Consider the following 93611-nt stretch of genomic DNA (forward strand, 5'->3'; position numbering starts at 1 on the left):
GACTATCCACGCTCACCCGACTCTGCACGAGTCCGTTGGCCTGGCGGCAGAAGTCTTCGAAGGTAGCATTACCGACCTGCCAAACGCGAAAGCGAAGAAAAAGTAACTTTTTCTTTCAGCTAAAATGCATAAGCGGCTCTAAGAGCCGCTTTTTTTATCGCTAATGTTTAGAACTGTGTCCCTGTTCACAAACCGCTACACCTCATACATACTTTGAAAATAGTCACTCAGTAAACTAATAGCTAGTTAATTATATATCTGAGGTGTGAGATGAAACGCTTATTGACCACGGCGCTGTTAGCCACGATGTTCGTATCCGGTATGGCCTGCGCGGCTGATGCAACCATTCCATGGGCGGCGAACAGCGGCGGTACCGAAAGTACCCATATTGCGGCGATGGGTCAGGATCTGAATGCGCAGCACCAGTTGGTGACGAAGACGAATGAAGGGGTGTGGGCGGCGAATTCCGGGAGCATCAGCTCGGATGAAGCGGCGCTGACCAGTCAAAAACCTGCTTTTGCCGGTTATCCGGAGCTGATGCCGCACCAGGGCTAAGCATAAGAGAGTGCCCGGTTGCTATCGCGCAACCGGGCATTTTTTTATTGATTGACCGGCTGCCATCCCGCTGCTGAATCGGGGGCAAAATGCGTAATTGCCTGCGCTTTCGTCGCGCTTTCTTCGCCCAGGTTCGCCTGCCAGACTTGATCATTCTGATCGATCATGAAGCTCATCACCCCGGTTTCTCCCCATTCCACCGGCCAGGCCAGTAAGGCGACGCCTTGGTTATCGTTATCGGCGATAATGCGGAAGCGGTAGCCATGATAACCGGCGCCGGGCTCAGCCGGGCTAAAGGCCGGCCCCAGCGGGCTGGGCGTTTCGCCCGGTGAGGTTGGCCAGTACAGGCCATCTTTTTTGCCTTCGCTACTGATGATTTTTTGCGCCCAGCGATGATTCATTTGATAGTAATCCTGCTGGGCATCAACGTAGGCGTGCATGGCGGCAATTGCCGACAGTTCATTGCGGCCGATGGCGCGTGTGAGAATTTCATCTTCTCCGGCCGCCATATCAAAATGCCAGCCCTGTTCATCTTTGACAATGGGAATCGGCAACCGCCACGCTTCGCTACCGACATCAAGCCAGGCGCTATTACCCTGCTGGACAATGACGTGTTTCACCTGCCAGTCGCGCTGAAAGCGGTCGACGGCATTGGGATCAATACCATCGGTGGGTAAAAACTGCTGCCAGTTATCGCCGAGCAGATTATTGAGCGCGGCTTTATCACGATGATTGAGCGCATCGGCTAGCGCGCTTGCGGCTTTCTCCGGCGTGGGGAACGGTTGCTGGGCGAAGGCGGCGAGCGGCGACAGCATTAGCGTTAATAGGGCGATCTGTAATGGTTTTCTCATCTGCTCATCCTCAGCGACGACGCAATTCATGATGTTCGGAAAGACGCTCTCTGGCGGCGCCGCGCTGTTCGCTGCTCAAGCCGGAAATATTACGGCTTTGCAGCCCGCGCGCCTGCTGTGATTGCCAGGAGGGGGAGCGACTTTCGTTGCCGCTTAAGGCATTGGCGCGTACCGTGCTCACCGCTTGCTGACGTTGGGCCGGCGTCGCGGAGTGAATCTGCTGACGGCGCTGTTGTTGCTGAGGCGTTGGATTCTGCACGTGGCTCTTCACGGCCTCGCGATGCTGTTGCTGCTGTGGCGTTGGGTGTTGCAGCTGCGTTTTCGCCGCTTCGCGACGCTGCTGTTTGGCAGGCGTCGGCGTGCTGTCGTAGCCACGGTAGCTGCTGCGCTGGGTAGCCTGCTTCAATTGCTGAGAGGCTGCCTGACGCTGCGCATCGCGCGAGGCGCTAGTGGCCGCCAGTTTGCCTGCGCTGGCGGCAGGGGCGTTGGGATGCTGGAGCTGCATCATCGCCGCTTGCCGTTGAGCATTGCGATCGACCGGCGCATGCTGGGTTGCGCTGAGTCCGCCGGGCACATTGGTCTGATGATAGCGCTGGGCGACATTATTATTCGGATAAGGCACGTTGCCGCGATAGGCGGGGTTGTGCTGCCAGTTAACATGGTTACCCGGCAGATTCTGTCCGGTAATGCGGTTGAAATTATTCACATTAATATTGATGTTATCGCCATTGTGCTGGTAACCGCCGTGATGGTAATCGTCATCATGATGATGGTAATCATCGTCATCATCCCAGTCGATGCTGCTGAAGAGCGCCCAGGTGGTGGCGACGCCAAGGCTGTAACCAAAACCTTTGACGAAGCTATCGGTGAACTGCTCTCCAGGAGGCGGCGGCAGATAGACCGGGGGATAGGCGCTATTCGGCCAACTGCCGTAGACGGTCGAAGGGTTATAGCTTGGAACGTATACCACCTGCGGATTGGTCGGTTCAATTTTGATGATCTGCGAAGGCGCTGGCGATGGCGTTGAGGTTGTTGAGGTTGATACCGTGCTGCTATTCGATGACCTCGAAGAGGCCGGCGCGGCGGCCGTGACGGTCACCTTTTGTTGCGGTGTGGATTTTAATGTTCCGGTTTGTTGGGCAATAGCGCGCAGGCGCTGTACGGAATCCATCACGTCGTGCGGCTGGGCTAAAAATGCATCGCCAAGGTTTTCTACCCACGGCGGGTTTTCGCCCATCATTGCCAGCAGGGCGGGAAAAGCGACGAGGGATTTAACGCTCGGATCCCACGGCTGGTTGGCAACGGCCTGCACGGCAGCGTCGCCTTTCATCGACGGGTTATCCTGCGACCACTGCACCGCCTGCATGACGTTGTCCGGATAGGTGGAAGCCATCAGTACCTGCGAGAGTAAACTGTCCGGGTAGAGCGCGATTGGCGCGACCCATTGGTCGATTTGCGCCTGGGTATAGGTGGCGGCGACAGGTTGCGCTGGCGCAGTCGCTGGTGCTGACGTTGGCACAGGCTGCGCCGTCACCGGCGCTTCAGCGATAGTCTCTGGGGTACGACTTTTAACATATAGCGTTCCCGCCGCCGCGAGTAAGCCGGCGCTGCAGAGCAGGGCGATAATATGGGGTTTGAACGGTAGTGACATGGAAGCTCCTGACACAGAAATGTTACCCATCTCGCTCAAGTATCGGCGAAAACGGTACGTTACGGGAGTATATGAAGACGATATTGTTTTTTTTGATTTTTGTTGGGATCCTGACATTAAATCTGTAACAGAAATAAATTTATCTACCAGCATTTGAACAGAAAGCCTGCAATATCCTGCCCTTAACGATTCAGCTAAATTTTAATGTTGCTTTTTTGTAAACAGATTAACACCCTTCAAAAATCCTGCTATGCTGCCCTCGCGGTATCGGGCATTTACCCTACAAACTGCTGTCTCACAGGAGCGTGAAGAAAATCGCCTACCGCATTTTACAATGAGAGCGAGGAGAACCGTCGTGCTAGAAGAATACCGTAAGCACGTAGCTGAGCGTGCCGCCATGGGGATTGTTGCCAAACCCTTAGACGCAACCCAAATGGCCGCGCTGGTAGAACTGCTGAAAAACCCGCCAGCGGGTGAAGATGAATTCCTGTTAGATCTGCTTACCAACCGTGTACCGCCGGGCGTCGATGAAGCCGCCTATGTTAAAGCCGGATTCCTTGCCGCTATCGCTAAAGGCGAAGCGACCTCCCCACTGGTTACCCCTGAAAAAGCCGTTGAACTGCTGGGCACCATGCAGGGCGGTTACAATATTCATCCCCTGATTGAAGCGCTGGAAGATGCCAAACTGGCGCCGATTGCGGCGAAAGCGCTGTCCCATACCCTGCTGATGTTCGATAACTTCTATGACGTAGAAGAGAAAGCCAAAGCGGGTAATGAATACGCTAAACAGGTTATGCAATCCTGGGCTGACGCCGAGTGGTTCCTGAACCGTCCGCAACTGGCGGAAAAAATTACCGTTACCGTCTTCAAAGTTACCGGCGAAACCAATACCGATGACTTGTCTCCGGCGCCTGATGCCTGGTCCCGTCCGGATATCCCACTGCACGCTCTGGCGATGCTGAAAAACGCTCGTGAAGGTATTGAGCCGGATCAGCCGGGCGCAGTCGGTCCGATTAAACAAATTGAAGCGCTGCAGCAGAAAGGCTTCCCGCTGGCCTACGTTGGCGACGTTGTCGGTACCGGTTCTTCGCGTAAATCCGCCACCAACTCGGTGCTGTGGTTCATGGGCGACGATATCCCGAACGTACCGAACAAGCGCGGCGGCGGCCTGTGCCTGGGCGGCAAAATTGCGCCTATCTTCTTCAATACCATGGAAGATGCGGGCGCGCTGCCTATTGAAGTGGACGTGAGCAACCTGAACATGGGCGACGTCATTGACGTTTACCCGTTCAAAGGCGAAGTGCGTAACCACGAAACCAACGAGCTGTTGGCAAGCTTCGAACTGAAAACCGATGTACTGATCGACGAAGTGCGCGCCGGTGGCCGTATTCCGCTGATCATTGGTCGCGGCCTGACGACCAAAGCGCGCGAAGCGCTGGGTCTGCCGCATAGCGACGTCTTCCGTCATGCGAAAGATGTGGCGGAAAGCAACCGCGGCTTCTCTCTGGCGCAGAAAATGGTTGGCCGCGCCTGCGGCGTTGCCGGTATCCGTCCGGGCGCTTATTGCGAGCCGAAAATGACCTCCGTCGGTTCTCAGGACACCACCGGTCCAATGACCCGCGATGAGCTGAAAGACCTGGCGTGCCTGGGCTTCTCCGCTGACCTGGTGATGCAGTCCTTCTGTCACACTGCAGCCTATCCGAAGCCGGTTGACGTCACCACGCACCACACTCTGCCGGACTTCATCATGAACCGCGGCGGTGTTTCACTGCGTCCGGGCGATGGCGTTATCCACTCCTGGCTGAACCGTATGCTGCTGCCTGATACCGTAGGTACCGGCGGCGACTCCCATACCCGTTTCCCGATTGGTATCTCCTTCCCGGCGGGCTCAGGTCTGGTGGCCTTCGCCGCCGCGACCGGCGTGATGCCGCTGGATATGCCGGAATCAGTACTGGTGCGCTTCAAAGGTAAAATGCAGCCGGGCATTACCCTGCGCGACCTGGTTCACGCCATCCCGCTGTATGCTATCAAGCAGGGCCTGCTGACCGTTGAGAAGAAAGGGAAGAAAAACATCTTCTCTGGCCGCATCCTTGAAATCGAAGGTCTGCCGGATCTGAAAGTCGAGCAGGCATTTGAACTGACCGATGCTTCCGCCGAGCGTTCAGCTGCAGGTTGTACCATCAAGCTGAACAAAGAGCCGATCGTTGAGTATCTGAACTCCAACATCGTCCTGCTGAAGTGGATGATCGCAGAAGGTTACGGCGATCGTCGTACGCTGGAGCGCCGTATCCAGGGCATGGAAAAATGGCTGGCGGATCCGCAACTGCTGGAAGCCGACGCTGATGCGGAATACGCGGCAGTGATCGACATCGATCTGGCGGATATCAAAGAGCCAATCCTGTGCGCACCGAACGATCCGGACGATGCGCGTCTGCTGTCAGACGTGCAGGGCGAGAAGATCGACGAAGTGTTTATCGGTTCCTGCATGACCAACATTGGCCACTTCCGTGCTGCCGGTAAACTGCTGGACAGCCACAAAGGCCAACTGCCGACTCGCCTGTGGGTGGCGCCGCCAACCCGTATGGATGCCGCGCAGTTGACTGAAGAAGGCTACTACAGCGTGTTTGGTAAGAGCGGCGCGCGTATCGAAATCCCTGGCTGTTCCCTGTGTATGGGTAACCAGGCGCGCGTGGCTGACGGTGCGACGGTCGTGTCGACCTCTACCCGTAACTTCCCGAACCGTTTAGGTACCGGCGCCAACGTCTATCTGGCCTCTGCCGAACTGGCGGCGGTTGCTTCTCTGCTGGGCAAACTGCCGACGCCGGAAGAGTATCAGACCTTCGTCGCTCAGGTTGATAAGACAGCGGAAGATACCTATCGCTACCTGAACTTTAACCAGCTGGATCAGTACACTGAAAAAGCTGACGGCGTGATCTTCCAGACCGCCGTGTAATCCGTTCGGTCAGCCCGGCTGACCGTTTGGCTACAAACTCTCCAATGCCCGCTGAACATTGCATCAGCGGGCATTTTTATTTTTAAACCTCCCACCCGTTGCGCTTTTTTTCTTCCTGTCTGCTGCGATAATTAGGTTATGGGTACAGTGCAGCGGTGACGCATTGCCCTTGCAGAGGAAAAGATTATGGATTACGAATTTCTGCGCGATATTACCGGTGTGGTAAAGGTGCGAATGTCGATGGACCACGAGGCGATTGGTCACTGGTTCAACGAAGAGGTGAAAGATAACCTGGCCCTTCTGGATGAAGTGGAACAGGCAGCGCGCACCGTGAAAGGCAGTGAACGTTCCTGGCAGCGGGCCGGCCATGAATATACGTTGTGGCTGGATGGCGAAGAAGTGATGATCCGCGCCAACCAACTGGAATTTTCCGGCGATGAAATGGAAGAGGGGATGAATTACTACGACGAAGAGAGCCTCTCTCTTTGCGGCGTGGAGGATTTCCTGCAGGTGGTTGCCGCATACCGTGAATTTATGCAGCAGCGTTAATCATTCGTTCGGTGCCGGGCGGCGCGGAACCCCGTAGGCCCGGCAAGCAAAAGCGCCGCCGGGCATTTCAGTCATTACACCGCAGGGATATTGCGGGCGTAATAAATTTCCCGCATCTCTTTCCACAGCAGGTCGGTAATCACCTTGCGCTCTTGTTCGCTTAACTCTTCCGGTTTGGTGTGGAACATGTAGTGTTTCAGATCGAACTCTTTCAGCATCATTTTGGTATGGAACATATTTTCCTGATAGACGTTCACGTCCACCATGTCATAGAGCGACTTCATATCTTCTGACATGAAGTTCTGAATAGAGTTGATTTCATGATCGATAAAATGCTTCATGCCGTTGATATCACGGGTGAAACCACGCACGCGATAATCAATGGTTACGATATCGGATTCCAGTTGGTGAATCAGGTAGTTCAGCGCCTTCAGCGGTGAAATCACTCCACAGGTGGAGACTTCAATATCGGCGCGGAAGGTGCACAGACCGCCTTCCGGATGGCTTTCCGGATAGGTATGCACGCAGATGTGGCTTTTATCGAGATGTGCGACCACGGTCTCAGGCAGCGGGCCCGGATGCTCGCTCTGATCGATAAGCTGCGGATCGATAGGCTCTTCGCTAACCAAAATGGTGACGCTTGCGCCCTGCGGTTCATAATCCTGGCGTGCGATGTTGAGTATGTTGGCGCCAATGATTGAACAGGTCTCGGAGAGGATTTCCGTCAGGCGGTTGGCATTATAGAGTTCATCGATATAGGCGATATAGCCATCGCGCTCTTCGGCGGTTTTAGCGTAGCAGATATCGTAAATACAAAAACTCAGGCTTTTAGTCAGGTTGTTGAAGCCGTGCAGCTTAAGCTTTTTCAATTTGGTTCACCTCCTCGTTTCAGGTTAGCTGGCGGTCAGCGCATCCAGCAGGTATTGCGGTAGCGCGAAAGCCGCGGTATGAATTGCCGGGTTGTAATAACGGCATTTCAGCCCGGCGCTATGGAAGCGGGCCTGAATAATTTCCGTCGACAAATGACGCAGGGCTTCATTATCGGTCGCCCAGGCAAAGGTCATGATACCGCCATAGTAGGTCGGGATCGCCGCCTGGTAGAAGCTGACATCGGTGAAATAGTGGCTGAGTTTGCGATGGCTGCCTACCGCTTCATCCTGCTGCAGGAAGCTTACGCCGTTCTGGGCAACGAAAATTCCGCCGGGGTTCAGGCAACGTTTACAGCCAGCATAAAACGCCGAGGTAAACAGGCTCTCACCGGGGCCGATCGGGTCAGTACAGTCGGAGATAATGACATCAAAAGTTTGTGACGTTTGGTTGACGAAGTTCACGCCGTCATCAATCACCAGCGTAAAGCGCGGGTCGTCATAGGCGCCGGCGTTATGGTTTGGAAGGTACTGGCGGCAGAACGATACCACTCCGGCGTCGATTTCCACCATGGTAATGGTTTCGATATGTTGGTGGCGGGAGACTTCACGCAGCATCGCGCCATCGCCGCCGCCGATGATCAGCACGTGCTTTGCGTGACCATGGGCCAGCAGCGGAACGTGGGTCATCATTTCATGGTAAATAAACTCATCGCGCTCGGTGGTTTGCACCACGCCATCAAGCGCCATCACGCGGCCAAATGCCGCATTTTCGAAGATGATTAAATCCTGATGATCGGTCTTCTCATGGTACAGCACGTTATCAACGGTAAAATATTGACCAAAATGGTCGTGCAGCGTCTCATGCCACTGATTACTCTCGGCCATGGCTTACTCCTCCTTTGTTAACTTCTGTGGTGCCCACAAAGCGGGCACCCCATCATAGCCAACTATAGATAGAGATTGATATGGCGAATAGTGAACCTTCTACTGTTTGGCTGAACTCTCGCTAGCGTGAGGTTTTCGGCGCAGGTGTTTTGGGTTGTTGATCGCTGTTGGGCCTGACGTCAACAATTCGCACGGTATACACCATCGTCGCGCCCGGCGGAATTTTTCCAGGGAGCCCTTTGCTGCCGTAGGCGCGCTCCGATGGAACCACGATAGTGATGGCGCCATGGTTATTCAGGCGTTTAAGCGGTTCACGGAAGGTCACGGGATACTGACTTAGCGCCTGTGACCAGACCTTATCTTCGGCTTCCATATCGTTTATCACGGTACCGTCGATCAAGCTTTCTTTGATAACGACGGTGACGATATCGTTATCATCAATTTCACCTTTGCCGGGGTAGTCAATGCGGCTATAGATCCCGCCTTTGAGTAGAACGCCTTTCTGCGCGGCAAATTGCTGCTGATACTCTTTACCTTCGCGGAGGGTTTGCTGCTCAATTTTATCAATGTTTTTGTATAACCGCTGCGACACGTCGAAAAGCGCCTTATTGCGCGCTTGTTCATCCAGCGCCAGCTTACCGGCAAAAACATCGTTAATGCCCTTAATAACGGTCTCCTGTTGCAGATTTAACCCTTTCGCTGCCTGGCTGGACAGCGTTTTAAGCGCATCTTGCCCTATTGATACACCGACGGAGTATGCCTGCTGCTGTGGGGCATTACTGAGGTTTAGCGCGGGTGATTCGGTTGCCGCGGTGGTGGTTTTTACTGCGGCGAGTTCGGCGCTCAGCTTCTGCTTCTCCGCTATTGCCGCAGCCAGCTTATCGCTCAGGGCCTGCTTGTCTGTCTCCAGCGCGTTGAGCTTTACCGTTTGCGCCTGCAGAGCGGCGGCAGAGCGTTTGAGATTATCAGCGCCGTCGGCTTTTTCCTGCTGGAAGGTGAGGGCTTGCTGAACAAGCCGCTTGTTTTCCGTGTCCAGCGCGGTTATCCGGCCCTGAAGCTGTGCGATGGTTTTATTCAACGCTGAATTATCTACCGGCGCTGGCGTGGCGGCGGGAGATTGTGATTTTAGCTGTGCCTGCAGCTGGCGGATGGTCTTATCTTTGTCGGCAATGAGACTTTTTTGCGCGGCCAGTTTTTTTTGCAGCGCTGCCGTGTTGTTGTCGCGGGCCCTGACGGGTTTACTGGCCTCCGGCGCCGGAGGTATTTCTTTCTTCTCTTTTTTCTCCTGCTGCTGGACATAGTTGAGAAACGCAGGCGCGCCGTCATCCGCTTGCGCATGACCAATAAAAAGGGACGCCAGCAAAAGGAAGGCCAGCGTCATTATATTAAGGCGAATTATCATAGCGCCTGTCACTTCACCGCATTATCGCCGCGCATGACCAGACTATCGATCAGCGACTTTTCAATATCGGCGCAAAGCTTGATGGATTTAAATTGATACATGGAATCGATGCCCTGACGGGTGGGATCGGCGACTTTCGTACGCACTGAATTATATTGCGACGCCGCACCTATCAGCGCGGTGAATTCACTACCCAGTCTTGAGGCTTCTTTCGGATTAACCTCTTTTAACGAATCTAAAGCCTGGCGACAGGCATTAAGCCGCTCCTGTTCAGCGGCCAGCCGCAGCTTTTCATTCTGTTGCGCATCGGTGGCGATGGCGATTGGTGGCGTTATGGGTGTGTTAGCCTGACGATGTGCCTGGCAGCCAGCTAGCATGATAAACGCGAACGGAAGTAAGCGAAAAAAAGGTGAGATATTCAAAATGTCATTCCATTGCAATAAGAGAGGTTACTGGCGATTTTAATTCGCTTGATGGCCTTTGCAATAAATGACGAGTTGAATTGTTTGCTCTTGAATGTGATTTTTACTGATAAATTAAGCTAACGGTTAATTAATAAAACTAAATAGTATCAGGGGGCGTCAAATATAAATACCGGTTAATGAATTCATATTTCGTCAATGTTGGTGGAGAGGGGGAGGCGTGAATACACAGATGCAGCCGCATCGCCGCGGCTGCAGATAGGCTTACTTCACATAGGCCAGCAGGCTGAGGGAGTCTCGGGCCAGAGCTTTGCATTTTTTGGCTGTTGGGATTTTGATACCGCTGAGATCGCGATAGCTGTCCTCACCTAATGCTTTCATATTAAAGCTGTCGTAGTTGCTGAGATCCCATTGGTTTTGCTGGGCAAAAAAGACCAACGCGCGGCGAATTTGCGTATTTGGCAAATTTTGATAGCCGCAATCGTTTTTCAGGAATACAAATACCGCCGTTAAATCAGCCATATCTTCCGCTTCGGATTCACTTAATGCATAGCTATTGGCGGAGAGGGCGAGCAGGCTGCCAAACAGCATTGTTCTGAAAAACGTCTTCATTTTTTCTACCATTGAAACACGGACAATCAAAGTTAGCATACTTCTTTACACCACGCAGAGCTTTATTCACAAGCTTCTGCTTGACCTTCCCGTTGCGGGAGGGTTTAAGCTTAAATATTCACCAGCAGAATAAAAGGATGTGAAAATGCAACGTCGTGAGTTTATCAAATTAAGCGCCGCGCTTGGCGCGGTCAGCGCCTTACCGCTCTGGAGCCGTTCGGTATTCGCTGCTGGCCGTCCGGCTTTGCCGGTCCCGGATTTATTGACCGCCGACGCGCGCAATCGCATTACGCTGACGATTCAAGCCGGAAAGACGCAGTTTGGCCCGCATCTTGCGACGACCTGGGGTTATAACGGCAACCTCCTCGGGCCTGCGTTGAAGCTGAAGCAAGGTGAAACGGTGACGGTAGATATTCATAACCGCCTGGCGGAGGAGACCACGGTCCACTGGCATGGGCTGGAAGTGCCTGGCGAAGTCGATGGCGGCCCGCAGGGCGTCATCGCCGCAGGAGCCTCAAGGACGGTGAGTTTTACGCCGACGCAGCGAGCGGCGACCTGCTGGTTCCATCCCCATCAGCATGGTAAAACCGGCCGTCAGGTCGCTATGGGGCTGGCGGGTTTGGTGCTGATTGAAGATGTCGAGAGCGGGCAATTACTGCTGCCGAAGCAGTGGGGAATTGATGATATTCCGGTGATCGTGCAGGACAAAAGATTCAATGCCAATGGAGAAATAGATTATCAGCTCGATATCATGAGCGCCGCCGTTGGCTGGTTTGGCGATACCCTGTTGACTAACGGCGCGCTGTATCCCGAACACGCTCCACCGCGCGGTTGGCTGCGCCTGCGTCTGCTTAATGGTTGTAATGCCCGCTCGCTGAATTTCGCTACCAGCGATCGCCGCCCAATGTATGTAGTAGCAAGCGACGGCGGCCTGTTGGCGGAACCGGTCAAAGTGAGCGAACTGCCGGTACTGATGGGCGAGCGCTTTGAGGTATTGATTGATACCCGCGACGGAAAGGCATTTGATCTCCTGACGCTGCCGGTGAGCCAGATGGGGATGGCGATTGCGCCATTTGATAAGCCGCAGCCGGTGCTCCGTATACAGCCGCTATTGATCCCGGCATCCGGTAAGCTACCCGATACTTTGGCGGCGATGCCCGCGCTGCCGTCACTGGAGGGACTGACGCAGCGCACGCTGCAGCTGTCGATGGATCCGATGCTCGATATGATGGGAATGCAGGCGCTGATGAAGAAATATGGCGACCAGGCGATGTCCGGTATGAACCATGGGATGATGATGGATCATGGCGACATGGGCAATATGAATCACGGTCAGATGAAGAATATGAACCATGGTGGCGGAATGGGACATGGCGCTTCATCTGATAAGGGCTTCGATTTCCATAACGCCAACCGTATCAACGGTAAAGCCTTTGATATGAATGTGCCGATGTTCGCCGCGGCCAGGGGGCAGTACGAGCGCTGGCTGATCTCCGGCAAGGGCGACATGATGCTGCATCCTTTCCATATTCATGGCACGCAATTCCGTATTCTGAGTGAAAATGGCCAGGCGCCAGCGGCGCATCGTCGCGGCTGGAAGGATACGGTAAGAGTGGAGGGCGGGGTGAGTGAAGTGCTGGTGAAGTTCGATCATCAGGCGCCCAAGGAGTTTGCCTATATGGCACACTGTCATCTACTGGAGCATGAAGACACCGGGATGATGTTGGGGTTCACCGTTTAGGAGTGTGCGGCCTGCCGCCCTCTCCCATAGGGGAGGGGGCAAACAAAAAAACGGCAACTTTCGTTGCCGTTTTGCGTTTTATTTCGCGTCATCCGGTAACGCATAGGCAACGATGTAGTCGCCCATTTTAGTACCGAACGAGCCATGACCGCCGGCAGAGATGACAACGTACTGCTTGCCATTCACTTCATAGGTCATCGGCGTCGCCTGGCCACCTGCAGGCAGACGCGCCTGCCACAGTTTTTCACCATTACTCATGTTGTAAGCGCGCAGGTAGTTATCGGCGGTGGCGGCGATAAACAGCACGTTACCGGCGGTTGAGATCGGTCCGCCCAGCATCGGCATACCCATATTGAATGGCAGTGGAACAGGCAGCGGGAACGGCAGACTATCCTGCGGCGTACCGATGCGTTTTTTCCACACCACTTCGTTGGTCTTCAGATCCAGCGCCGAGATATAACCCCATGCCGGTTGTTTACACGGCAGGCCAAACGGCGACAGGAACGGGTTCAGCGTGACGCCGAACGGGACGCCATACTGCGGCTGAACGCCGGACTCGGTACCAGAGCCTTTCGCGTCTTTTGGCGGTTCCATCGGGTTGCCCGGACCGCGTGGGATCAGTTTAGAGACGAACGGCAGCGCCATCGGGTTGGCGATAGCCACCTGACGGTTTGGATCGACGGAGATACCGCCCCATTCAAACATCCCCAGGTTCCCCGGGAATACCAGCGTGCCCTGTTCAGACGGCGGAGTGAAGATACCTTCATAGCGCATCTGATGGAAGATAACGCGGCACACCAGTTGGTCAAACATGGTGGCGCCCCACATATCTGCGCCGGTCAGGTCTTTCTTCGGACGGAAGCTCAGCTCGGAGAACGGCTGGGTTTTAGCAACATAATCGCCTTTCGCCGCACCTTGCGGAACCGGTTTTTCCGGCGCCGGGACCACCAGCTCGCCATTACGGCGATCCAGCACGAAGATGTTGCCGGTTTTGGCCGGAGCGTAAATCACCGGTACGGTTTTACCGTTCACATCAATGTCGGCCAGCGTCGGCTGCGACGGCATATCCATATCCCACAGATCGTGGTGTACGGTTTGGTAGCTCCATGCCAGTTTCCCGGTGGTTGCGTTCAGCGCTACGATAGAGCTGGCGTAACGTTCCTGTTCCGGCGTGCGATTGCCGCCCCAGATATCCGGCGTGGTAACGCCCATCGGCAGATAGACTAAATCCAGCTTCGCGTCATAGGCGGCAGGCGCCCAGGAGTTAGGTGAATTGAGTGTGAAGTGATGCTCATCGCTCGGGATCGCATTAGGGTCTTTCGCACCCGGGTCGAAGGCCCACAGCAGTTTACCGGTATTCACATCAAAGCCGCGGATTACGCCTGATGGCTCGCGGGTTGAGAAGTTATCGGTTACCGCGCCGGCAATGACGATAGTCTTATCGGTGATAATCGGCGGCGACGTCGGTTCATACATACCCGGCGTGGTTACCGGCATATTGGTTTGCAGGTTGAGAATGCCTTTGTTGGCAAAGGTTTCGCACAGCTTACCGTTGTCGGCGTTCACCGCGAACAGACGGCCATCGTTGACCGGCAGAATAATACGGCGCGGGCAGTCGGCGACGACGTCGGCAGGCGCGTTATCTGCTTTGGCTTCATGATAGGAAACGCCACGGCAGGTCACGTGCTGGAACGACGGATCGGCGTTCAGCTGCGGGTCAAAATGCCACTTCTCTTTACCGGTGGCCGCGTCAAGCGCGAACAGACGCTGGTGCGCGGTACACAGATACAGCATGTCGCCAACTTTAATCGGCGTCACTTCGTTAGTGATTTCACCCGGATCGTTCGGCTGCTTCAGGTCGCCGGTGCGGAATACCCAGGCTTCCTTCAGGTTCTTCACGTTATCGGCGTTAATTTGCTTCAGCGGCGAATAACGCTGGCCTTCCTGGTTGCGGCCATAGGCCGGCCAGTCGCTATCGGCGACGGTAGAAATCGGCGCGGCCGGCGTCGCGTCAGCGCTCAGCGTACCGTTCACTTCCTGCGGGTCGTTGAAACCGGCCCAGGTCAGGATCCCGCCGCTAATCAGCAGGGCGATAACCAGACCGCCAACGGCGCCGGCGGAAGGGACCGGCAGACGACGCCAGACAAATGGCAGAATCAGCCAGATGCCGAAGAAGACCAGGATGTCGCTACGCGGCGTCAGCGCCCAGAAGTCGAAACCGACTTCCCATACCCCCCAAATCATGGTTGCCAGCAGCAGGGCGGCGTACAGCCACAGCGCAGCGCGCTTGCCGCGGAACAGCATAACGGTGACGGCCAGCATCACCAGGCCTGCGATAGGGTAGTACCAGGAACCGCCAATAGCGGCCAGCCATACCCCACCGATTAACAGATACAGACCACAGAAGGCGGCAAACAGCGCCGTCAGCGTGACAAGTAACCGTGATTGTTGAGATTTTGTTTCTGCCATAGAAAGACACTCTTCAGTTGTTAATTTTTTAACTGCAATTAATTATAGGATTTAACAACTGTGATCGGAATCACAAATATGGCTTTATTATTCACTGCACCGAAGATTTCGTTTTGCTGGTATACTGTATCGCTTGCCGGTCAACGTCGATGTGAAAGCAACGGCTTTGAAGATTTATCCTAAGAATCAAATGGTTAGTTTAATGAAACATACTGTAGAAGTGATGATCCCGGAAGCCGAGATCAAAGCGCGTATCGCCGAACTGGGTCGTCAAATTAATGAACGCTACAAAGACAGCGGCAGTGAAATGGTGCTGGTGGGTCTGCTGCGCGGTTCATTTATGTTTATGGCTGACCTGTGCCGTGAGGTTCAGGTGCCGCATGAAGTCGACTTTATGACCGCCTCCAGCTATGGCAGCGGCATGTCCACCACCCGCGATGTCAAAATCCTTAAAGACCTGGATGAAGATATTCGCGGTAAAGACGTATTGATCGTCGAAGACATCATCGATTCCGGCAACACTCTGTCTAAAGTGCGCGAAATCCTCAGCCTGCGCGAGCCGAAATCACTGGCTATCTGTACGCTGCTGGATAAACCAAGCCGTCGTGAAGTGAACGTCCCGGTGGAGTTTGTCGGTTTTGCGATTCCGGATGAGTTCGTGGTGGGCTACGGTATCGACTACGCTCAGCGCTATCGTCATCTGCCGTACGTCGGCAAAGTGATCCTGCTGGACGAGTAATTATTGTTGCGGTCCCGGATAAGGCGAGCGCTTTATCCGGGGCGGTGGGGGCGGCGGCTATTTATGGTTGGCGTGCTTGCTCTTGAGATTGGAAATCCCGTGGCGATAGCGCTGCTCGAGGGTTTCCCGGCTGACGGCGGTGACATCAAGATCGCGCAGTAGTCCGTCGTGAATACCATAAGCCCAACCGTGGATCGTCACTTTTTGTCCACGTTTCCACGCCGACTGCATGATCGTCGAGTGTCCCAGGTTGTATACCTGCTCCATCACGTTCAGTTCGCAAAGTGTATCCAGACGCCGCTCTTCCGGCATTTCACCGAGCAGCGAACTGTGTTTAAACCAGATATCGCGAATGTGTAGCAGCCAGTTATCAATAAGCCCCAATTCCGGGTTTTCGACCGCCGCCTGTACACCGCCGCAGCCGTAGTGGCCGCAGATAATAATGTGTTCGACTTCCAGCACGTCAACGGCGTATTGCACCACCGACAGACAGTTCAGGTCGGTGTGGATCACCAGATTGGCAACGTTACGGTGCACGAACAACTCACCGGGTTCCAGGCCGGTTAAGCGCTCTGCGGGGACGCGGCTATCGGAACAGCCAATCCACAGAAAACGCGGTTTCTGCGCCTGCGACAATTTCGCAAAGAAGCCGGGGTCCTCTTCCACCAGCATTTTTGACCATAGTGCATTATTGCTGATGAGTGTATCTATATCATTCATGGACGTTTACGGCCTGTAACCAAGTAAGTGCGTTGCGCTAATATAGGGTAAGCTCACCTTTTTGAAAACAATCTTTACCCGTCATACTTCATGCTGCAGGTGCGTTGGCTGCACTCGTTCACCCCAGTCACTTACTTATGTAAGCTCCTGGGGATTCGCTCATTTGCCGCCTTCCTGCAACATGAATTATTTGGGTAAATTAGATGTGAAGACACGAGAAGAGATATTTAATGACCATTGCTCTGGAATTAAAACAGCTCAAGAAAACCTATCCCGGCGGGGTTCAGGCGCTGAAAGGCATTGACCTGCAGGTTGAAGCCGGCGACTTTTATGCGCTGCTGGGCCCGAACGGCGCGGGGAAATCCACGACTATCGGCATCATTAGTTCGCTGGTCAATAAAACCTCCGGTCAGGTTAATGTATTTGGTTACGACCTGGAAAAAGATGTTGTGAACGCCAAACGCCAGCTCGGGCTGGTGCCGCAGGAGTTCAACTTCAACCCGTTCGAAACCGTACAGCAAATCGTGGTTAACCAGGCGGGTTACTACGGCGTTGAGCGTAAAGAAGCGATCTTGCGTAGCGAAAAGTATCTGAAACAGCTCGATCTGTGGGAAAAGCGCAATGAACGCGCGCGTATGCTCTCCGGCGGGATGAAGCGCCGCCTGATGATTGCCCGCGCGCTGATGCATGAGCCGAAGCTGCTCATTCTTGATGAACCCACCGCTGGCGTTGATATCGAACTACGTCGCTCGATGTGGGGGTTCCTCAAAGATCTCAACGATAAAGGCACCACCATTATCCTCACGACCCACTATCTGGAAGAAGCGGAAATGTTGTGCCGCAATATCGGCATTATCCAGAGCGGCGAGCTGGTGGAAAACACCTCAATGAAGGCGCTGCTGGCAAAGCTGAAATCGGAAACCTTTATCCTCGATCTGGCGCCGAAAAGCCCGCTGCCGACCCTCGATGGATATCAATACCGGCTGGTTGATACCTCGACGCTGGAAGTTGAAGTCCTGCGCGAGCAGGGGATTAACAGCGTTTTCGCCCAGCTAAGTGCCCAGGGCGTGCAGGTATTAAGTATGCGTAACAAGGCCAACCGTCTGGAAGAGCTGTTTGTCACGCTGGTGCACGACAAAAAAGGAGAATCAGCATGATGCAGCTTTACTGGGTCGCGCTGAAAAGCATCTGGACCAAAGAGATCCACCGGTTTATGCGTATCTGGGTTCAGACGCTGGTGCCGCCGGTGATCACCATGACCCTCTATTTCGTCATCTTTGGCAATCTGATCGGCTCACGGATCGGCGAGATGCACGGTTTTACCTACATGCAGTTTATCGTGCCTGGGCTGATTATGATGGCGGTGATCACCAACGCCTACGCCAACGTCGCCTCGTCGTTCTTCAGCGCCAAGTTTCAGCGCAACATTGAGGAGCTGCTGGTGGCGCCGGTGCCAACCCACGTGGTGATCGCCGGTTACGTCGGCGGCGGGGTGGCGCGCGGGCTGTGCGTCGGGATTCTGGTTACGGCTATCTCGCTGTTCTTCGTCCCGTTCCAGGTTCATTCCTGGCTGTTCGTCGCCCTGACGCTGATTTTGACGGCAATCCTGTTCTCGCTGGCGGGCCTGCTCAATGCGGTATTTGCGAAAACCTTCGACGACATCAGCCTGATCCCGACTTTCGTGCTGACGCCGCTGACCTATCTTGGCGGGGTGTTCTATTCGCTGACGCTGTTGCCGCCGTTCTGGCAGGCGCTGTCGCATTTGAACCCGATCGTCTACATGATTAGCGGCTTCCGTTTTGGCTTCCTCGGCATTCATGACGTCCCGCTGGCGACCACCTTTGGCGTGCTGGTGGTGTTTATCGTGGCCTTCTATATTCTGTGCTGGTATCTGATCCAGCGCGGGCGCGGCCTGCGTAGCTAATCCTCTCTGTTAGCGCCCCCGCTAATTTCACTGTGGCGGGGCGCTAAGCGGTAATTTTTGATACCCATCACCCCATCTCAACGCTTGCCCTGCTAAATTGTTTGCCTGCTAAGGAGGTAGGCGATGTTAGGTTGGGTAATTACCTGTCATGATGAGCTGGCGCAGGAGATGCTGGATCGTCTGGAGAAAAAGTTTGGCCCGCTGGCGCAATGCCGGGCGGTGAATTACTGGCGTAATCTGAGCGTCAATATGCTGAGCCGCATGATGTGCGACGCGCTGCATGCCACAGACTGCGGCGATGGGGTGATTTTTCTCACCGATAAAACCGGTGCCGCGCCGTATCGCGCCGCCGCGCTGATGAGTCACAAACATACCCACTGTGAAGTGATTTCCGGCATTCGCTATCCATTGCTGGAGGAAATGTATTTACAGCGCTATACCCTCAGTAGTGACGCCTTCCGTAATGCTATCGTTAGCGCCGGAGGTCCGACGGTAAGCAGCCTATGGCATCAGCAGCAAAAGAACCCGCCTTTTCGTCTCCTGCATGATACGTTCGGAAATTAGGCATTAGCATTGATGCCGCTTTTGTTACAATGGCGGCATTCAGGTTTACCGGTTCGATGCGCATGTTTGCCCGAGTCATTACATTGTTCCTTTTTCTGGCATCTGCCAGCGTTTCCGCCAGTCTGCTCAGCCAGCAGGGCGTTCCCGCACGCTATATGCAAGTCACGGAAGATGCCGATATCTGGGCGCAGGTCGGCAACCATGTGGTGAGCGTCGGCAACGTTCGCGCCGGGCAGATCCTTGCCGTGGTGCCGACCACGGCAGACTATTATGAATTCAATTTCGGCTTCGGTACCGGTTTTATTGATAAAGGACATCTGGGGGCGGTGCAGGGCGCAAAACGGGTTGAGGATAGCCTGGGCGATTTACGCCAGCCATTGAGCAACCAGAACCTGCTGACCTGGAAAGATACGCCGGTATACGATGCGCCATCAGTGGGCAGTCCGCCGTTTGGTACATTAGCGAATAACCTGCGCTATCCCATTATCAGCAAGCTGAAAGATCGCCTTAATCAGACCTGGTATCAGATTCGAATCGGCAACCGGCTGGCGTGGGTGAGTAGTCTGGATGCGCAGGAGGATAACGGCATTCCGCTACTGACTTATCACCATATTCTGCGTGATGAAGAAAATAGCCGTTTTCGCCATACCTCCACCACCACTTCGGTGCGCGCTTTCAGTAACCAGATGACCTGGTTGCGTGACCAGGGTTATACCACCCTGACGATGTATCAACTGGAAGGGTATCTGCGTAACAAGGTGAATCTGCCTGCGCGCTCGGTGGTGATTACCTTTGATGATGGCCTCAAGTCGGTGAATCGCTACGCTTATCCGATCCTCAAGCAGTACGGCTTCCACGCGACGGCGTTTATTATCTCGTCGCGGATCAAACGTCATCCGCAAAAGTGGGATCCGAAATCACTGCAGTTTATGAGTATCTCTGAGCTCAGGCAGATTCAGGACGTGTTTGATGTACAGTCGCATACCCATTTTCTGCACCGGGTCGATGCCGCCCGTCACCCGATATTGCTCAGCCGGAATTATCACAACATTCTCTTTGATTTCGAGCGTTCCCGGCGGGCGCTGAGTCAGTTTAATCCGCACGTGCTGTATCTTTCGTATCCGTTCGGCGGCTATAACGCCACGGCGGTCAAGGCGGCGAACGATGCCGGCTTTCATCTGGCTGTAACGACGGTGAGAGGGAAGGTGAAACCGGGGGATAATCCGTTCCTGCTGAAGCGGTTGTATATCTTACGTACCGATTCGCTGGAGACGATGTCGCGGCTTATCAGCAATCAGCCGCAAGGGTAAACCGGCGCTGCGGCTGAGCGCAGCGCCGTAAGAATCAGGCGACCTGCACCGGAATAGCTTTCGCCTGGCGCTTCATTTCGTTATCGCCTTCGAAATAGGCGACTTTCGGCTGCCAGGTGCGGGCTTCTTCGTCAGACATGGTCACGAAGCTGGCGATAATGAGGATATCGCCGACGCTTGCGCAGTGCGCCGCAGCGCCGTTGACGGAGATAATCTTCGAACCACGCTCGGCGGCGATCGCATAAGTTGAGAAACGGTTACCGTTGGTCACGTTCCACAGATGAATGGCTTCATTTTCCAGAATACCGGCCGCTTCGAGGAAATCCTGGTCAATGGCGCAGGAACCTTCGTAATGCAGGTCAGCCTGCGTGACTTTAACGCGATGGAGCTTACCCTGCAGCATATTACGCATCATAACTTCTACCTTCCAACCTTTATGTAGCAAAGCGGACACGGCATCCGCTTTGAGAAAATAACCCGATTTTTCGTTCCAGGCTACTGGCCCAGCTCGACGATTTTGTTATCAATCAGGCGCGCCTGGCCCAGCCATGCTGCCATCAGGATCACCGCGCGTTTGCTGGCTTCCGTCAGCTCCAGCAGAGTGTCGGCATCGCGGATCTGGATATCGTCGGCACGAAAACCTGATTCATTGAGCTCCTGCTCGGCGATGGCAATGATTTCCTCAAGGTTACGCTCGCCTGCGGCAAGTTTGCCCGCTACCGTACTCAGCACTTTGTACAGACCGGGGGCGATTTTACGCTGCTCGGCGGTCAGATAACCGTTACGCGAGCTCAGCGCCAGGCCGTCTTTAGCGCGGATGATCGGCACGCCGACGATCTCAATGTCGTAGCCCATATCGGCGACCATTTTGCGGATCAGCGCCAGCTGCTGGAAATCTTTCTCGCCGAAGCAGGCGACATCCGGCTGCACCAGGTTGAACAGTTTGCTGACAATGGTCGAGACGCCGCGGAAGTGGCCAGGGCGGCTGGCGCCTTCCAGCATGGTCGACAGGCCAGGAACGTCAACGAAAGTCTGTCCTTCAGTACCCTGCGGATAAATTTCCGCCGGCGCCGGAGCAAAGACAAAGTCGACCTTGCGCTTGTTCAGCTTTTCGCAATCCTCCTGCAGGGTGCGCGGATAGCGCGCCAGATCGTCCGGGCGGTCAAATTGCATCGGATTCACGAAGATACTGACCACCACGACATCCGCGCAGGCTTTGGCTTCATCGACCAGCTTCATATGGCCATCGTGCAGGTTGCCCATGGTGGGAACCAGCGCAATGCGCTTGCCTTCCTGGCGTAAACGACGGATATGCTGGCGCAGCAGCGGCAGGGTTTCAATTATCAGCACAACAAGACTCCTTAATGGAAACTATGTTCTTCGCCCGGATAGGCCCCGGATTCGACTTCGGCAATATACTGCCGTACCGCGGCGCGGATGTCGCCCGCTTCTGCGAGGAAATTCTTCGCGAATTTAGGAATGTGACCGCCGGTGATCCCGAAAGCGTCATGCATCACCAGAATTTGCCCGTCGGTCACGTTGCCTGCGCCGATGCCGATAACCGGGATCGTCAGCGCTTCGGTGATGCGTTTTGCCAGCTCTACCGGCACGCACTCCAGCACCAGCAGCTGGGCGCCGGCCGCTTCCAGGGCTAACGCGTCATCAAACAGCGCCTGCGCCGCATCGCCGCGGCCCTGAACTTTATAGCCGCCGAACACGTTCACCGACTGCGGCGTCAGGCCGAGGTGACCGCAAACCGGTACCGCGCGTTCCGCCAGCATCCTGACGGTATCAGCCAGCCAGGCGCCGCCTTCAAGTTTGACCATATTGGCGCCGGCGCGCATCACTACAGCGGCATTTTCGAAGGTTTGCTCCGGCGTGGCGTAGGCCATGAACGGCAGGTCGGCGAGCAGCAGGCTGTTCGGCGCGCCGCGGCGCACAGCACGGGTATGGTAAGCGATATCGTCAACGGTCACCGGCAGCGTGGAATCGTGTCCCTGTACCGTCATCCCCAGCGAATCGCCCACCAGCAGGACGTTAATGCCTTCGTCGGCAAAAAGCTTAGCGAAACTGTAGTCGTAGGCGGTGATAGTGGCGAAGCGCTTTTTCTCCTGTTTGCATTTCTGCAGCAGGGCAATGGTGGTCGGTTTCATAACGTTTCCTGATGATGAAAGTCATATTAACCGGCATTCTAACAGCAGCATTCAGGGGGGCAATGATTTTGGGCAACCGATTACCACTATCGCCGTAAATGCTAAAAAAGGGAGTAGGGGTTACCAGTTGGCAGGCTTTTCGGCGCCCAGATTTTCCAGCGCGGCGCGAAGGGCGAGGCCATCGGGGAAGTGGAGCTGCGGGGCGATTTCAAACAGTGGCCAGAGCATAAAACCGCGATTTTTCATATCGTAGTGCGGCACCGTCAGACGCTCGCTGTTAATGATTGCGTCGCCAAACAGCATGATGTCGAGGTCCAGCGTACGCGGCCCCCAGCGTTCGGCTTTGCGCACCCGCCCCTGCTGCAGTTCGATGCGCTGAGTGTGATCGAGCAGCGCTTCTGGCGCGAGCGGGGTTTCAAGCGCGACGGCGGCATTGAGATAGTCAGGCTGATCCTGTGGCCCCAGCGGTGGTGTACGGTACAGTGAAGATACGCTCACCACGCGGCTGTCCGGAATGTCGGCCAGCGCGCGGATAGCCGCATTCACTTGTTCGAGCGGCGAGGCGAGATTACTGCCAATGGCGATATAGACCAGGGTCATGCGTTACCCTGACGCGGCGCGCGTTTACGCGGGCGGCGATGGCGGCGGCGCGGAGCCGGATCGTCGCCGAGGTCGTTGAGCATATCTTTCTGTTCCGGCGGCGCGGCCACCTGGAACTCGCCCCACCATTTGGCCAGACGCTGCAGTTCGTGGTTGTTCTCGGCGCCTGCGCGCAGTTCAAGCAGGTCATAGGCGGCGCGGAACTTCGGATGCTCCATGAGTTTCCACGCGCGTTTGCCCTGACGGCGGGACATACGAAGCTGCAACTGCCAGATGTCGCGCACCAGGGTGGTGATGCGTTTAGGGATCGCCAGCGTCCGGCAGGCTTCATCCAGCACGTCATTCATTGCCAGCGCGAAGGCGTCGTAATAGGCCAGCCCGCTCTCCTGCGCGATTTTCTGCGCCATTTCCAGCAGCGGATACCAGAACATGACCGCGAACAGGAATGCCGGGTTAACGCGCATATCGTTATGCAGGCGGTTATCGGTGTTCTTCAGCACCTGAATGATGATGTGTTCCATCGGGCTATCGCCGCGCTCGGTGAAGTAGCGGGTGATCGTCGGGAACAGCGGCTGGAACAGGCTGTATTCGCGCAGCAGCTGGTAGGTTTCATAACCATAACCCGCCTGCAGCAGTTTCAGCACTTCTTCAAACAGACGCGCCGGCGGTACGTCGTGCAGCAGGGTAGCCAGACGTGGGATTGGCTCGGCGCTTTCGGCGCTGATGCGCATATGCAGTTTGGCGGCGAAACGAACCGCGCGCAGCATGCGCACCGGATCCTCACGGTAACGGGTTTCCGGGTCGCCAATCAGGCGTATCACCCCTTCCTGCAGATCGCGCATTCCACCAACGTAGTCGCGTACGGTGAAGTCCGCCACGCTGTAATAAAGACTATTGATGGTGAAGTCGCGACGCTGGGCATCCTCTTCGATAGAGCCGAAGATGTTATCGCGCAGCAGCATGCCGTTCTGGCCGCGCTGGGAGGTGACGCGGTCGTTGGTGTGGCCTTCGTGATGGCCGCGGAAGGTGGCGACCTCAATGATTTCCGGCCCGAACATGACGTGCGCCAGGCGGAAGCGACGGCCCACCAGGCGGCAGTTGCGGAACAGTTTACGTACCTGGTCCGGGGTCGCGCTGGTGGTGACGTCAAAATCTTTTGGTTTCTTGCCCAGCAGCAGGTCGCGAACGCCGCCGCCGACCAGGTAAGCTTCGTAGCCCGCCTTGTTCAGTCGATAGAGCACCTTGAGCGCGTTTTCACTGATATCTTTGCGGGAAATTGCATGCTGTTCACGCGGGATCACCGTCATATGCGTTTGTTCGACGGCGGCAGCCTCTGCCTCGCGCTCTTCACGGCTTAGCACCTTGCGGCAAAAATTAGCGACTCGGGTAAAAATGGTGCACCTCGTAGTGTCAGACGAACTTCGGATAAAACATTACTCTATGGGCTTCAGGTTGCATTTAAACGGCAAATTCAGGGGCAACCTGAAGGGCGACGAGCAAAAATAGCGGCTAATCATAGCTCAGCGGGAGCCATTTGAGAATGCTGGATTTTTGCTGGCTGCCAGTTGGCTATCGCTTGTTTGAGTAAATCGTCAATACTCAGGGCTTGCCAATCCTCAACGACATCCTGATTCAAAAATGTTAATGCCCGCACAATTTCCGGGCGCGGATCGCCCTCCGGCAGGGCCGGGGCGTGGTTCTGTTTTGAGAGCTTATTACCTTCGGCATTCAGCGCCAGCGGCAGGTGTACGTAATCTGGTACAGGCCAGTCAAAGTGTTGATACAGCGAAATTTGTCGTACCGTTGGCTCGATGAGATCGGCGCCGCGGACGATTTCGCTGACCCCCTGAAAATGGTCGTCAACCACTACCGCCAGGTTATAGGCGAACAGCCCATCGCGACGATGGATGATGAAATCTTCCCGCGCCAGCGGTTCGTCGGCGACGAGGGTCCCGCGCAACTGGTCATAAAATTCCAGTACCGGACGGGTCTGGCGTAGGCGCAACGCGGCGTTTTCGGCGCCAAGGCGCAAATCGCGACAGTGACCGTCGTAGATCCCGCCGACGCTGTGAATGCGCGCGCGGGTGCAGGTGCAGTAGTAGCAGAGATCCCGATCGCGCAGCCAGGCGAGGCGCTCGCGATAGGCATCGTGCCGCTGGGATTGCCACAGTACCTCGCCGTCCCAGTGCAGACCGTAGCGATCGAGCTGTCGCAAAATGGTGTCGGCGGCGCCGGGAACTTCCCGCGGCGGGTCGATATCTTCAATGCGTACGCGCCAGATACCGCCTTTCGCCCGCGCCTGTAGATAGCTGCCAAGGGCGGCGATTAATGAGCCGAAGTGGAGTTCGCCGGAAGGTGAGGGAGCAAAGCGCCCTATATAGTCTGAATCGGTCATGTTAAACACAAGGGGAATCAGGCGGGAGAAACTCCCGCCAGAGAGTGAGGTAGCTGGGAATTAACCCGCCATCTGTTTTTCGCGAATTTCCGCCAGCGTCTTGCAGTCGATGCACAGGTCAGCTGTTGGACGCGCTTCCAGACGGCGAATGCCAATCTCCACGCCACAGGATTCGCAGAAGCCGAAGTCTTCGTCTTCGACTTTTTTCAGTGTTTTCTCAATCTTCTTGATGAGTTTACGTTCGCGGTCGCGGTTACGCAGCTCCAGGCTGAACTCTTCTTCCTGCGCGGCACGGTCGACCGGGTCCGGGAAGTTAGCAGCTTCATCCTGCATATGCGTTACGGTGCGATCCACTTCATCCCTGAGTTGATTACGCCATGCTTCAAGAATGCGCTTGAAGTGCGCCAGCTGGGCTTCGTTCATATACTCTTCGCCCGGCTTCTCTTGGTACGGCTCCACCCCAGCGATGGCGAGAATACTCAGGGACGATGTTTTACGGTTTTGCCCTTCTTGCATGTTGCTTCTCCTTAACACGCACTATCGATCCCCATGTGGGGGAAAAATCAGGCCGCTATAAATAGCAGATGCTTTTCCGGATAGCAATTATCTAAACGTTACACTTGACAACGCTGTGAAGAAAAGCGTATTTGCGCTCGCGAACCGGACACAATTTAGCCTTTTAATTACCGGGGGTTAACGCCACGGCGATCGGCTTATTCAGAGTCATCATTTTGGTAGAAAGTTCCGCTTTCCAGGCGAGAATTTCTACCCCCTTTTCCTGCGCCTCTATCAACAGCTGTGCGTATTTGGCATCAATATGATGCGCGGGTGAGAAACGGTCTATCGCCGAATGCAGCACGGCGAATAAAATCACGGCCCGATGGCCCGCGGCAGCGACGCTCATGAGTTCCCGCAGGTGCTTCTGACCGCGTGCGGTAACGGCATCGGGAAAATAACCGTACTCTTTTTCCGCCAACGTAACCGATTTCACTTCAATATAGCAGTTACGGCGGTCTTCTGCCTGTAACATAAGGTCGATTCGGCTATTTTCTTCACCATATTTTACTTCGCTTTTCAGAATGTTATACCCGGCAAGCTCAGGGATATTTCCGGCGAGTACCGCTTCCTTCGCCAGGGTATTTGCCCGCAAGGTGTTAACGCATATGACGGCCCCCTGCCGGGTTTCAGTTAATTCCCAGGTATGCGCATATTTACGTTTAGGATTATCGGAAGTGGAATACCAGACGGTATCTCCCGGCGCGGCGCAGCCGGTCATGGCGCCGGTATTCGGGCAGTGCAGCGTCAGCGCCTGGCCCTCCGGCGTGATGACATCGGCCAGAAACCGTTTGTAACGTTTAATTAAAGTGGCGGACTGCAAAGGCGGAGTGAACAGCATCAGAGTTCCCTGGTAAATGGATAACGTTCCAGCGCGTTGTAGCGGGTGCGCCCGCGGATAAAGCTGGACTCATAAAGCACGAATTCGTTGACCGACACCTGCCAGCAAAAACCCGGCGGCGGGATCGGCACCGCGTGGCGGGCGTCGCGCAGGAGGGTGATATGCGGATGAAACGGCTGCGGGCTTTGATAGCAGCCGCTCCGCGCCGCCTGGGCACGCAGCATATTTGCCAGTTGCAGCATGCCGCGCGGCGGCTGGCGGGTACCGAGCCAGACTACGCGCGAACGCAGCCACTGGCCGGCGTCGTCGAGCGTCAGGGTAAAGGGCGGTTGCTGAATGCGTCCGGCCATCGCCGACAGCGCGCGCTGTTTTTCAGCGCTGACGTCGCCGAGAAACGCCAGCGTCAGATGCAGGTTATCGGCGGCGACCGGCCTTCCGGCATCGTCGGCAAAATGGGCGGCGCGCCAGTGAATAATCTGTTTCTGTATCGCTTTCGGCAGTTCAAGAGCGAAAAACAGCCGTTTCGGCTCGGACATGATAGAGACTCGGTAATGAATTACGGGGATGCTACAATGCTTGCCCTCGAATGTTAACCTCCGGAGCCCTTCGTGTCCTCATTGCCGGTTGCCGCAATTCTTCCCGAACTTCTTTCCGCCCTGCAGCAGGCGCCGCAGGTGTTGCTTAATGCGCCTACCGGCGCGGGTAAATCAACCTGGCTGCCGTTACAGATCCTCGCCGACGGCAACATTGATGGCCGGATTATACTGCTGGAGCCGCGGCGGCTGGCGGCACGTAACGTCGCTCAGCGTCTGGCGGAGCTACTGGGAGAAAAACCGGGAGAAACGATAGGCTACCGGATGCGCGCTGAAAGCTGCGTAGGGCCAAATACCCGCCTGGAAGTGGTTACTGAAGGGATCTTAACCCGTACTTTGCAGCACGATCCGGAACTTTCCGGCGTGGGGCTAGTGATCCTCGATGAATTTCATGAACGTAGCTTGCAGGCGGATTTGGCGCTGGCGTTGTTGCTGGACGTCCAGCAGGGGCTGCGTGACGATCTCAAGTTGCTGATCATGTCGGCGACGTTGGATAACGATCGTCTGCAGCGTCTGTTGCCGGAGGCGCCGGTGGTGGTTTCCGAAGGGCGCGCGTTCCCGGTTGAACGTCGCTTTGCGCCGCTGGCGAGCCATCAGCGTTTTGCCGAAGCGGTAGCGATAGCCGCCGCGGATCTGCTGCGTGAGGAACAGGGCTCGATGCTGTTATTCCTGCCCGGCGTTGGCGAAATTCAGCGCGTACAGGAACAATTAAGCGAGCGTGTGGCCAGCGATGTGCTGTTATGCCCGCTGTACGGCGCGCTGCCGCTGAGCGAACAGCGCAAAGCGATTCTCCCGGCGCCCGCCGGGATGCGCAAAGTGGTGCTGGCGACCAATATCGCTGAAACCAGTTTGACGATCGAAGGCATTCGCCTGGTGGTCGACAGCGCTCAGGAGCGGGTCGCGCGCTTCGATCCGCGCACCGGCCTGACCCGGCTAATCACCCAGCGGATAAGCCAGGCGTCAATGACCCAGCGCGCCGGTCGCGCCGGGCGTCTGGAGCCGGGGATCTGCCTGCATCTGCTGGCGAAAGAGCAGGCGGAGCGCGCGGCGGCGCAGAGCGATCCGGAAATTCTGCAAAGCGATCTATCGGCTCTGCTGCTGGAGTTGCTGCAGTGGGGCTGCCGCGATCCGGCCGAGCTTCGCTGGCTGGACCTACCGCCGGCGATCAATCTGGCGGCGGCGCGGCGTCTGTTGACGGCGCTATCGGCGCTGGAGGGCGAACGCCTTTCGGCTCACGGGCGCCAAATGGCGGCGCTGGGTAACGACCCGCGTCTGGCGGCCATGCTGACGGCGGCCGATTCCGCGGATGACGCGGCGACGGCGGCGAAACTGGCGGCTATTCTTGAGGAGCCGCCGCGCGGCGGCAGCAGCGATTTAGGCGCCGCGTTTGCGCGCCAGCAGGGCAACTGGCAGCAGCGGACGCAGCAGTTATTGAAGCGGCTGGCCAGCCGCGGCGGTCAGCCAGACGCTGCGCGGATGGCGGCGTTGCTGGCCCCAGCGTTTGCCGACCGGATCGCCCGTCGACGCGGCCAGGAAGGGCGCTATCAGTTGGCTAACGGCATGGGGGCGATGCTGGATGCCGATGACGCGCTCGGTCGTCACGAATGGCTAATTGCGCCGCTGCTACTACAGGGCAGTTCGGCGCCCGATGCGCGAATTTTGCTGGCGCTGCCGCTGGATATTGACCAACTGGTGGCGCAGCGTCCTGAGCTGATACAACGCTCCGATACCGTGGAGTGGGATGAAGCGCAGGGGACGCTAAAAGCCTGGCGGCGTAGCTGCATTGGCCAGCTGGTGATAAAAACTCAGCCGTTGGCGAAACCGTCGGAAGCGGAGCTGCATCAGGCAATGCTCAACGGTATTCGCGATAAGGGGCTCGGGGTATTGAACTGGACGCCGGAGGCTGAACAACTGCGCCTGCGGCTGTACTGCGCCGCGCAGTGGCTGCCGGAAGCGGACTGGCCCGCCGTTGATGACGCATCGCTGTTAGCTTCGCTGGAGGCGTGGCTGTTGCCGCAGATGACCGGGGTGCATTCGCTTCGGGCGCTCAAGGCGGTAGACCTGCGGCAGGCGCTGCAAAACTGGCTGCCGTGGACGTTACGCCAGAAGCTGGATAGCGAGCTGCCGACCCATTACACGGTGCCGACCGGCAGCCGTATCGCTATTCGTTATCATGAAGATAACCCGCCGGCGCTGGCGGTACGGATGCAGGAGATGTTCGGCGAGGCGGCGACGCCGCGCATTGCCGAAGGACGGGTTCCCCTGGTGCTGGAGTTACTCTCGCCGGCGCAGCGACCATTACAAATTACCCGGGATTTAAGCGCCTTCTGGCAGGGGGCATACCGCGAGGTGCAAAAAGAGATGAAAGGGCGCTATCCGAAACATGTCTGGCCGGATGACCCGGCGAATACCGCGCCGACCCGGCGGACGAAAAAATACTCCTGAGGCGCCGCGCCCTTGCTGTGGGCGTGGTTCCGAAAATCGCTGGCCGCAGTCACGCGGCGCAACATTTATGTTATTAAAAAACATCATATTTTACCGTTTATCGCGTTTTACGGTTGTAAAATGCTGGTTAAGAATGGCGCGGATTAGTGCTATTCTCTGTGGCCTGGACAATTCGTGCTATGTCCGGAGATATTCTTCAGCTTAAACAGATAATTATATGATTTGTTTAATGAATTATTCTTCGAAGATGATATGAAAGACGTCGGCCGCGGCAGCGCGGCGGGTGTGAAATTGAGAGATATCTTCTTCCTCCTGTAGGGGGAAGTATTGAGAATCAGGCCTTTACGCCTGAAAGTTGCGGAGAAAAAGCATGGCGGGAGATGACCGCGAGCCTATCGGACGTAAAGGGAGACCTTCACGCCCGGCAAAACAAAAAGTCACCCGTCGCCGGGTCCGGGAAGAGGACTACGACGATGATTACGATGACGATTATGAGGATGAACGACCAATGCCGAAGAAAGGAAAGGGCAAAGGCAATAAGCCTCGTCGTAAGCGCAGCTGGCTGTGGCTGCTGGTTAAGCTGGGGATTGTCTTTGCGGTAATTATTGCCGCCTATGGCGTCTACCTCGACCAGAAAATTCGCAGCCGTATTGACGGTAAAGTCTGGGAACTGCCGGCGGCAGTGTATGGCCGGATGGTCAACCTTGAGCCGGATATGCAGATCAGCAAAAACGAGATGGTGCGCCTGCTTAATGCGACCCAGTACCGTCAGGTCAGCGCAATGACGCGCCCTGGCGAATACACCGTACAGGCTAACAGCATCGAAATGATCCGCCGTCCGTTCGATTTCCCGGATAGCAAAGAGGGGCAGGTGCGCGCGCGTCTGACCTTCGATGGCGATCATCTGGATACCATCGAGAATATGGATAACAACCGTCAGTTCGGTTTCTTCCGTCTCGACCCGCGCCTGATCACCATGCTGCAGTCGGCGAACGGCGAGCAGCGCCTGTTCGTGAAGCGCAGTGGTTTCCCGGATCTGCTGGTGGATACGCTGCTGGCGACCGAAGACCGCCACTTCTATGAGCATGACGGCATCAGCCTGTACTCAATGGGCCGCGCGGTGCTGGCGAACCTGACAGCGGGGCGTACGGTGCAGGGGGCGAGTACCCTGACTCAGCAGCTGGTGAAGAACCTGTTCCTGTCCAGCGAGCGTTCCTACTGGCGTAAGGCCAACGAAGCCTATATGGCGCTGATTGTTGACGCCCGTTACAGCAAGGATCGTATCCTTGAGCTGTATATGAACGAGGTGTACCTCGGTCAGAGCGGCGATAATGAAATCCGTGGCTTCCCGCTGGCGAGCCTGTACTACTTTGGCCGTCCGGTAGAAGAGCTGAGCCTCGATCAGCAGGCGCTGCTGGTCGGGATGGTCAAAGGGGCGTCAATCTATAATCCGTGGCGTAACCCGAAACTGGCGCTGGAGCGGCGTAACCTGGTGCTGCGTCTGCTGCAGCAGCAGAATATTATCGACCAGGAGCTGTACGATATGCTGAGCGCGCGTCCGCTGGGCGTGCAGCCGCGCGGCGGAGTGATTTCACCGCAGCCGGCGTTCATGCAGATGGTGCGCCAGGAACTGCAGGCGAAACTGGGCGATAAAGTGAAAGATCTCTCCGGCGTGAAGATCTTTACCACCTTTGACCCGGTGGCTCAGGATGCGGCGGAAAAAGCGGCCATTGAAGGGATCCCGGTGCTGAAGAAACAGCGTAAGCTGCCGGATCTGGAAACCGCCATGGTGGTGGTCGATCGCTTTACCGGTGAAGTCCGGGCGATGGTCGGCGGCGCGGAGCCGCAATTTGCCGGCTACAACCGCGCGATGCAGGCGCGTCGTTCGATTGGTTCATTGGCAAAACCGGCCACTTATCTGACCGCGCTGAGCCAGCCGAACCAGTATCGCCTGAATACGTGGATTGCCGATGCGCCGGTGACGATTCGCTTGTCGAACGGCCAGACCTGGTCGCCGCAGAACGACGATCGCCGCTTTAGCGGTCAGGTGATGCTGGTGGATGCCCTGACCCGTTCGATGAACGTGCCGACGGTTAACCTCGGGATGTCGCTGGGGCTGCCGGCGATCACCGATACCTGGCAGAAGCTGGGCGTGCCGAAAGACCAGTTGAATGCGGTTCCCGCGATGATCCTCGGCGCCCTTAACCTGACGCCAATCGAAGTGGCGCAGGCATTCCAGACCATCGCCAGCGGCGGTAACCGCGCGACGCTGTCGGCGCTGCGTTCCGTGATTGCTGAAGATGGTACGGTGCTGTACCAGAGCTACCCGCAGGCGGAACGCGCCGTTCCGGCGCAGGCGGCCTATATGACCCTGTGGACCATGCAGCAGGTGGTGCAGCGCGGTACCGGCCGTCAGCTTGGCGCCAAATATCCTGGCCTGCATCTGGCGGGTAAAACCGGGACCACCAACAACAACGTGGATACCTGGTTTGCCGGTATCGATGGCAGCCAGGTGACGATTACCTGGGTTGGCCGCGATAACAACCAGCCGACCAAGCTGTACGGGGCCAGCGGCGCGATGTCGATTTATCAGCGCTACCTGGCTAACCAGACCCCGACGCCGCTGGCGCTGACGCCGCCGGAAGACGTGGTGGATATGGGCGTGGACAGCAATGGTTACTTCCAGTGCAGCGGCGGTATGCGTACGCTGCCGGTATGGACCACCTCGCCGGATGCGCTGTGCCGTCAGGGCGAAGCCCTGCAGCAACAGCAGCAGCAACAACAGGAAGCCAATAACCCGTTCAACCAGTCCGGCCAGCAGCAGCCTGCTAACCAACCGCAGCAGCAACAGCAGCAACCTGCGAAGCAGGAGAAGAGCGATGGCGTTGCCGGTTGGATTAAAGATATGTTTGGCGGCAACTAAAACCGTTTAAGCCGAACGTCTGAATAGCCCCTTAATACGAAGGTATTAGGGGGCTTTTTTATTGCAGGCATCTGCGTAACACCGTGATAACTCCTTAATAACCGTCTGGTTATTTATTAATCCCTTGGCGCTTCCTGCCCGGCATAGCGCTTGCCTTAGATTCCGCGTTTCGCCTATTATGTCACCCGTCATAATAATAATTCTCGTTTACGTTATCATTCACTTTCATCAGAGATATACCAATGGCGCGTCTTAAAACTGCTCAGCCAAATCACTCGCTGCGTAAAATCGCAGTCGTAGTAGCCACGGCGGTTAGCGGCATGTCTGTTTATGCGCAGGCTGCGGAACAACCGAAAGAAGAAACCCTCGTCGTTACCGCGGCGCCCGCCAGCCAGGAAAGCGCCTGGGGGCCGGCCCCGACTATCGCGGCGAAGCGTTCCGCCACGGCGACCAAAACCGATACTCCCATTGAAAAAACGCCGCAGTCTATCTCCGTGGTCACCCGCGAAGAGATGGACATGAAGCAGCCGACAACGGTCAAAGAAGCGCTCTCTTACACGCCGAGCGTTTTCTCCACTCGCGGTAGCTCGACCACCTATGATGTGGTCACCATTCGTGGGTTCACCACCTCCAGCACGGTGAACACCAACCAGTATCTGGATGGCATGAAGCTGCAGGGTAACAACTACTCTGAAGTCTCGATGGATCCGTATTTCCTGGAACGCGTGGAAGTGATGCGCGGGCCAACCTCGGTGCTGTACGGCAACAGCAACCCGGGCGGTATCGTTAGCATGGTCAGCAAGCGTCCGACCACCGAGCCGCTGAAAGAAGTCCAGTTTAAGATGGGCACCGATAACCTGTGGCAAACCGGTTTCGACTTCAGCGACGCCATTGATGATGACGGCGTGTGGTCATACCGCCTGACCGGATTAGGCCGCAGCCAGGATGCGCAGCAGCAGATGGCGAAATCGACCCGTTACGCCATCGCTCCGTCCTTCAGCTGGCGTCCGGATGATAAAACCGATTTCACCTTCCTGAGCAACTTCCAGAATGACCCGGATGCGGGTTACTACGGCTGGCTGCCGCGCGAAGGCACCGTGGTGCCGTATTACGATGCCAACGGTAAGGCCCACAAGCTGCCGACCGATTTCAACGAAGGCGAGTCCGATAACAAGATGGCGCGTCGCCAGCAGATGGTTGGCTATAGTTTCTCCCACCAGTTCGATGACACCTTTACCGTGCGTCAGAACCTGCGCTATGCCGACGTGCATACGCTGTATCGTTCGGTCTACGGCAATGGTTACCAGGAGCCGGGGAAAATCAATCGTGCCTACGTGCGTTCCGATGAGCACCTGAATACCTTTACCGTCGATACGCAACTGCAGTCTGATTTCGCCACCGGCGCGGTGAATCACACCCTGCTGACCGGCGTGGACTACTCGCGGATGCGTAACGACGTTGACGCAGACTACGGTACGGCCGATGCCATTAGCATGACCAATCCGCAGTACGGCAATCCGAACGTGAACGTCAACTTCCCGTATGCGGTCCTTAACCGTATGGAGCAGACGGGCCTGTACGCGCAGGATCAGATGGAGTGGGATAAATGGGTGATGACCTTAGGCGGTCGTTACGATTACGCCACCACGTCTACCTTCACCCGTTCCACCAGCAGCATGGCGGAGAATCACGACCAGCAGTTCAGCTGGCGCGGCGGTATCAACTATCTATTCGATAACGGCATCTCCCCGTACTTCAGCTACAGCGAATCGTTCGAACCGGTATCGGGTTCCAATAGCACCGGCAAGCCGTTCGATCCGTCGCGCGGAAAGCAATATGAAGCCGGCGTGAAGTATGTGCCGAAAGATATGCCGGTGGTGGTGACCGCGGCGGTCTATCAGCTGACTAAAGATAAGAACCTGACGGCAGACCCGAACGATCCGACCGGACTGTTCAGTGTACAAACCGGTGAAATCCGCTCCCGCGGCTTTGAGCTGGAGGCGAAAGCGGCGGTCAATGCCAATATCAACCTGACTGCGGCTTACAGCTATACCGATGCCGAATACACTCACGACACCGTCTTCGAAGGCAAGCGTCCGGCGGAAGTGCCGCGTAACATGGCGTCACTGTGGGCGGATTACACCTTCCACGAAACCGCGCTTAGCGGGCTGACGATTGGCGCGGGCGCGCGTTATATCGGTTCGACGGTCAGCTACTACAAAAATGACACCAGCACCGGTAAGAAAAATGATTCCTTCAATGTGGCCGGTTATGCGCTGATGGATGCGACGGTGAAATACGATCTGGCGCGCTTTGGTCTGCCGGGGTCTTCGGTCGGCGTCAACGTCAACAACCTGTTTGACCGCGAATATGTCTCCAGTTGCTATAGCGAGTACGCATGCTACTGGGGAGCGGAACGTCAGGTTGTTGCTACCGCAACCTTCCGCTTCTAACTACTCACGGGCGCGGTTCGCCGCGCCCAATATCAGGTTGTTGCTATGCAGGAACAGACTCCGCACTCTGAAACGACGTTTGCGTTAAATCGCGTGACCTTTCGCGTGCCTGGCCGCACGCTGCTTCATCCCCTTTCGTTGACCTTCCCGGCAGGAAAAGTCACTGGCCTGATAGGCCATAACGGTTCCGGCAAATCCACGTTACTGAAAATGCTTGGCCGTCATCAGCCGCCTTCCGGGGGCGATGTGCTGCTGGACGGCCAGCCGCTGGACAGCTGGAGCAGCAAGGCGTTTGCCCGCAAAGTGGCCTATCTGCCGCAGCAGCTGCCGGCGGCGGAAGGGATGACGGTGCGCGAACTGGTGGCGATTGGCCGCTATCCGTGGCACGGCGCGCTGGGGCGCTTCGGCGCGGCGGATCGCGAAAAAGTAGAAGAAGCCATTGCGCTGGTGGGGCTGAAACCGCTGGCGCATCGGCTGGTGGACAGTCTTTCCGGCGGCGAACGCCAGCGCGCGTGGATCGCCATGCTGGTGGCGCAGGATAGCCGCTGTTTGCTGCTCGATGAACCGACGTCGGCGCTGGATATCGCCCATCAGGTCGATGTGCTGGCGCTGGTGCATCGTCTCAGCCAGCAGCGTGGCCTGACGGTGATCGCGGTCCTGCACGATATTAATATGGCCGCCCGCTATTGCGATTATCTGGTCGCGCTGCGCGGCGGCGAAATGATCGCCCAGGGGACGCCCGCGGAGCTGATGCGCAGCGAAACGCTGGAGCAAATCTACGGCATCCCGATGGGGATCCTGCCGCACCCGGCGGGCGCAGCGCCGGTAAGTTTTGTCTATTGATGGAAAATTCGAACTTCTTCTCACGTCGACGCCTGTTGACGGCAATGGCGCTGTCGCCGCTGCTGTGGCAGATGCGCGGCGCGCAGGCGGCAAAAGTTGATCCGCAGCGCGTCGTCGCGCTGGAGTGGCTGCCGGCCGAACTGCTGCTGGCGCTCGGCGTTACGCCCTACGGCGTGGCCGACATTCCCAATTATAACCTGTGGGTGAATGAACCGGCGTTGCCCGCCTCGGTGATTGATGTCGGCCTGCGCACTGAACCCAATCTTGAATTACTGACGCAGATGAAACCGTCGTTTATCGTCTGGTCGGCAGGCTATGGCCCGTCGCCGGAAAAGCTGGCGCGTATCGCGCCCGGTCGCGGTTTCACCTTCAGCGACGGCAAACGGCCGCTGGCGATGGCCCAGCGTTCGCTGCAGGGAATGGCCGACCTGCTGGGTAAGCAACAGCAGGCGAAGCGCCATCTGGCGGAGTTCGACGCGTTGATGGAAAGCCTGCGTCCACGATTTGTCGACCGTGACGATCGTCCGCTGCTGATGATTTCGCTACTTGATGCTCGCCATGTACTGGTATTCGGCGAGAACTGCCTGTTCCAGGAAGTGCTCGATCGCTTTGGCATCAAAAACGCCTGGCGCGGCGAAGCGGCATTCTGGGGCAGTATCACCGTAGGCATCGATCGGCTGGCGGAATTTAAAGAAGCCGATGTTATCTGTTTCGATCATGGTAACGATCGGGAGATGGCCCAACTGATGGCGACCCCGCTGTGGCAGGCGATGCCTTTCGTGCGTGCGGGGCGTTTCCAGCGTCTTCCGGCGGTGTGGTTCTATGGCGCGACGCTGTCGGCGATGCATTTCGCCCGCGTACTGGCCGATGCGCAGGGGAGGGCAGTATGAACGCGCGTTTCTCGCCGTTAGCTATGATCCTGCTGGCCGTACTGCTGGTTGCCGCTTTCGCGCTGAGCATCGTCAACCTTCAGGTGGCTTTACCTTACGCGCAGTGGCATCAGGCGCTGTGGCAGCCGGATAGCGATAATATCGCCCAGATGCTGTTCCATTACAGCTTGCTGCCGAGGCTGGCTGTATCGTTGCTGGTCGGCGCCGGACTGGGGCTCGTTGGCGTACTGTTCCAGCAGGTGCTGCGTAACCCGCTGGCAGAGCCGACCACGCTCGGCGTCGCTACCGGCGCGCAGCTCGGAATGACGGTGACGACGCTATGGGCGATCCCCGGTGTGCTGGCGTCGCAGTTTGCCGCGCTGGCTGGCGCTTGCCTGGTCGGCGCGCTGGTGTTCGGCGTCTCGTGGGGAAAACGTCTGTCGCCGGTGACGCTGATTCTGGCCGGTCTGGTGGTGAGTCTCTATTGCGGCGCGGTCAATCAACTGATGGTGATTTTCCATCACGACCAGCTGCAAAGCATGTTCTTGTGGAGTACCGGTACGCTGACGCAGACCGACTGGAGCGTGGCGCAGCGCCTGTGGCCGCAGCTGCTTGGCGGCGCGATGTTGACGCTGCTGTTGTTACGCCCGTTAACGTTGATGGGGCTGGATGATGGCGTGGCGCGGAATCTCGGGCTGGCGCTCTCTCTGGCGCGCCTTGGCGTCTTGACCCTGGCGATAGTAATAAGCGCGCTGCTGGTCAACGCGGTCGGTATTATCGGCTTTATCGGTCTGTTCGCGCCGCTACTGGCGAAAATGCTCGGCGCCCGCCGCCTGCTATCGCGGCTGGTGCTGGCGGCGCTGCTTGGCGCGCTGATCCTGTGGCTTTCCGACCAAATTATTCTCTGGCTCAGCCGGATATGGCGAGAAGTGTCTACCGGGTCAGTCACCGCGCTGATTGGCGCGCCTTTATTGCTGTGGCTGCTGCCGCGGCTGCGTAGCATCAGCGCGCCGGTGATGAATGGCGGCGATAAAGCGTTGATTGAGCGCCGCAACGTGCAGTGGTTCGCGCTGGGCGGACTGGCGCTGATGTTGTTGGCGGTAACCGCCGCGCTGACCTTTGGCCGTGATGCGCAGGGGTGGCAATGGGCCAGCGGCGATCTGCTGGAGCAATTGATGCCCTGGCGCTGGCCGCGGGTATTCTCGGCGCTGTTCGCCGGGGTGATGCTGGCCGTCGCGGGTTGTATCATTCAACGCCTGACCGGTAACCCGATGGCCAGCCCGGAAGTACTGGGTATCAGTTCTGGCGCGGCGTTTGGCGTGGTATTGATGCTGTTCTTTGTGCCGGGCAACGCCTTTGTCTGGCTGCTGCCAGCCGGCAGTCTTGGCGCGGCGGCGACGCTGCTGGTTATCCTGGTTGCCGCCGGGCGCGGCGGATTCTCGCCGCACCGGATGCTGCTGGCGGGGATGGCGCTGAGTACCGCCTTCACCATGCTATTGATGATGCTACAGGCCAGCGGCGATCCGCGCATGGCGCAGATCCTGACGTGGATGTCCGGTTCGACCTATAGCGCGACGCCGGAGATGGTGCTGCGTAGCGGCGTGGTAATGCTGGCGCTATTGGCGCTGGCGCCGCTCTGTCGCCGCTGGCTGACCATCCTGCCGCTCGGCGGCGAGGCGGCGCGAGCGGTAGGGATGGCATTGACGCCATCGCGTATTGGGTTGCTGCTGCTGGCGGCGAGCCTGACGGCAACGGCGACGCTAACCATTGGGCCGTTAAGTTTTGTTGGCCTGATGGCGCCGCACATTGCGAGGATGATGGGCTTTCGCCGGACGATGCCGCATATGGTCATTTCCGGGCTGATTGGCGGGATGCTGCTGGTGTTCGCCGACTGGTGCGGGCGAATGATAATGTTCCCCTACCAAATCCCGGCAGGTCTATTGTCGACGTTTATCGGCGCACCGTATTTTATCTATTTGCTGAGAAAGCAGAGCCGCTAACGATCCCGATGGCCTCAACATCCCCGGTGGCGCTAGCGCTTACCGGGGCTACAGCGCTGCGCGATTTGGTAGCCCGGACAAGGCGCAATGCGCCGCCTCCGGGAAAATCCCTGCGCCACCAGGCATTCAACTACCTTACAGCTTGGCAAACACCCGACGCGCGGCATCGATAGTGTTGTTGATATCCGCTTCGCTATGGGCGACGGACATAAAGCCGGCTTCAAACGCTGACGGGGCGAGGTAAACCCCTTCTTCCAGCATCAGGTGGAAGAAACGCTTGAAACGTTCAACATCGCACTTCACCACATCCTGATAGCAGGTGACGGTTTCGGCTTCGGTAAAGAAGATGCCGAACATGCCGCCGACATTATTCACCACCAGCGGGATCCCGGTTTCGCGCGCCGCGTTCAGCAGGCCATCCGCCAGTTGATTGGTCAGCTCGGTCAGGGTTTCATGCACGCCCGGCTGCGCCACTTCGCTTAAGCAGGCGAAGCCTGCGGCCATGGCGATAGGGTTGCCTGACAGCGTACCGGCCTGGTATACCGGACCGGTCGGCGCCAGCGCGTCCATGACCTCGCGGCGACCGCCGAAAGCGCCCACCGGCATACCGCCGCCGATGATTTTACCCAGACAGGTCAGATCCGGCTCCACGCCGTAATAAGACTGGGCGCCCGCCAGCGCGACGCGGAAGCCGGTCATCACTTCGTCAATAATCAGCAACGCGCCAAACTCGTCGCACAGCGCGCGCAGGCCCGGCAGGAACTCCGGCTGCGGCGGAATGCAGTTCATATTACCGGCCACTGGTTCGACGATGATACAGGCGATATCCTGCGGATACTGTTCAAACGCCGCGCGTACCGAGGCAAGATCGTTATAGGTACAGGTCAGAGTATGCTTAGCGAAATCCGCCGGTACGCCCGGCGAGTTCGGCTGGCCGAGAGTCAGCGCGCCGGAGCCGGCTTTCACCAGCAGGCAGTCGGCGTGACCGTGGTAGCATCCTTCGAACTTGATGATTTTGTCGCGGCCGGTGAAGCCGCGTGCCAGGCGAATGGCGCTCATGGTGGCTTCGGTGCCGGAGTTTACCATGCGCACCATATCCATGGTCGGCACCAGTTCAGTAACCAGTTCCGCCATTTTGACTTCCATTTCGGTTGGCGCGCCGAAGCTTAACCCGCGCTCTGCCGCTTCAATCACCGCGTTACGAATGGCCGGATGGTTGTGACCCAGCACCATTGGGCCCCAGGAACCGACATAATCGATATAAGCTTTACCATCGACATCGTACAGGTAGGCGCCATCCGCACGTTCAATAAACAGCGGGGTGCCGCCGACGCCAGTAAAGGCGCGGACCGGCGAGTTGACGCCGCCGGGGATAAGTTCGCGGGCGGCGTTATACAGATTTTCAGATTTGCTCATGGCCAGGATCCTGGTTCGTGAATAAAGTTATCGGGCTATTCTAAGTTATTCCATGAAGGTTATGAAAGTTTTGCCCAATTGAAACATTAAGCGGACGAAACAATTTTTTGGCGACGCGCGGCGCGGAGGCGGCTAGAATGCCTCTCTTCTCATTTGTATTACCAATAAATGATAATGGCATGAAAGCAGAAACTCCCTCTTTTGAAGCACATCAGTTTGTTCGCGTGCGCCGTAGTGATGCGGTCCGCCGTTTGATTCAACGCGACAAAACGCCGTTGGCGGTATTGTTGATGGCGGCGGTGGTCGGCACGCTGGCCGGGCTGGTGGGCGTGGCGTTTGAAAAGAGCGTGAACTGGGTGCAGAACCAGCGAATTGGCGCCCTGGTGCAGGTGGCGGACCACTGGTACCTCGTCTGGCCGCTGGCCTTCATTCTGTCGGGGCTGCTGGCGATGGTTGGCTATTTTCTGGTGCGCCGCTTTGCGCCGGAGGCCGGCGGTTCCGGGATCCCGGAAATCGAAGGCGCGCTGGAAGAGTTGCGCCCGGTACGCTGGTGGCGCGTGCTACCGGTAAAATTCATCGGTGGTATGGGGACGCTGGGCGCCGGGATGGTGCTGGGGCGCGAAGGGCCGATGGTGCAGCTTGGCGGCAATATCGGGCGCATGGTGGTGGATGTGTTTCGTCTGCGCAGCCCGGAAGCGCGGCACACGCTGTTGGCCACCGGCGCGGCATCAGGCCTCTCCGCGGCCTTCAACGCGCCGCTGGCGGGCATCCTTTTTATCATCGAAGAGATGCGCCCGCAGTTCCGCTACAATCTGATTTCGATTAAAGCCGTGTTTACCGGCGTGATCATGTCGAGCATCGTGTTTCGTATTTTTAACGGCGAAGGGGCGATTATCGAAGTCGGCAAGTTGAGCAATGCGCCGGTGAATACCCTGTGGCTGTATCTGGTGCTGGGCATGATCTTTGGCTGTTTCGGGCCATTGTTTAATGCTCTGGTGCTGCGGACGCAGGATATGTTCCAGCGCTTCCACGGCGGCAATATCAAAAAATGGGTGTTGATTGGCGGGCTTATCGGCGGCCTTTGCGGCCTGCTGGGCCTGATGCAGCCAACGGCGGTAGGCGGCGGTTTTAACCTTATCCCGATCGCTGCTGCCGGTAACTTCTCGGTTGGGCTGCTGCTGTTCATCTTTATTGCTCGCGTCATTACCACGCTGCTGTGCTTCTCTTCCGGCGCGCCGGGAGGGATTTTCGCCCCGATGCTGGCGCTGGGGACGCTGCTGGGAACGGCATTCGGCATGGCTGCCATCCCGCTGTTTCCCTCCTATCATCTGGATGCCGGTACCTTCGCTATCGCCGGGATGGGGGCGTTGCTGGCGGCTTCGGTACGCGCGCCACTCACCGGAATTGTGCTGGTGCTGGAGATGACCGATAACTATCAGCTCATTTTGCCAATGATTATTACCTGCCTTGGGGCAACACTATTGGCGCAGTTCCTCGGAGGTAAGCCTTTGTATTCGACCATTCTGCAGCGTACCCTGGCGAAACAGAAGGCCGAAGAGGCGGCGAAAGCGCAGCAGGTACCCCGGGAGAATACTTGAACGATTTACCAGGGTATTAGATAATGGCTCAAAAGGCCCGGTTATTCTTTAATCGGCCGGAAGTATCAATGGGAGCAAAAAATGAGTGATGACGTAGCGTTGCCGCTGGAGTTCACCGAAGCCGCAGCGAACAAAGTAAAACATCTGATTGCGGATGAAGATAATCCGAACCTGAAACTGCGCGTGTACATCACCGGCGGCGGTTGCAGCGGTTTCCAGTATGGCTTCACCTTTGACGATCAGATCAACGAAGGCGATATGACCATCGAGAAACAGGGCGTCGGCCTGGTGGTTGACCCGATGAGCCTGCAGTATCTGGTTGGCGGCTCCGTTGATTATACCGAAGGTCTGGAAGGGTCACGTTTCATCGTGACTAACCCGAACGCGAAAAGCACCTGCGGCTGCGGCTCCTCGTTCAGCGTTTAACGCAAGCGAATCCAGCTCTCTCCCACAAAGAGAGCGGCAAACACGAAAAACGGTAACCTCAAGGTTACCGTTTTGCTTTTATGACCGTCCGTTATCATCCAACGCAAAGGTCGGTAGCTTCAGGTGCCAGCGAATCGCCGCCAGACGTATCCCCAGCGTCACCACCATGCCTAACATCGCCGAGTTTTCCAGCGACAGCTGAAAGGTATAGTGCGCCGTCGCGTGCACGATACCGCCGACAATGCAGGCGGTGGCGTAGATTTCGGTGCGCAGAATCATCGGAACTTCTCGCGCCAGCACGTCGCGGATAATCCCGCCGCCGACGCCGGTGACCACGCCCATGCAGATCGCTACCAGCGGGCCGGTATGGGCAATAAAGGCTTTATTCACGCCGATGCCCACAAACACCGCCAGGCCGACGGCATCCAGCACCGGCAGTACCCATTTCGGCATGCGCCGCGGCTGGCGGACCAGTAGAATCGTTAACATACTGGTGACCATCGCTACCACCAGATCGGTAGGATCCTTAACCCAGAACACCGGGCCATTGGCCAGCGCCATATCGCGGATGGTTCCGCCGCCCACGGCGGTAACCACGCCTAATACCAGCACCCCGAAAGGGTCCATGCGTAATTTTCCTGCCAGCAATACGCCGGAGATAGCAAATACGGCTGTGCCAATAATATCCAGCCAATAGACAAGCATCGTCAGTTCCCGCTAAAAGCCTGCTGCCAGGCGGTTATTTTACCTGCTCAAGCGCAGTACAGAGTTGTTTTGCGGCAAGGATAATACGTGGGCCCGCGCGTTCAAACCAGTCGCTATGTAAGGCGATGAGCGAAATTGTGAGCTGATTTTGCCAATAGCGGTCCACGGCGGGAATTTTACTGGCGTCGCCGGTGATGACGATCGCCTGCGGATGCCGTGACAGCACCTGTTCGCGGCTGACCTGCGGCCAGGGAACGCGGCTGGCGGCAAAAATATTTTCCCCACCGCACAGGCTCAATACTTGATTCTGGATCGAGGCGCTGTTGCTGGTGAACAGCGGGTTGGCGCCAAACTGCAGAAATACGCGTTTTTTCGGCACGTTGGCATAGCGGGCTTTTAGCGCCTGGTAATCGTCTTGCATCGCCTGTGCGGCCTGACGGGCTTTTTCCGGCTGCGGGCTCCACGGCGCCAGCATCCGCAGAGCGCTGATGATTTGCTCAATCGAACCCGTTTCAACCCAGATAACCTTGATTCCCAGCGAACTGAGCTGATTCACCTGGCGTTCGGCATTGCCGCCGCGCCACGCCAGCACCAGATCGGGCTTCAGAGCGACAATACGTTCAAGGTTCATTCCCTGCCAACTGGCGACTTGTTCGATTTTCGCCGCGGCGGGAGGGTAGTCGGAATAACTGCTGACGCCGACCGGCGTAATGCCGGCAGCAAAGGCCAATTCGGTGTTGGCCGGGGAGAGCGTCACCACCCGCGGCGCGGCGAAAAGCCACGCCGGGGCGAGTAACAGCAGGGCGGTTAACGCTTTCTGTAGCGACTTATCCACGCGCCAGGTTCTGCACCAGGTTTTCCACCATCAGGGTGGACTGCTTGGCGGCGACGGCGAGGAACTCGTCGAAGCTGAGATGCGACTGCTGGTCAGCGACGTCAGAGATTGCGCGCACCACCACAAAGGGAATGCTGAAGTTATGGCAGACATGGGCGATGGCGGTCGCTTCCATCTCTACGGCAACGGCCTGCGGGAAGTTGTGGCGGATTTTCGCCAGCCCTACCGAGCCGTTGATGAATGCGTCGCCGCTGACGATCAGCCCACGAACGGCGTTGAGATTCAGCGCCTTAATGCAGGTTTCCGCGGCGGCAATCAGTTTGTCATCAGCTTTGAAACCCGCCGGACAGCCAGGTAGTTGGCCGTATTCGTAGCCGAACGCGGTGACGTCGGCATCATGATAACGCGCTTCGTCAGAGACCACGATGTCGCCGACTTTCAGCGTCGGCGCCAGACCGCCCGCGGAACCGGTATTGATAATCACATCCGGCTTGCAGCGCTCCAGCAACAGGGTGGCGCCCATGGCAGCTGCTACTTTACCAATGCCGGATTTCAGCAGAGCAACCTCGGTACCGTGAAGTTGGCCGGTATAGATTTCGCTACCGCCGATAGAGATAGTCTGGCGGTTCTCGATTTTGTCGCGCAGAAGGGTAACTTCTTCTTCCATGGCGCCAATAATGCCAATTTTCATAGATTTACTCGCGATGTGTCAGGATTAGCTGCATAGTCTATCATGCGCTTAAGGGGAAGCGTATTGCTCGCGCGGGAGAGGCTATGGCAAATATTGATTTTCGCAACAAGATTCACTGGCGTCGGCGCTACCGTTCGCCGCAGGGTGTAGAGACGGAACGCGAGATCCTGCGGGTGTTTGAAAGCGATCGCGGGCGCATTATCAATTCACCGGCCATCCGCCGCCTGCAGCAAAAAACCCAGGTCTTTCCACTTGAGCGTAACGCGGCGGTCCGCACCCGACTCACCCATTCGCTCGAAGTCCAGCAGGTCGGGCGCTACATCGCCAAAGAGGTGCTAAGCCGCCTGAAAGAGCAAAAGCTGCTGGAATGTTACGGTCTGGATGAACTGAGCGGCCCGTTTGAAAGCGTGGTGGAGATGGCCTGCCTGATGCACGATATCGGCAATCCGCCATTTGGCCATTTTGGCGAGGCGGCAATTAACGATTGGTTCAGCAAACGGCTGGTGCCGAAAGATGCCGCCAGCCAGCCGTTAAGCCAGGATCGCTGCCAGGTTGACGCGCTGCGTCTGCACGATGGCGAAGGGGTGCTCAACGAACTACGGCGTAAAGTGCGTCAGGATTTGTGCTGCTTTGAAGGTAATGCTCAGGGCATCCGTCTGGTGCACACGCTGATGCGAATGAACCTGACCTGGACCCAGGTCGGCTGCATTCTGAAATATACGCGGCCGGCGTGGTGGCGGGGAGAGACGCTTGCCAGCCATAGCTACTTAATGAAAAAACCTGGTTATTATTTAGCCGAAGAAGAGTATATCGCGCGGCTGCGTAAAGAATTGGATCTGGCGCCTTACAATCGTTTTCCATTAACGTGGATTATGGAAGCTGCCGATGATATCTCATATTGCGTTGCTGACCTCGAAGATGCGGTAGAAAAACGAATATTCAGCGCGGAGCAATTGTATCAGCATCTCTATGACGCGTGGGGCACTCATGAAAAAGGATCCTTGTTCGCCCAAGTTGTAGAAAACGCGTGGGAGAAATCGCGCGCAAATTCACTGAGCCGCAGCACTGAAGATCAGTTCTTTATGTATTTACGGGTTAATACGTTGAATAAACTGGTGCCTTATGCGGCGCATCGGTTTATCGAAAACTTACCGGCTATTTTTAGCGGCGATTTTAATCATGCGCTGTTAGAGGACGACAGCGATTGTAGTCAGCTACTTGAACTTTATAAAAACGTCGCCATAAAACAGGTGTTTAGTCATCCTGATGTTGAACAGCTGGAATTGCAGGGCTACCGGGTTATCAGCGGACTGCTGGATATCTACGAGCCGTTACTGAAATTATCGCTGGAGGAGTTCAGCCAATTGGTGGAACAAGATCGGGTACGCAGTTTGCCTATTGCTTCGAGGTTGTTCCAGAAACTTTCGACCCGACATCGGTTGGCTTATGTGGAGGCGGTAAATAAGCTTTCGCGCGATACCGAAGAATATCCCGTGCTGGAGTATTATTACCGCTGTCGATTGATTCAGGACTATATCAGCGGAATGACGGATTTGTATGCGTGGGATGAATATCGCCGTCTGATGGCGGTGGAATAAGTCTGAGTTTTGTAAAGACGGACAATAAATTTTTACTTTTACCGAAACTTAACTCTGGAACTTCGCGCTATAAAATGACTCTGAGAGTGCGTACACAGCAACTTTTTCGTTATCCGAAATTTGAAATTGAGATTGAAACCTATGAAAAAAACCACGTTAGCAATGAGTGCTCTGGCTCTGAGTTTAGGTCTGGCGTTGTCCCCGCTCTCTGCGAGCGCGGCTGAAACGGCTTCCTCGGCGACCACTGCGCAGCAGATGCCGAGCCTGGCGCCGATGCTGGAAAAAGTGATGCCGTCTGTGGTGAGCATCAACGTCGAGGGCAGCACGACTGTTAACACGCCGCGGATGCCGCGTAACTTCCAGCAATTCTTCGGTGACAACTCGCCGTTTTGCCAGGATGGTTCGCCATTCCAGAGCTCTCCATTCTGCCAGGGCGGCGGTCAGGGCGCCCCTGGCGATAACGCGCAGCAGCAGAAATTTATGGCGCTCGGTTCCGGGGTAATTATTGATGCGGCCAAAGGCTACGTGGTGACCAATAATCACGTGGTCGATAATGCCACCACCATTAAAGTTCAGCTGAGCGATGGCCGTAAGTTCGATGCGAAAGTCGTCGGTAAAGATCCGCGCTCCGACATCGCGCTGATTCAAATTCAGGATCCGAAAAACCTGACGGCGATTAAGCTTGCCGACTCTGACGCGCTGCGCGTCGGCGACTACACCGTGGCGATCGGTAACCCGTTCGGCCTCGGCGAAACCGTGACTTCCGGTATCGTCTCCGCATTGGGCCGCAGCGGCCTGAACGTGGAAAACTATGAAAACTTTATCCAGACCGATGCGGCTATTAACCGCGGTAACTCCGGCGGCGCGTTGGTGAATCTCAACGGTGAACTGATCGGTATCAACACCGCAATCCTTGCTCCGGACGGCGGCAACATCGGTATCGGCTTTGCTATTCCGAGCAACATGGTGAAAAACCTGACCGAGCAGATGGTCAAGTTTGGCCAGGTGAAACGCGGCGAACTGGGGATCATGGGTACCGAGCTGAACTCCGAGCTGGCGAAGGCAATGAAAGTTGATGCCCAGCGCGGCGCGTTTGTAAGCCAGGTGATGCCGGGCTCTGCGGCGGCGAAAGCGGGTATTAAAGCTGGCGACGTGATTACCACCCTGAACGGCAAGCCGATCAGCAGTTTCGCGGCGCTGCGTGCGCAGGTCGGTACGATGCCTATCGGCAGCAAAGTCGAGCTGGGCCTGCTGCGCGACGGCAAGCCGGTCAACGTTACCGTTGAACTGCAGCAGAGCAATCAGAACCAGGTTGACTCCAGCAGCATCTTTAACGGCATTCAAGGCGCGGAAATGAGCAACAAGGGCCAGGACAAAGGTGTGGTGGTGAGCAACGTGAAAGCGGGCACGCCGGCGGCGCAGATTGGTCTGAAGAAAGGCGACATCATTGTCGGCGCTAACCAGCAGCCGGTGAAAAACATCGCTGACCTGCGCAAAATCTTCGATGCAAAACCGTCCGTACTGGCGCTAAATATTCAGCGTGGTGATACCTCTATCTACCTGCTGATGCAATAATCTATCAGCGCGCATAAGCCCCTTTCCCGTGCCGGGAAAGGGGCTTTTTTTATTCTGCCCGCAAGTTCTGTGATTCCCCCCACAACTCCATACTTCTCTGTCACGCTTTGTGCATATGCACAGTGCGTAGTTTCAGACACTCTTTTATGCTGATGCCCTGCTCAGGGGAGGGTTACATGGCTGGCTGGCATCTTGATACCAAAATGGCGCAGGATATCGTGGCGCGAACGATGCGCATCATTGATACCAATATTAACGTAATGGATGCCCGCGGGCGCATTATTGGCAGCGGCGATCGTGAGCGTATTGGTGAATTGCACGAAGGCGCGCTGCTGGTGTTGTCGCAGGGGCGGGTAGTTGATATCGATGATGCGGTCGCTCGCCATCTGCACGGCGTGCGTCAGGGGATTAACCTGCCGCTGCGTCTTGAAGGGGAAATCGTCGGCGTTATCGGATTAACCGGCGAGCCCGAATCGCTGCGTAAGTATGGTGAGCTGGTGTGTATGACCGCGGAGATGATGCTCGAACAGTCGCGGCTGATGCATCTGCTGGCGCAGGACAGCCGCCTGCGTGAAGAACTGGTCATGAACCTGATTCAGGCGGAAGAAAATACCCCGGCGCTCAACGAATGGGCGCAGAGACTGGGCATCGACCTCAATCAACCACGGGTGGTGGCGATGATTGAAGTTGATAGCGGCCAGCTTGGCGTCGATAGCGCGATGGCGGAACTACAGCAGTTGCAGACAGCGCTGACCACGCCGGATCGCAACAACCTGGTGGCGATTGTCTCGTTGACCGAGATGGTGGTATTGAAACCCGCGTTAAATGCCTTTGGCCGCTGGGACGCCGACGACCACTGCAAGCGCGTTGAGCAACTGATTGCCCGTATGAAAGAGAACGGCCAGCTACAGTTCCGCGTTGCGTTAGGTAATTTCTTTACTGGTCCGGGCAGTATCGCACGCTCTTATCGGACCGCGCGTACGACGATGATGGTAGGGAAGCAGCGGATGCCGGAAAGCCGCAGCTACTTTTATCAGGATCTGATGCTGCCGGTGCTGCTGGATAGCCTGCGCGGCGGCTGGCAGGCCAATGAGCTGGCGCGCCCGCTGACGCGGCTGAAGGCGATGGATAACAACGGCCTGTTGCGCCGCACCTTGCAGGCATGGTTTCGTCATAACGTGCAGCCGTTGGCCACCTCAAAGGCGCTGTTTATTCATCGTAATACCCTGGAGTACCGGCTCAATCGGATTTCGGAACTAACCGGATTGGACCTGGGAAGTTTTGACGACCGTCTGCTACTGTACATTGCATTGCAGCTGGATGAGCAACGCTGACACACTCCCGCCTCAGGCGGGAGTGGAAATGACGGATTACAGGCGCTGCAGCCCGCGGGGGGTCACTTGCCAGGTGACGGTATTGGGTTGTTGCCAGCTATTGCCATTGAGCGGATTAATAATAACGGAACGATTTCCCGCTTCGGCATGGAAGACTTCAATGGTATAGCCCTCATCCAGGATGGCGGTATCAACATAGTCGCCAAGCTGCGACGATCCTTTAATCGACTGGCGATACACCACCGAACCACGCGTATTGTAGACATTGACTGTGGCGTAAGTGGTCGTAAAGTGCTTATTCGGTACCACCGCATTGGCGCTAAAGGTCAACGCGCCGCTGCCAATATCCATCTCCATCCCGGCAAAGCAAACATCATCATCGCCAAGCAGTTGCCAACTGAAGCGATCGCCATACAGTGCGGTGGTCTCCTGAGTTTCCTCTTCTGTATCAGTGGATTCCTCATCCGGTTCATCAGGCGTGAGCGCATAGACTTGGAGGCCCGTTTTCACCACGCGCCAGCGGTTATGCTGTTTCAGCGTGACGGCGTTTTGGGTCGTGCCATTAGTGGCGCTGGAGCGGTATGGTTCATCATGGAAAATCTCGATGATCATCCCTTCCGCGAGGGTAATCGTTTCGCTGTTTGCCAGATTGTTGGTAGCACCGGCGTAGCTGCGTTGATAAACAACCGTATCGTCCTCGGCAGTAACCGTAATGCTGGCATAGGTATGGGTGGTGTAATACGAGTGCGGTGTGCCGGCCCGTGTCGCGACCGTCATTGCGCGTTGTTTATTATCGATAACGACCTGGCAAAACTCGTTATTGCCCTGGCCGCGGAGATTGAGCGTCACGCTTTTGCCCGTTAGCTCGCCCGGATCGTTATTATCCTGAGGCAGGACATCGGCATACGCTTTAAGCAGTTCACTGCGCCGGGGCTCTTCAATATGGGGGAGCATCAGCCAAAGATCGTTTTTACAGACGCACTCTTCCTGCGCTACCAGCGAGGGCTGAGTACGGATAGCCTGAGCGTTATGCTCGAAAATCGCCTCTAAGTCATCCGCCGGACTATTGCCGAGAATAAAGTTATACAGACCATTATCATCAATGCGCATCAGTTGGTATTTCTCACGCGCGACCTGCGTTAAATATCCCGGTGAGGTTTTCAGCCGTCCCGGCTCCATGTGGGTGATATATAAGTGATAGTGAGGGCTGAATGGAATAATCACTTTACCCGTCGCGCAGTTGGTGCCGGTCATCTTACGCTCAAACACTTTTTCACCGTTGGCGGAGAGTACACTGACTGCGGCATACAATGTCCCGGGGTAGTAGCTGTGCGGGTTGGCGCTGGTCACATTGAGAATAAGCTGCTGGTTTTCGTAATCAACATCCAGGTGGGCAAAAGGCGCATCGCTATAACCTAAAAAGGAGATCGTCACGTTACGTTCGCTGGTATCGTTTTGCTGAACGTAGTTGACGGTGACCGTATTGGCGCCTTCTTTTACGGTGATATAGCTGATATCCGGGCGATATTTTTGCGAGCGGCCTTTAGGCAGTTCGACCTGATACACGCCGATTGGCATGTCCTTCAGGGTCAGGACGTCACTATTAATCACCAGTGAATAATGGTTGCCGCAATTATCCTTGATAGCCAGCGTCTGACCGTAAATTTGCTCCGGGCGATCGATATTCAGCGTCAGGGTCAGCGCCCCCGTTTTGCCTAATATTGCCAGTTCGCTGTTATCCACCAGCCAGAAGAAGGAATCCAGCCCTAACTGTTGGCGCGCGCTATCCCATTCGCTTTGCGGCAGAAAACGATACAGCGGATAGAGCGGTTTTGTCGCCAGCGAGGCGATATTTTCCCGGGTGGCGTTTTTCAGCGTTAAACCGCAGAGCTCGATAAACGGCGTCACATCATATCCCGCGGAGGTAGCGATGGCGGTTGCCAGCATATCGGCAAGCTGATGATCCGACGGCTGGAAGCTCTCGCTATTGGCAAGTTGGCGATAGTTCTGATTAAAGGTGCGGAAGGATGCGATACCTGCTTTGAATAACATCAGCATCAGGAATTGCAGGCGAGAACGCAAACCCCAACTGGTGACCGGCGTCTTGTCGGTAATATAGTTAACCAACTGTGCTTCCTGCGCGGCCAGCTTACCGTAGTTGTATAGCCAGCCATCGGTATATAGATGATTATCCTGACTCAGCGTGAGCTGTTGATAGAAGGAAGCGTAAATATTGTTCCACACTTCGCTGACGGAAAGCGTGGGATCCTGCATAAATTTACCCTGATAGCCGTGGCCGATTTCATGCAGGATAACCCACTGCGTGGCGACGTTATCCAGCCAGCCTTCGCCAACCGTGGCGGCGGTCTGCGCGCACCAGTTGGTATTATAATAAGCCGAACCGACGCCATGTTTATCCGCCCGTAAAAAGTAGCGGTTGGCAACGTTCTGATTCCATTGCGAATCGGGATTTTCGCTTAGCCCGGCCCAATCGTTATAGCGGGTGAAAAGGTGGTTATAAAAACGGTGTAACGACGCTAATCCCGCTTTCATCGCGTTGTCGCGGTCGGCGTAGGGCAACAGCAGATTGATAACATCCAGATCCACCAGTGCGAAAGACGATTTATTATTCTCCCAGTCCAGGAAAAACGTCTCTTCAGACTGTCCTGATTTCCAGCTGGGGAGCGGTTTCGTCGCCGCGGGTTGTTGGTAAATCACGGAGAACTCGCAGGGGCTGTCGGTAAACAACGTATCGACAAACGGCACAGAATCGACGGTGGTGCTAATCGTTGTCCAGTTGGTGGTCAGAGCGCTGGATTTTTCCACTGCGCTATCATCACACATCAGGCGCAGGGTCGAGATGCCGTTGCTGAGATCGGTTTGCCGAATTTTCAGCACCGTATTGGCGGGCAGAATAAAGCCCAGCGCCTGACGATCGTGTTTTCGTCCTTTCTCAAAACCCGCCTTATCCAGCCAGGTGGCGGATTGTAGGGTGTAACATTTTTGTTCAATTTCCTGTGTCATAGCTTGACCTCCTTTTAGGTGGAAATTGAACATAAATGAATTTAAAAAAATAAGTAATTCATATAGATACGTTGATGATGGGAAATGATGTTAGTGAGGTATAACTGAGTTTTGCTGTTAGCGAAGATGATCTACGGGTGACAAAATTGAGGATGGAGTTGGGGAAGAGGGCCAGTAGCTGGCCCGTAGCAGGCGGATTTATTTGCGCGTCAGTTTTTCCAGATCGGCTTCAATTTCACTGATCTTATTGGTGACGACGCTTTCCAGATGGCGTAAATCGTCAAGGATCTTACGCTTGAGGTCGATTTCAGTACGATCGCGCTGGCAGAGCTGATCCAGTTCGTCGATGACATAACGCAGGTTCGGACTAATCTCCTGCACTTCTTTGTAGCCCTGACCGACGCCGTCGGCGACCACGGTTTTACGCTGGCGTGGGTATTTAAACTTCACGCTTTTAGCGAAGAATTCGCCTTTATCTTTCTGGAAATAGATCTTCAGGATGTCGTTGTTAGCTTCCTGGCGCAGGCTATAGCGATCGATTTCATCAGGATTGGTAATGCCAAGACTTTTCAGATTATCGTACATAACGGTACCTTTGATATCATCATAACCATTGAATAATTAACGAAAAAATTCATCTTCGCCAGCGTCAGATATAAAAAAAGCGGGATATCTCCCGCTTTTTGTTCTGCTTAGTCGATGGTACGCAGCAGTTCGTTGATACCGACCTTACCGCGGGTCTTCGCATCAACCTTTTTCACGATCACCGCACAGTACAGGCTGTATTTGCCATCTTTCGACGGCAGGTTGCCGGAAACGACAACCGAGCCCGCCGGCACGCGGCCGTAATGGACTTCGCCGGTTTCGCGATCGTAGATTTTGGTGCTCTGGCCGATGTACACGCCCATGGAGATCACCGCGCCTTCTTCAACGATAACGCCTTCAACGATTTCAGAGCGCGCGCCGATGAAGCAGTTATCTTCGATGATGGTCGGGTTAGCCTGCAGCGGCTCGAGAACGCCGCCGATGCCTACGCCACCGGACAGGTGAACGTTTTTGCCGATCTGCGCGCAAGAGCCGACGGTGGCCCAGGTATCAACCATGGTGCCTTCATCAACATAAGCGCCGATGTTGACGTAGGACGGCATCAGCACGGTATTGCGCGCGATGAACGCGCCCTGGCGGACTGCCGCCGGCGGCACTACGCGGAAGCCTTCTTTCTGGAAGCGTGCTTCATCGTAGTCGGCGAATTTCATTGGAACTTTATCGAAGTAGCGGCTTTCCGCACCATCGATAACCTGGTTATCGTTAATACGGAAAGAGAGCAGTACCGCTTTCTTCAGCCATTGATGCGTCACCCACTGACCGTCGATCTTCTCAGCGACGCGCAGCGCGCCGGAATCCAGCAGGGCAATAACCTGGTTCACCGCTTCGCGGGTGACGGTATCCACATTTGCCGGCGTGATGTCGGCGCGACGCTCAAAGGCGGACTCAATAACGTTCTGTAACTGCTGCATTGTTTCTTTCCATTCACTTAAAAAAAATACGTTACCCTTTATCGTTTGGATTGAGGGCCTCTGTCAACCGTTGTTGCACTTCTTGTTGCAGCTCATTATTAAGGGCACGCCGGTCGGCGGTGGCGATTATAAATAAATCTTCTACTCGCTCGCCAATTGTCGTAATTCGGGCTCCGTGAAGCGATATTCCGAGGTCGGCGAACACCTGGCCGACGCGGGCGAGCAGCCCTGGCTGATCGAGCGCAATGAGCTCAAGAAATGATTTCCGGTCGGTATGGGTCGGCAGAAAATTCACCTCAGTGGCGACGGAAAAATGACGTAGTTTAGCCGCCTGGCGACGCGGGGCCGGCGGCTCCCAGCTGCGTTGAGTTATTGTCTGCTCAAGACCGTGGCGAATCGCCTCGTGGCGATCGGCGGAAAGCGGGCTGCCGTCGGGTTCAAGTACGATAAAGGTATCCATCGCCATGCCATCGCGGGTAGTGAAGATCTGCGCATCGTGAACGCTGAGGTTGCGCCGATCCAGTTCGCCGCAGACGGCGGCGAACAGGTAAGGGCGGTCCGGGCTCCAGATGAAGATCTCGGTGCCGCCGCGGGTGGCCCGCGAACTCAGCAGGATCATCGGCTTACTGAGATCGTGCTTCAGCAGGTTGCGGGCGTGCCAGGCGAGCTGGTTCGGCGTATGCCGCACAAAGTAGTTCGCCCGGCAGCGGTTCCAAATCTGGTGCAGCGCCTCTTCATTGATATTGTCCATGCGCAGCAGCGCCAGCGCCTGCAGCTGATGGTGGCGTACCCGTTCGCGCATATCCGGCGTGCTCTGCATACCGCGACGCAGCTGTTTTTCAGTGGCGAAATAGAGCTCGCGCAGCAGGCTTTGCTTCCAGCTGTTCCACAGCGTTTCGTTGGTGGCGCAGATATCGGCGACGGTCAGGCATACCAGATAGCGCAGGCGATTTTCGGTCTGTACCTCTTCGGCGAACTGTTTAATCACCTCCGGGTCCTGAATGTCGCGGCGCTGGGCGGTTACCGACATCAATAGATGCTGGCGTACCAGCCAGGCGACCAGCTGCGTCTCCCGCGAATTGAGCCCGTGGAGCTCGGCGAATTTCAGCACGTCTTCGGCGCCGAGAATCGAGTGATCGCCGCCGCGGCCCTTTGCGATATCGTGAAACAGGGCGGCGATGAGGATAAGTTCAGGATGGGCCAGCCGCGGCCACAGCTCAACGCACAGCGGATGGCGGCTGCGGGTCTCTTCTTTCGCGAAGCTTTCCAGCTTTAACAAGACGCGTATGGTGTGTTCGTCGACGGTATAGGCGTGAAACAGGTCGAACTGCATCTGACCGACAATATGCGACCACTGCGGCATATAGGCCCACAGCACGCTGTGGCGATGCATCGGCAGCAGGCCGCGACTCACCGCGCCCTGATGGCGCAGCATGCTGAGGAAGAGAGTTCGCGCCTCCGGGATATAGCACAGCGGCTGCGTCAGGTGGCGGCGCGCGTGGCGCAGATGACGCAGAGTAGTGGAGTAAATGCCGGTGATGCTGCTGTTGCGCACCATAATAAAGAACATCCGCAGAATCGCCTGCGGCTCGCGCATAAACAGGGTGTCGTCACGCAGGTCTATCAGGGTGCCGCGCAGTTGGAAATCATCATCAATAGGCCGCGGTTTTTCGTTCTCGGTTAGCGCGAGGATCGCCTCATCAAACAGCTGCAGCAGCATATTGTTGAGTTCGCTTACCCGACGGGTAACGCGGAAGAAATCCTTCATCATGTGTTCGATCGGCTGATTGCCTTCGCCTTCATAGCCGAGGCGGTGGGCGACATTCAGCTGACGATCGAAAAGCAGGCGGTTATCGTAGCGATTCACTTCAAGATGCAACGCAAAACGGATGCGCCAGAGCTGGTGCAGGCACTCGTTAAGCTCGTTGCGCTCGGCTTCGGTGAGGAAGCCGAAGCCGACCATTTCATCAAGCGAGGTGGCGCCGAAGTGGCGGCGGGCCACCCACTGCAGGGTATGTATATCGCGCAGGCCGCCGGGGCTGCTTTTGACGTCCGGCTCCAGGTTGTAACTGGTGCCATGGTAGCGCTGGTGGCGAACATTCTGCTCTTCAACCTTGGCGGCGAAGAACTTTTCCGACGGCCAGAAGCCGTCGCTGAAAATATGTTTTTGCAGTTCAAGGAACAGCGCGACGTCGCCGATGAGTAGGCGGGATTCAATTAAGTTGGTGGCGACGGTAAGATCCGAAAGCCCTTCGAGCAAACACTCTTCGAGGGTGCGCACGCTGTGGCCGACTTCGAGCTTAACGTCCCACAGCAGGGTCAGGAGCTCGCCGACCTTTTGCGCCTGCTCGTCCGGCAGCTTTTTACGGCTCAGAATCAGCAGGTCGACGTCGGAGAGCGGGTGCAGCTCGCCGCGGCCATAGCCGCCAACGGCCACTAGCGCCAGGTCGCAGACGGATTCAAAACCATAGTCGACCCACAGCCGCTGCAGCAGCTGGTCGATAAACTCGGTGCGCGCCGCGATGAGCTGCTCTGCGGCGATGCCGTTATCAAATGCCTCTCCGAGCCAGTGCTGGAAGGTATCGATGTGCGCCTTGATTGCGGCACAGTTCAGATCGCCCTGCGGCCAGTTCACCGGATGTTCCGGCTGGATGGGCAGAAGAGGGGAGGCTGTGTCAGGTAAAGAGTTGCTCATCGCGTCACCATAAGAAAAAACTATCTAATAAAAAAGCCGGCGGGCGCCGGCTTTTCATTATTCGTCGTGCGAGATTATCGCCGGGATGGTGTCATCCTTGCGTAGCGTCAGAATTTCGCAGCCGTTATCGGTTACCACAATAGTATGCTCGTACTGCGCAGACAAGCTACGGTCTTTGGTTTTCACCGTCCAGCCGTCCTTCATGCTGCGGATCTCTTTCTTACCGGCGTTGACCATCGGTTCGATGGTGAAGGTCATACCCGGCTTGAGCACCACGTCGGTTTCCGGCGAATCATAGTGCAGTACCTGCGGTTCTTCGTGGAAGCCGCGGCCGATACCGTGCCCGCAGTACTCGCGCACCACGGAGAAACCTTCCGCTTCAACGAATTTCTGGATCGCCGCGCCGATCGTGCGCAGGTTGATCCCCGGTTTAACCATCTTCAGCGCCAGATAGAGGCTTTCCTGGGTGATGCGGCACAGGCGCTCGCCGAGGATAGTCGGTTTACCGACGATGAACATTTTTGAGGTATCGCCGTGGAACTCATCTTTAATCACGGTCACGTCGATATTAACGATGTCGCCGTCTTTCAACAGTTTGCCGTCATCTGGGATGCCGTGGCACACCACTTCATTAATAGAGATACAGACCGATTTCGGGAAGCCGTGATAGCCGAGGCAGGCGGAGACCGCTTTCTGTTCATTAACAATGTAGTCGTTGCAGATGCGATCCAGCTCGCCGGTGCTGACGCCCGGTTTGACGTAGGGTTCGATCATTTCCAGCACTTCGGCGGCCAGGCGGCCGGCAACGCGCATTTTTTCGATGTCTTCAGATGTCTTGATAGAGATAGCCATGGAATATGTCCAGCAGTGTCGATTTTTTCGACAATAATAGATTAAGTCCTGTCAATGGTAACAGTCCGGGTACGCTGGTGCCAAATTGAGAATCATTAACAGCACGCGACGTCAACAAGAGTTGGTGTCTGGCCAGGTTTTGTGGTATAAAGCGCGCCGGACTTCCGTTCCATCTCAGATACACAAGGATGGACGTAAGCGACATACTCATATTGTGTAAATAACACACACGTATCGGCACATATTCCGGGGTGCCCTTTGGGGTCGGTAATATGGGATACGTGGAGGCATAACCCCAATTTAATCTATAGAGGTTTTAAACATGGCAACTGTTTCCATGCGCGACATGCTCAAGGCTGGTGTTCACTTCGGTCACCAGACCCGTTACTGGAACCCGAAAATGAAGCCTTTCATCTTCGGCGCGCGTAACAAAGTTCACATCATCAACCTTGAGAAAACTGTACCGATGTTCAACGAAGCTCTGGCTGAGCTGAACAAAATCTCTGCCCGTAAAGGCAAGATCCTGTTCGTTGGTACTAAGCGCGCTGCAAGCGAAGCGGTAAAAGAAGCTGCTAACAGCTGCGACCAGTTCTTCGTGAACCATCGCTGGCTGGGCGGTATGCTGACTAACTGGAAAACCGTTCGTCAGTCCATCAAACGTCTGAAAGACCTGGAAACTCAGTCCCAGGACGGTACTTTCGAGAAGCTGACCAAGAAAGAAGCGCTGATGCGCACTCGTGAGCTGGACAAGCTGGAAAACAGCCTGGGCGGTATCAAAGACATGGGCGGCCTGCCGGACGCACTGTTCGTTATCGACGCTGACCACGAGCACATCGCTATCAAAGAAGCAAACAACCTGGGTATCCCGGTATTTGCTATCGTTGATACCAACTCTGATCCGGACGGCGTAGACTTCGTTATCCCGGGTAACGACGATGCAATCCGCGCAGTTAGCCTGTACCTGGGCGCTGTTGCAGCTACCGTTCGTGAAGGTCGCTCTCAGGACCTGGCTTCTCAGGCGGAAGAAAGCTTCGTAGAAGCTGAATAATAAGGTTTAAGCCCTTATTAGTACCGTGTATGAATAGGGGCCAATTTTAGGCCCCTTTTTTCAATTTATGCTGTTTGGCCGCAGGCCGGGCAGTTTCCACATCTCCCGAGGATTTTAGAATGGCTGAAATTACCGCTTCCCTGGTAAAAGAGCTGCGCGAACGTACTGGCGCAGGCATGATGGATTGCAAAAAAGCACTGACTGAAGCTAATGGCGACATCGAGCTGGCAATCGAAAACATGCGTAAATCCGGCGCGATCAAAGCGGCGAAAAAAGCAGGCAACGTTGCTGCTGACGGCGTGATCAAAACCAAAATCGACGGCAACTACGGTTACATTCTGGAAGTTAACTGCCAGACTGACTTCGTTGCTAAAGATGGTGGTTTCCAGGCATTTGCTGACAAAGTACTGGACGCCGCTGTTGCTGGTAAAATCTCCGACGTTGAAGTTCTGAAAGCGCAGTTCGAAGAAGAACGTGTTGCCCTGGTTGCTAAAATCGGTGAGAACATCAACATCCGTCGTATCGCTATCCTGGAAGGCGACGTTCTGGGCAGCTACCAGCACGGTGCGCGCATCGGCGTTCTGGTTGCCGCTAAAGGCGCTGACGAAGAGCTGGTTAAGCAGCTGGCAATGCACGTTGCTGCAAGCAAGCCGGAATTCGTTAAGCCGGAAGACGTTTCTGCTGAAGTAGTAGAAAAAGAGTACCAGGTTCAGCTGGACATCGCGATGCAGTCCGGTAAGCCGAAAGAAATCGCAGAGAAAATGGTTGAAGGCCGTATGAAGAAATTCACCGGCGAAGTTTCTCTGACTGGTCAGCCTTTCGTTATGGAACCGAGCAAATCTGTTGGTCAGCTGCTGAAAGAGCACAATGCCGACGTTACTGGCTTCATCCGCTTTGAAGTGGGCGAAGGCATCGAGAAAGTTGAGACTGACTTTGCAGCAGAAGTTGCTGCGATGTCCAAGCAGTCTTAATTTTTAAAAAAAGGAGCCGCCTGAGGGCGGCTTCTTTTTGCGCCTCTCTTGTAAAATCAGCCAATCGCTTATAGTGACTGCGCTGAACGATGACATACAATGTCGTCAGAATTAACTCATCTCAATCGTTGACAGTCTCAGGAAAGAAACATGGCTACCAATGCAAAACCCGTCTACAAACGTATTCTGCTGAAGTTAAGTGGCGAAGCTCTGCAGGGTTCAGAAGGCTTCGGTATTGATGCAAGCATACTTGACCGTATGGCTCAGGAAATCAAAGAACTGGTTGAACTGGGTATTCAGGTTGGCGTAGTGATTGGTGGCGGTAACCTGTTCCGTGGTGCTGGTCTGGCGAAAGCGGGTATGAACCGCGTTGTGGGCGACCACATGGGCATGCTGGCAACGGTCATGAACGGCCTGGCAATGCGTGATGCGCTCCATCGCGCCTATGTGAACGCTCGCCTGATGTCCGCAATCCCGCTGAACGGCGTGTGTGACAACTACAGCTGGGCGGAAGCGATTAGCCTGCTGCGTAACAATCGCGTGGTGATCCTCTCCGCAGGTACCGGCAACCCATTCTTTACTACCGACTCCGCAGCCTGCCTGCGCGGTATTGAAATCGAAGCCGACGTGGTACTGAAAGCGACCAAGGTTGACGGCGTGTTTACCGCTGACCCGGCGAAAGATCCTTCCGCCACCATGTACGATCAGCTGACCTACAGCGAAGTGCTGGATAAAGAGCTGAAAGTGATGGATCTTGCCGCCTTCACCCTGGCGCGCGACCACAAACTGCCGATTCGCGTATTTAACATGAACAAGCCTGGCGCGCTGCGTCGTGTGGTGATGGGCGAAAAAGAAGGCACATTGATTACGGAATAATTCCCGTCGGCGCTAATTCCGGGTAATATTCCGCTTTACTTTAGCGGGGAAGTTGCCCGGTTAATTGAATTAATCCGGACTATACTTAGCTCACTTTTGCGGTGAGCGACCGTGTGGTCTGTCTGAGACAAGTTTTCAAGGATTCGTAACGTGATTAGCGATATCAGAAAAGATGCTGAAGTACGCATGGAAAAATGCGTTGAAGCATTCAAAAACCAAATCAGCAAAATTCGCACGGGTCGTGCTTCTCCAAGCCTGCTGGATGGCATCATTGTAGAATACTACGGCACGCCGACTCCGCTGCGTCAGCTGGCAAGCGTTACGGTAGAAGATTCCCGTACGCTGAAAATCAACGTCTTCGACCGCTCTATGAGCCCGGCCGTTGAAAAAGCGATTATGGCGTCTGACCTGGGTCTGAACCCAAGCTCTGCGGGTAGCGATATCCGCGTTCCGCTGCCGCCGCTGACAGAAGAACGTCGTAAAGATCTGACCAAGATCGTGCGTGGCGAAGCAGAGCAGGCGCGTGTCGCCGTGCGTAACGTTCGCCGTGACGCGAACGACAAAGTTAAAGCTCTGCTCAAAGAGAAAGAGATCAGCGAAGATGACGATCGCCGTTCTCAGGACGACGTGCAGAAAATGACTGACGCCGCCATTAAGAAAGTTGATGCGGCGCTGGCAGAGAAAGAAGCGGAACTGATGCAGTTCTGATTTTCTGCCGTTACGCGGGCCCGGGATATTCGGGGCTGCGTAAAGTCTGAAACGCCGTACAGAAGACCGTACGCTCAATATTTGGGATTGCGTTAAAATAGCTGGCCTTGTAGCCTTCCGTTCTATACCGAAGGTCATTCGCCGCCGTTTTAGCCCCGAGGATTGATGCATAAAGGGCTTGCTGGCGGCGTTTTGCTTTTTATCCTGTCACAATTCTTCTGGACGTCTCATGAAGCAATTAACCGTTCTCGGTTCGACCGGTTCAATCGGCTGCAGCACGCTGGACGTGGTGCGCCATAATCCCGAAAGCTTTTCCGTCGCCGCGCTGGTCGCGGGGAAAAATGTCGACCGTATGGTTGAACAATGTCTGGAATTTTCCCCCCGCTTTGCGGTGATGGATGATGCGCAAAGCGCTGAGCGTTTGCGTACGCTGCTACGTGAACAGGGCTGCCGCACGGAAGTGCTGAGCGGTAAGCAGGCGGCGGCCGACGTCGCGGCGCTGGATGAAGTCGATCAGGTGATGGCGGCCATCGTTGGCGCGGCCGGTCTGGCGCCGACGCTGGCGGCCATTCGCGCTGGCAAAACGGTGTTGTTAGCGAATAAAGAGTCGCTGGTGACCTGCGGCCGCCTGTTTATGGACGCGGTTCAGCAGTATGGCGCTCGCCTGTTGCCGGTTGATAGCGAACATAACGCGATTTTTCAGAGTTTGCCGGAAACAATTCAAAACCATCTGGGATACGCTGACCTGACGCAGAACGGCGTCTCGTCGATTCTGCTGACCGGTTCCGGTGGACCTTTCCGGGAAACGGCGATTTCTGAGCTGGCGGCAATGACGCCGGATCAGGCTTGCCGCCATCCGAACTGGTCAATGGGACGCAAAATTTCCGTTGATTCCGCCACGATGATGAATAAAGGGCTGGAGTACATCGAAGCCCGCTGGCTGTTTAATGCCTCTGCTCAGCAGATGGAAGTCATTATTCATCCGCAATCGGTGATTCACTCCATGGTTCGCTATCAGGACGGCAGCGTGCTGGCGCAATTAGGCGAGCCGGATATGCGCACGCCGATCGCCCATACCATGGGTTGGCCTCAGCGCCTGAACTCCGGCGTTAAACCGTTGGACTTCTGTCAATTGAGCAACCTGAGTTTTTCAGCGCCGGATTACGATCGCTATCCGTGCCTGAAGCTGGCAATGGACGCTTTTGATGTCGGCCAGGCCGCGACGACGGCGTTGAATGCCGCTAACGAAGTTTCGGTGGCGGCGTTTCTGAATAGAGAAGTCCGCTTTACCGATATTGCGGCGGTTAACCAGGCGGTGCTGGATAGTATGGCGCTCAATGAACCGCAAAGTATTGATGAAGTGGTTGCGATTGATGCCGAAGCGCGCGTCGCCGCACAGCGACAACTCCGATAACACATGGCGTAGGGGAGCCCCTGTAACGCGTTGTGATATTTGTGGGCGCTGGGCTTCGGTGATATAGTCTGCGCCACCCGATCGTTGCATTTTGTTGTGAAAGATTACGGTGGCCGTGGCAAGACACGGCTTTTTTGCGTAAAGCTTTTGGTTGTTCTCTGCGATTGGCTGTAGCTCCGGCGCCGGATAAAAATGCGTATTCAGCGCTGCCCGGCGGCGTGTGTGTTGTGGCTTAGCTAATCCTTATTATGGACTTAAAACGCGTTATGTTGTCTGCTAATCAAACTGTCAGCAAAATGTCGCCTGCGCATGGTTGTCGCCATGTCGCCATTATCATGGACGGCAACGGTCGTTGGGCGAAACAACAAGGTAAAATTCGCGCCTTTGGCCATAAAGCTGGAGCGAAATCTGTTCGTCGCGCGGTCTCCTTCGCGGCGAATAATGGTATTGAAGCATTAACGCTTTACGCATTCAGTAGTGAAAACTGGAACCGACCGGCGCAGGAAGTGAGCGCGCTGATGGAACTGTTTGTCTGGGCCCTGGATAGCGAAGTAAAAAGCCTGCATCGTCACAATGTCCGCCTGCGGATTATCGGCGAGACGACACGCTTTAATGCCCGACTGCAGGAGCGCATTCGTAAGGCGGAAGCGTTAACGGCAAACAATACGGGGTTAACGCTGAATATCGCCGCTAATTACGGCGGCCGCTGGGATATTGTCCAGGGGGCGCGTCAACTGGCAGAACAGGTACAAAACGGGTTGCTAAAACCTGAAGAGATCACGGAAGAGTTGCTGAGCCAGCAAGTGTGTATGCATGAACTGGCTCCCGTCGATTTAGTTATTAGGACCGGGGGAGAGCACCGAATAAGTAACTTTTTGATTTGGCAAATTGCCTATGCCGAACTTTACTTTACGGATGTTCTTTGGCCCGATTTTGCTGAACAGGACTTTGAAGGTGCACTCCATGCATTCGTTAGTCGAGAGCGTCGTTTTGGCGGCACAGAAGAGCCGGGTGGCAGTCATGCCTGATGGGGGTCACTTTTGCTGAAGTATCGCCTGATTTCCGCTTTCGTTTTAATTCCCGTCGTTATTGCGGCGCTTTTTCTATTGCCGCCCGCGGGCTTTGCTATTGTCACACTGGTCGTTTGTATGCTCGCCGCGTGGGAGTGGGGGCAATTAAGCGGTTTCACCTCAACGACGCAGCGCGTGTGGCTGGCGGTGCTTTGTGGCCTGCTGCTGGCGCTAATGCTCTTTATGTTGCCCGAATATCACTATGACGCTCATCAACCGATGGTTGAGGGATCGTTATGGGCTTCGTTTGGCTGGTGGATTGTCGCGTTGGTGCTGGTACTCTCTTATCCGGCTTCGGCGGCGTTGTGGCGTCATTCGAAAGCGCTGCGTCTTATCTTCGGCGTGCTGACTATTGTCCCGTTTTTCTGGGGCATGCTGGCGCTGCGGGCCTGGCATTATGCCGATAACCACTATAGCGGCGCGGTGTGGCTGCTGTACGTCATGATTCTGGTGTGGGGCGCGGATTCCGGCGCCTACATGTTCGGTAAAATGTTCGGCAAGCATAAGCTGGCGCCAAAGGTTTCCCCGGGGAAAACCTGGCAGGGTTTCTTCGGTGGCCTGCTGACGGCCGCGGTGATCTCCTGGGCGTACGGCATGTGGGCTCATCTGGATGTCACCCCAACTGTGTTGCTGATTTGCTCGGTGGTGGCGGCGCTGGCTTCAGTGCTGGGCGATTTGACGGAAAGTATGTTTAAGCGTGAAGCCGGCATCAAGGATAGCGGGCATCTGATCCCTGGACATGGCGGTATTTTAGATCGCATTGATAGCCTGACGGCTGCGGTGCCGGTGTTCGCTTGTCTGCTGTTGTTAGTCTTCAGGACGATTTGACGGAAGGTTTTATGCTGAGCGTTCTCTGGAATTTGGCCGCTTTTATTATTGCGCTTGGCGTACTGATCACCGTGCACGAGTTCGGCCATTTCTGGGTGGCTCGTCGCTGCGGTGTGCGTGTTGAACGTTTTTCCATTGGTTTTGGTAAAGCGTTGTGGCGCCGTGTGGATAAGCAGGGTACCGAGTTCGTTATCGCGCTGATCCCACTCGGCGGCTATGTGAAGATGCTCGACGAACGCGTTGAGCCAGTGGCGCCGGAAATACGCCATTATGCGTTCAACAATAAAACCGTCGGTCAGCGTGCGGCCATCATTGCCGCAGGCCCTATCGCCAACTTCATTTTTGCCATCTTTGCTTACTGGCTGGTGTTTATCATCGGCGTCCCTGGCGTACGTCCGGTTGTTGATGAAATATCGCCCAATTCCATCGCTGCGCAAGCACAAATTGCAAAAGGAATGGAACTTAAAGCGATAGATGGCATCGAAACGCCTGATTGGGATGCAATTCGTATGGCGTTAGTCGCGAAGATCGGCGACCAACAAACAATACTTACCGTCGCCCCTTTCGGGACGAACCAACGTCAGGATAAAATCCTCGATCTGCGTCACTGGGCGTTTGAGCCGGATAAACAAGATCCGGTGGCCTCGCTGGGTATCAAGCCGCATAGCGCGCAGATTGATACCGCCCTGGCTGAGGTACAACCTCAGTCGGCCGCGCAGAAAGCAGGTTTGCAAGCGGGAGACAGGATCGTTAAAGTCGATGGTCAACCGTTAACGCAGTGGATGACGTTTGTTAATCTGGTGCGCGATAATCCGGGCAAGGCGCTGGCTCTGGAGGTCGACAGACAAGGTACGCCGCTGTCGTTGACTTTGACTCCGGATACGAAGTCGGTGAAAGGCAAGGCTGAAGGGTTTGCAGGGGTAGTACCAAAGGTTATCCCGCTGCCTGATGAATACAAGACAGTGCGTCAGTACGGGCCGTTTGCCGCCATCGCCGAAGCCACGGATAAAACCTGGCAACTGATGTCGTTAACGGTCAGGATGCTGGGCAAATTGATAACCGGTGATGTCAAACTGAACAACCTCAGTGGGCCGATTTCTATCGCTCAGGGGGCTGGAATGTCAGCGGAATTTGGGTTGATTTACTATCTGATGTTCCTTGCGCTGATTAGCGTGAACCTTGGAATAATCAACTTGTTCCCGCTACCCGTCCTCGACGGGGGGCATCTGCTGTTTTTGGCGATTGAAAAGCTGAAGGGCGGACCGGTATCCGAGCGAGTTCAAGACTTTAGTTATCGCATTGGCTCAATACTGCTGGTGCTGTTAATGGGGCTTGCACTTTTCAATGATTTCTCTCGGTTGTAAGAGAGTTTGTTAGGAAGAACGCATAATAACGATGGCGATGAAAAAGTTGCTCATAGCGTCGCTGCTGTTTAGCAGCGCGACTGTATACGGTGCTGAAGGGTTCGTGGTGAAGGACATTCATTTCGAAGGCTTGCAGCGTGTCGCTGTTGGTGCGGCCCTCCTCAGCATGCCAGTGCGTCCTGGCGATACGGTGACCGATGATGATATCAGTAACACCATTCGCGCTCTGTTTGCCACTGGCAACTTTGAGGACGTCCGCGTCCTGCGCGATGGTGATACCCTGCTGGTGCAGGTGAAAGAGCGCCCAACAATTGCGAGCATTACCTTCTCCGGCAACAAGTCGGTGAAGGATGACATGCTCAAGCAAAACCTTGAGGCATCCGGCGTTCGCGTTGGGGAATCTCTCGATCGCACCAAGCTTGCCGATATCGAAAAAGGGCTGGAAGATTTCTACTACAGCGTCGGTAAATATAGCGCCAGCGTTAAAGCTGTCGTGACGCCGCTGCCGCGTAACCGTGTCGACCTGAAACTGGTTTTCCAGGAAGGCGTCTCGGCGAAAATCCAGCAGATTAACATTGTCGGTAACCACGCTTTCACCACTGACGAACTGATTTCTCACTTCCAACTGCGCGATGAAGTGCCGTGGTGGAACGTTGTCGGCGATCGTAAATACCAGAAACAGAAACTGGCGGGCGACCTTGAAACCCTGCGCAGTTACTATCTGGATCGCGGCTACGCGCGTTTCAACATCGATTCGACGCAGGTTAGCCTGACGCCGGACAAGAAAGGCATCTATATCACCGTAAACATCACCGAAGGCGAGCAGTACAAGCTCTCCGGCGTGCAGATTACGGGCGATCTGGCGGGCCATTCCGCGGAAATCGAATCGCTGACCAAAATTGAGCCGGGCGAGCTGTATAACGGCACCAAAGTGACCAAAATGGAGAATGACATTAAGAAACTCCTCGGTCGCTATGGTTACGCCTATCCGCGCGTCCAGTCGCAGCCGGAAATCAACGACACGGATAAAACCGTGAAGCTGCATATCAACGTTGATGCCGGTAACCGTTACTACGTGCGTAAAATTCGCTTCGAAGGTAACGACACCTCCAAAGATTCCGTCCTGCGCCGCGAAATGCGCCAGATGGAAGGAGCGTGGCTGGGCAGTGACCTGGTCGATCAGGGTAAAGACCGTCTTAACCGTTTAGGTTATTTCGAAACCGTCGATACCGATACCCAGCGCGTGCCGGGTAGCCCGGATCAGGTCGATGTCGTTTACAAGGTGAAAGAGCGTAACACCGGTAGCCTGAACTTCGGTATCGGTTACGGTACCGAAAGCGGCGTCAGCTTCCAGGCAGGCGTTCAGCAGGATAACTGGTTAGGCACCGGCTACTCTGTTGGCATTAACGGGACCAAGAACGACTACCAGACCTATGCTGAACTGTCGGTCACCAACCCGTATTTCACCGTAGATGGCGTGAGCCTCGGCGGCCGCATCTTCTATAACGACTTCGATGCGAACGACGCGGATCTGTCTGACTATACCAACAAAAGCTATGGTACAGACGTAACTCTCGGCTTCCCGATCAACGAATACAACTCACTGCGCGCAGGTTTAGGTTACGTTCATAACTCCCTGTCCAATATGCAGCCGCAGGTGGCGATGTGGCGTTACCTGAATTCGATGGGGCAGTACCCGGATACCACCAACGACAATAACTCGTTTAGCGCCGACGACTTCACCTTCAACTATGGTTGGACGTACAACCGCCTCGACCGCGGCTACTTCCCGACTGAAGGTTCGCGTGTCAACCTGAACGGTAAAGTCACTATTCCGGGCTCTGATAACGAATACTACAAAGTGACGCTGGATACTGCGACCTATGTACCGATCGATGACGATCATCAGTGGGTCGTGCTTGGTCGTACGCGCTTCGGTTACGGTGATGGACTCGGCGGCAAAGAGATGCCGTTCTATGAGAACTTCTATGCCGGTGGTTCAAGTACCGTTCGCGGCTTCCAGTCGAATACGATTGGTCCGAAAGCGGTTTATCTCCCTTCAACTACCAGTCGTGATGACTATGATACGGAATGTGCGAGCACTGAAAGCGCGCCTTGTAAATCGGACGATGCGGTGGGCGGTAACGCCATGGCGGTCGCCAGCCTTGAGCTGATTACCCCAACGCCGTTTATCAGCGATAAATACGCTAACTCGGTGCGTACTTCCGTGTTTATGGATATGGGGACCGTCTGGGATACTAACTGGGATTCCACGAAGTACGGTGGCTACCCTGATTACAGCGATCCAAGCAACATTCGTATGTCTGCGGGTATCGCGGTACAGTGGATGTCGCCGTTGGGGCCGTTGGTCTTCTCCTACGCCCAACCGTTTAAAAAGTACGATGGAGACAAAGCCGAGCAGTTCCAGTTTAACATTGGTAAAACCTGGTAATTGTCGGCGACAACGGAATGTAAGTGCAGTATAGCGCTGACTGTAGGCGATGGCGGATGCTATCGCCTGGCCACGCAAATAACGGTACCCCTGGGTACTCATGGGATGGTAAGGAGTCAATTGTGAAAAAGTGGTTATTAGCTGCAGGTCTGGGTTTAGCAATGGTAACTTCCGCTCAGGCGGCAGATAAAATTGCTCTGGTTAACATGAATAACCTGTTCCAGCAGGTTGCTCAGAAAACTGGCGTTTCCAAAACGCTGGAGAACGAGTTCAAAGGCCGCGCTAGCGAACTGCAGCGTATGGAAGGCGATCTGCAGTCTAAAATGCAGCGTCTGCAGTCCATGAAACCGGGCGCAGATCGTACCAAACTGGAAAAAGACGTGATGTCTCAGCGTCAGACCTTCTCTCAGAAAGCACAGGCTTTTGAGCAGGATCGCGCACGTCGTTCCAATGAAGAACGTGGCAAACTGGTTACCCGTATCCAGACTGCCGTTCAGAGCGTAGCGAAAGATCAGAGCATCGATCTGGTTGTTGACTCTAATGCCGTGGCATACAACAGCAGCGATGTTAAAGACATCACCGCTGATGTACTGAAACAGGTTAAATAAGTAATGCCTTCAATTCGACTGGCTGACTTAGCACAGCAGTTGGATGCAGAATTACACGGTGATGGCGATATCGTCATCACCGGCGTTGCGTCCATGCAGAGCGCTAAAGCAGGCCAAATTACTTTCATGGTAAATCCTAAATACCGTGAACACCTGGCCGCTTGCCAGGCCTCCGCCGTTGTCATGACGCCGGACGATTTACCGTTTGCCCATAGCGCCGCGCTGGTAGTGCGTAATCCCTACCTGACCTACGCGCGCATGGCTCAAATTTTAGATACCACGCCGCAGCCGGCGCAAGACATCGCCGCAAGCGCGGCGATCGACCCAACGGCGAAGCTGGGTAACAACGTCTCCGTCGGCGCGAATGCCGTTATCGAATCCGGCGTGGTGCTGGGCGATAACGTGGTTATCGGCGCTGGCTGTTTCGTTGGCAAAAATAGCAAAATCGGCGCCGGCTCGCGTTTATGGGCCAACGTTACCATTTACCACGAGATTGAGATCGGTGAAAATTGCCTGATCCAGTCCAGTACGGTGATCGGCGCGGACGGTTTTGGTTACGCTAACGATCGCGGTAACTGGGTGAAGATCCCGCAGCTTGGTCGCGTTATAATTGGCGATCGTGTGGAGATCGGCGCCTGTACCACCATCGATCGCGGCGCGCTGGACGATACCGTGATCGGCAATGGCGTTATCATTGATAACCAGTGCCAGATTGCGCACAACGTGGTGATTGGCGACAATACCGCCGTCGCTGGCGGCGTGATTATGGCCGGCAGCCTGAAAATTGGCCGTTACTGCATGATTGGCGGCGCCAGCGTGATTAACGGCCATATGGAAATCTGCGATAAAGTCACCGTAACCGGGATGGGGATGGTTATGCGTCCTATCTCTGAACCTGGCGTCTATTCCTCAGGTATTCCGCTGCAGCCGAACAAGGCGTGGCGTAAAACTGCGGCGCTGGTGATGAATATTGACGAGATGAGCAAGCGCCTGAAAGCGGTTGAGCGCAAGGTTAATCAACAAGACTAAATTCATCATTCGGTCACGTTCCATTCCCGGCCTGTTGCATTCGTTAATAAGATTGCCGCAGGCCGTGTTATTATTGCCTTTTAGTATATTTAGACAGGAAGAGTATTTTGACTACTGACACTCATACTCTGCACATTGAAGAGATTCTGGAACTTCTGCCTCACCGTTACCCGTTCCTGCTGGTAGACCGCGTGCTGGATTTTGAAGAAGGTCGTTTTCTGCGCGCAGTAAAAAATGTTTCCGTAAACGAGCCGTTTTTCCAGGGGCATTTCCCTGGTAAGCCGATTTTACCTGGCGTGCTGATTCTGGAAGCGATGGCGCAAGCCACCGGCATTCTGGCTTTCAAAAGCGTTGGAAAACTTGAGCCGGGCGAACTGTACTACTTCGCGGGTATCGATGAAGCGCGTTTCAAACGTCCGGTAGTGCCAGGCGACCAGATGATTATGGAAGTCACTTTCGAGAAAACCCGCCGCGGCCTGACCCGTTTCAAAGGCGTTGCGCTGGTTGACGGTAAAGTGGTTTGCGAAGCGACGATGATGTGTGCGCGTAGCCGGGAGGCCTGATACGTGATTGATAAAACCGCCTTTATTCATCCTACCGCCATTGTAGAAGAAGGCGCCGTCATTGGCGCTAACGTCCACATTGGTCCGTTTTGTATTGTGGGCGCCAACGTCGAAATTGGCGAGGGCACCGTACTGAAGTCTCATGTCGTTGTGAATGGCCACACTAAAATTGGCCGCGACAATGAGATCTACCAGTTCGCTTCGATCGGTGAAGTTAACCAGGATCTGAAATATGCTGGCGAGCCGACTCGAGTGGAAATTGGCGATCGCAACCGCATTCGCGAAAGCGTCACCATTCATCGCGGCACAGTACAGGGCGGTGGATTAACGAAGGTGGGCAGCGATAACCTGCTGATGATCAACGCCCACGTGGCGCACGATTGTACGCTTGGCGACCGCTGCATCCTGGCCAACAACGCGACGCTGGCCGGTCACGTGTCTCTGGATGATTTCGTCATCATCGGCGGCATGACTGCAGTACATCAGTTCTGCATCATCGGCGCGCACGTTATGGTAGGCGGCTGCTCCGGCGTCGCTCAGGACGTTCCGCCGTTCGTGATTGCCCAGGGCAACCATGCCACGCCGTTTGGCGTCAACATCGAAGGTCTGAAACGCCGCGGCTTTAGCCGTGAAGCGATTACCGCGATTCGTAACGCCTATAAACTGCTGTACCGCAGTGGCAAAACGCTGGACGAAGCCAAGCCGGAAATCGCCGAACTGGCGGCTCAGCATCCTGAAGTTCAGCCATTTGTCGATTTCTTTGCCCGTTCAACTCGCGGCTTGATTCGTTAATGGCCGAACAGCGTCCCCTGACGATTGCCCTGGTCGCCGGAGAAACCTCCGGCGATATTCTTGGCGCCGGTCTCATCCGCGCCCTCAAAGCTCGCGTCCCTGATGCGCGCTTTGTCGGCGTGGCGGGGCCGCTGATGCAGGCGGAAGGATGCGAAGCCTGGTACGAAATGGAAGAGCTGGCCGTGATGGGCATTGTTGAAGTGCTTGGTCGTCTGCGCCGCTTACTGCATATTCGCGCCGATTTAACGCGCCGCTTCGGTGAACTGCGTCCCGATGTCTTCGTTGGCATCGACGCCCCTGATTTCAATATTACCCTCGAAGGTAACCTGAAAAAGCAGGGCATCAAAACCATTCATTACGTCAGCCCGTCCGTTTGGGCATGGCGACAAAAACGCGTTTTCAAAATTGGCAGATCCACCGATCTGGTCCTGGCATTCCTGCCTTTCGAAAAAGCGTTTTACGACAGATTTAACGTTCCCTGCCGTTTCATCGGCCACACCATGGCGGATGCCATGCCGCTGGATCCTGACAAGGGCGCGGCACGTGACCGTCTGGGTATCCCGCATGATGTTCACTGCCTGGCGTTGCTGCCCGGTAGCCGCGGCGCGGAGGTCGAAATGCTCAGCGCCGACTTCCTGAAAACCGCGCAGCTTCTGCGTAATGCTTATCCCGACCTGCAGGTTGTGGTGCCGCTGGTCAATGCCAAACGGCGGGAACAGTTTGAGCGAATCAAAGCTGAGACGGCGCCGGATATGACGGTACATATGCTGGATGGTCAGGCGCGCGATGCGATGATCGCCAGTGATGCCGCGCTGCTGGCCTCGGGGACGGCGGCGCTGGAGTGCATGCTGGCGAAATGCCCGATGGTCGTTGGCTACCGCATGAAGCCGTTTACCTTCTGGCTGGCGAAGCGGTTGGTGAAAACCGATTATGTCTCCTTGCCAAATCTGCTGGCCGGGCGCGAGCTGGTGAAAGAGCTGCTGCAGGATGAATGCGAGCCGCAGGCGCTGGCAGCCGCCTTGAAGCCGCTGCTGGCCGACGGCAAAACCAGCCACGATATGCATGATACTTTCCGCGCGCTGCATCAGCAGATCCGCTGCAACGCGGACGAGCAGGCGGCGGACGCAGTACTGGAGTTAGCAAAATGATGGAGTTCGTTTATCCACATACCCATCTGGTCGCCGGTGTCGATGAGGTAGGCCGCGGGCCGCTGGTCGGCGCGGTGGTCACTGCCGCGGTAATCCTTGATCCGCGTAAGCCTATCGTAGGCCTCAACGACTCTAAAAAATTAAGCGAAAAGCGCCGCCTGGCGCTGTTTGATGAAATCAAAGACAAAGCGCTGTGCTGGAGCCTGGGGCGCGCCGAGCCGCATGAAATCGACGAGCTAAACATCCTGCATGCCACGATGCTGGCGATGCAGCGCGCCGTCGCTGGTCTGAGTATTACCCCTGAGTTCGTGCTTATCGACGGCAACCGCTGTCCATCGCTTCCGATGCCGTCGCAGGCGGTAGTGAAAGGCGATAGCCGGGTGGCGGAAATCAGCGCAGCGTCTATTCTGGCTAAAGTCACTCGCGACGCCGAAATGGCTACGCTGGATATTGCATTTCCGCAATACGGTTTTGCCCAGCACAAAGGCTATCCTACCGTTGTACATCTGCAAAAACTGCAGGAACACGGCGCAACAGAGCACCACCGGCGTAGTTTCGGCCCGGTGAAACGCGCGCTGGGCCTGGCGTCCAACTAAGTCACTGGGATCTAAAGATGTCTGAACCACGTTTCGTACACCTGCGGGTGCACAGCGACTATTCCATGATCGATGGGCTGGCGAAAACCGGGCCGCTGGTGAAAAAGGCGGCCGCTTTGGGCATGCCTGCGCTGGCGATCACCGATTTCACCAACCTCTGCGGTCTGGTTAAGTTCTACGGAACGGGCCATGGCGCCGGGATTAAACCAATTGTCGGCGCTGACTTCCATGTTCAGTGCGATCTGCTTGGCGATGAATTCACCGAGCTGACGGTTTTAGCGGCCAACAATACCGGCTATCAGAACCTGACTCTGCTCATTTCTCGTGCCTATCAGCGCGGCTATGGCGCGCTGGGGCCATGGATCGATCGCGACTGGCTGGTTGAGCATCAGGAAGGGCTGATTCTGCTGTCCGGCGGGCGTAAAGGCGACGTTGGCGTCAGCTTGATCCGCGGAAATATGCCGCTGGTAGAGCAGTGTCTCGCCTTCTATCAACAACATTTTCCGGATCGCTACTATCTGGAGCTGATCCGTACCGGTCGTCAGGACGAAGAAAGCTATCTTCATGCCGCGGTTCAACTGGCGGAAGAGCATGGTTTGCCGGTAGTGGCGACCAACGATGTGCGCTTCCTGGAAACCGGCGACTTCGACGCTCATGAAATCCGCGTCGCCATTCACGATGGCTTCACCCTCGACGATCCGAAGCGTCCGCGTAACTACTCGCCGCAGCAATATATGCGCAGCGAGGAGGAGATGTGCGAGCTATTTGCTGACATCCCGGAAGCGCTGGAAAACACCGTTGAGATCGCCAAACGCTGCAACGTCACCGTGCGCCTTGGCGAATACTTCCTGCCGCAGTTCCCGACCGGCGACATGACTACCGAAGATTTTCTGGTGATGAAGTCGAAAGAGGGGCTGGAAGAGCGTCTCGAATTCCTGTTCCCGGATCCCGAAGAGCGCGCTAAGCGTCGCCCGGAATATGACCAACGTCTGGATGTGGAACTGCAGGTTATCAACCAGATGGGGTTCCCTGGCTACTTCCTGATCGTCATGGAATTTATCCAGTGGTCCAAGGATAACGGCGTGCCGGTAGGGCCGGGGCGAGGTTCCGGCGCCGGCTCGCTGGTAGCCTATGCGTTGAAAATCACCGACCTTGACCCGCTGGAGTTCGACCTGCTGTTCGAACGTTTCCTCAACCCGGAACGTGTTTCGATGCCCGACTTCGACGTCGATTTCTGCATGGAGAAACGCGACCAGGTGATTGAGCATGTGGCGGATATGTATGGCCGCGACGCGGTATCGCAGATCATCACCTTCGGTACCATGGCGGCGAAGGCGGTTATTCGCGACGTGGGCCGCGTGCTGGGCCACCCTTACGGCTTTGTTGACCGAATCTCTAAGCTGGTGCCGCCGGATCCGGGCATGACGCTGGCGAAAGCCTTTGAAGCGGAACCACAGCTGCCGGAAATCTACGAAGCGGACGAAGAAGTTAAAGCGCTGATTGATATGGCGCGTAAGCTGGAAGGCGTAACGCGTAACGCCGGTAAGCACGCGGGCGGCGTGGTTATCGCGCCGACCAAAATCACCGATTTCGCGCCGCTGTACTGCGATGAGCAGGGGCTGCACCCGGTTACCCAGTTTGATAAGAACGACGTCGAATACGCCGGGCTGGTAAAATTCGACTTCCTCGGCCTGCGTACGCTGACCATCATCAACTGGGCGCTGGAGATGATCAACAAGCGCCGGGCGAAAAACGGCGAAGGGCCGCTGGATATCGCCGCGATTCCGCTGGATGACAAGAAAAGCTTCGACATGCTGCAGCGCTCGGAAACCACCGCGGTATTCCAGCTTGAATCGCGCGGCATGAAAGATCTGATTAAGCGCCTGCAGCCTGACTGCTTCGAAGACATGATCGCACTAGTGGCCCTGTTCCGCCCGGGCCCGCTGCAGTCGGGGATGGTAGATAACTTTATCGACCGTAAGCACGGCCGTGAAGAGATTTCCTACCCGGACGTGCAGTGGCAGCACGAATGTCTGAAACCTGTACTGGAGCCGACTTACGGCATCATCCTGTACCAGGAACAGGTCATGCAGATAGCCCAGGAGCTCTCTGGTTATACCCTCGGCGGCGCGGATATGCTGCGTCGTGCGATGGGTAAGAAAAAGCCGGAAGAGATGGCCAAGCAGCGTTCTGTCTTCGAAGAAGGTGCGAAGAAAAATGGCGTTGACGGCGAACTGGCGATGAAAATCTTTGACCTGGTGGAGAAATTCGCCGGTTATGGATTTAACAAATCCCACTCCGCCGCCTATGCGCTGGTCTCCTACCAGACGCTGTGGCTGAAGGCGCACTATCCGGCCGAGTTTATGGCGGCGGTGATGACTGCCGATATGGACAACACCGAGAAGGTGGTGGGCCTGGTCGATGAGTGCTGGCGCATGGGGCTGAAAATCCTGCCGCCGGACATTAACTCCGGCCTGTATCATTTCCACGTCAACGATGATGGGGAAATCGTGTATGGTATCGGCGCCATTAAAGGCGTCGGCGAAGGCCCGATTGAAGCCATCATTGAAGCGCGTAACAATGGCGGTTACTTCCGCGAGCTGTTTGACCTGTGCGCCCGTACCGATATTAAAAAACTCAATCGCCGGGTGTTGGAAAAACTGATTATGTCCGGGGCGTTCGACCGCCTCGGCCCGCATCGTGCGGCGCTGATGAACTCGCTGAACGATGCGCTGAAAGCCGCCGATCAGCACGCCAAAGCCGAAGCCATCGGCCAGGCGGATATGTTCGGCGTGCTGGCGGAAGAGCCGGAGCAAATCGAGCAATCCTACGCCAGCTGCCAGCCGTGGCCAGAGCAGGTGGTGCTGGATGGTGAAAGGGAAACGCTGGGGCTGTATCTGACCGGCCACCCGATTAACCAATATCTAAAAGAGATCGAACGCTACGTTGGCGGCGTGAGACTCAAAGACATGCACCCAACCGATCGTGGTAAAGTGACCACGGCGGCGGGGCTGGTTATTGCTGCGCGGGTAATGGTCACCAAGCGCGGCAATCGTATCGGCATCTGTACGCTGGATGACCGTTCCGGGCGTCTGGAGGTGATGTTATTCACCGACGCGCTGGATAAATACCAGCAGTTGCTGGAAAAAGACCGCATACTTATCGTCAGCGGACAGGTCAGCTTTGATGACTTCAGCGGGGGCCTTAAAATGACCGCCCGTGAAGTCATGGATATTGACGAAGCCCGGGAAAAATATGCTCGCGGGCTTGCTATCTCGCTGACGGACAGGCAAATTGATGACCAGCTTTTAAACCGACTCCGTCAGTCTCTGGAACCCCACCGTTCGGGAACCATTCCAGTACACCTCTATTATCAGAGGGCGGATGCGCGCGCGCGGTTGCGTTTTGGCGCAACATGGCGCGTCTCTCCGAGCGATCGTTTACTCAACGATCTGCGTGGCCTTATCGGCTCGGAGCAGGTGGAACTGGAGTTTGACTAATACAGGAATACTATGAGTCTGAATTTCCTAGATTTTGAACAGCCTATCGCAGAGCTGGAAGCGAAAATCGATTCCCTGACTGCTGTAAGCCGTCAGGATGAGAAACTGGATATTAACATCGATGAAGAAGTGCATCGTCTGCGCGAAAAAAGCGTAGAGCTGACGCGCAAAATCTTCGCCGATCTTGGCGCATGGCAGGTAGCCCAGCTGGCGCGCCATCCACGTCGTCCCTATACCCTGGATTATGTCCGCCTGGCTTTCGACGAATTTGACGAGCTGGCAGGCGATCGCGCCTATGCTGACGATAAAGCTATCGTCGGCGGTATTGCGCGTCTTGATGGTCGCCCGGTGATGATCATCGGTCATCAGAAAGGCCGTGAAACCAAAGAGAAGATCCGTCGTAACTTTGGTATGCCGGCGCCGGAAGGCTACCGCAAAGCGCTGCGCCTGATGGAAATGGCTGAGCGTTTCAAAATGCCGATCATTACCTTCATCGACACCCCTGGCGCCTATCCGGGCGTTGGCGCGGAAGAGCGCGGCCAGTCGGAAGCGATTGCCCGCAACCTGCGTGAAATGTCGCGTCTGAGCGTGCCGGTTATCTGCACCGTGATTGGCGAAGGCGGCTCCGGCGGCGCGCTGGCGATCGGCGTAGGTGATAAAGTCAACATGCTGCAGTACAGCACCTATTCAGTTATCTCGCCGGAAGGCTGTGCGTCCATTCTGTGGAAAAGCGCGGATAAAGCGCCGCTGGCCGCGGAAGCGATGGGTATCATCGCGCCACGCCTCAAAGAGCTGAAGCTGATTGATTCCATCGTTCCAGAACCGCTGGGCGGCGCTCATCGTAACCCGGAAGCGATGGCGGCGAGCCTGAAGGCACAGCTGTTGGCCGACCTGGCTGACCTGGATACTCTCAGCGAAGAAGAGCTGCGTAATCGCCGCTATCAGCGTCTGATGAGCTACGGCTACGCCTGATTTATCAGCGCATCACAATTCTCTAAGGGGCCGGATTTCCGGCCCTTTTTTTTATCATTTTTTCACTGAGGTAAGATGATACGTCAATGAGGTGATGTGATTAGCCGATGATGTCTTTTTCCCGTGACACTGCGCTCACTGCCGGGGACAACGCCTGGGCAGACCGTTCATAAGGAAAAGGAGAATAATATTATGGCAATTCATAAAACCGTCGCCTTAAGCGCCGTGGCGGCAGGGATCATGTTAAGTCTGGGGGCCGCACAGGCGGCGCCGCTGCTCAGCGCCACTGAAACAACCACCATGACCGCCAGCGAACTGGCGGCAAAAGAAAAAGCGCTAACCGACTTTCCGCTGATGGAAGCGGTTAAATCCTCTATTCGCACCCTCGATAATGCCGTGGTCGAGCAGATTGAACCCGGTAGGGCGGCGAATCCGGAGAACGTTAAGCGCGTTGAAGGCATGCTTAGCGAGCAGGATTGGGATTATCTGTTCCCGATGCGCGCGCCGGAATATACCTACAGCAATTTCCTGAAGGCGATCGGTAAATTCCCGGCGGTATGCGGTACCTATACCGATGGTCGCGATAGCGATGCTATCTGCCGTAAATCGCTGGCGACGATGTTTGCCCACTTTGCTCAGGAAACCGGCGGCCACGAAAGCTGGCGCGATATTCCGGAATGGCGCCAGGCGCTGGTCTATCTGCGCGAAGTCGGCTGGACCGAAGGTCAAAAGGGCGGCTATAACGGCGAATGTAACCCGGATGTCTGGCAGGGGCAGACCTGGCCTTGCGGTAAAGATGCCGATGGCGATTTCCTCAGCTATTTTGGCCGCGGCGCTAAACAGCTCTCCTATAACTACAACTACGGCCCGTTCTCAGAGGCGATGTATGGCGACGTTCGCCCGCTGTTGGATAAACCACAGTTGGTGGCCGATTCATGGATGAACCTCGCCAGCGCCGTGTTCTTCTTTGTCTATCCGCAGCCGCCGAAACCTTCCATGCTGCACGTTATCGACGGTACCTGGCAGCCCAACGATCGCGATAAGAGCAATGGCCTGGTGCCAGGGTTTGGCGTGAGCATCCAGATCATCAACGGCGGCGTCGAGTGCGGCGGCGCAACGGAAAACGCCCAATCGCTTAACCGTATTGCCTATTACAAAGAGTTCGCCAACTACCTCAAAGTACCTATTGCCGATGATGAAGTGCTGGGCTGTAAGAACATGAAGCAGTTTGATGAAGGCGGAGCCGGCGCGCTGCCAATCTACTGGGAACAGGATTGGGGATGGGATCCGAACACCGCGGACGGTAAAACCAATGCCTGCCAGCTGGTGAGCTATCAGACGCCGTACAGCGCGTTTAAAGAGGGGGATTACAGCAAATGTGTGCAGCACTACTTCAACGTAACCGTGGTTGATGATGCGGGTAGTGATGGCGCGTCTGATAAGACGGATGATGTTACGCCTGCTCCACAGGTAAACGTCGCGCCGGTGGCGCGTATTGCCGGCCCGGTCGGCGCAGTCGAAGCCGGTAGCCTGGTGTCGCTGAGCGCGGAAGCCTCTACCGATGCCAACGGCGATAAGCTGAGCTATAGCTGGATGTCGCAGGATGGCCAGACGTTGAGCGGCGCGGATAAGGCGGTGATCAATTTTAGCGCACCAGAGAGCGACAAGGATGCCCAGTATGTCGTTAGCCTGACCGTTAGCGATGGCAGCTTATCCAGCACGGCCACCTATACTCTGAATGTGAAGGCGAAGGCGGCGGCGGATGACGCGAAGGATGAGCCGGCAGGCGATAGCGGCGCTATCAGCTATCCGGCATGGAGCGCCAGCCAGAGCTGGAAACCAGGTGACATCGTCAATAACCACGGCGCGCTTTTCCAGTGTAAACCGCTGCCGGAAGGGGCATGGTGCAACGTGGCGCCAACCTACTACGAACCGGGCGCAGGTCTGGCCTGGGGGGATGCGTGGAAAGCGCTGTAATCATCGCTTTGCTATGACTCAGGACTAAGATAAATCCGCCAGTGCTAAGCACTGGCGCGATTGATATTATGCTTACCTTAGGTAAATCCAGGAGGAAAGCGTGAATATCATCGCCATCATGGGGCCCCACGGCGTCTACCATAAAGACGAACCGATCAAAGAGCTGGAAGCCGCTCTGCAGAAGCAAGGATTCCAGACTATCTGGCCGCAAAACAGCGCCGACCTGCTGCAGTTTATCGAGCACAACCCGCGTATCTGCGGCGTGATCTTCGACTGGGACGAGTACAGCGTTGATTTATGCAGCGATATCAATCACCTGAACGAATATCTCCCGCTGTATGCTTTTATCAATACGCACTCGACGATGGACGTCAGCAGCCAGGACCTACGGATGGCGTTGTGGTTCTTCGAATATGCGCTGGGTCTGGCGGAAGATATCGCTACCCGCATTCGCCAGTATACCAATGAGTATCTGGACAACATCACGCCGCCATTTACCAAAGCGTTGTTTAATTATGTGCAGGAGGGGAAATATACCTTTTGTACACCCGGACACATGGCGGGAACCGCCTATCAGAAAAGCCCGGTCGGCTGCCTGTTTTATGATTTCTTCGGCGGTAATACGCTGAAAGCCGATGTTTCTATCTCTGTTACCGAACTGGGGTCGCTGCTGGACCATACCGGCCCGCATCTGGAAGCGGAAGAGTATATCGCTCGCGCCTTTGGCGCCGAGCAGAGCTACATGGTGACCAACGGCACCTCGACTTCGAATAAAATTGTCGGCATGTATTCGGCGCCCGCTGGCAGTACGTTGCTGATCGACCGTAACTGCCATAAATCGCTGGCGCATCTGCTGATGATGAGCGATATCGTGCCGCTGTGGTTAAAACCGACGCGTAACGCGCTGGGGATCCTCGGCGGCATTCCGAAACGGGAATTTACCCGCGATAGCGTCCAGCACAAAGTAGAGACAACTCGCGGCGCGCAGTGGCCGGTGCATGCGGTGATCACCAACTCCACCTATGATGGGCTGTTGTATAACACCACCTGGATTAAACAGACCCTTGACGTGACGTCGATCCACTTCGATTCCGCCTGGGTGCCTTATACCCACTTTCACCCGATTTATCAGGGGAAAAGCGGCATGAGCGGCGATCGCGTACCGGGGAAAGTGATCTTCGAAACCCAGTCGACGCATAAAATGCTGGCGGCGTTGTCGCAGGCTTCGTTGATCCATATTAAAGGCAGCTACGATGAAGATACCTTCAATGAAGCCTTTATGATGCATACCTCTACCTCACCGAGCTATCCGATCGTCGCCTCGATAGAAACCGCAGCGGCGATGCTGCGCGGCAACTCCGGAAAACGCCTGATTCAGCGCTCCATCGAACGCGCGCTACATTTCCGTAAGGAGGTGCAGCGCTTGCGTGAGGAGGCCGACGGCTGGTTCTTTGATATCTGGCAACCGGAGGAGGTCGACGAAGCGCAATGCTGGCCAGTTTCCCCAGGAGAAGCGTGGCACGGATTCCAGGATGCCGATGACGACCATATGTTCCTCGACCCGGTCAAAGTCACCATTCTCACGCCGGGTATGGACGAGCAGGGCAATATGGCGGAAGAGGGGATCCCGGCCGCGCTGGTGGCCAAATTCCTCGACGAGCGCGGCGTAGTGGTGGAGAAAACCGGGCCTTACAATCTGCTGTTCTTGTTCAGTATCGGTATCGATAAAACCCGGGCGATGGGCCTGCTGCGCGGTCTGACCGAGTTTAAACGCGCCTACGATCTCAACCTGCGGGTGAAAAATATGTTGCCGGATCTCTACGCTGAGGATCCGGACTTCTACCGCAATATGCGCATCCAGGATCTGGCACAGGGGATCCACCGTCTGATCCGTCAGCATCAGCTCTCACAGCTGATGCTGCGGGCCTTTGACGTGCTGCCGGAGATGAAAATGACCCCGCATCAGGCCTGGCAGCGGCAGATTAAGGGCGAAGCCGAAACCATCGAACTGGAGAATCTGGTGGGGCGTATTTCGGCTAACATGATCCTGCCGTATCCGCCTGGCGTGCCGCTGCTGATGCCGGGGGAGATGATTACCGAAGAGAGCCGCGCGGTGCTCGATTTTCTGTTGATGCTCTGCTCGATCGGTCGCCACTATCCAGGTTTTGAAACCGACATCCACGGGGCCAAACGCGATGAAGACGGCGTCTACCGTGTACGAGTCTTAAAAAATAATTAGGGGCTTGCGCGGCGGCGGGCGGCGCGAGTAACGTGTTGGGCTTCAACAGGAGGAGAACAACCATGCTGGGTTTAAAACGAGTTCACCATATTGCCATCATCGCGACAGACTACGCGAAGAGCAAAGCGTTCTATTGCGACATCCTCGGGTTTACGCTGCAGAGCGAGTTCTACCGCGCCGAGCGTGATTCGTGGAAGGGCGACCTGGCGCTGAACGGCGAGTACGTTATCGAGCTGTTTTCGTTCCCGTTCCCTCCTGCGCGCCCAAGCCGTCCGGAAGCCTGTGGTCTGCGCCACCTGGCGTTTAGCGTCGACGATATTGATGCCGCGGTTGCGCATTTGCAGGCGCATGGCGTCGCCTGTGAAGCTATCCGCATCGATCCGTTTACCGATAAGCGTTTCACCTTCTTCAACGATCCCGACGGCCTGCCGCTGGAGATTTACCAACAGTAATACTTGCCAGAACCAGCCCTGGCGCGTAACGTGCCGGGCTATCTCTTCTTAGCTGCGTACGCACGATCATGACGCCGGATATTGCCTCATCGCTTCGACCACATCGTCAGTTTCTGCTGGCCTTCAGCGGCGGCCTGGACTCAACCGTCCTGCTGCACCGGCTGGTACGCTGGCGCCAGCGTGAGCCAGCGATTCAGCTGCGCGCGATTCACATTCACCACGGCCTGAGCGCCAACGCTGACCAGTGGGTTGAGCATTGCGAACAGATTTGCCTGCAGTGGCAGGTACCGTTACAGGTGGTGCGCGTGACGCTGGCGGATGAGGGGTTGGGGATTGAAGCGCATGCTCGCCAGGCGCGCTATCAGGCTTTCCGTGAGGCGCTGCTGCCAGGCGAGGCGTTATTGACGGCACAACATCTCGACGACCAATGCGAGACCTTCCTGCTGGCGCTTAAGCGCGGTAGCGGCCCGACCGGCTTGTCGGCGATGGCCGCCAGTAGCGAGTTCGCTGGCGGAAAATTGCTACGTCCGCTGCTCAATGAGAGCCGTGAATCCCTGCATCAATGGGCGCTGACTCATCAACTGCGGTGGATTGAAGACGAAAGTAATCAGGACGATGCCTACGATCGCAACTTTCTGCGCCTGCGAGTACTGCCGCTGCTGAGCGAGCGCTGGCCGCATTTTGCCGAGTCCGTCGCCCGCAGCGCCAGCTTATGTGGCGAACAGGAACAGTTGCTTGATGAAATGCTGTCGGCGGAGCTTGCCGCGCTGGTTGATGAGCGTGGTTCGCTGGCGATAGAGCCGCTGAGCGCGATGAGCGCGCCGCGTCGTGCGGCGCTGTTGCGCCGCTGGCTGGCATCCCAACAGGCGCCGATGCCGTCGCGCGAAATGCCGGAGCGCATCTGGCAGGAAGTGGCGCTGGCGCGTGAAGACGCCGCGCCTTGTCTGCGGTTAGGCGGTTTTGCCGTCCGGCGCTACCAGCAGCGCCTGTTTTGGGTAAAGCATCTGGCAAGCCTGACGGAACGGGAAATACCATGGGATGATGCGACTGAAGCGCTGACACTACCGGAAACGCTGGGAGAACTGGCGTTGCAGCCCGGTGGGCCGCTACGCGCGCCACGCGCGGATGAACCGGTATCGATACGTTTTCGCGCCAGCGGTAATCTGCACATCGTCGGGCGTCCGGGCGGGCGTAAGCTTAAGAAAATCTGGCAGGAAATGGCGGTCGCGCCCTGGCGTCGCGATACCACGCCACTATTGTTTTATGGCGAAACGTTGATCGCGGCGGCCGATGGGCTGTTTGTGACCAGAGAGGGGCAAGTACAGGAAGGTGAGGGGTTACAGCTGGTATGGCGGAAAACGGGCGGCTAAGCCGCCCGATGGGCTTCAGGATTCGCTGACCACCACGGTGCCGATTTCAGGATGGCTGAAACTGGCGATTTTATCCAGACGTAGTTCACGGACGTTACCGCCAAGTTCTACCACCAGATACTCGACATTTTTACGCGAGATAAGATCGTTTGCTTTGGCCTGCAGCTGTTCACCATCTTTCAGGGCCAGCGCCAGCACCAGGTGATGCTGGCAGGCAAGCTCGAGGTTGTCATAATCATCGCAGTTAATGGGTTGATAAGTATCATTCATTGACATAATCGCTCACCAATAAGTTTGCTGCCGCATAAGCGGCCTTTTCCCTGACTGACTCCGAAAGGGCCTGATCCGCCGCAACCTCATTTAATACTTTCAACACGCAGCCCAGCGCATCCGGGATATACCCTAAGTCTCCGCTGGCTATTTCCGCATACCGCTTGCGTATTAACTCACAATATTGATCCACATGCCCTCCTGTCAGCGTTCTGACTTAACCGTGGGATGCAAGTTTAAGCCTACGAAGATAAACTCTGTTTAGCAAGGTGACTATACCATAGTCATCTAAGCAATATCAGCAGGATGAAAGGAGGACCAGCGATTGACGACAGCCTTTTGTCGCTAGTTTCGCTACAATGTATGCCATTTTTTTCAGGAGTTTATTCATGGCGCTGAAAGCGACGATTTATAAAGCTGTGGTTAACGTTGCCGATTTGGATCGCAACCAGTTTCTGGATGCTAACCTGACGCTGGCGCAACATCCTTCCGAAACCCAGGAGCGTATGATGCTGCGCCTGCTGGCGTGGATAAAATATGCCAACGAGCGCCTGCAGTTCACCCGCGGGTTGTCCTCGGATGATGAACCGGAGCTATGGCAGTTAAACGACCATTTGGGCATCGATCTGTGGATTGAGCTGGGGCTGCCGGACGAGAAGCGCCTCAAGAAAGCCTGCTCGCGGGCGCAGGAGGTGGCGCTATTCGCCTATAATAGCCGGGCGGCTGAAATCTGGTGGCAGCAGAATCAGAATAAGCTTGCGGCGTATCCGAAGCTGACCATCTGGTATCTTGATGATGCACAACTGGCGCAGCTGAGCGCTTTTGCCGATCGCACCATGACGCTGCAGGCAACCCTGCAGGACGGCGGCATCTGGTTATCCGACGATCGGAATAATCTGGAAATTCATTTAACGGCCTGGCAGCAGCCGGCATGATCATGATTAGCCGCAGCGTTTCCATCCCGGATGAGGAGATTTCGCTTACCGGGGTCCGCGCACAGGGGGCGGGCGGTCAGCACGTGAATAAGGCTTCGACGGCGATTCACTTACGTTTTGATATTAAAGCATCGAGCCTGCCGGAGTTTTATAAAGAGCGCCTGCTTGCCGCCAGTCACCACTTAATTTCTGCTGACGGTGTGGTTATCATTAAGGCTCAGGAATATCGCAGCCAGGAGATGAACCGCGAAGCGGCGATCTCGCGGCTGGTTGCGTTAATAAAAGAATTAACCGCAGTGCAAAAAAGCCGCCGGGAGACGCGACCAACTCGGGCGTCAAAAGAGCGACGACTTGCCTCCAAGGCGCAAAAGTCCTCAGTCAAAGCGCTGCGTGGGAAAGTTCGCCATTGAGAGGCGTGGCGGACGGGTGGAATGGATTATAAGGAATTCACAGTGAAGAAAATTGTATTTTCGCTCGCGGCGGCCTGTTCGCTCTTTGCGCTGTTTGGCTGTAACCATCGCGCTGAGGTGGAGACGGTACAGCCGACGGCGATGGAAGAGCTGAAGCCGATGCAGCAAAGCTGGCGCGGTATTTTGCCTTGCGCGGATTGCGAAGGGATTGAGACCTCGTTATTTCTTGAGAAAGACGGCACCTGGGTAATGAACGAACGTTATCAGGGCGTTAGCCACGAGCCGTCATCTTTCGCTTCGTATGGCACCTGGGCGCGTACCGCTGATAAGCTAGTGCTGACCAACAGTAAAGGCGAGAAATCTTACTATCGGGCGAAAGGCGATAAGCTTGAGATGCTCGATCGCGACGGCAACCCGATTAACTCTGCGCTTAACTATACGCTGGAGTCGGTGAAGGCCAGCCTGCCGACGACGCCGATGGCGATGCGCGGGATGTATTTCTATATGGCGGATGCGGCAACCTTTACCGATTGCGTCACAGGTAAAACGGTGGCGGTTGCCAATAACGCCCAGCTTGAGCGAGATTATGCCGCTGCGCGCGGGACGGATACTCGTCCGGTATTGCTGGTGGTTGAAGGACACTTCACGCTTGAAGCGAACCCCGATACCGGCGAGATGATGAAAACGCTAATGACGGATAAAGACAGCAAATTTATTCCGGGTAAAGACTGCGGTAATTAATTTGTCTTCCCCCTGCCCGCGGTATCGGGCAGGGGAATGATGATTATTGCCCGCTGCGAGCAATGTAAAATCCGGCTAAATGACTATCAGCATCTCCTGTTGGAATATATTGGGAGATGACATAGTCTTCATTATCATAGCGGAGGTAATAAGGGTACTTTAGCCCTTCGACAGGTAAAATACGCTCCGTTGTTTTTTGGCTAATGTCGGTTTTCCAGATGCAAGCCAACCCGCCATCATTGTCAAAGAAGAAACTATTTTTGTCACCCCAGGCGTAGTTGCGAGAGTAACTCCAGCCATCCTCTTTCCGATCGCCGACCGATAAAAAGACGTTTACGCCAAGGTCTGGACGATCGTGCGGGAAGTAGTACACCCCGTCATATTGATGTGGAATGGTGCCTTCGCCTGAGGCCAATCGCCACTGCCCATCCGGGGAGCGTAACTCGCTATCACAGGAGAATCGACCGCAGTAGCCTGTCCAGGTTTTTTCTTTATCTATATTCGCTGGCGGTGAAATAGCGATGGGTTTAGATATTTCGCTGCTATTGACTTCAATTTTATAATATTTAGATATAAATTTTTGATGAGTGGCATCGTATATATTAGAAACTTGATAGGTAAAACCACTGCTATCACGCTTAACGAGGGTGATTTCCGGTGTTGATTCTGAATCTGAGTCTCCGTTGTAAGAGTCAATGATATAAGATTTTGCGGTCATGTCGGAAATTAACACGAGATAGGTACCATAATCTCCTCTGATGGTAAATATAATCGCAAGGTTATTATTGGCAATCAGGTGCGTTAGTATATACCAGTCACCGCTATCGATATCGAAACTACGTTCTTTTTGCGCAAAGTCGAAGAGTTTTTTTACCTGCCAGGGGTTATCCCGAATAACAAAGCCATTTTTATTTTTCATTTCACCGTTAAATGGCTTATCGAGCAGAGACGCTGGAAAAACTTCAGGTAAAGAGTGAAAGGCTTCAATGCTGCTGAGTTCCGAGTTACGCAACAGATATTTCTGCTTAATACATTCAACGTCGGCCTTGCAGGAGTTGCGTTCCTTGAGCCATTTTGTTTGCCCTGACTGCACTATCTCTTTTGATAGCGTATTATTTACTGCGTTTATGAATAACTGATTGGCAACGTTATCTATACCGCTCAGATAGGGAGTCTGACAGATCGTTTTTTCCGATTCATTTAGCGTTTCCAGCGTACAGTTAAAACCCGCAGCATGCACGTTAGCCTGGAGAGAAAGTAGCGTTAATGCACATAATGTGAATCTGCTTTTCATAAATCAATATAATCCTTTATATTGCATTGCTTATGTAATTCAATGGTGAATATAATTATCGCCATCTATTTTTATTTATTAATGCTTAAATGAAACTAATTATTTTCCGCTTTATATAATATTAATGTACAAATTACGCGATGGTCTTGCAATATGATTTTTTATGACAACTGGGGAAAAAAAAGCCCCGATATTTATCAGGGCCTTGCGATGATTAACCTTTAATTTGCTGCACCAGGTAGTTCACGATATCCCCGGTCTTAATCAGCTGCTTCTCGCCGTTGCGACGATGTTTGTATTCGATATCATCGTTATCGAGGTTACGGTCGCCCAGCACGATGGTGTGCGGGATGCCGATCAGCTCCATATCGGCGAACATCACGCCAGGACGCTCTTTACGGTCGTCCATCAGCACGTCGATGCCATGTGCGCGCAGCTCGGCGTAGAGCTTCTCTGCCAGCTCCTGCACGCGATAGGACTTGTGCATGTTCATCGGCAAAATAGCGACCTGGAACGGCGCGATGGCGTCCGGCCAGATAATGCCGCGATCGTCAAAGTTCTGCTCAATAGCGGCGGCCACCACGCGGGTCACCCCAATACCGTAGCAGCCCATGGTCAGGACCTGGTTGCGGCCGTCTTCACCCTGTACCGCGGCATTCATCGCCTGCGAGTACTTGGTGCCTAACTGGAAGATGTGTCCCACTTCGATACCACGCTTGATAAGCAGAGTACCTTTACCATCCGGGCTCGGATCGCCGGCAACGACGTTACGAATATCAGCAACTTCCGGAGTCGCGACATCGCGATCCCAGTTAATGCCAAAATAGTGTTTGCCATCGACGTTGGCGCCGGCGGCGAAATCGCTCATGGCCGCGACGGTACGGTCGATAACCACCGGAATCGGCATATTAACCGGGCCGAGAGAACCTGGCCCCGCGTTAACAATAGCGCGGATCTCTTCTTCGCTGGCGAAGGTCAGCGGGCTGGCGACCTGCGGCAGTTTTTCCGCTTTTACTTCGTTGAGTTCATGATCGCCGCGTACCAGCAGGGCGACCAGCGGGTAGCTGCTATCTTCTACCGCTTTCACCAGCAGGGTCTTAACGGTTTTTTCGATTGGCAGATTGAACTGCTCAACCAGCTCGGCGATGGTTTTCGCGTTCGGCGTGTCTACCAGCGTCATTTCTTGCGTCGCTGCTGCGCGCGGCTCTTTCGGCGCGACGGCTTCGGCAAACTCAATGTTCGCCGCGTAGTCGGAGCTGTCAGAGAAGATCACGTCATCTTCGCCGCTCTGCGCCAGTACCTGGAACTCATGGGAAGCGCTACCGCCGATCGAACCGGTGTCAGCCTGTACCGCGCGGAAATCCAGCCCCATACGGCTGAAGATTTTGCTGTAAGCGGTATACATCGCGTCGTAGGTTTCCTGCAGCGATTCCTGAGAGGTATGGAAAGAGTAAGCATCTTTCATCAGGAACTCACGGGAGCGCATCACGCCGAAACGCGGGCGAACTTCATCGCGGAACTTGGTCTGAATCTGATAAAAGTTCAGCGGCAGCTGTTTGTACGAGTTCAGCTCATTGCGAATCAGGTCAGTAATGACCTCTTCGTGAGTCGGCCCGAGGACGAATGGGCGATCGCCACGATCGGCAATGCGCAGCAGCTCAGGGCCATATTGCTCCCAGCGACCGCTCTCCTGCCACAGTTCAGAAGGCTGAACTACCGGCATTAACACCTCGATAGCACCGGCGTTGTTCATCTCTTCACGCACGATGTTCTCGACTTTTTTCAGAACGCGCACGCCGGTCGGCAGCCAGGTGTACAACCCTGAGGCCAGCTTGCGGATCATCCCGGCGCGCAGCATCAGCTGATGGCTGATGACTTCGGCGTCGGCAGGTGTCTCCTTCAGAGTGGAGAGCAGATATTGGCTAGTACGCATGTTGTTACGGTTCCATTTGGACGATCGGAACAGGCTGGAGAGCCAGCCTGAAACAAAAAAAGTGGTTTAGTTTACCAGTGTGGCAAAGATGCCAAAAGAGAGGAAAATAAAATTAGCGCGGTTCGAGAGAAAAGACTTCAAAACCGGAGGGGATTACCCGCCAGCGCACGTTGAAATCGAGCAACCAGACGGCGTAGGTTTTCCCTGCTTCTTCCTCTTTGCGATAAGCCGGACGCGGATCCTGCGCCAGTACTTCACGGATAAACGCTTTGATATGCGGGTAGCGTTTTTCCAGCGTCAGTAACTGTGCTTCTATTTCCGGCGTAAAGCTGACATTCATGCCTGCCAGCGGCGCCTGTTGCGCATAGCTGGCGCTGGCATCAGGCAGGGCTTCGGCAAAGGGAAGATAAGGTTTGATATCAACCACCGGCGTGCCGTCAACGAGATCGAGGCTGCCAAGTTCCAGTATTACCTGATCCTTCTGGCAGCGAACGCCTTTCAGTTCAACCAGCGACATGCCGATAGGGTTGGGGCGAAATGTCGAGCGGGTCGCGAAGACGCCCATGCGCGCGTTGCCGCCAAGGCGGGGAGGGCGCACGGTCGGGCGCCAGCCGCCAGCCATGGTCTGATGAAAGACGAACAGCACCCACAGATGGCTGAAGTTTTCCAGTCCACGCACGGCGTCAGCCTGGTTATAGGGCGCGAGCAGATGAAGTTCTCCGCCGCCGTGTTCAACCAGACCAGGCTGGCGAGGAACGGCAAACTTCTCTTTATACGGCGAGCGGATGACGCCTATTTGCGCGAACTGAAATGCACTCATTGCGCCGAGACGTTAAGCGCTGAACCCAGGCAAACGGCCTGACGGTAGCAGCCTGGCGTACCGCTGGTCACTTCGCAGCTGTGCAGCAGCACGGCGTTGGCCTTCATTTTGGCCGCGTTGATTTGCATGCGTTTACGGGCGGTCGGGATGTTCGGCGGGGAGTCCTGGTTTGAAGCCTGGCATGATTCGCCGCTCACTTCACCCAGATCGCGGAAGGGTTTCCCAACCAGCGCGGCGGCATCGGTGTAGATTCTGACCGGCGCGGGACGTGAGACTTTTGGTTTAGCCGTTTCCGTCTGGACTGGCGTGGTTGCGGTGCTTTTAACAGGCTCAACGGGGGATCTGCTTAGCATAGAACAACCGCTTAACATGAGTGCTAACAAACAGACCGGTAAAGCACGCATAGTATTTCCTCAATGAATTATAAAACAGGGCGCTATTGAATCAGGTGCTTGCAAAAATGACAAGACGGGCATAAAGCCCGTCCTGAATGATATTACGCTGAAAGCAGATTACCAGCCTTTCACTGCGCCGCCGTTAAAGATTTTGTTAGCGGCTTCGTAAACTTCATCGCTTTGGTAAGCCTGAACAAATTTCTTAACATTTTCCGCGTCTTTATTATCTTCGCGGGCGACGATCAGGTTTACGTACGGCGAGTTTTTGTCTTCAACGAAGATACCGTCTTTCGCCGGTGTCAGGCCAATCTGGCTGGCGTAGGTGGTGTTGATGACTGCCAGAGCGATCTGCGCGTCGTCCAGAGAACGCGGCAGCTGCGGTGCTTCCAGCTCAACAATCTTCAGGTTTTTCGGGTTCTCAACCACATCCAGAGACGTCGGTAGCAGACCTACGCCTTCTTTCAGTTTAATCAGACCCACTTGCTGCAGCAGCAGCAGGGAACGGCCGAGGTTGGTCGGATCGTTCGGTACGGCAATCTGTGAGCCCGGCTGCAGTTCGTCCAGAGATTTGATTTTCTTCGAGTAGCCAGCGATCGGATAGACGAAGGTGTTGCCGACGGAAACCAGCTTATAACCGCGGTCTTTAATCTGCTGGTCGAGATACGGTTTGTGCTGGAAGGCGTTAACGTCGATGTCGCCTTTGCTCAGCGCTTCGTTCGGCAACACGTAGTCGTTGAAGGTCACCAGCTCAACGTCAAGGCCATACTTCTCTTTTGCCACTTTCTGCGCGACTTCAGCAACCTGCTGTTCCGCACCGACGATCACGCCGACTTTAATATGGTTAGGATCTTTTTCATCCTGACCGCAACCCACCAGAGCCAGAGAACCGATTAATGCGCCAACTGCCGCAAAGGTTTTGAAATTAAAGGCCATGTTATTTCCTTCCTGTAAGAATTAGTGTTGTGTGTCAATAACGTTATTTGTGAGTCACAGCCCGGACGATACGATCGCCAGAGAATTGAATTAAATAAACCAGAATAACCAGCAATACCAGTACGGTGTTCATTACCGTCGCGTTATAGCCGATGTAGCCGTACTGATAGCCAATCTGACCCAAGCCACCGGCACCGACCGCACCGCCCATTGCGGAATAACCCACCAGGGTGATGAGCGTAATGGTGGCGGCGTTCACCAGACCCGGCAGCGCTTCAGGGAGCAGGACTTTACGCACGATCTGCATTGGCGTTGCGCCCATCGCGCGTGAGGCTTCGATAAGCCCGGTCGGGATCTCCAACAGCGCGTTTTCCACCATACGTGCGATAAACGGCGCGGCGCCAACCGTTAATGGCACAATCGCTGCCTGCAGGCCGATAGAGGTACCGACGATCACGCGGGTAAATGGAATCATCCACACCAGCAGAATAATAAATGGAATCGAGCGGAAGATATTAACCAGCGCCGATAGCGTACGATACAGCCGGGCGCTGGCGGCAATCTGCCCCGGACGGGTAACGTACAGCAGCACGCCGACCGGCAGGCCGAGCACAAAGCCAAAGAAGCCGGAGACAAACGTCATAGCCAGCGTTTCCCACACGCCGCGAACCAGCAGCCAGATCATTGGTTCAGACATATCCCAGTACCTCTACTTTTACATGATGTTCCTGCAGCCAGGCGATCGCCGCCTGGGTATCTTCCTGTGTGCCGTGCATTTCGGTCAGCATGATGCCGAACTTCACTCCGCCGGCGTAATCCATCTGCGCGCTAATAATGTTGTTATTCACATTAAAGCGGCGGGCGGTTTCCGACAGCAGCGGCGCATCGACGGAATGGCCGGTAAACTCCATACGTAGCATCGGCACGCTGTCAGGCAGCGGCGTGGGCTTCAGGCGCGCCTGATAGTCATCCGGAATATCCAGATGCAGGGTAGATTGAATGAACTGTTGGGCGAGCGGCGTCTTAGGATGGGAGAAGACTTCGCTCACGGTGTCCTGCTCGATCAGTTGACCATTGCTAATGACCGCCACACAGTCGCAGATACGTTTAACCACGTCCATTTCATGGGTGATCAACAGAATGGTCAGCCCCAGACGACGGTTAATGTCTTTCAGCAGTTCGAGGATCGAACGGGTCGTTGCCGGGTCCAGCGCGCTGGTGGCTTCATCGCACAGCAGCACCTTTGGATTGCTGGCCAGCGCGCGGGCAATCGCCACACGCTGTTTCTGGCCGCCGGAGAGGTTTGCCGGATAGCTGTCATGCTTATCGCCAAGACCAACCAGGTCAAGCAGTTCATTAACACGGCGTTTGATTTCCGCCGGCGGTGTGTTATCCAGCTCAAGCGGCAGCGCCACGTTGCCGAAAACGGTACGTGAAGCGAGCAGATTAAAGTGCTGGAAGATCATGCCAATCTGACGGCGCGCGCGAGTCAGTTCTTTTTCAGTCAGCGCGGTGAGTTCCTGGTTATCTACCTGCACGCTGCCTTCGGTTGGGCGTTCCAGCAGGTTAACGCAGCGAATCAGCGTACTTTTACCTGCGCCGGAAGCGCCGATCACGCCGTAAATTTGCCCGGCAGGGACATGCAGGCTGACATTGTTCAGCGCCTGTATGGTGCGGTTCCCCTGCTGGAACACTTTGGTAATATTCGAAAGTTTAATCATCAGTTATTTATTATCGTTTAGCCGTTTGCCGTGGCATTTTCTTCTGCCGTGTCCAGGCGATGCCTGTCAATGAAATGGATGTTAAGGCATCCAGACGTCTAAATCAATCTGACTCTTTATAATGAGCACTTTCTTGCATGCCGAAACATGCGATACTAACGGCATTAGCCTTTATCAGGAGCAAACCGGTGGCAAAGTCTGTACCCGCTATTTTTCTCGACCGTGACGGCACGATTAATATCGATCATGGTTACGTCCACGAAATCGACAGCTTTGAGTTTATCGACGGCGTCATTGATGCCATGCGTGAACTAAAGGCAATGGGATTTGCGTTAGTGCTGGTGACCAACCAGTCAGGTATCGCGCGCGGTAAATTCACGGAAGCGCAATTTGAGACCCTCACCGAATGGATGGATTGGTCGCTGGCAGACCGCGGCGTGGATCTCGACGGTATCTATTATTGTCCGCATCACCCGCAGGGGAGCGTTGAAGAGTTCCGCCAGACCTGCGATTGCCGTAAGCCGCATCCGGGGATGCTCATTTCCGCACGCGATTTCCTGCATATTGATATGGCCGCTTCTTATATGGTGGGTGATAAACTCGAAGACATGCAGGCGGCTGCAGCGGCGAATGTCGGAACGAAAGTGCTGGTGCGTACCGGTAAGCCGGTTACCGAAGAAGCGGAAAGCGCAGCGGATTGGGTGCTAAATAGCCTGGCGGACCTGCCTGCGGCTATTAAAAAGCAGCAAAAATAAGCGTTACGTATAAAAGATGAGCGGTTGAAATAAAAATGTATTTTTCCGCTTGTCATTCCCGGCGGGCTCCCTATAATGCGCCTCCATCGACACGGCGGATGTGAATCACTTCACACAAACAGCCGGTTCGGTTGAAGAGAAAAATTCTGAAATTCAGGGTTGACTCTGAAAGAGGAAAGCGTAATATACGCCACCTCGCGACAGAGCGCTAAAGCGCGTCGCAACTGCTCTTTAACAATTTATCAGACAATCTGTGTGGGCACTCAAAGTGACAT

At 55.5% G+C, this 93611-nt stretch carries 82 protein-coding genes (1 of these 82 only partly in view); 46 read left to right on the plus strand and 36 right to left on the minus strand.

Going from position 1 to position 93611, the window contains the following annotated elements; genetic code table 11:
* Together lpdA and ABLU80_RS09530 are read left to right on the plus strand one after the other, a co-directional pair.
* On the plus strand, window positions 1–106 hold the final stretch of the coding sequence (lpdA, locus tag ABLU80_RS09525) for a dihydrolipoyl dehydrogenase (RefSeq protein ID WP_015368220.1). The gene continues 1319 nt to the left of window position 1, outside the view; 106 of the gene's 1425 nt are visible here — the last part of the coding sequence; its start codon lies off the left edge, out of view; the stop codon is at window positions 104–106.
* Window positions 107–270: 164 nt separating this feature from the next.
* The gene (locus ABLU80_RS09530; protein ID WP_015704416.1) at window positions 271–555 is read left to right on the plus strand and encodes a hypothetical protein; all 285 of its coding nucleotides are present in this window, start codon (window positions 271–273) and stop codon (window positions 553–555) included.
* Between the two features lie 44 nt (window positions 556–599).
* Here the strand turns inward: ABLU80_RS09530 and ABLU80_RS09535 are convergent, their stop codons facing one another.
* Both ABLU80_RS09535 and ABLU80_RS09540 read right to left on the minus strand, forming a co-directional pair.
* Window positions 600–1406: a DUF2950 family protein gene (locus ABLU80_RS09535; protein ID WP_163366227.1), complete on the minus strand. Its 807-nt coding sequence runs from the start codon at window positions 1404–1406 to the stop codon at window positions 600–602.
* 10 nt (window positions 1407–1416) lie between these two features.
* Window positions 1417–3057 (minus strand): DUF3300 domain-containing protein, encoded by a 1641-nt coding sequence (locus tag ABLU80_RS09540; RefSeq protein ID WP_348849928.1) that lies wholly within the window; start codon window positions 3055–3057, stop codon window positions 1417–1419.
* 355 nt (window positions 3058–3412) lie between these two features.
* Here ABLU80_RS09540 and acnB point away from each other — a divergent pair, with 355 nt between their 5' ends.
* Window positions 3413–6010 carry a bifunctional aconitate hydratase 2/2-methylisocitrate dehydratase gene (gene acnB, locus ABLU80_RS09545; protein ID WP_015704419.1) on the plus strand — a complete coding sequence of 866 codons (2598 nt, stop codon included), beginning with the start codon at window positions 3413–3415 and terminating at the stop codon, window positions 6008–6010.
* Between the two features lie 186 nt (window positions 6011–6196).
* Window positions 6197–6559 carry a protein YacL gene (yacL, locus tag ABLU80_RS09550; protein ID WP_015368214.1) on the plus strand — a complete coding sequence of 121 codons (363 nt, stop codon included), beginning with the start codon at window positions 6197–6199 and terminating at the stop codon, window positions 6557–6559.
* A 74-nt stretch (window positions 6560–6633) separates the two neighbouring features.
* On the opposite strand, the gene speD is transcribed toward yacL, so the two are convergent.
* The 5 genes from speD to ABLU80_RS09575 all read right to left on the minus strand — a co-directional run bounded on the left by speD (window position 6634) and on the right by ABLU80_RS09575 (window position 10749).
* Window positions 6634–7428 (minus strand): adenosylmethionine decarboxylase, encoded by a 795-nt coding sequence (gene speD / locus ABLU80_RS09555; protein ID WP_015368213.1) that lies wholly within the window; start codon window positions 7426–7428, stop codon window positions 6634–6636.
* A gap of 24 nt (window positions 7429–7452) precedes the next feature.
* The gene (gene speE, locus ABLU80_RS09560; RefSeq protein ID WP_032716034.1) at window positions 7453–8313 is read right to left on the minus strand and encodes a polyamine aminopropyltransferase; all 861 of its coding nucleotides are present in this window, start codon (window positions 8311–8313) and stop codon (window positions 7453–7455) included.
* A 121-nt stretch (window positions 8314–8434) separates the two neighbouring features.
* Window positions 8435–9715 (minus strand): FKBP-type peptidyl-prolyl cis-trans isomerase N-terminal domain-containing protein, encoded by a 1281-nt coding sequence (locus ABLU80_RS09565; protein WP_348849929.1) that lies wholly within the window; start codon window positions 9713–9715, stop codon window positions 8435–8437.
* Between the two features lie 8 nt (window positions 9716–9723).
* Complete coding sequence (locus ABLU80_RS09570; RefSeq protein ID WP_015368210.1) at window positions 9724–10137, minus strand: hypothetical protein; 414 nt, start codon at window positions 10135–10137, stop codon at window positions 9724–9726.
* 264 nt (window positions 10138–10401) lie between these two features.
* Entirely contained in the window at window positions 10402–10749 is a 348-nt protein-coding gene (locus tag ABLU80_RS09575; RefSeq protein ID WP_015704423.1) for a YacC family pilotin-like protein, read from the minus strand.
* A gap of 145 nt (window positions 10750–10894) precedes the next feature.
* On the opposite strand from ABLU80_RS09575, the gene cueO reads away from it, so the two are divergent.
* Window positions 10895–12490, plus strand: coding sequence for a multicopper oxidase CueO (cueO, locus tag ABLU80_RS09580; protein WP_348849930.1), 1596 nt, complete (start codon window positions 10895–10897; stop codon window positions 12488–12490).
* Between the two features lie 78 nt (window positions 12491–12568).
* Here cueO and ABLU80_RS09585 read toward each other — a convergent pair whose 3' ends face one another.
* Window positions 12569–14959, minus strand: a complete 2391-nt coding sequence (locus ABLU80_RS09585; RefSeq protein ID WP_042893894.1) for a glucose/quinate/shikimate family membrane-bound PQQ-dependent dehydrogenase — start codon at window positions 14957–14959, stop codon at window positions 12569–12571.
* 202 nt (window positions 14960–15161) lie between these two features.
* Here ABLU80_RS09585 and hpt point away from each other — a divergent pair, with 202 nt between their 5' ends.
* The gene (gene hpt / locus ABLU80_RS09590) at window positions 15162–15698 is read left to right on the plus strand and encodes a hypoxanthine phosphoribosyltransferase (RefSeq protein WP_015368206.1); all 537 of its coding nucleotides are present in this window, start codon (window positions 15162–15164) and stop codon (window positions 15696–15698) included.
* A 57-nt stretch (window positions 15699–15755) separates the two neighbouring features.
* Here the strand turns inward: hpt and can are convergent, their stop codons facing one another.
* A complete protein-coding gene (gene can, locus ABLU80_RS09595; RefSeq protein ID WP_015368205.1) occupies window positions 15756–16418 on the minus strand; it encodes a carbonate dehydratase in 663 nt (220 codons plus the stop codon).
* Window positions 16419–16648: 230 nt separating this feature from the next.
* On the opposite strand from can, the gene ABLU80_RS09600 reads away from it, so the two are divergent.
* From ABLU80_RS09600 to ABLU80_RS09615, 4 genes are all read left to right on the plus strand, one after another.
* Window positions 16649–17575, plus strand: a complete 927-nt coding sequence (locus tag ABLU80_RS09600) for an ABC transporter ATP-binding protein (RefSeq protein ID WP_015368204.1) — start codon at window positions 16649–16651, stop codon at window positions 17573–17575.
* The gene (locus tag ABLU80_RS09605; RefSeq protein ID WP_015368203.1) at window positions 17572–18342 is read left to right on the plus strand and encodes an ABC transporter permease; all 771 of its coding nucleotides are present in this window, start codon (window positions 17572–17574) and stop codon (window positions 18340–18342) included. Before ABLU80_RS09600 ends, ABLU80_RS09605 begins: the two co-directional genes overlap by 4 nt.
* A gap of 123 nt (window positions 18343–18465) precedes the next feature.
* Window positions 18466–18906, plus strand: coding sequence for a PTS sugar transporter subunit IIA (locus ABLU80_RS09610; protein ID WP_015368202.1), 441 nt, complete (start codon window positions 18466–18468; stop codon window positions 18904–18906).
* A 56-nt stretch (window positions 18907–18962) separates the two neighbouring features.
* The gene (locus ABLU80_RS09615) at window positions 18963–20216 is read left to right on the plus strand and encodes a polysaccharide deacetylase family protein (protein WP_015368201.1); all 1254 of its coding nucleotides are present in this window, start codon (window positions 18963–18965) and stop codon (window positions 20214–20216) included.
* A gap of 34 nt (window positions 20217–20250) precedes the next feature.
* On the opposite strand, the gene panD is transcribed toward ABLU80_RS09615, so the two are convergent.
* From panD to thpR, 9 genes are all read right to left on the minus strand, one after another.
* The gene (gene panD, locus ABLU80_RS09620) at window positions 20251–20631 is read right to left on the minus strand and encodes an aspartate 1-decarboxylase (protein ID WP_015368200.1); all 381 of its coding nucleotides are present in this window, start codon (window positions 20629–20631) and stop codon (window positions 20251–20253) included.
* Window positions 20632–20711: 80 nt separating this feature from the next.
* Window positions 20712–21566: a pantoate--beta-alanine ligase gene (gene panC, locus ABLU80_RS09625; protein WP_015368199.1), complete on the minus strand. Its 855-nt coding sequence runs from the start codon at window positions 21564–21566 to the stop codon at window positions 20712–20714.
* An 11-nt stretch (window positions 21567–21577) separates the two neighbouring features.
* Window positions 21578–22369: a 3-methyl-2-oxobutanoate hydroxymethyltransferase gene (gene panB / locus ABLU80_RS09630; protein WP_015368198.1), complete on the minus strand. Its 792-nt coding sequence runs from the start codon at window positions 22367–22369 to the stop codon at window positions 21578–21580.
* A gap of 120 nt (window positions 22370–22489) precedes the next feature.
* Window positions 22490–22969 (minus strand): 2-amino-4-hydroxy-6-hydroxymethyldihydropteridine diphosphokinase, encoded by a 480-nt coding sequence (gene folK, locus ABLU80_RS09635; protein WP_348849931.1) that lies wholly within the window; start codon window positions 22967–22969, stop codon window positions 22490–22492.
* Window positions 22966–24363, minus strand: coding sequence for a polynucleotide adenylyltransferase PcnB (gene pcnB, locus ABLU80_RS09640; RefSeq protein WP_260842139.1), 1398 nt, complete (start codon window positions 24361–24363; stop codon window positions 22966–22968). Before pcnB ends, folK begins: the two co-directional genes overlap by 4 nt.
* A gap of 119 nt (window positions 24364–24482) precedes the next feature.
* A complete protein-coding gene (gluQRS, locus tag ABLU80_RS09645) occupies window positions 24483–25364 on the minus strand; it encodes a tRNA glutamyl-Q(34) synthetase GluQRS (protein ID WP_230250352.1) in 882 nt (293 codons plus the stop codon).
* A 60-nt stretch (window positions 25365–25424) separates the two neighbouring features.
* Window positions 25425–25880, minus strand: coding sequence for an RNA polymerase-binding protein DksA (dksA, locus tag ABLU80_RS09650; protein WP_007373199.1), 456 nt, complete (start codon window positions 25878–25880; stop codon window positions 25425–25427).
* A 163-nt stretch (window positions 25881–26043) separates the two neighbouring features.
* Entirely contained in the window at window positions 26044–26760 is a 717-nt protein-coding gene (gene sfsA / locus ABLU80_RS09655; RefSeq protein ID WP_015368194.1) for a DNA/RNA nuclease SfsA, read from the minus strand.
* Complete coding sequence (gene thpR / locus ABLU80_RS09660) at window positions 26760–27296, minus strand: RNA 2',3'-cyclic phosphodiesterase (RefSeq protein ID WP_348849932.1); 537 nt, start codon at window positions 27294–27296, stop codon at window positions 26760–26762. Before thpR ends, sfsA begins: the two co-directional genes overlap by 1 nt.
* 72 nt (window positions 27297–27368) lie before the next feature.
* Here thpR and hrpB point away from each other — a divergent pair, with 72 nt between their 5' ends.
* The 6 genes from hrpB to fhuB all read left to right on the plus strand — a co-directional run bounded on the left by hrpB (window position 27369) and on the right by fhuB (window position 38886).
* Window positions 27369–29798, plus strand: a complete 2430-nt coding sequence (gene hrpB, locus ABLU80_RS09665) for an ATP-dependent helicase HrpB (RefSeq protein ID WP_348849933.1) — start codon at window positions 27369–27371, stop codon at window positions 29796–29798.
* Window positions 29799–30168: 370 nt separating this feature from the next.
* A complete protein-coding gene (mrcB, locus tag ABLU80_RS09670; protein WP_015368189.1) occupies window positions 30169–32721 on the plus strand; it encodes a bifunctional glycosyl transferase/transpeptidase in 2553 nt (850 codons plus the stop codon).
* Window positions 32722–32963: 242 nt separating this feature from the next.
* Window positions 32964–35174, plus strand: a complete 2211-nt coding sequence (gene fhuA / locus ABLU80_RS09675; protein WP_087867526.1) for a ferrichrome porin FhuA — start codon at window positions 32964–32966, stop codon at window positions 35172–35174.
* Between the two features lie 45 nt (window positions 35175–35219).
* On the plus strand, window positions 35220–36017 hold the full coding sequence (gene fhuC, locus ABLU80_RS09680; RefSeq protein WP_348849934.1) for a Fe3+-hydroxamate ABC transporter ATP-binding protein FhuC: 798 nt from the start codon (window positions 35220–35222) through the stop codon (window positions 36015–36017).
* Window positions 36017–36907, plus strand: a complete 891-nt coding sequence (gene fhuD, locus ABLU80_RS09685; protein WP_348849935.1) for a Fe(3+)-hydroxamate ABC transporter substrate-binding protein FhuD — start codon at window positions 36017–36019, stop codon at window positions 36905–36907. The genes fhuC and fhuD overlap by 1 nt, the downstream gene beginning before the upstream one ends.
* On the plus strand, window positions 36904–38886 hold the full coding sequence (gene fhuB / locus ABLU80_RS09690; RefSeq protein ID WP_032709908.1) for a Fe(3+)-hydroxamate ABC transporter permease FhuB: 1983 nt from the start codon (window positions 36904–36906) through the stop codon (window positions 38884–38886). Before fhuD ends, fhuB begins: the two co-directional genes overlap by 4 nt.
* Window positions 38887–39021: 135 nt before the next feature.
* Here the strand turns inward: fhuB and hemL are convergent, their stop codons facing one another.
* The gene (hemL, locus tag ABLU80_RS09695) at window positions 39022–40302 is read right to left on the minus strand and encodes a glutamate-1-semialdehyde 2,1-aminomutase (protein WP_032709909.1); all 1281 of its coding nucleotides are present in this window, start codon (window positions 40300–40302) and stop codon (window positions 39022–39024) included.
* Between the two features lie 179 nt (window positions 40303–40481).
* On the opposite strand from hemL, the gene clcA reads away from it, so the two are divergent.
* Together clcA and erpA are read left to right on the plus strand one after the other, a co-directional pair.
* Window positions 40482–41900, plus strand: coding sequence for a H(+)/Cl(-) exchange transporter ClcA (gene clcA / locus ABLU80_RS09700; protein WP_015368182.1), 1419 nt, complete (start codon window positions 40482–40484; stop codon window positions 41898–41900).
* Window positions 41901–41981: 81 nt separating this feature from the next.
* Window positions 41982–42326 carry an iron-sulfur cluster insertion protein ErpA gene (gene erpA / locus ABLU80_RS09705; protein ID WP_045359028.1) on the plus strand — a complete coding sequence of 115 codons (345 nt, stop codon included), beginning with the start codon at window positions 41982–41984 and terminating at the stop codon, window positions 42324–42326.
* Between the two features lie 78 nt (window positions 42327–42404).
* On the opposite strand, the gene ABLU80_RS09710 is transcribed toward erpA, so the two are convergent.
* Genes ABLU80_RS09710 through mtnN form a run of 3 tightly spaced genes read right to left on the minus strand, consistent with a single transcriptional unit; the run spans window position 42405 to window position 44557 of the window.
* Complete coding sequence (locus ABLU80_RS09710) at window positions 42405–43031, minus strand: TRIC cation channel family protein (RefSeq protein WP_032709911.1); 627 nt, start codon at window positions 43029–43031, stop codon at window positions 42405–42407.
* 34 nt (window positions 43032–43065) lie between these two features.
* A complete protein-coding gene (btuF, locus tag ABLU80_RS09715) occupies window positions 43066–43866 on the minus strand; it encodes a vitamin B12 ABC transporter substrate-binding protein BtuF (RefSeq protein ID WP_348849936.1) in 801 nt (266 codons plus the stop codon).
* A complete protein-coding gene (gene mtnN, locus ABLU80_RS09720; protein WP_015704439.1) occupies window positions 43859–44557 on the minus strand; it encodes a 5'-methylthioadenosine/S-adenosylhomocysteine nucleosidase in 699 nt (232 codons plus the stop codon). The genes btuF and mtnN overlap by 8 nt, the downstream gene beginning before the upstream one ends.
* 83 nt (window positions 44558–44640) lie before the next feature.
* Here mtnN and dgt point away from each other — a divergent pair, with 83 nt between their 5' ends.
* The 3 genes from dgt (at window position 44641) to ABLU80_RS09735 (ending at window position 49064) form a co-directional block, all read left to right on the plus strand.
* Window positions 44641–46155, plus strand: coding sequence for a dGTPase (dgt, locus tag ABLU80_RS09725; RefSeq protein WP_032716046.1), 1515 nt, complete (start codon window positions 44641–44643; stop codon window positions 46153–46155).
* 141 nt (window positions 46156–46296) lie between these two features.
* Window positions 46297–47730, plus strand: coding sequence for a serine endoprotease DegP (gene degP, locus ABLU80_RS09730; protein WP_015704441.1), 1434 nt, complete (start codon window positions 46297–46299; stop codon window positions 47728–47730).
* A gap of 176 nt (window positions 47731–47906) precedes the next feature.
* A complete protein-coding gene (locus tag ABLU80_RS09735) occupies window positions 47907–49064 on the plus strand; it encodes a CdaR family transcriptional regulator (RefSeq protein WP_015368175.1) in 1158 nt (385 codons plus the stop codon).
* A gap of 36 nt (window positions 49065–49100) precedes the next feature.
* On the opposite strand, the gene ABLU80_RS09740 is transcribed toward ABLU80_RS09735, so the two are convergent.
* The 5 genes from ABLU80_RS09740 to map all read right to left on the minus strand — a co-directional run bounded on the left by ABLU80_RS09740 (window position 49101) and on the right by map (window position 57152).
* Window positions 49101–52088 (minus strand): putative mucin/carbohydrate-binding domain-containing protein, encoded by a 2988-nt coding sequence (locus ABLU80_RS09740; RefSeq protein ID WP_348849937.1) that lies wholly within the window; start codon window positions 52086–52088, stop codon window positions 49101–49103.
* A 198-nt stretch (window positions 52089–52286) separates the two neighbouring features.
* On the minus strand, window positions 52287–52673 hold the full coding sequence (locus tag ABLU80_RS09745; protein WP_015368173.1) for a DUF3461 family protein: 387 nt from the start codon (window positions 52671–52673) through the stop codon (window positions 52287–52289).
* A gap of 107 nt (window positions 52674–52780) precedes the next feature.
* A complete protein-coding gene (dapD, locus tag ABLU80_RS09750; protein ID WP_015368172.1) occupies window positions 52781–53605 on the minus strand; it encodes a 2,3,4,5-tetrahydropyridine-2,6-dicarboxylate N-succinyltransferase in 825 nt (274 codons plus the stop codon).
* A gap of 31 nt (window positions 53606–53636) precedes the next feature.
* The gene (gene glnD, locus ABLU80_RS09755) at window positions 53637–56300 is read right to left on the minus strand and encodes a bifunctional uridylyltransferase/uridylyl-removing protein GlnD (RefSeq protein WP_047079936.1); all 2664 of its coding nucleotides are present in this window, start codon (window positions 56298–56300) and stop codon (window positions 53637–53639) included.
* A 57-nt stretch (window positions 56301–56357) separates the two neighbouring features.
* Window positions 56358–57152 carry a type I methionyl aminopeptidase gene (gene map, locus ABLU80_RS09760; RefSeq protein ID WP_042893904.1) on the minus strand — a complete coding sequence of 265 codons (795 nt, stop codon included), beginning with the start codon at window positions 57150–57152 and terminating at the stop codon, window positions 56358–56360.
* 322 nt (window positions 57153–57474) lie between these two features.
* Between map and rpsB the strand changes: the two genes are divergently transcribed.
* The 21 genes from rpsB (at window position 57475) to tilS (ending at window position 83129) form a co-directional block, all read left to right on the plus strand.
* Window positions 57475–58200 (plus strand): 30S ribosomal protein S2, encoded by a 726-nt coding sequence (gene rpsB, locus ABLU80_RS09765; protein ID WP_004858107.1) that lies wholly within the window; start codon window positions 57475–57477, stop codon window positions 58198–58200.
* Between the two features lie 119 nt (window positions 58201–58319).
* Window positions 58320–59171, plus strand: a complete 852-nt coding sequence (gene tsf / locus ABLU80_RS09770; protein ID WP_015368168.1) for a translation elongation factor Ts — start codon at window positions 58320–58322, stop codon at window positions 59169–59171.
* 150 nt (window positions 59172–59321) lie between these two features.
* Complete coding sequence (gene pyrH / locus ABLU80_RS09775; protein WP_004098747.1) at window positions 59322–60047, plus strand: UMP kinase; 726 nt, start codon at window positions 59322–59324, stop codon at window positions 60045–60047.
* Between the two features lie 150 nt (window positions 60048–60197).
* On the plus strand, window positions 60198–60755 hold the full coding sequence (gene frr, locus ABLU80_RS09780) for a ribosome recycling factor (RefSeq protein WP_015368165.1): 558 nt from the start codon (window positions 60198–60200) through the stop codon (window positions 60753–60755).
* A 229-nt stretch (window positions 60756–60984) separates the two neighbouring features.
* Window positions 60985–62169, plus strand: a complete 1185-nt coding sequence (ispC, locus tag ABLU80_RS09785; RefSeq protein WP_348849938.1) for a 1-deoxy-D-xylulose-5-phosphate reductoisomerase — start codon at window positions 60985–60987, stop codon at window positions 62167–62169.
* A gap of 266 nt (window positions 62170–62435) precedes the next feature.
* Window positions 62436–63197 carry a (2E,6E)-farnesyl-diphosphate-specific ditrans,polycis-undecaprenyl-diphosphate synthase gene (ispU, locus tag ABLU80_RS09790; protein ID WP_015368162.1) on the plus strand — a complete coding sequence of 254 codons (762 nt, stop codon included), beginning with the start codon at window positions 62436–62438 and terminating at the stop codon, window positions 63195–63197.
* Window positions 63198–63209: 12 nt separating this feature from the next.
* The gene (gene cdsA / locus ABLU80_RS09795) at window positions 63210–64067 is read left to right on the plus strand and encodes a phosphatidate cytidylyltransferase (protein WP_015368161.1); all 858 of its coding nucleotides are present in this window, start codon (window positions 63210–63212) and stop codon (window positions 64065–64067) included.
* A gap of 11 nt (window positions 64068–64078) precedes the next feature.
* The gene (gene rseP, locus ABLU80_RS09800; protein WP_348849940.1) at window positions 64079–65431 is read left to right on the plus strand and encodes a sigma E protease regulator RseP; all 1353 of its coding nucleotides are present in this window, start codon (window positions 64079–64081) and stop codon (window positions 65429–65431) included.
* Between the two features lie 31 nt (window positions 65432–65462).
* Window positions 65463–67883 carry an outer membrane protein assembly factor BamA gene (bamA, locus tag ABLU80_RS09805; RefSeq protein WP_015704448.1) on the plus strand — a complete coding sequence of 807 codons (2421 nt, stop codon included), beginning with the start codon at window positions 65463–65465 and terminating at the stop codon, window positions 67881–67883.
* A gap of 122 nt (window positions 67884–68005) precedes the next feature.
* Window positions 68006–68491: a molecular chaperone Skp gene (gene skp / locus ABLU80_RS09810; RefSeq protein WP_015368157.1), complete on the plus strand. Its 486-nt coding sequence runs from the start codon at window positions 68006–68008 to the stop codon at window positions 68489–68491.
* Window positions 68492–68494: 3 nt separating this feature from the next.
* A complete protein-coding gene (gene lpxD / locus ABLU80_RS09815; RefSeq protein WP_015368156.1) occupies window positions 68495–69520 on the plus strand; it encodes a UDP-3-O-(3-hydroxymyristoyl)glucosamine N-acyltransferase in 1026 nt (341 codons plus the stop codon).
* Window positions 69521–69627: 107 nt separating this feature from the next.
* The gene (fabZ, locus tag ABLU80_RS09820; RefSeq protein ID WP_004145858.1) at window positions 69628–70083 is read left to right on the plus strand and encodes a 3-hydroxyacyl-ACP dehydratase FabZ; all 456 of its coding nucleotides are present in this window, start codon (window positions 69628–69630) and stop codon (window positions 70081–70083) included.
* A 3-nt stretch (window positions 70084–70086) separates the two neighbouring features.
* Window positions 70087–70875 (plus strand): acyl-ACP--UDP-N-acetylglucosamine O-acyltransferase, encoded by a 789-nt coding sequence (lpxA, locus tag ABLU80_RS09825; protein ID WP_015368155.1) that lies wholly within the window; start codon window positions 70087–70089, stop codon window positions 70873–70875.
* The gene (lpxB, locus tag ABLU80_RS09830; RefSeq protein WP_015704449.1) at window positions 70875–72023 is read left to right on the plus strand and encodes a lipid-A-disaccharide synthase; all 1149 of its coding nucleotides are present in this window, start codon (window positions 70875–70877) and stop codon (window positions 72021–72023) included. The genes lpxA and lpxB overlap by 1 nt, the downstream gene beginning before the upstream one ends.
* Entirely contained in the window at window positions 72020–72619 is a 600-nt protein-coding gene (gene rnhB / locus ABLU80_RS09835) for a ribonuclease HII (protein ID WP_015368153.1), read from the plus strand. The genes lpxB and rnhB overlap by 4 nt, the downstream gene beginning before the upstream one ends.
* Window positions 72620–72636: 17 nt before the next feature.
* Window positions 72637–76119 carry a DNA polymerase III subunit alpha gene (dnaE, locus tag ABLU80_RS09840; RefSeq protein WP_015704450.1) on the plus strand — a complete coding sequence of 1161 codons (3483 nt, stop codon included), beginning with the start codon at window positions 72637–72639 and terminating at the stop codon, window positions 76117–76119.
* Window positions 76120–76131: 12 nt separating this feature from the next.
* The gene (gene accA / locus ABLU80_RS09845; RefSeq protein WP_015368151.1) at window positions 76132–77091 is read left to right on the plus strand and encodes an acetyl-CoA carboxylase carboxyl transferase subunit alpha; all 960 of its coding nucleotides are present in this window, start codon (window positions 76132–76134) and stop codon (window positions 77089–77091) included.
* A gap of 192 nt (window positions 77092–77283) precedes the next feature.
* Window positions 77284–79068 carry a chitinase gene (locus tag ABLU80_RS09850; protein ID WP_063446436.1) on the plus strand — a complete coding sequence of 595 codons (1785 nt, stop codon included), beginning with the start codon at window positions 77284–77286 and terminating at the stop codon, window positions 79066–79068.
* Between the two features lie 100 nt (window positions 79069–79168).
* Window positions 79169–81307 carry a lysine decarboxylase LdcC gene (locus ABLU80_RS09855; RefSeq protein ID WP_348849939.1) on the plus strand — a complete coding sequence of 713 codons (2139 nt, stop codon included), beginning with the start codon at window positions 79169–79171 and terminating at the stop codon, window positions 81305–81307.
* A gap of 62 nt (window positions 81308–81369) precedes the next feature.
* On the plus strand, window positions 81370–81759 hold the full coding sequence (locus ABLU80_RS09860; RefSeq protein WP_015704453.1) for a VOC family protein: 390 nt from the start codon (window positions 81370–81372) through the stop codon (window positions 81757–81759).
* A 68-nt stretch (window positions 81760–81827) separates the two neighbouring features.
* The gene (gene tilS / locus ABLU80_RS09865; RefSeq protein WP_063446439.1) at window positions 81828–83129 is read left to right on the plus strand and encodes a tRNA lysidine(34) synthetase TilS; all 1302 of its coding nucleotides are present in this window, start codon (window positions 81828–81830) and stop codon (window positions 83127–83129) included.
* 15 nt (window positions 83130–83144) lie between these two features.
* Here the strand turns inward: tilS and rof are convergent, their stop codons facing one another.
* Window positions 83145–83405, minus strand: a complete 261-nt coding sequence (gene rof / locus ABLU80_RS09870; protein ID WP_015368146.1) for a Rho-binding antiterminator — start codon at window positions 83403–83405, stop codon at window positions 83145–83147.
* Window positions 83392–83592, minus strand: a complete 201-nt coding sequence (locus ABLU80_RS09875) for a YaeP family protein (protein WP_015368145.1) — start codon at window positions 83590–83592, stop codon at window positions 83392–83394. Before ABLU80_RS09875 ends, rof begins: the two co-directional genes overlap by 14 nt.
* Before the next feature lie 196 nt (window positions 83593–83788).
* On the opposite strand from ABLU80_RS09875, the gene ABLU80_RS09880 reads away from it, so the two are divergent.
* The 3 genes from ABLU80_RS09880 to nlpE are packed head-to-tail and all read left to right on the plus strand — an operon-like array spanning window position 83789 to window position 85485.
* Window positions 83789–84334 (plus strand): YaeQ family protein, encoded by a 546-nt coding sequence (locus tag ABLU80_RS09880; protein ID WP_015368144.1) that lies wholly within the window; start codon window positions 83789–83791, stop codon window positions 84332–84334.
* Window positions 84331–84744 (plus strand): alternative ribosome rescue aminoacyl-tRNA hydrolase ArfB, encoded by a 414-nt coding sequence (arfB, locus tag ABLU80_RS09885; protein WP_015368143.1) that lies wholly within the window; start codon window positions 84331–84333, stop codon window positions 84742–84744. The genes ABLU80_RS09880 and arfB overlap by 4 nt, the downstream gene beginning before the upstream one ends.
* A gap of 42 nt (window positions 84745–84786) precedes the next feature.
* A complete protein-coding gene (gene nlpE, locus ABLU80_RS09890; protein WP_015368142.1) occupies window positions 84787–85485 on the plus strand; it encodes an envelope stress response activation lipoprotein NlpE in 699 nt (232 codons plus the stop codon).
* Window positions 85486–85528: 43 nt separating this feature from the next.
* Here nlpE and ABLU80_RS09895 read toward each other — a convergent pair whose 3' ends face one another.
* The 7 genes from ABLU80_RS09895 to metN all read right to left on the minus strand — a co-directional run bounded on the left by ABLU80_RS09895 (window position 85529) and on the right by metN (window position 92581).
* Window positions 85529–86779 carry a hypothetical protein gene (locus ABLU80_RS09895; protein WP_143830443.1) on the minus strand — a complete coding sequence of 417 codons (1251 nt, stop codon included), beginning with the start codon at window positions 86777–86779 and terminating at the stop codon, window positions 85529–85531.
* A gap of 214 nt (window positions 86780–86993) precedes the next feature.
* Entirely contained in the window at window positions 86994–88712 is a 1719-nt protein-coding gene (gene proS / locus ABLU80_RS09900; RefSeq protein WP_047058226.1) for a proline--tRNA ligase, read from the minus strand.
* Between the two features lie 112 nt (window positions 88713–88824).
* Window positions 88825–89532: a tRNA (N6-threonylcarbamoyladenosine(37)-N6)-methyltransferase TrmO gene (tsaA, locus tag ABLU80_RS09905; RefSeq protein ID WP_020079574.1), complete on the minus strand. Its 708-nt coding sequence runs from the start codon at window positions 89530–89532 to the stop codon at window positions 88825–88827.
* Window positions 89529–89936, minus strand: a complete 408-nt coding sequence (gene rcsF, locus ABLU80_RS09910; RefSeq protein WP_015704458.1) for an Rcs stress response system protein RcsF — start codon at window positions 89934–89936, stop codon at window positions 89529–89531. Before rcsF ends, tsaA begins: the two co-directional genes overlap by 4 nt.
* 108 nt (window positions 89937–90044) lie before the next feature.
* A complete protein-coding gene (gene metQ / locus ABLU80_RS09915) occupies window positions 90045–90860 on the minus strand; it encodes a methionine ABC transporter substrate-binding lipoprotein MetQ (RefSeq protein ID WP_015368138.1) in 816 nt (271 codons plus the stop codon).
* Between the two features lie 43 nt (window positions 90861–90903).
* The gene (locus ABLU80_RS09920; protein WP_015368137.1) at window positions 90904–91557 is read right to left on the minus strand and encodes a methionine ABC transporter permease MetI; all 654 of its coding nucleotides are present in this window, start codon (window positions 91555–91557) and stop codon (window positions 90904–90906) included.
* Window positions 91550–92581 (minus strand): methionine ABC transporter ATP-binding protein MetN, encoded by a 1032-nt coding sequence (gene metN, locus ABLU80_RS09925; protein WP_032709919.1) that lies wholly within the window; start codon window positions 92579–92581, stop codon window positions 91550–91552. Before metN ends, ABLU80_RS09920 begins: the two co-directional genes overlap by 8 nt.
* 188 nt (window positions 92582–92769) lie before the next feature.
* On the opposite strand from metN, the gene gmhB reads away from it, so the two are divergent.
* Window positions 92770–93336 carry a D-glycero-beta-D-manno-heptose 1,7-bisphosphate 7-phosphatase gene (gene gmhB, locus ABLU80_RS09930; protein ID WP_015704459.1) on the plus strand — a complete coding sequence of 189 codons (567 nt, stop codon included), beginning with the start codon at window positions 92770–92772 and terminating at the stop codon, window positions 93334–93336.
* The last annotated feature ends 275 nt before the right edge of the window (window positions 93337–93611 follow it).

The sequence above is a fragment of the Klebsiella sp. CN_Kp104 genome (genome assembly GCF_040064515.1).
GTDB lineage: Bacteria > Pseudomonadota > Gammaproteobacteria > Enterobacterales > Enterobacteriaceae > Klebsiella > Klebsiella aerogenes.

Excerpts from the sequence above, each read along its gene's own strand:
- metQ (WP_015368138.1), bottom strand. The coding sequence starts at position 90,860 with ATGGCCTTTAATTTCAAAACCTTTGCGGCAGTTGGCGCATTAATCGGT.
- fhuD (WP_348849935.1), top strand. The coding sequence starts at position 36,017 with ATGGAAAATTCGAACTTCTTCTCACGTCGACGCCTGTTGACGGCAATG.
- can (WP_015368205.1), bottom strand. The coding sequence starts at position 16,418 with ATGAATGATATAGATACACTCATCAGCAATAATGCACTATGGTCAAAA.
- ABLU80_RS09920 (WP_015368137.1), bottom strand. The coding sequence starts at position 91,557 with ATGTCTGAACCAATGATCTGGCTGCTGGTTCGCGGCGTGTGGGAAACG.
- dnaE (WP_015704450.1), top strand. The coding sequence starts at position 72,637 with ATGTCTGAACCACGTTTCGTACACCTGCGGGTGCACAGCGACTATTCC.
- mtnN (WP_015704439.1), bottom strand. The coding sequence starts at position 44,557 with ATGAAAATTGGCATTATTGGCGCCATGGAAGAAGAAGTTACCCTTCTG.
- thpR (WP_348849932.1), bottom strand. The coding sequence starts at position 27,296 with ATGTCCGAGCCGAAACGGCTGTTTTTCGCTCTTGAACTGCCGAAAGCG.
- dksA (WP_007373199.1), bottom strand. The coding sequence starts at position 25,880 with ATGCAAGAAGGGCAAAACCGTAAAACATCGTCCCTGAGTATTCTCGCC.
- ABLU80_RS09880 (WP_015368144.1), top strand. The coding sequence starts at position 83,789 with ATGGCGCTGAAAGCGACGATTTATAAAGCTGTGGTTAACGTTGCCGAT.
- degP (WP_015704441.1), top strand. The coding sequence starts at position 46,297 with ATGAAAAAAACCACGTTAGCAATGAGTGCTCTGGCTCTGAGTTTAGGT.
- rnhB (WP_015368153.1), top strand. The coding sequence starts at position 72,020 with ATGATGGAGTTCGTTTATCCACATACCCATCTGGTCGCCGGTGTCGAT.
- hpt (WP_015368206.1), top strand. The coding sequence starts at position 15,162 with ATGAAACATACTGTAGAAGTGATGATCCCGGAAGCCGAGATCAAAGCG.
- gluQRS (WP_230250352.1), bottom strand. The coding sequence starts at position 25,364 with ATGACCGATTCAGACTATATAGGGCGCTTTGCTCCCTCACCTTCCGGC.
- ABLU80_RS09600 (WP_015368204.1), top strand. The coding sequence starts at position 16,649 with ATGACCATTGCTCTGGAATTAAAACAGCTCAAGAAAACCTATCCCGGC.
- rcsF (WP_015704458.1), bottom strand. The coding sequence starts at position 89,936 with ATGCGTGCTTTACCGGTCTGTTTGTTAGCACTCATGTTAAGCGGTTGT.
- arfB (WP_015368143.1), top strand. The coding sequence starts at position 84,331 with ATGATCATGATTAGCCGCAGCGTTTCCATCCCGGATGAGGAGATTTCG.
- ABLU80_RS09610 (WP_015368202.1), top strand. The coding sequence starts at position 18,466 with ATGTTAGGTTGGGTAATTACCTGTCATGATGAGCTGGCGCAGGAGATG.
- lpxD (WP_015368156.1), top strand. The coding sequence starts at position 68,495 with ATGCCTTCAATTCGACTGGCTGACTTAGCACAGCAGTTGGATGCAGAA.
- ABLU80_RS09565 (WP_348849929.1), bottom strand. The coding sequence starts at position 9,715 with ATGATAATTCGCCTTAATATAATGACGCTGGCCTTCCTTTTGCTGGCG.
- proS (WP_047058226.1), bottom strand. The coding sequence starts at position 88,712 with ATGCGTACTAGCCAATATCTGCTCTCCACTCTGAAGGAGACACCTGCC.
- ABLU80_RS09585 (WP_042893894.1), bottom strand. The coding sequence starts at position 14,959 with ATGGCAGAAACAAAATCTCAACAATCACGGTTACTTGTCACGCTGACG.
- tilS (WP_063446439.1), top strand. The coding sequence starts at position 81,828 with ATGACGCCGGATATTGCCTCATCGCTTCGACCACATCGTCAGTTTCTG.
- ispC (WP_348849938.1), top strand. The coding sequence starts at position 60,985 with ATGAAGCAATTAACCGTTCTCGGTTCGACCGGTTCAATCGGCTGCAGC.
- fhuB (WP_032709908.1), top strand. The coding sequence starts at position 36,904 with ATGAACGCGCGTTTCTCGCCGTTAGCTATGATCCTGCTGGCCGTACTG.
- map (WP_042893904.1), bottom strand. The coding sequence starts at position 57,152 with ATGGCTATCTCTATCAAGACATCTGAAGACATCGAAAAAATGCGCGTT.
- ispU (WP_015368162.1), top strand. The coding sequence starts at position 62,436 with ATGTTGTCTGCTAATCAAACTGTCAGCAAAATGTCGCCTGCGCATGGT.
- ABLU80_RS09860 (WP_015704453.1), top strand. The coding sequence starts at position 81,370 with ATGCTGGGTTTAAAACGAGTTCACCATATTGCCATCATCGCGACAGAC.
- rpsB (WP_004858107.1), top strand. The coding sequence starts at position 57,475 with ATGGCAACTGTTTCCATGCGCGACATGCTCAAGGCTGGTGTTCACTTC.
- hemL (WP_032709909.1), bottom strand. The coding sequence starts at position 40,302 with ATGAGCAAATCTGAAAATCTGTATAACGCCGCCCGCGAACTTATCCCC.
- panD (WP_015368200.1), bottom strand. The coding sequence starts at position 20,631 with ATGATGCGTAATATGCTGCAGGGTAAGCTCCATCGCGTTAAAGTCACG.
- fhuC (WP_348849934.1), top strand. The coding sequence starts at position 35,220 with ATGCAGGAACAGACTCCGCACTCTGAAACGACGTTTGCGTTAAATCGC.
- dapD (WP_015368172.1), bottom strand. The coding sequence starts at position 53,605 with ATGCAGCAGTTACAGAACGTTATTGAGTCCGCCTTTGAGCGTCGCGCC.
- accA (WP_015368151.1), top strand. The coding sequence starts at position 76,132 with ATGAGTCTGAATTTCCTAGATTTTGAACAGCCTATCGCAGAGCTGGAA.
- panB (WP_015368198.1), bottom strand. The coding sequence starts at position 22,369 with ATGAAACCGACCACCATTGCCCTGCTGCAGAAATGCAAACAGGAGAAA.
- lpxB (WP_015704449.1), top strand. The coding sequence starts at position 70,875 with ATGGCCGAACAGCGTCCCCTGACGATTGCCCTGGTCGCCGGAGAAACC.
- erpA (WP_045359028.1), top strand. The coding sequence starts at position 41,982 with ATGAGTGATGACGTAGCGTTGCCGCTGGAGTTCACCGAAGCCGCAGCG.
- glnD (WP_047079936.1), bottom strand. The coding sequence starts at position 56,300 with ATGAGCAACTCTTTACCTGACACAGCCTCCCCTCTTCTGCCCATCCAG.
- folK (WP_348849931.1), bottom strand. The coding sequence starts at position 22,969 with ATGACCCTGGTCTATATCGCCATTGGCAGTAATCTCGCCTCGCCGCTC.
- tsaA (WP_020079574.1), bottom strand. The coding sequence starts at position 89,532 with ATGAGTGCATTTCAGTTCGCGCAAATAGGCGTCATCCGCTCGCCGTAT.
- cueO (WP_348849930.1), top strand. The coding sequence starts at position 10,895 with ATGCAACGTCGTGAGTTTATCAAATTAAGCGCCGCGCTTGGCGCGGTC.
- ABLU80_RS09740 (WP_348849937.1), bottom strand. The coding sequence starts at position 52,088 with ATGACACAGGAAATTGAACAAAAATGTTACACCCTACAATCCGCCACC.
- bamA (WP_015704448.1), top strand. The coding sequence starts at position 65,463 with ATGGCGATGAAAAAGTTGCTCATAGCGTCGCTGCTGTTTAGCAGCGCG.
- ABLU80_RS09735 (WP_015368175.1), top strand. The coding sequence starts at position 47,907 with ATGGCTGGCTGGCATCTTGATACCAAAATGGCGCAGGATATCGTGGCG.
- pyrH (WP_004098747.1), top strand. The coding sequence starts at position 59,322 with ATGGCTACCAATGCAAAACCCGTCTACAAACGTATTCTGCTGAAGTTA.
- fhuA (WP_087867526.1), top strand. The coding sequence starts at position 32,964 with ATGGCGCGTCTTAAAACTGCTCAGCCAAATCACTCGCTGCGTAAAATC.
- rof (WP_015368146.1), bottom strand. The coding sequence starts at position 83,405 with ATGTCAATGAATGATACTTATCAACCCATTAACTGCGATGATTATGAC.
- yacL (WP_015368214.1), top strand. The coding sequence starts at position 6,197 with ATGGATTACGAATTTCTGCGCGATATTACCGGTGTGGTAAAGGTGCGA.
- sfsA (WP_015368194.1), bottom strand. The coding sequence starts at position 26,760 with ATGCTGTTCACTCCGCCTTTGCAGTCCGCCACTTTAATTAAACGTTAC.
- ABLU80_RS09850 (WP_063446436.1), top strand. The coding sequence starts at position 77,284 with ATGGCAATTCATAAAACCGTCGCCTTAAGCGCCGTGGCGGCAGGGATC.
- dgt (WP_032716046.1), top strand. The coding sequence starts at position 44,641 with ATGGCAAATATTGATTTTCGCAACAAGATTCACTGGCGTCGGCGCTAC.
- tsf (WP_015368168.1), top strand. The coding sequence starts at position 58,320 with ATGGCTGAAATTACCGCTTCCCTGGTAAAAGAGCTGCGCGAACGTACT.
- rseP (WP_348849940.1), top strand. The coding sequence starts at position 64,079 with ATGCTGAGCGTTCTCTGGAATTTGGCCGCTTTTATTATTGCGCTTGGC.
- ABLU80_RS09535 (WP_163366227.1), bottom strand. The coding sequence starts at position 1,406 with ATGAGAAAACCATTACAGATCGCCCTATTAACGCTAATGCTGTCGCCG.
- speE (WP_032716034.1), bottom strand. The coding sequence starts at position 8,313 with ATGGCCGAGAGTAATCAGTGGCATGAGACGCTGCACGACCATTTTGGT.
- ABLU80_RS09895 (WP_143830443.1), bottom strand. The coding sequence starts at position 86,779 with ATGAAAAGCAGATTCACATTATGTGCATTAACGCTACTTTCTCTCCAG.
- ABLU80_RS09575 (WP_015704423.1), bottom strand. The coding sequence starts at position 10,749 with ATGAAGACGTTTTTCAGAACAATGCTGTTTGGCAGCCTGCTCGCCCTC.
- ABLU80_RS09615 (WP_015368201.1), top strand. The coding sequence starts at position 18,963 with ATGCGCATGTTTGCCCGAGTCATTACATTGTTCCTTTTTCTGGCATCT.
- mrcB (WP_015368189.1), top strand. The coding sequence starts at position 30,169 with ATGGCGGGAGATGACCGCGAGCCTATCGGACGTAAAGGGAGACCTTCA.
- ABLU80_RS09530 (WP_015704416.1), top strand. The coding sequence starts at position 271 with ATGAAACGCTTATTGACCACGGCGCTGTTAGCCACGATGTTCGTATCC.
- ABLU80_RS09710 (WP_032709911.1), bottom strand. The coding sequence starts at position 43,031 with ATGCTTGTCTATTGGCTGGATATTATTGGCACAGCCGTATTTGCTATC.
- metN (WP_032709919.1), bottom strand. The coding sequence starts at position 92,581 with ATGATTAAACTTTCGAATATTACCAAAGTGTTCCAGCAGGGGAACCGC.
- clcA (WP_015368182.1), top strand. The coding sequence starts at position 40,482 with ATGAAAGCAGAAACTCCCTCTTTTGAAGCACATCAGTTTGTTCGCGTG.
- ABLU80_RS09745 (WP_015368173.1), bottom strand. The coding sequence starts at position 52,673 with ATGTACGATAATCTGAAAAGTCTTGGCATTACCAATCCTGATGAAATC.
- ABLU80_RS09540 (WP_348849928.1), bottom strand. The coding sequence starts at position 3,057 with ATGTCACTACCGTTCAAACCCCATATTATCGCCCTGCTCTGCAGCGCC.
- ABLU80_RS09605 (WP_015368203.1), top strand. The coding sequence starts at position 17,572 with ATGATGCAGCTTTACTGGGTCGCGCTGAAAAGCATCTGGACCAAAGAG.